This is a genomic window from Myxococcus sp. RHSTA-1-4, from assembly GCF_020037125.1.
Lineage (GTDB): Bacteria > Myxococcota > Myxococcia > Myxococcales > Myxococcaceae > Myxococcus.
On the sequence record NZ_JAIQDG010000002.1, the window covers coordinates 56,865 to 170,726 of the forward strand.

General features: G+C 71.1%; 98 protein-coding genes. 72 read left to right on the forward strand and 26 right to left on the reverse strand.

Features of this window, described 5'->3' with window-relative positions; translation table 11 throughout:
* Positions 1 to 180 precede the first annotated feature (180 nt).
* The 30 genes from K8638_RS03670 (at position 181) to K8638_RS03815 (ending at position 38,937) form a co-directional block, all read left to right on the forward strand.
* Entirely contained in the window at positions 181 to 2,442 is a 2,262-nt protein-coding gene (locus tag K8638_RS03670; RefSeq protein ID WP_223752993.1) for a hypothetical protein, read from the forward strand.
* Complete coding sequence (locus tag K8638_RS03675; protein ID WP_223752994.1) at positions 2,439 to 3,779, forward strand: hypothetical protein; 1,341 nt, start codon at positions 2,439 to 2,441, stop codon at positions 3,777 to 3,779. Before K8638_RS03670 ends, K8638_RS03675 begins: the two co-directional genes overlap by 4 nt.
* Before the next feature lie 247 nt (positions 3,780 to 4,026).
* Entirely contained in the window at positions 4,027 to 4,677 is a 651-nt protein-coding gene (locus K8638_RS03680; RefSeq protein WP_223752995.1) for a Crp/Fnr family transcriptional regulator, read from the forward strand.
* Position 4,678: 1 nt separating this feature from the next.
* Positions 4,679 to 5,434 (forward strand): 3',5'-cyclic-nucleotide phosphodiesterase, encoded by a 756-nt coding sequence (locus K8638_RS03685; protein WP_223752996.1) that lies wholly within the window; start codon positions 4,679 to 4,681, stop codon positions 5,432 to 5,434.
* 76 nt (positions 5,435 to 5,510) lie between these two features.
* Positions 5,511 to 6,362 (forward strand): acetyl-CoA carboxylase, carboxyltransferase subunit beta, encoded by an 852-nt coding sequence (gene accD / locus K8638_RS03690; RefSeq protein WP_223752997.1) that lies wholly within the window; start codon positions 5,511 to 5,513, stop codon positions 6,360 to 6,362.
* Positions 6,363 to 6,384: 22 nt separating this feature from the next.
* Positions 6,385 to 7,692: a folylpolyglutamate synthase/dihydrofolate synthase family protein gene (locus K8638_RS03695; protein ID WP_223752998.1), complete on the forward strand. Its 1,308-nt coding sequence runs from the start codon at positions 6,385 to 6,387 to the stop codon at positions 7,690 to 7,692.
* Between the two features lie 9 nt (positions 7,693 to 7,701).
* Entirely contained in the window at positions 7,702 to 8,976 is a 1,275-nt protein-coding gene (locus tag K8638_RS03700) for an alpha/beta hydrolase (protein WP_223752999.1), read from the forward strand.
* 163 nt (positions 8,977 to 9,139) lie between these two features.
* Complete coding sequence (locus tag K8638_RS03705) at positions 9,140 to 10,555, forward strand: AMIN domain-containing protein (protein ID WP_223753000.1); 1,416 nt, start codon at positions 9,140 to 9,142, stop codon at positions 10,553 to 10,555.
* A 46-nt stretch (positions 10,556 to 10,601) separates the two neighbouring features.
* Positions 10,602 to 13,343: an LPS-assembly protein LptD gene (locus K8638_RS03710; protein WP_223753001.1), complete on the forward strand. Its 2,742-nt coding sequence runs from the start codon at positions 10,602 to 10,604 to the stop codon at positions 13,341 to 13,343.
* A gap of 60 nt (positions 13,344 to 13,403) precedes the next feature.
* Complete coding sequence (locus K8638_RS03715) at positions 13,404 to 13,754, forward strand: helix-turn-helix domain-containing protein (RefSeq protein ID WP_163996972.1); 351 nt, start codon at positions 13,404 to 13,406, stop codon at positions 13,752 to 13,754.
* 125 nt (positions 13,755 to 13,879) lie between these two features.
* Entirely contained in the window at positions 13,880 to 15,424 is a 1,545-nt protein-coding gene (locus K8638_RS03720; protein WP_223753003.1) for an Ig-like domain-containing protein, read from the forward strand.
* Between the two features lie 111 nt (positions 15,425 to 15,535).
* A complete protein-coding gene (locus K8638_RS03725; protein ID WP_223753004.1) occupies positions 15,536 to 16,249 on the forward strand; it encodes a TetR/AcrR family transcriptional regulator in 714 nt (237 codons plus the stop codon).
* The gene (locus K8638_RS03730) at positions 16,186 to 16,980 is read left to right on the forward strand and encodes an enoyl-CoA hydratase/isomerase family protein (protein ID WP_223753005.1); all 795 of its coding nucleotides are present in this window, start codon (positions 16,186 to 16,188) and stop codon (positions 16,978 to 16,980) included. The genes K8638_RS03725 and K8638_RS03730 overlap by 64 nt, the downstream gene beginning before the upstream one ends.
* A gap of 455 nt (positions 16,981 to 17,435) precedes the next feature.
* Positions 17,436 to 18,980 (forward strand): phage tail sheath subtilisin-like domain-containing protein, encoded by a 1,545-nt coding sequence (locus K8638_RS03735; protein WP_223753006.1) that lies wholly within the window; start codon positions 17,436 to 17,438, stop codon positions 18,978 to 18,980.
* A 31-nt stretch (positions 18,981 to 19,011) separates the two neighbouring features.
* Positions 19,012 to 19,533: a phage tail protein gene (locus tag K8638_RS03740; RefSeq protein WP_223753007.1), complete on the forward strand. Its 522-nt coding sequence runs from the start codon at positions 19,012 to 19,014 to the stop codon at positions 19,531 to 19,533.
* Positions 19,534 to 19,537: 4 nt separating this feature from the next.
* Positions 19,538 to 20,269 carry a hypothetical protein gene (locus K8638_RS03745; protein WP_223753008.1) on the forward strand — a complete coding sequence of 244 codons (732 nt, stop codon included), beginning with the start codon at positions 19,538 to 19,540 and terminating at the stop codon, positions 20,267 to 20,269.
* 1,385 nt (positions 20,270 to 21,654) lie between these two features.
* Positions 21,655 to 21,975, forward strand: a complete 321-nt coding sequence (locus K8638_RS03750) for a hypothetical protein (protein WP_223753009.1) — start codon at positions 21,655 to 21,657, stop codon at positions 21,973 to 21,975.
* On the forward strand, positions 21,972 to 23,228 hold the full coding sequence (locus K8638_RS03755; protein WP_223753010.1) for a Pvc16 family protein: 1,257 nt from the start codon (positions 21,972 to 21,974) through the stop codon (positions 23,226 to 23,228). The genes K8638_RS03750 and K8638_RS03755 overlap by 4 nt, the downstream gene beginning before the upstream one ends.
* The gene (locus K8638_RS03760) at positions 23,225 to 25,198 is read left to right on the forward strand and encodes an ATP-binding protein (protein WP_223753011.1); all 1,974 of its coding nucleotides are present in this window, start codon (positions 23,225 to 23,227) and stop codon (positions 25,196 to 25,198) included. The genes K8638_RS03755 and K8638_RS03760 overlap by 4 nt, the downstream gene beginning before the upstream one ends.
* Positions 25,195 to 25,473: a hypothetical protein gene (locus K8638_RS03765; RefSeq protein ID WP_223753012.1), complete on the forward strand. Its 279-nt coding sequence runs from the start codon at positions 25,195 to 25,197 to the stop codon at positions 25,471 to 25,473. The genes K8638_RS03760 and K8638_RS03765 overlap by 4 nt, the downstream gene beginning before the upstream one ends.
* Complete coding sequence (locus K8638_RS03770; RefSeq protein WP_223753013.1) at positions 25,470 to 26,132, forward strand: hypothetical protein; 663 nt, start codon at positions 25,470 to 25,472, stop codon at positions 26,130 to 26,132. Before K8638_RS03765 ends, K8638_RS03770 begins: the two co-directional genes overlap by 4 nt.
* 3 nt (positions 26,133 to 26,135) lie before the next feature.
* Positions 26,136 to 26,438, forward strand: a complete 303-nt coding sequence (locus K8638_RS03775; protein ID WP_223753014.1) for a LysM domain-containing protein — start codon at positions 26,136 to 26,138, stop codon at positions 26,436 to 26,438.
* A 9-nt stretch (positions 26,439 to 26,447) separates the two neighbouring features.
* Positions 26,448 to 27,566, forward strand: coding sequence for a phage late control D family protein (locus K8638_RS03780; RefSeq protein WP_223753015.1), 1,119 nt, complete (start codon positions 26,448 to 26,450; stop codon positions 27,564 to 27,566).
* Positions 27,563 to 28,060 carry a phage baseplate assembly protein V gene (locus K8638_RS03785; RefSeq protein WP_223753016.1) on the forward strand — a complete coding sequence of 166 codons (498 nt, stop codon included), beginning with the start codon at positions 27,563 to 27,565 and terminating at the stop codon, positions 28,058 to 28,060. Before K8638_RS03780 ends, K8638_RS03785 begins: the two co-directional genes overlap by 4 nt.
* The gene (locus K8638_RS03790) at positions 28,060 to 28,395 is read left to right on the forward strand and encodes a hypothetical protein (RefSeq protein ID WP_223753017.1); all 336 of its coding nucleotides are present in this window, start codon (positions 28,060 to 28,062) and stop codon (positions 28,393 to 28,395) included. Before K8638_RS03785 ends, K8638_RS03790 begins: the two co-directional genes overlap by 1 nt.
* Complete coding sequence (locus tag K8638_RS03795; protein ID WP_223753401.1) at positions 28,395 to 28,754, forward strand: GPW/gp25 family protein; 360 nt, start codon at positions 28,395 to 28,397, stop codon at positions 28,752 to 28,754. Before K8638_RS03790 ends, K8638_RS03795 begins: the two co-directional genes overlap by 1 nt.
* 1 nt (position 28,755) lies before the next feature.
* Complete coding sequence (locus K8638_RS03800; protein ID WP_223753018.1) at positions 28,756 to 31,233, forward strand: putative baseplate assembly protein; 2,478 nt, start codon at positions 28,756 to 28,758, stop codon at positions 31,231 to 31,233.
* Entirely contained in the window at positions 31,230 to 34,049 is a 2,820-nt protein-coding gene (locus tag K8638_RS45095; protein ID WP_223753019.1) for a putative baseplate assembly protein, read from the forward strand. Before K8638_RS03800 ends, K8638_RS45095 begins: the two co-directional genes overlap by 4 nt.
* On the forward strand, positions 34,046 to 36,094 hold the full coding sequence (locus tag K8638_RS03810) for a hypothetical protein (RefSeq protein WP_223753020.1): 2,049 nt from the start codon (positions 34,046 to 34,048) through the stop codon (positions 36,092 to 36,094). Before K8638_RS45095 ends, K8638_RS03810 begins: the two co-directional genes overlap by 4 nt.
* A 14-nt stretch (positions 36,095 to 36,108) precedes the next feature.
* Positions 36,109 to 38,937, forward strand: a complete 2,829-nt coding sequence (locus K8638_RS03815; protein ID WP_223753021.1) for a DUF6519 domain-containing protein — start codon at positions 36,109 to 36,111, stop codon at positions 38,935 to 38,937.
* Between the two features lie 150 nt (positions 38,938 to 39,087).
* Here the strand turns inward: K8638_RS03815 and K8638_RS03820 are convergent, their stop codons facing one another.
* On the reverse strand, positions 39,088 to 42,291 hold the full coding sequence (locus K8638_RS03820) for an RCC1 repeat-containing protein (RefSeq protein ID WP_223753022.1): 3,204 nt from the start codon (positions 42,289 to 42,291) through the stop codon (positions 39,088 to 39,090).
* 236 nt (positions 42,292 to 42,527) lie between these two features.
* Here K8638_RS03820 and K8638_RS03825 point away from each other — a divergent pair, with 236 nt between their 5' ends.
* Together K8638_RS03825 and K8638_RS03830 are read left to right on the forward strand one after the other, a co-directional pair.
* Positions 42,528 to 43,874 carry a DUF4157 domain-containing protein gene (locus tag K8638_RS03825; protein WP_223753023.1) on the forward strand — a complete coding sequence of 449 codons (1,347 nt, stop codon included), beginning with the start codon at positions 42,528 to 42,530 and terminating at the stop codon, positions 43,872 to 43,874.
* Positions 43,875 to 43,879: 5 nt separating this feature from the next.
* Entirely contained in the window at positions 43,880 to 44,530 is a 651-nt protein-coding gene (locus tag K8638_RS03830; protein WP_223753024.1) for a hypothetical protein, read from the forward strand.
* Positions 44,531 to 44,568: 38 nt separating this feature from the next.
* On the opposite strand, the gene K8638_RS03835 is transcribed toward K8638_RS03830, so the two are convergent.
* Positions 44,569 to 45,567, reverse strand: coding sequence for a M23 family metallopeptidase (locus K8638_RS03835; RefSeq protein WP_223753025.1), 999 nt, complete (start codon positions 45,565 to 45,567; stop codon positions 44,569 to 44,571).
* A gap of 278 nt (positions 45,568 to 45,845) precedes the next feature.
* On the opposite strand from K8638_RS03835, the gene K8638_RS03840 reads away from it, so the two are divergent.
* From K8638_RS03840 to K8638_RS03875, 8 genes are all read left to right on the forward strand, one after another.
* Positions 45,846 to 46,367 (forward strand): hypothetical protein, encoded by a 522-nt coding sequence (locus K8638_RS03840; RefSeq protein WP_223753026.1) that lies wholly within the window; start codon positions 45,846 to 45,848, stop codon positions 46,365 to 46,367.
* 9 nt (positions 46,368 to 46,376) lie between these two features.
* Positions 46,377 to 47,141, forward strand: coding sequence for an endonuclease/exonuclease/phosphatase family protein (locus K8638_RS03845; RefSeq protein ID WP_223753027.1), 765 nt, complete (start codon positions 46,377 to 46,379; stop codon positions 47,139 to 47,141).
* Positions 47,142 to 47,284: 143 nt separating this feature from the next.
* Entirely contained in the window at positions 47,285 to 47,746 is a 462-nt protein-coding gene (locus K8638_RS03850; RefSeq protein WP_223753028.1) for a phage holin family protein, read from the forward strand.
* Positions 47,736 to 47,957, forward strand: a complete 222-nt coding sequence (locus K8638_RS03855) for a DUF3618 domain-containing protein (protein ID WP_223753029.1) — start codon at positions 47,736 to 47,738, stop codon at positions 47,955 to 47,957. The genes K8638_RS03850 and K8638_RS03855 overlap by 11 nt, the downstream gene beginning before the upstream one ends.
* Before the next feature lie 45 nt (positions 47,958 to 48,002).
* On the forward strand, positions 48,003 to 48,203 hold the full coding sequence (locus K8638_RS03860) for a hypothetical protein (RefSeq protein WP_223753030.1): 201 nt from the start codon (positions 48,003 to 48,005) through the stop codon (positions 48,201 to 48,203).
* A gap of 31 nt (positions 48,204 to 48,234) precedes the next feature.
* Complete coding sequence (locus tag K8638_RS03865) at positions 48,235 to 48,678, forward strand: hypothetical protein (protein ID WP_223753031.1); 444 nt, start codon at positions 48,235 to 48,237, stop codon at positions 48,676 to 48,678.
* A 52-nt stretch (positions 48,679 to 48,730) separates the two neighbouring features.
* Complete coding sequence (locus K8638_RS03870) at positions 48,731 to 49,036, forward strand: YtxH domain-containing protein (protein WP_223753032.1); 306 nt, start codon at positions 48,731 to 48,733, stop codon at positions 49,034 to 49,036.
* A 340-nt stretch (positions 49,037 to 49,376) separates the two neighbouring features.
* Positions 49,377 to 50,309, forward strand: a complete 933-nt coding sequence (locus K8638_RS03875; RefSeq protein ID WP_223753033.1) for a hypothetical protein — start codon at positions 49,377 to 49,379, stop codon at positions 50,307 to 50,309.
* Position 50,310: 1 nt separating this feature from the next.
* Here K8638_RS03875 and K8638_RS03880 read toward each other — a convergent pair whose 3' ends face one another.
* Positions 50,311 to 51,180 (reverse strand): hypothetical protein, encoded by an 870-nt coding sequence (locus K8638_RS03880; protein WP_223753034.1) that lies wholly within the window; start codon positions 51,178 to 51,180, stop codon positions 50,311 to 50,313.
* A 166-nt stretch (positions 51,181 to 51,346) separates the two neighbouring features.
* Between K8638_RS03880 and K8638_RS03885 the strand changes: the two genes are divergently transcribed.
* A complete protein-coding gene (locus K8638_RS03885; RefSeq protein ID WP_223753402.1) occupies positions 51,347 to 53,884 on the forward strand; it encodes an adenylate/guanylate cyclase domain-containing protein in 2,538 nt (845 codons plus the stop codon).
* Position 53,885: 1 nt separating this feature from the next.
* Here K8638_RS03885 and K8638_RS03890 read toward each other — a convergent pair whose 3' ends face one another.
* From K8638_RS03890 to K8638_RS03915, 6 genes are all read right to left on the reverse strand, one after another.
* On the reverse strand, positions 53,886 to 54,245 hold the full coding sequence (locus tag K8638_RS03890) for a ferredoxin (protein ID WP_223753035.1): 360 nt from the start codon (positions 54,243 to 54,245) through the stop codon (positions 53,886 to 53,888).
* Positions 54,246 to 54,495: 250 nt separating this feature from the next.
* A complete protein-coding gene (locus K8638_RS03895) occupies positions 54,496 to 55,284 on the reverse strand; it encodes an NADH-quinone oxidoreductase subunit I (protein WP_223753036.1) in 789 nt (262 codons plus the stop codon).
* A gap of 23 nt (positions 55,285 to 55,307) precedes the next feature.
* Entirely contained in the window at positions 55,308 to 56,765 is a 1,458-nt protein-coding gene (locus K8638_RS03900; protein ID WP_223753037.1) for a complex I subunit 1 family protein, read from the reverse strand.
* 2 nt (positions 56,766 to 56,767) lie between these two features.
* Complete coding sequence (locus tag K8638_RS03905; protein WP_223753038.1) at positions 56,768 to 58,648, reverse strand: 2Fe-2S iron-sulfur cluster-binding protein; 1,881 nt, start codon at positions 58,646 to 58,648, stop codon at positions 56,768 to 56,770.
* Positions 58,645 to 59,898: an NADH dehydrogenase (quinone) subunit D gene (gene nuoD, locus K8638_RS03910; RefSeq protein ID WP_223753039.1), complete on the reverse strand. Its 1,254-nt coding sequence runs from the start codon at positions 59,896 to 59,898 to the stop codon at positions 58,645 to 58,647. Before nuoD ends, K8638_RS03905 begins: the two co-directional genes overlap by 4 nt.
* 15 nt (positions 59,899 to 59,913) lie before the next feature.
* Complete coding sequence (locus K8638_RS03915; RefSeq protein ID WP_223753403.1) at positions 59,914 to 60,432, reverse strand: NADH-quinone oxidoreductase subunit C; 519 nt, start codon at positions 60,430 to 60,432, stop codon at positions 59,914 to 59,916.
* Positions 60,433 to 60,773: 341 nt separating this feature from the next.
* On the opposite strand from K8638_RS03915, the gene K8638_RS03920 reads away from it, so the two are divergent.
* Together K8638_RS03920 and K8638_RS03925 are read left to right on the forward strand one after the other, a co-directional pair.
* Entirely contained in the window at positions 60,774 to 62,858 is a 2,085-nt protein-coding gene (locus K8638_RS03920) for a sulfatase-like hydrolase/transferase (RefSeq protein WP_223753040.1), read from the forward strand.
* Positions 62,806 to 63,282 (forward strand): PaaI family thioesterase, encoded by a 477-nt coding sequence (locus K8638_RS03925; RefSeq protein ID WP_223753041.1) that lies wholly within the window; start codon positions 62,806 to 62,808, stop codon positions 63,280 to 63,282. The genes K8638_RS03920 and K8638_RS03925 overlap by 53 nt, the downstream gene beginning before the upstream one ends.
* Positions 63,283 to 63,376: 94 nt before the next feature.
* Here K8638_RS03925 and K8638_RS03930 read toward each other — a convergent pair whose 3' ends face one another.
* Both K8638_RS03930 and K8638_RS03935 read right to left on the reverse strand, forming a co-directional pair.
* The gene (locus tag K8638_RS03930) at positions 63,377 to 63,940 is read right to left on the reverse strand and encodes an NADH-quinone oxidoreductase subunit B (protein WP_223753042.1); all 564 of its coding nucleotides are present in this window, start codon (positions 63,938 to 63,940) and stop codon (positions 63,377 to 63,379) included.
* Positions 63,941 to 63,946: 6 nt separating this feature from the next.
* Positions 63,947 to 64,318 (reverse strand): NADH-quinone oxidoreductase subunit A, encoded by a 372-nt coding sequence (locus tag K8638_RS03935; protein WP_223753043.1) that lies wholly within the window; start codon positions 64,316 to 64,318, stop codon positions 63,947 to 63,949.
* A gap of 225 nt (positions 64,319 to 64,543) precedes the next feature.
* Here K8638_RS03935 and K8638_RS03940 point away from each other — a divergent pair, with 225 nt between their 5' ends.
* On the forward strand, positions 64,544 to 66,112 hold the full coding sequence (locus K8638_RS03940; protein WP_223753044.1) for a methyl-accepting chemotaxis protein: 1,569 nt from the start codon (positions 64,544 to 64,546) through the stop codon (positions 66,110 to 66,112).
* On the opposite strand, the gene K8638_RS03945 is transcribed toward K8638_RS03940, so the two are convergent.
* The 4 genes from K8638_RS03945 to K8638_RS03960 form a co-directional block, all read right to left on the reverse strand.
* Complete coding sequence (locus K8638_RS03945) at positions 66,113 to 66,340, reverse strand: amphi-Trp domain-containing protein (RefSeq protein WP_223753045.1); 228 nt, start codon at positions 66,338 to 66,340, stop codon at positions 66,113 to 66,115. It lies immediately after the preceding gene.
* A gap of 224 nt (positions 66,341 to 66,564) precedes the next feature.
* Positions 66,565 to 67,461, reverse strand: a complete 897-nt coding sequence (locus K8638_RS03950) for a sigma-70 family RNA polymerase sigma factor (protein ID WP_223753046.1) — start codon at positions 67,459 to 67,461, stop codon at positions 66,565 to 66,567.
* Positions 67,458 to 70,568, reverse strand: a complete 3,111-nt coding sequence (locus tag K8638_RS03955) for a tetratricopeptide repeat protein (RefSeq protein WP_223753047.1) — start codon at positions 70,566 to 70,568, stop codon at positions 67,458 to 67,460. Before K8638_RS03955 ends, K8638_RS03950 begins: the two co-directional genes overlap by 4 nt.
* Positions 70,569 to 70,649: 81 nt before the next feature.
* On the reverse strand, positions 70,650 to 71,468 hold the full coding sequence (locus K8638_RS03960) for a PHP domain-containing protein (RefSeq protein ID WP_223753048.1): 819 nt from the start codon (positions 71,466 to 71,468) through the stop codon (positions 70,650 to 70,652).
* Between the two features lie 117 nt (positions 71,469 to 71,585).
* Between K8638_RS03960 and K8638_RS03965 the strand changes: the two genes are divergently transcribed.
* From K8638_RS03965 to K8638_RS03980, 4 genes are all read left to right on the forward strand, one after another.
* Complete coding sequence (locus K8638_RS03965; RefSeq protein ID WP_223753049.1) at positions 71,586 to 71,879, forward strand: hypothetical protein; 294 nt, start codon at positions 71,586 to 71,588, stop codon at positions 71,877 to 71,879.
* Positions 71,880 to 71,936: 57 nt separating this feature from the next.
* On the forward strand, positions 71,937 to 73,160 hold the full coding sequence (locus K8638_RS03970) for a deoxyhypusine synthase family protein (protein WP_223753050.1): 1,224 nt from the start codon (positions 71,937 to 71,939) through the stop codon (positions 73,158 to 73,160).
* Positions 73,161 to 73,190: 30 nt separating this feature from the next.
* Complete coding sequence (locus K8638_RS03975) at positions 73,191 to 73,625, forward strand: OsmC family protein (RefSeq protein WP_223753051.1); 435 nt, start codon at positions 73,191 to 73,193, stop codon at positions 73,623 to 73,625.
* Between the two features lie 115 nt (positions 73,626 to 73,740).
* Positions 73,741 to 74,268, forward strand: coding sequence for a hypothetical protein (locus K8638_RS03980; protein WP_223753052.1), 528 nt, complete (start codon positions 73,741 to 73,743; stop codon positions 74,266 to 74,268).
* Positions 74,269 to 74,353: 85 nt separating this feature from the next.
* Here the strand turns inward: K8638_RS03980 and speA are convergent, their stop codons facing one another.
* Positions 74,354 to 76,363: a biosynthetic arginine decarboxylase gene (speA, locus tag K8638_RS03985; protein WP_223753053.1), complete on the reverse strand. Its 2,010-nt coding sequence runs from the start codon at positions 76,361 to 76,363 to the stop codon at positions 74,354 to 74,356.
* Between the two features lie 227 nt (positions 76,364 to 76,590).
* On the opposite strand from speA, the gene clpX reads away from it, so the two are divergent.
* Positions 76,591 to 77,661: an ATP-dependent Clp protease ATP-binding subunit ClpX gene (clpX, locus tag K8638_RS03990; RefSeq protein ID WP_223753054.1), complete on the forward strand. Its 1,071-nt coding sequence runs from the start codon at positions 76,591 to 76,593 to the stop codon at positions 77,659 to 77,661.
* 1 nt (position 77,662) lies between these two features.
* Here clpX and K8638_RS03995 read toward each other — a convergent pair whose 3' ends face one another.
* Genes K8638_RS03995 through dnaK form a run of 3 tightly spaced genes read right to left on the reverse strand, consistent with a single transcriptional unit; the run spans position 77,663 to position 82,369 of the window.
* Positions 77,663 to 78,418, reverse strand: a complete 756-nt coding sequence (locus K8638_RS03995; protein WP_223753055.1) for a CvpA family protein — start codon at positions 78,416 to 78,418, stop codon at positions 77,663 to 77,665.
* Between the two features lie 21 nt (positions 78,419 to 78,439).
* Positions 78,440 to 80,740, reverse strand: coding sequence for a DnaJ domain-containing protein (locus K8638_RS04000; protein WP_223753056.1), 2,301 nt, complete (start codon positions 80,738 to 80,740; stop codon positions 78,440 to 78,442).
* A 21-nt stretch (positions 80,741 to 80,761) separates the two neighbouring features.
* The gene (dnaK, locus tag K8638_RS04005; protein ID WP_223753057.1) at positions 80,762 to 82,369 is read right to left on the reverse strand and encodes a molecular chaperone DnaK; all 1,608 of its coding nucleotides are present in this window, start codon (positions 82,367 to 82,369) and stop codon (positions 80,762 to 80,764) included.
* A gap of 204 nt (positions 82,370 to 82,573) precedes the next feature.
* On the opposite strand from dnaK, the gene K8638_RS04010 reads away from it, so the two are divergent.
* The 13 genes from K8638_RS04010 (at position 82,574) to K8638_RS04070 (ending at position 93,069) form a co-directional block, all read left to right on the forward strand.
* The gene (locus tag K8638_RS04010) at positions 82,574 to 83,407 is read left to right on the forward strand and encodes a class II glutamine amidotransferase (protein ID WP_223753058.1); all 834 of its coding nucleotides are present in this window, start codon (positions 82,574 to 82,576) and stop codon (positions 83,405 to 83,407) included.
* Positions 83,408 to 83,705: 298 nt separating this feature from the next.
* Positions 83,706 to 84,116 carry an ATP-binding protein gene (locus tag K8638_RS04015; RefSeq protein ID WP_223753059.1) on the forward strand — a complete coding sequence of 137 codons (411 nt, stop codon included), beginning with the start codon at positions 83,706 to 83,708 and terminating at the stop codon, positions 84,114 to 84,116.
* A gap of 17 nt (positions 84,117 to 84,133) precedes the next feature.
* Positions 84,134 to 84,802 (forward strand): ATP-binding protein, encoded by a 669-nt coding sequence (locus K8638_RS04020; RefSeq protein WP_370643918.1) that lies wholly within the window; start codon positions 84,134 to 84,136, stop codon positions 84,800 to 84,802.
* The gene (locus K8638_RS04025) at positions 84,799 to 85,368 is read left to right on the forward strand and encodes a SpoIIE family protein phosphatase (protein ID WP_223753060.1); all 570 of its coding nucleotides are present in this window, start codon (positions 84,799 to 84,801) and stop codon (positions 85,366 to 85,368) included. Before K8638_RS04020 ends, K8638_RS04025 begins: the two co-directional genes overlap by 4 nt.
* Positions 85,365 to 85,862, forward strand: coding sequence for an STAS domain-containing protein (locus K8638_RS04030; protein WP_223753061.1), 498 nt, complete (start codon positions 85,365 to 85,367; stop codon positions 85,860 to 85,862). Before K8638_RS04025 ends, K8638_RS04030 begins: the two co-directional genes overlap by 4 nt.
* Before the next feature lie 18 nt (positions 85,863 to 85,880).
* Positions 85,881 to 86,555, forward strand: a complete 675-nt coding sequence (locus tag K8638_RS04035; protein WP_223753062.1) for an STAS domain-containing protein — start codon at positions 85,881 to 85,883, stop codon at positions 86,553 to 86,555.
* Between the two features lie 32 nt (positions 86,556 to 86,587).
* On the forward strand, positions 86,588 to 87,007 hold the full coding sequence (locus tag K8638_RS04040) for an STAS/SEC14 domain-containing protein (RefSeq protein WP_223753063.1): 420 nt from the start codon (positions 86,588 to 86,590) through the stop codon (positions 87,005 to 87,007).
* A gap of 44 nt (positions 87,008 to 87,051) precedes the next feature.
* On the forward strand, positions 87,052 to 87,471 hold the full coding sequence (locus tag K8638_RS04045; protein WP_223753064.1) for an STAS/SEC14 domain-containing protein: 420 nt from the start codon (positions 87,052 to 87,054) through the stop codon (positions 87,469 to 87,471).
* Between the two features lie 217 nt (positions 87,472 to 87,688).
* Positions 87,689 to 88,831, forward strand: a complete 1,143-nt coding sequence (locus tag K8638_RS04050) for a Re/Si-specific NAD(P)(+) transhydrogenase subunit alpha (protein ID WP_223753405.1) — start codon at positions 87,689 to 87,691, stop codon at positions 88,829 to 88,831.
* A 1-nt stretch (position 88,832) separates the two neighbouring features.
* A complete protein-coding gene (locus K8638_RS04055) occupies positions 88,833 to 89,126 on the forward strand; it encodes an NAD(P) transhydrogenase subunit alpha (protein WP_223753065.1) in 294 nt (97 codons plus the stop codon).
* Entirely contained in the window at positions 89,123 to 90,538 is a 1,416-nt protein-coding gene (locus K8638_RS04060) for an NAD(P)(+) transhydrogenase (Re/Si-specific) subunit beta (RefSeq protein WP_223753066.1), read from the forward strand. Before K8638_RS04055 ends, K8638_RS04060 begins: the two co-directional genes overlap by 4 nt.
* Positions 90,539 to 90,786: 248 nt before the next feature.
* A complete protein-coding gene (locus tag K8638_RS04065) occupies positions 90,787 to 92,727 on the forward strand; it encodes an AgmX/PglI C-terminal domain-containing protein (RefSeq protein WP_223753067.1) in 1,941 nt (646 codons plus the stop codon).
* A 21-nt stretch (positions 92,728 to 92,748) separates the two neighbouring features.
* Positions 92,749 to 93,069: a DUF1330 domain-containing protein gene (locus tag K8638_RS04070; RefSeq protein ID WP_223753068.1), complete on the forward strand. Its 321-nt coding sequence runs from the start codon at positions 92,749 to 92,751 to the stop codon at positions 93,067 to 93,069.
* Positions 93,070 to 93,121: 52 nt separating this feature from the next.
* On the opposite strand, the gene K8638_RS04075 is transcribed toward K8638_RS04070, so the two are convergent.
* The 4 genes from K8638_RS04075 to polX all read right to left on the reverse strand — a co-directional run bounded on the left by K8638_RS04075 (position 93,122) and on the right by polX (position 98,443).
* Positions 93,122 to 95,236: a M4 family metallopeptidase gene (locus K8638_RS04075; protein WP_223753069.1), complete on the reverse strand. Its 2,115-nt coding sequence runs from the start codon at positions 95,234 to 95,236 to the stop codon at positions 93,122 to 93,124.
* 90 nt (positions 95,237 to 95,326) lie between these two features.
* Positions 95,327 to 96,052, reverse strand: a complete 726-nt coding sequence (gene mrtX, locus K8638_RS04080; protein ID WP_223753070.1) for a myxosortase MrtX — start codon at positions 96,050 to 96,052, stop codon at positions 95,327 to 95,329.
* Positions 96,049 to 96,669 carry a serine protease gene (locus K8638_RS04085; RefSeq protein WP_223753071.1) on the reverse strand — a complete coding sequence of 207 codons (621 nt, stop codon included), beginning with the start codon at positions 96,667 to 96,669 and terminating at the stop codon, positions 96,049 to 96,051. The genes mrtX and K8638_RS04085 overlap by 4 nt, the downstream gene beginning before the upstream one ends.
* A gap of 19 nt (positions 96,670 to 96,688) precedes the next feature.
* Positions 96,689 to 98,443, reverse strand: a complete 1,755-nt coding sequence (gene polX / locus K8638_RS04090) for a DNA polymerase/3'-5' exonuclease PolX (protein WP_223753072.1) — start codon at positions 98,441 to 98,443, stop codon at positions 96,689 to 96,691.
* A gap of 67 nt (positions 98,444 to 98,510) precedes the next feature.
* Between polX and K8638_RS04095 the strand changes: the two genes are divergently transcribed.
* From K8638_RS04095 to K8638_RS04135, 9 genes are all read left to right on the forward strand, one after another.
* The gene (locus K8638_RS04095; protein WP_223753073.1) at positions 98,511 to 98,828 is read left to right on the forward strand and encodes a Rieske 2Fe-2S domain-containing protein; all 318 of its coding nucleotides are present in this window, start codon (positions 98,511 to 98,513) and stop codon (positions 98,826 to 98,828) included.
* Positions 98,829 to 98,885: 57 nt separating this feature from the next.
* On the forward strand, positions 98,886 to 99,089 hold the full coding sequence (locus K8638_RS04100; RefSeq protein ID WP_223753074.1) for a hypothetical protein: 204 nt from the start codon (positions 98,886 to 98,888) through the stop codon (positions 99,087 to 99,089).
* A 26-nt stretch (positions 99,090 to 99,115) separates the two neighbouring features.
* On the forward strand, positions 99,116 to 99,583 hold the full coding sequence (locus K8638_RS04105; protein WP_223753406.1) for a molybdenum cofactor biosynthesis protein B: 468 nt from the start codon (positions 99,116 to 99,118) through the stop codon (positions 99,581 to 99,583).
* A gap of 169 nt (positions 99,584 to 99,752) precedes the next feature.
* Positions 99,753 to 101,804, forward strand: coding sequence for a M20/M25/M40 family metallo-hydrolase (locus K8638_RS04110; RefSeq protein ID WP_223753075.1), 2,052 nt, complete (start codon positions 99,753 to 99,755; stop codon positions 101,802 to 101,804).
* A 175-nt stretch (positions 101,805 to 101,979) separates the two neighbouring features.
* Positions 101,980 to 102,882 carry a TIGR02757 family protein gene (locus K8638_RS04115; RefSeq protein WP_370643919.1) on the forward strand — a complete coding sequence of 301 codons (903 nt, stop codon included), beginning with the start codon at positions 101,980 to 101,982 and terminating at the stop codon, positions 102,880 to 102,882.
* Between the two features lie 116 nt (positions 102,883 to 102,998).
* Entirely contained in the window at positions 102,999 to 104,894 is a 1,896-nt protein-coding gene (locus K8638_RS04120) for a hybrid sensor histidine kinase/response regulator (protein WP_223753076.1), read from the forward strand.
* Positions 104,891 to 106,048 (forward strand): dienelactone hydrolase family protein, encoded by a 1,158-nt coding sequence (locus tag K8638_RS04125; RefSeq protein ID WP_223753077.1) that lies wholly within the window; start codon positions 104,891 to 104,893, stop codon positions 106,046 to 106,048. The genes K8638_RS04120 and K8638_RS04125 overlap by 4 nt, the downstream gene beginning before the upstream one ends.
* Before the next feature lie 119 nt (positions 106,049 to 106,167).
* On the forward strand, positions 106,168 to 108,429 hold the full coding sequence (gene eutB / locus K8638_RS04130; protein ID WP_223753078.1) for an ethanolamine ammonia-lyase subunit EutB: 2,262 nt from the start codon (positions 106,168 to 106,170) through the stop codon (positions 108,427 to 108,429).
* Between the two features lie 156 nt (positions 108,430 to 108,585).
* Positions 108,586 to 109,335: an SDR family NAD(P)-dependent oxidoreductase gene (locus K8638_RS04135; protein ID WP_223753079.1), complete on the forward strand. Its 750-nt coding sequence runs from the start codon at positions 108,586 to 108,588 to the stop codon at positions 109,333 to 109,335.
* Between the two features lie 58 nt (positions 109,336 to 109,393).
* Here K8638_RS04135 and K8638_RS04140 read toward each other — a convergent pair whose 3' ends face one another.
* Positions 109,394 to 110,884: an NAD(P)/FAD-dependent oxidoreductase gene (locus tag K8638_RS04140; protein WP_223753080.1), complete on the reverse strand. Its 1,491-nt coding sequence runs from the start codon at positions 110,882 to 110,884 to the stop codon at positions 109,394 to 109,396.
* A 271-nt stretch (positions 110,885 to 111,155) separates the two neighbouring features.
* On the opposite strand from K8638_RS04140, the gene K8638_RS04145 reads away from it, so the two are divergent.
* Positions 111,156 to 112,295: a tetratricopeptide repeat protein gene (locus K8638_RS04145; protein ID WP_223753081.1), complete on the forward strand. Its 1,140-nt coding sequence runs from the start codon at positions 111,156 to 111,158 to the stop codon at positions 112,293 to 112,295.
* A 6-nt stretch (positions 112,296 to 112,301) separates the two neighbouring features.
* On the opposite strand, the gene K8638_RS04150 is transcribed toward K8638_RS04145, so the two are convergent.
* Complete coding sequence (locus K8638_RS04150) at positions 112,302 to 113,054, reverse strand: energy transducer TonB (protein WP_223753082.1); 753 nt, start codon at positions 113,052 to 113,054, stop codon at positions 112,302 to 112,304.
* Positions 113,055 to 113,280: 226 nt separating this feature from the next.
* The gene (locus K8638_RS04155) at positions 113,281 to 113,763 is read right to left on the reverse strand and encodes an energy transducer TonB (RefSeq protein WP_223753083.1); all 483 of its coding nucleotides are present in this window, start codon (positions 113,761 to 113,763) and stop codon (positions 113,281 to 113,283) included.
* Positions 113,764 to 113,862: the final 99 nt, after the last annotated feature.

A 113,862-nucleotide genomic window follows, 5' to 3' on the forward strand; every position in this document is an offset into this window, starting at 1 on the left:
CGGAGCCGATGCGTGACTCGCGCTCTGTTCGGGCTTCTGTCGGCGCCGCCGCGGGCCCGGGGGGGGGGGCGTATGACGTCGGCGGGGATGGATGGAGTCATTTATTTCCGGTCTTGCCTGAAAGTAGCGTTTCGCGCTTTCGCGCGGTGGGGTCTCCCGCGCCAGGACGGAGGCTCCTTCATGTCGTACTCCAGCGCTGCCCGGCTCCACCGTCGCGCAGAGGTGCTCCCACGCGTCAGTGCCTGGATTCACGGTTGGGCGTGCCTGCTGCTGGCCGCTGTCGTGCTGTGCACTGGCTGTGCCGCGTCGTCGTCTCATGGCGCCCTGGCGTCCGGTCCGCGCCTGTCGCTGATGGCCGTGGAGTGGGACGTGGTGGGCGGCGCCTCCGAGGTGGAGGTTTCGGGCGCGTCCCGGTCACCGGAGGAGGTGGTGGAGGAGGTCGCGCCGCAGCGGTTGCACCGCCGCCATCCCGAGCGAGTAGTGCACGGCACCTCCGTGGGGCCGACAAGGCCCTCCAGGGTGGCTCGCGGGGCGCCTGCCTGTGGCGGACGCGTGCCCTCTGGCTGGCCGCGAATGGACTCCAGCGCGGAGGTGCTGGCGCCCTTCTTGGCGTGTGTCTCACCCTCCGACTTCGTGGCGTTGCAGCGCACCGTGGACATGCCCCGGCTGGTGGAGTCCCTGACGGACTGGGACGCCGTGAGGCTGGGCGCCCTGGGGCCGCTGGACGCGAAGGCCTCGGAAGTACTGGGCCGCAAGCGCGCCGCCTTCCTCGTCACCGCCACGGAGAAGTACGGCGTGCCCCTCGCCGAGGTGTTCGTCCTCTTCATTCTGCACTCGGCCTTCGATGATGAGGTGCGCGAGGTGGTGCGGCTGCTGGCCCGGGAGAAGCAACTGGGCGAGACGCTGGGGGGCATGGCCACCGTCCGAGAGGAACTGGAGGGGCGGGGCCTGAAGCTCGCGGACTTTACGGAACGGGACGCGCGAGCTGAGGACGTGCCGCGGGGCTTGGGGAGGGCAGGCCGGGACGCGCTCGCCACCGCTCCCGTGCTGGCCGAGTCGCGGTACGTGGACTTCAACGCGAAGCGCGCGCAGCTACCGCCCGCCTATCAGGAGGCGCTGCACGAGGTGGAGAGGGCGTTGCTGGCGGAGCGCTTCTCGCCGGGAAACGTGGCGCTGGGGAGCTTCGACCACCTGACGTTCGGTGTGCCGGTGGGCTTCTACCACCTGGCGGCGGGCACGCTTCAGGGGGTGGGCTCGCTGGCGTCGGGGGAGTACGAGCAGGCCACGCGTGAGCTGGCCCCCGCGGCGCTGATGGTGAGCCTGTACGCGGGAGGCCGGGGCGCGCGCTCCGTGCGTGAAGGCGCCATCGCGGGGCGGGAGGGCGTCCGGCTTCCATCGTTGGCGCCACGCCTGGACGCGCTGAAGGGAGTGCTGGCACGACTGGAGGCGCGGCTCGGGAGTGGGGCGGTGGGAGAGTTGGCCCGACGCCTCCAGTCGAGCCGGGAGGGGGCCCTCGTGGTGGCCGAGTGGGGCGAGGCTGGTGCGGTGGCCCTGCACGAGGCGCGGGGAAACGCGGGGAAGGCACAGGCGTGGCTGGCCGAGGCGAAGTCGCAGCGCGCGGGGCCCACGCTGTCACGAGGTCGCGCGGAGAAGGGGTCGGGCGCGGCGGCGCGGGTACACGAGGCGGCGGGCTACACGCGCGAGGCCCTGGCGGAGAAGCTGCGGCAGGCGGAGTGGGAGGCGCCGGGCCCGAGGCTGCCCACGGACGTGACGCTGCTGAAGCGGCAGCACCCCACGCTCGACGCCCCGCCGCCGGGAGTGCGCGAGGGCTCCGTGTTGTGGAGCGAGTACGTGACTTACCGGACGCGGCGGCTGGCCGAACTGGAGCAGGGGCTGCGCACGAAGGGGCCGCTGAGGTGGGAGGGCTACCGGGAGATGCGCGGACTGTTCGCCCGGGGGCTCGACTTCGAGCACCTGATGGTGAACCTGCTGCGCGCCGACGCGGAGCTGCCCCGGGCGCAACGCCAGTGGCTCCAGGACTTCGATGTGCCGCGAATCGAGACACACGTGGGGGTGTGGAAGCCGGAGAGCGGCCTGCGGTACACGGACGTGCTGGTCATCGAGGAGCGTCCGCCTCCGGGGCAGTTGGCTCGCGTGGAGAGCATCAGTTGCAAGAGCCGGGAGCTCTCGCGGCTGGAAGGCGATTTCCTGGAGGCGCAGATGCTCGCGGACGCGAGGGAGGCCCTGAGCTATTACGGCGGGACGTTGAACATCCGCCGACGCACTCTCAACCCCGACGGTGACATGGTTCCGGTCCAGGTCCAGCGGGTCCGCCTCGTCTACGAGGGTGGCGACCTCAATCCTGAAACTCCAGTGGATTGGAAAAAGGCCGTGAACGAGGTTCAAAGAAGGGTCAAGGGCGTGGAGGTGCTGCTCCAATGAGACGGCTCAGCATTCACGACTTGAAGCCGGAGGATTACCTCTACTTCTCCTTCGAGGCCGACTTCGACCCCCATGTCTTGCTGGAGCGTGAGCTGGAGCCCTTCCTCCGGGCCCTTGAGGCGTATGCGGGCGATTGGGTGCCGGAGGTCGTCCACGGCAAGAGGTGGCGCAAATACTCCCGCGACGCGGTCGTCAAGAGCCTGGAGGAGAGGCGTGACGATGACTACTCGTCCATCGGGCTGTACCGGACGGAGTGGCCCGCGGTGGACATGACGCTCAGGCTCGGGTTCTCGTCGCGTTCGCCTCGGCTGGATTTCAGTTGCTCCGTCAAGCCGCTCTCCGTTTTCGCGCCCACCGAGCGCTGCCAGCAGCTCGTGGACATGGTCCGCGCCTGGGCCTCCCGCTACCCGGTCACCTACGCCGTGGCCAGCAGCCTGGCGGAGGACCAGTTATCGGGCGCCCCCTGTTTCGGCCGCGACATGCAGACCACCATTCGTGACGGCTTCGACCGAATCTACGAGGTGTCCTGGCTCAACATCTTCGGCCCGAAGCTGGTGGAGTCCATCGGCCGCGAGCGGGTGCTGTCCACGCCGGCCCACCGGGTGGAGGCGTTGCCCCACGGCGCCGTCCTGCTGGTGACCTGGCCCATCGCCGCGGACTTCGCCAGCGACGAGGCCCGCCAGGCCCAGGCCCGCGCCCACGCGCACCTGCGCCCGGACCTTGATTACGACACCCTGCTGCGCACCCTGCGTGAGCGCAGCGCCATCCTGGCCCCCGTGGAGCCGCGCTTCCCACCGGAGTGGGAGCCGCTCCTCACGCGCGTGGTGGACCATGTCCGCATCAGCGAGCGCCAGCGCAAGATCGCCGAGCTCAATAACTGGTGCCCCCCGGAGCCGGACGAGTGGCTCCCCGCGAGCGCCGCCCTGCCCCCGGACGTGAAGGAGGTGGACTTCGTGCGCCAGCAGTACGGGGACCTCTCCGAGGGCCTCGTGGCGCTGCTGCACACCGACGTGCCCTCCGTCTTCAGCGCCTCGCCCGAGTCCCTCATGGACGTGGACGCCCACTTCTGGTGCGAGGACTTCCTGAGGAACCGCCGGCCGGGAGTCATCGACGAGCACCTGATGCCCGCGGTGGGCGCGTACCTGGGGGAGGTGCTGGTGAAGCACCTCGGAGGACAGTGGATACCGCGCCAGAAGCTGGAGGAGGCGCAGGTGCGCATCGGCGACCGCGTCTGGCTGCCCTTCCTCCGAGCCCACCACTACACGCGCTCGCGCCAGGCGCTGCTGGACTTCTCCCTCTCCGGGCTCTACCGCGCGGCCGAGCAGCACCGCTCCTGAGCGAACGCCCCCTGTCCAGGGAAGCCCACCGCGCCACCACGCACGCGACGCGGAGGTGTCGTCTTTGCGGCTACCATGCCCCCTGGGATGACCTCCTTCCTCTCGCGCCTTCCGCGGGCTGCCCCCGGGGCCGGACTGGGACGGTGTCATCACGGCCACGACCCAACAGCTCACACGCGCTGTCGCACCGCGGCGCACAGCCAGGGAATTTGACCGGGGGGGTGGGGGCTGATTGACTCCGCGCAGGATGGGCGCCGAGGAAACCCTCTTTCAACGTTTCGGGAAGGAATTCCCCAAAGGAACCCAGCTCTTCCGCGAGGGAGAGACGGGCAAGGAGATGTTCGTCATCCAGGCGGGGAAGGTCTCCATCTCCAAGCGCGTGCGCGACGTGGAGAAGGTCCTCGCGGTGCTGGGCCCCGGTGAGTTCTTCGGGGAGATGGCCATCATCTCCAACAAGCCCCGGAACGCGTCCGCCGTCGTCCAGGACGACGCGCGGCTGCTGGTCATCGACCCCAAGACGTTCGAGGGGATGATCCGCGGCAACGCGGAGATCGCCGTCCGGATGATCAAGAAGCTGGCCGAGCGCCTCTCCGAGGCCGACGCGCAGATTGAAAACCTCCTCCACCACGACCCCGCCAGCCGCGTCGTGCACCACATCCTCCAGGCCACCCTGACGCGCGGGCGGCCCCAGGAGGGGGGCGTGGAAATCGACTTCGTGGTGCGCGAGATGCCCCGGCAGCTCGGCGTGGGCGAGCCCGCGGTGCGGAGCATGCTGGACAAGCTGGAGCGGGCCGGTCTCATCGAGCGCGGCACTGACAGACTGACCGTGTATGACACGGACAGACTCCACGACTTCCTCCAATACCTGGAGATGAAGTGGAAGTTCGGAGACCTCTAGCGTGAAGCTGCGAGTCCTCGGCTGTCACGGCGGCGAGCTGCCCACCTGCAAGAGCACGTGCTTCCTCGTCGATGACGTGCTCGCGCTCGACGCGGGGGCACTGACGGGGACCCTCTCGCTGGAGGAGCTGTGCCGCGTGGACCACATCCTCGTGGGCCACAGCCACTTCGACCACATCAAGGACCTGCCGCTGATGGCGGACCTGGTCATCGGCCGCCGCGACAGGCCCATCACCATCCACGCCTCGCGCGAGTGCGCCCGGGCCCTGCGCGACAACATGTTCAACAACGCGCTCTGGCCGGACTTCACCCGCATCCCCACGCGCGCCAGGCCCGTCCTCCAAATCAAGACCTTCCGCGCCGGCGGCACCTTCCAGGTGGGCCCCTACACCGTGCGCAGCGTGCCGGTGAGCCACCCGGTGGAGTCCTGCGGCTTCATCATCTCCGACGGGAAGAGCACCCTCGCCATGAGCGGCGACACCGGGCCCACCGACAAGCTCTGGAAGGCGCTCAACGAGACGAAGAACCTCAAGGCGCTGCTGCTGGAGACGTCCTTCCCCAACAAGCTCCAGTCGCTGGCGGACATCTCCGGACACCTGACGCCGTACACGCTGGAGCAGGAGCTGAAGAAGTTCCACCGCAACGGCGCCTCGGTGATGCTCTACCACCTCAAGCCCGCCTTCGTGGCCCAGCTCAAGAAGGAGCTGTCCACGCTGCCCGTGGAAGTCCTCGAGCTGGGTGACACCTTCGAGCTGTAGTCCCGCGGATGTCAACGCGGCGCGCCACACGGAGAGGTTGACGGGTGGGGCCGCGCGGGATTAACCCCGCCTCGACATGGCCTGGTTCTCCAAGAAGCCCCGCATCTCCACCGAAACCGAGCAGACGACCGAGTCCCGCCCGTCCCGCATGGAAGGGTTGTGGGCGAAGTGCGAGTCCTGCGACGAAATCATCTACCGGCAGGACCTCGAGAAGAACTGGATGGTGTGCCCGCACTGTGAGCACCACCATGCCTGGCCGGCCCGCTCCCGGCTGACCACGCTGCTGGACCCGGACAGCTTCGAGGAGTTCGACAAGGACCTGGAGCCGCAGGACCCGCTCGGGTTCAGTGACTCGAAGAAGTACAAGGACCGGCTGAAGTCCACGCGGAAGAACCTGGGCGAGTGCGACGCCTTCATCTCCGGCGTGGGCCGCATCGAGGGCCACCAGGTCTCCGTGGGCTGCTTCGTCTTCGAGTTCATGGGCGGCTCCATGGGCTCGGTGGTGGGCGAGAAGGTGGCGCGCGTCTTCGAGCGGGCCCATGACCTGAAGTGCTCCGCCATCATCTTCTCCGCGTCCGGTGGCGCGCGCATGCAGGAGGGCATCTTCTCCCTCATGCAGATGGCCAAGACGTCCGCTGCCATCGCCCGCTTCCGCACCGGCACCCGGCCCTACATCTCCGTGATGCTCAACCCCACCACCGGCGGCGTGGCCGCGTCCTTCTCGTGGCTGGGGGACGTCATCCTCGCCGAGCCCAAGGCCCTCATCGGCTTCGCCGGTCCGCGCGTCATCGAGCAGACCATCCGCCAGAAGCTGCCCGAGGGCTTCCAGCGCTCGGAGTTCCTGCTGGAGCACGGGATGATCGACAGCATCGTGCACCGCAAGGAGCTGCGCACGAAGCTGGGCCAGATTCTCGGCCTGCTGGGCTGAGGCGCACGGCGGCCCCACCGGCATGAGCGCGCCCCGGACGCCACAGGAGGCGCTGGCCTTCCTCGCGAAGCTCAACCCCTCGGGCATCAAGCTGGGGCTGGAGCGGGTGCGTGAAGCGCTGGCGGCGCTGGGTCACCCGGAGCGCCGCTACCCGGCGCTGCACGTGGCGGGCACCAACGGGAAGGGCAGCACCTGCGCCTTCACCGCCGCCGCCCTCCAGGCCGCCGGGCACCGCGTGGGCCTCTACACGTCCCCGCACCTGGTGCGCGTCAACGAGCGCATCCGCGTGGACGGCGCGGACATCTCCGACGAGGACTTCGGCCGCGCCATCCTCGACGTGCTGGAGCGCTACCCCTCGGCTGTCTCCGAGCCGATGACGTACTTCGAGTTCGGCACCGTGGTGGCCCTCTGGCACTTCGCCCGGGTGGGCGTGGACGTGGCCGTGCTGGAGACGGGCCTCGGAGGCCGGCTGGATGCCACCACCGCCGCGAGCCCGGTGGTGACGGCAATCACCCCCGTGTCCTTCGACCACATGGAGTACCTGGGCCACACCCTGGAGGCCATCGCCGGGGAGAAGGCCGGCATCCTCAAGCCCGGCGTGCCCTGCGTGGTGGCGCGGCAGGAGCCGGAGGCCCTGGAGGCGATTGTCCGGAAGGCCGGGGAGGTGGGGGCTCCGCTATGGGTGGAGGGGAGGGACTTCGCCATGGAGGTCCGTCCCGACGGCGGCCTGTCCTACCGTGGAGCCTCCTGGTCTCTGGACGGGCTGACGCTGGCCCTTCGTGGGCCGCACCAGCGGCAGAACGCCGCCGTGGCGCTCGCCAGCCTGGAAGCCCTCCACGCGCGCGGAATCCTCGTTTCCCCGGAGGCCGCGCGGGCGGGGCTGGCCTCGGCGCGCTGGCCGGGCCGCCTGGAGGAGGTGGGGGGGCAGCCTCCCATCCTGCTGGACGGTGCCCACAACCCCGCGGGGGTGGAGGTGCTGCTCGCCTCGCTGAGCACGTTGTACCCGGGGCGCCGCGTCCACCTCGTCTTCGGGGTGGTGGGGGACAAGGACCGGGGGCCGATGATGCGGGCCCTGTTTCCCAGGTGTACCTCGGTACAGCTCACGCCCCTGGACACTCCACGCTCGCTCGCGCCCGCGGCCTACCTGGACGAGGCCCGTGCACTCTGCGCGGACGTGTCTGCCTGGTCTGACGTGGACTCGGCGCTCGCCGCGGCACGCCGGCACGCGGGGCCGGACGACGTCGTGCTCTGTACAGGCTCACTGTTCCTGGTCGGCATGGTGAAGGCCTGCCTGGTCCGAAACCTTGGCGCGATGCATCAGTCGCCGTAGATTCAAGATATGCGCCTGCCGGACTGGAGATCCGCCGCGACCCCCGGGCCGCCCATCCCCACGGTCGACGAAGTCGACTTCCGGGCGCTTTACTCGAAGACGAAGTACGTCGTGGAGACGGCGGACGGCTGGTCCCTGGTCATCACCCGCTACCGGCCGGTGAAGCAACCCTTCCCGCAGCCGCTGTTCGGTGAGCCGCTGCTGCTGGTGCATGGCTTCTCCCAGAACCGGCACACCTGGACGAGCGGCCAGTTCGTCAAGAACCTGCTGTTCTTCGGGGTGGACATCCACATCCTGGAGCTGCGCGGCCACGGCAAGAGCTCCATCGAGTTCCAGAAGGAGCGGGCCGAGCGCTTCAAGCGCCCCCTGCCGCCCGACCTGGACTACGGCTGGGACATCGACAGCTACTTCCTCTACGACCTGCCCGCCGCCGTGTCCGGGGTGAAGCGCATCACCCGCCGTGAGCGCATCTTCTTCTGCGGCCACTCCATGGGCGGCATGCTCGGCTACGGCTACGCCGGCATCCACAACGACTTCGAGGGGCTCATCACCATCGGCTCCCCGGCGGACCTGGGGCGGGGCTTCATGCTGCTGCGGGTGCTGGCGCATGGCGCGCCGCTGCTGGCCAGCCTCATCGACCTGACGCTGACGGGGCTCAACGTGGGCGGCCAGGTGGAGGGCGTGAGCCGCAAGCTGCTGGCGCGCGGGGTGGGGGCCCTCAACGCCGGGCTGGGCCGCAAGCTCACGCCGGAGGAGCGCCGCGCGCTCCGGTTCAAGGCCGTGCCGGTGGACCTCATCCTCAAGTTCGTCGAGCGGCAGCTCGGCAAGGCCGAGGACTCGCCGCTGTACCAGCAGCTCACCACCCGGTTGAACCGGCTCATCAACCCGGAGCGGGTGAGCGCGGACGACATCCGCTGGCTGTTGCGCGAGGGCGGAGAGCGCGAGCCGCGCCGGGTGCTGGAGCAGTTCGCGAAGTGGATCCGCCGCGGGGAGATGGTCTGCTACCGCACCGGCTTCGACTTCAAGCGCGGCTTCGGCCGCATCGAAGTCCCCATGGCCATCATCTTCGGGGACCTGGACCCGCTGGCCTCGCTGGAGTCCACCCGGAGCGTGTACCGCGCGGCGAAGAGCGAGTACCTCCTCTGGCGCCCGGTGAAGGGCAACAGCCACATCGAGCTGACGATGGGGCACGACATCCGGCAGATCTGCTACGACATCAAGAACCTCATCGAGTACGCCCGCACCCACCGCAACCGCCCGCCGAGCCTGCCTCGCCTGCGGTAGCGCGCCGGTGGGGTGGGCCGGGGGTGGGGCGCCCGGAGGGGCGTTCCGGGGTCGGCTCGCCCGGAAGCGTGTGCTTGCGCCGGACGCTTCCGGACGGAAAGTTGGAGGGCGGAGGGCGCGTGCTAGCATCCCTGCTCTCCGTCAACGTGAAGGGGAGTAGTCGATGAAGGCCTTGGCCGTGTGGCTGCTCGGTGTGGTGCTCGTGCCCGTGGTGGCGCTCGCGCAAGCGCCGGCGGCGGACCTGAACACCATCTCCGGCGTGCAGGTGAATGGCGGCACCGTGACCATCAACGGCACGAAGAAGCCCAACTTCACCACCTTCACCATGACGGACCCGCCGCGGCTCGTCATCGACATCTCCGAGGCCGTCTTCTCCAACGTCCCGGAGGAGATGCAGGTGGGCAATGGCACGGTGACGGGCATCCGCACCGCGAGCTACGGCTCGGACGCCTCCGCCATCGCCCGGGTGCTCATCGGCTACGAGCGCGAGGTGGAGACGGACATCCAGGCCAACGGCAACCAGCTCGTCGTCCGGGTGGCCGGTGGCGGAGGCCAGGCCGTGGCGCAGGCGCCGGCCCAGCCGGAGGCCGCTCCCGCCGCGCAGCCCACCACGGACGGCTCCTCCGCCCAGGCCGCCGCGGCCGCGGAGGCGGACCGCCAGGCCCAGGAGAAGGCCGCCGCTGATGCCGCCGCCGCGGCCCGCGCCGACCGGGAAGCCCAGGAGAAGGCCGCCGCCGAGGCCGCCGCCCGCGCCCAGGCGGACGCCGAGGCCGAGCGCAAGCGCCAGGAGGAGGCCCGCGCCGCCGCCCAGCGTCAGGAGTCCGAGGCCCGTGCCGCCGCGGACGCGGCCGCCGAGGAGAAGAAGCGTCAGGAGGCCGAGGCCCGCGCTTCCGCCCAGGCCGCCGCCGACGAGAAGAAGCGCCAGGAGGCCGAGGCCCGCGCTTCCGCCCAGGCCGCCGAGGAGGAGCGCCGCGCCGCGGCCCAGGCCGCCGCCGAGGAGAAGAAGCGCCAGCAGGAGGAGGCCCGCGCCGCCGCGAAGAGCGCCGCCGACGAGCGCCGCGCCGCGGCCCAGGCCGCCGCCGAGGAGCGCCGCGCCGAGCAGGAGGCCGCCGCCGAGGAGAAGAAGCGCCAGCAGGAGGAGGCCCGTGCCGCCCGCGCCAGCCGGAAGTCCGAGGCGGTGGCCATGGCCACGCCGCGCGAGAGTGAGCGCCTGGAGGTGTCCGGTGGCTCGTCCGGTCCGGTGGAGGTGTCCTCGCGCCGCAAGACGATGACGCTGGTCGGCTTCCAGCAGCAGTCCGGTGCCTCTCGCGTCTTCGTCCGCACCAACGAGCCGGTGCGCTACACCGTGAGCGAGGAGGGTGGCGCGGTGGTGCTGGAGCTGGAGAACACCCGCATCGACCTGAGCAACAACACCCGCCCGCTGGACACGTCCTTCTTCAACTCGCCGGTGACGCGGGTGGACGCGGATGCCTCGGGGCGCGCGGTGCGCGTCACCATCCAGCTGCGCCAGCAGGCCCCCTATCAGGCCCGCCAGGACGGCGACGTCATTTCATTGGACTTCCAGCGCACAGGCCGGTGAAAAGGGCGCGCCGCGCGGCCCGGGCGCGGCATACCCTGACGCCTGAATGAGCATCCTCGTCCCGCTCGCCGCCGCGCTGCTCGTTTCCTCGGCGCAGATTCCCCTCGCCACCCAGGTGCAGCTCCCCACCGGCGAGACGGTGGAACTGGCGGCGGACTTCGTCGCGTACGAGGCCGACAAGCAGGTCCTCACCGCGCGCGGCCACTGTGAGCTGCGCACCGGGGACATGCTGCTGCGCGCCGACGAGGTGACGTACGACGAGGCCAACCAGCTCGCCACCGCCTCCGGCAACGTCATGTTCGTGGGGCCCGGCGGCATGGCCGCGGTGGCGGACTCGGTGCGGGTGGACATCCGCTCCTTCGAGGCCAACCTCGAGGGCGGCCTCTTCATGCAGAAGAAGGGCGTCACCCTGGAGGCCATGCTCTCGGCGAAGACGCCGCGGGAGCTGCGCGCCATGGGGGAGACGCCCGTCATCCTCAGCGGCAGCCGCATCCGCCGCACCGGGCCCGAGTCCTTCGTCGTGGACGACCTGGCCTTCACCCCGTGTGAGTGCGGCCCCGGCGAGCCGAGCTGGCGCGTGGAGGCCAGCTCCGCCAACGTCACCCTCGGCGAGCGCGCCACCCTGTCCTGGCCCGTGGTGTACGTGCGCTCGGTGCCCATCTTCGCGGTGCCCTGGCTCTACCTGCCCCTGGCCGAGCGGCGCTCGGGCCTGCTCCTCCCCAAGCCCGCCATCTCCAGCCTCAACGGCTTCGTGCTCGAGCAGCCCCTCTTCATCACCCTGGGGCAGAGCTACGACATGACCTTCACGCCGGGCTACTTCACCGGCGGAGGAAACGAGCAGCACACCTTCTTCGTCGCGAGTGGTGGAGCCGGGGGACCGGGCCAGTATGTGACGCAGCAGGAGACGCGCTACCTCGGTGTGAAGGGGCCGCGCCTGCTCACCGAGTTCCGCTACGCCCCCAGCGAGCGCACCCGGGGCCGCGCCACGCTGGGCCTGCTGTACGACTCACGGCCGGTGCGAGACCCCCGGTTCCCGAATGGCAGCTACTACCGGGAGGTGGTGGACGGAGTGGGGACCGCGGCGATTGCCGGGGGGCCTCGCGGCCTGCGCGGCGAGGCGTCCTGGCAGCACACGCAGGACCTGGGGGGCGGCTGGTTCGACCGGGTCGACGCGTCCTTCGTGTCGGACGGCTTCTACCCGCGAGACCTCACCGCGGACATCGTCCTGCGCGAGTACCAGTACCTGCGCAGCACCGCCACGGTGCACCAGCGCCGGGACGACCGTTACCTCGGGCTGGATGTGTCGCTGCGCCAGGACATCCGCTGGGGCTACAGCTTCTTCAAGACGGACCAGGTGCCGGACAACGGCATTCCGTCCGACCCCACCCAGTACCTCCCACCGGGCACGGAGCTGAAGGGCCCGTCCACCTTCCAGCGCCTTCCGGGCATCACCCTGGCCCTGCTCGAGCGTCCGCTGGCGGGGGGGCTGATGAAGGGCGGGCTCCAGGTGGAGTACTCCCGGCTCGCCCCCCTGCGCACCGGCTTCGGGGACGAGGGCGCCGACGGCGTCTTCAGCCCGACGGGCGACTTCATCCCCCCCTGGAACTCGCCGCTCTGGAGGACCGTGTCGGGCGGCCAGAAGCCTCTGGACCCCTTCCAGTCCGACGGTGTCTTCAACGCGGCGGACCGGGAGGCGAGAGACCGGGTGGACTTCCTTCCCCGGCTGTCCACGTCCTTCGGCCTGGGGCCCTATGCCCGGGTGACGCCCTCGCTCGCGGTGCGCCAGGACTTCTGGGTCGGCGAGGTCTCCGGCAAGACCTGGCAGCGGGGCTACCCCCTGGCCGGGCTGCTGGTGGACACCCAGCTCGCCACCACCTGGGCGGGGCGGGAGAAGAACACGGGCTACCGCCACGCCTTCGCCCCCTCGGTGGAGGTGCGCTACGTGCCGGGGGGGTGGGGCCGGGTGCCCTCGGCGGGGGGCTCGGACAGCACGGCGCCCCAGCCCTATGACTACATCGATGCCGCGGTGCCCCTCCGGGCGGATGGGAGCACCCGGGGCTTCCTGCACGCCATCGTCGCCGTGGACCAGACGCTGGGCTTCAAGCGGGGGAGCGACGTGCGCGAGCCGCTGCGCCTGCGCGTGGGGCAGGGGTTCGACCTGACGCGCTACGCCCCGGCCGTCGGGCGCAAGGAGGAGACCGGGCCGGTGCTTCGCGACACCTTTGCCCGCCTCGGCGCCACCGCGGGCGTGCTGAACGCGGGCGGGCAGATCCGCTACGACTTCAACACCGGCCGCATCCTCCAGCTCAGCGCGGACTTCACCATCGACAACGGCAAGGGCGCCGCGCTGTATGGCCGCTTCGACGACTTCCTCACCACCCCCTCGGAGGCCATCGAGCGGGGAGCCGACCCCCTGGCCGTCGGTCCGGATGCCGTGCGCCGCAGGCTGGATACCCTGGTCGGCAGTGCATCGTTCGAGGCGCCGGGGCTCCCCCCGGCCAGACTCCCTCCGGCCAGGCGAGAACAGGCCCTCATCGCGGGTACGCGTTTGACGCTCGGATTTGGGCTGGGAGTGCGGTACGAAGCGTATGTGCAGCCGCTTTATCAAGATCTGACAACCCAAGAATCCAAGCCCCTGTACCAGCAGACATTCGGCCTCTCCTACGGGCCGGCATGCGACTGCTGGCGTATCGAAGGGGTGATGATTCTGCGCAGGGATGAGTCGCTGGAGTTCGGCGGCATCAATCTCAGCGTCGCGGGCTTCGGGTCCTTCGGTTCCGGCGGCTAGGAATCACCCGCCGTGCGTGGGGGTTCCAACAACCTCGAAACAGCCAGGAGAAGTCATTTCGTGTCGGACCTCGGAAAACGAATCGGTCAGCGAATCCGCGAGCTTCGCACACAGCGACCGGAACGCTGGACGCAGGAAGAGCTCGCCGAGCGGGCTCAGATCAGCGTCTCCTTCCTTTCCATGATCGAGCGCGGCGAGCGTGTCCCCCATGTGGAGACGCTGGCGGCCCTGGCGAACGCCCTCGGCGTCAGCCTGGGGGAGCTCTTCACGGGGACGGAGCAGACCCTTGCTCAGACGGAGGACCTGCTGCGTCCCCTGTCTGACTTCGCGCGTGCCCGCGGCCTCACCGCGCGGGACGTGGACCGCCTGCTCGGGGTCGCGCGGGTGATGTTCAGCGGCTCCGCCGCCTGACGCCCCCACCCGGGAGCCAGATCCGGTTCGCAAGGGGTCTCCGGTCTTCCTGTCCTGTCCTTGACTGGACGGCGGGTAGCCCGGGAAGATGGGGAGTCCCCCGTCTTCCCAAGGAGTCTCCGCTGATGCGTCCGGGTCTGGCCCCATGGGTGGCCTTTGCGAGCGTGATGTTCGTGGCGTGCTCGCCGCCGGCCCCCGCCACACTTGAGTTCGTGGACCAGTCACCGGCGCAGCCGCGACTGGGAGAAATCACCACGTTGCGCTTCCGCGCGGTGGACTCCCGGGGCCAGCCGCAGGCGGGTACTCCGGTCTCTTTCTCGCTGCAGTCGCCGGTCCCCGGCGTGGAGCTGTCGCCCACGGAGGGCACCACCAACACCGGTGACGGTGTGGTCTCCGTGCAGGTGGTCGCCCGGGGAGGCCGCGTGGCCTCCGTCGTCGTCGTGGCCACCGCCAGCGGTGACGGCGAGACGAAGACGGCCGTCAGCCCGGTGGTGAGCTTCGCCGGCACCAACTCCAGCGCCCGCCAGCTCACCTTCCAGTGCGGCGCGTTCGCCGGTGATGGCTCCGGCCTGCACCACGCGATTGGCGCGTGGGACGAGACGCGCCACCTCATCGCCGGCGTGAAGCTGCGGTGCAACGCCCACGTGGGCGACCGCAACGGCGACGGCATCACCGGCGCCCAGGTGTCCTTCCTCACCGAGGCGGGCACCATCGGCCCCAGCGCGGTGACGTCCACCGACGTGGTGGGCAACGCCGAGGTCCTCTACAAGTCGTCCTACCCGCTGCCCGAGGACGTGGCCCCGGGCGAGTTCACCTGGTCCCCTCCGGACGATGACGTCCACACGGGCGAGTACATCGCCCCCCTGTGGATGCACCCCTTCCTGTGGGAGGAGAACCCGCTCGTGAACTACGGCAACCCGGCCCGGCCGTACGACACGCGTCCCGAGCCGCGCCGCAGTGACCCCATCCGTCCGGGCAAGGTCAACAACCCGCGTGACAACCTCGTCTCCATCATCGCCATCACCAGCGGCGAGGAGGCGTACGACGACAACAACAACAACGGCCAGTGGGACTCGGGCGAGCCCTTCGTGGACCTGACCGAGCCCTTCGTCGACAACAACGACAACGGCACGTGGGACCCTCACGAGCGCTTCGTCGACACCAACGGCGACGGCAAGTGGAACGGGAAGAACAAGCAGTTCGACGCGTCCACGCTCATCTGGGTGCAGGAGCGCATCCTCTGGACGGGCTGGCCGCACGAGCTGGATGCGCCCCAGGTGTTCCGGCAGATCCGCCCGCTGCCCAGCCAGGACCCGGCCACGTTCATCGTCGAGCACTTCGGCGCGCAGACGGTCGAGTTCCTCGTGTCGGACCCCTGGTACAACCGCATGGCCCAGAACTCCAACGACGACGGCTGCAACGGCGGCGCGTCCGGCCCCGTCAAGGTGGCGCCCACGCTCACCGGCATCGCCCTGACGTACCCGTCGTTCAAGTTCGAGAGCTACAGCGTGCAGGACGTCCACGAGCAGCCGCCGGAGGGCAATCCTCCCCCGGCCAGCGAGCCGCCCGTGGCCTGGACGGTGTCGCCGACGTGCTACTACACGGCCGCCCAGCTCGACGGGCACAAGGTGGGCGTCGTCGGCCCCACCGTCGCCGGGCGGGTGCGCTGAAACCGGTGGGGGCCCTGGCGTGCCGCAACAAGGCATTGACCCCGGGGCCCTCCCTCCGTAGGTTCCCGCCCTTCGGCTGATTATTGAATCACCCCTCGGGTGGAGGACGTCGTGGGTCAGCAGAGCAAGACGGCGGCGGACAACGGCTCGCGTGAGAGTGAGCGCCGCCGCACCATCCTGCGCGCGGCCATCGACGTGTTCGCCCGCAAGGGCTACCACGGCTGCCGCATCGCGGACGTGGCCAAGGAGGCGGGCGTCGCGTACGGGCTCGTCTACCACTACTTCAAGAACAAGGACGAGCTGCTGGAGACCGTGTTCGACACGGGCTGGAGCGGCTTCGTCACGCGCGTGCGCGCGGTGGTGGAGGCGGAAGGGACGCTCGCGGAGAAGGTGCGCGGCATCGTCGACGTGGCCTTCGAGGCCTACCGGGTGGACCCGCGCGCGGTGAAGGTCCTCATCCTGGAGATTGCCCGCAGCCCGGCCGGCTCCCGCATCAACCGGCAGACGGCTTTCGTGGACGCCATCCGGCTCAGCTCGGAGCTGTTCACCCGGGCGAAGGAGTCCGGCGAGCTGCGCGCGGACATGGACCCGCATCTGGCCTCCGCGCTTCTCTTCGGCAACATCGAGATGGGGCTCACCGCCTTCGTGGTGGGGCTGACCGACTCGCGCGACGTCGCCGCGCTGGAGCGGGCCAAGGCGCAGATCGCCGACTCCTTCCTTTACGGCGTCCTCTCGGGCGCCCATGGCGAGGAGGCAGCCGAATGGAAGTCGGAGAAGCCGTCGGAGAAGTCCGCTACGAAGTCCAAGGCACCCAAGCGCTCCTGACCATCGACCGGCCGAAGGCCCGCAACGCGCTGTCACCCGCGGTGGTGCGCGGGCTGATGGCGGCGCTGGAGCGCGCCGAGTCCGACCCCGCGGTGCGGGTGCTGGTGCTCACCGGCGCGGGGGAGAAGGTCTTCTGCGCGGGCGGCGACCTGGGGACGATGGCGGGTGACGAGGGCTTCCTGGCGACTCACGAGGGCCGGCGCTCCTACGGGCGGCTGCTGGCGCGCTTCCAGGAGCTGCGCAAGCCCACGGTGGCCCGCGTCAACGGGCACGCGCTTGCGGGCGGCCTGGGGCTGGTGCTCGCGTGTGATCTGGCGGTGATGGTCGAGGGCGCGGACCTGGGCACGCCGGAAATCGACGTGGGGCTGTTCCCCATGATGATGATGGCGCTCCTGCAGCGGCACCTGGGGCGCAAGCGGGCGCTGGAGCTGGTGCTCACGGGAGACAGGCTGCCGGCGCGCGAGGCGCTGGCGCTGGGGCTCGTCAACCGGGTGGTGCCGGCGGCGGAGCTGGACACGGCGGTGAACGCGCTGGCGGGGAAGCTGGCCGGAAAGAGCCAGGCGGTGCTGGCGCTGGGACGCCGCGCCTTCTTCACCGCGGAGGACCTGCCGCTGCCCGCCGCGCTGGAGTACCTGGCGTCGCAGCTCTCGTTGAACGTGCTCGCGGACGACGCCGGCGAGGGCATCTCCGCGTTCCTGGAGAAGCGCCCGCCGAAGTGGAACGACCGCTGAGCCGGCGCCCGTTGTCTGGAGCGACGAACAGCTGGGTGGAGCCTCAAGCCGCGTGACGGGCTGCGGCAATGGCTTGCGGTTCACCAGGCTGTTCGTCGCGGACACGCGTGCCCATCCAGAGGGCCCGTGCGCGCGAGCCTACCTGCCGGGTGGGTTCGCGAATTTCAACCTGAAGGGTTCATGTCAGCCCTCCGGCCCAGGATGCGATGACCGTGGGGGGGCTGTACGTCCCGCGGCGTCGCTCTCACGCGAGCGGCGGAGATGTGTGCCTGTCATGCCAAAAGGATGTCACGGCTTGAATTGATTGTTGGTTGACAGGAATTGTGGCGGGACGATACTCGAATCCATTCGCAAGTGGCGTACGTTGCCTCTTGGGCCAATTGACTCATCTGGAACTGGGGGGGCAGCCAGTCGGTATGCGACGTTGAAGTCAACTTGGGTCCAAGGAGAACCGTATGCCCGTCTCTCCCACGTATCCCGGCGTCTACCTCGAGGAAGTTCCGAGTGGCGTGAGAACGCTCACCGGCGTGGCCACGTCGGTGACCGCCTTCATCGGCCGAGCGCTTCGAGGTCCTGTCAACGAGCCGGTTGTCATCAACAGCTTCGCCGACTTCGAGCGCACTTTCGGCGGCCTGTGGCTCAAGAGCTCGATGAGCTTCGCCGTGCGCGACTTCTTCCTCAACGGCGGTGGGCAGGCCATCGTCGTGCGCCTGTACCGGGCGGAGTCGGGGACGGGGGCCAAGCCGGGGAGGGCCGGGGTGGCGGTGGGTGGCCTGACGCTGGAGGCCGCCAACGAGGGCGCCTGGGGCAACAACCTGGCGGTTTCCGTGGAGACGCCGGGCTCGGCCGAGGTGGCCGCTCGCATGGGGCTGACGGCGGCCGACCTCTTCAACCTCACGGTGCGCGACACCGGCGCCGGGGGCGCCACCGAGCAGCACCTGCACTTGACGGTCAAGGACACCGCGCGCCGGGTGGACCGGGTCCTCGCCGCCGAGTCCAAGCTGGTGCGCTGGGCCGGCGCGTGGCCGGGGACCGAGCCCGTCGTCGTCGCTGACCCCACGGCGGATGTGACCCAGGCGGCCGACGGACAGGCGCTGACGCTCGCCGACAGCTTCTCCCCCACGGGGGCGCAGGCGAGCAAGGTGGGGCTCTACGCGCTGGAGAACGCGGACCTCTTCAACCTGCTCTGCATCCCTCCATACCTCGATACGGGGGACGTGGACGCGGCGCTCATCACCGAGGCCGCGGCATATTGTGAGCGGCGTCGCGCGATGTACATCGTGGATCCGCCCACGAGCTGGAACAACAAGGCCACGGCGAAGTCGGGGCTCGACACGCTGGGCACGAAGAGCAAGAACGCCGCGGTGTTCTTCCCGCGGCTGGTGCAGGCCAACCCGCTGCGCGGCAACCAGCTGGAGACGTTCGCGCCGAGCGGCGCGGTGGCGGGCACCATCGCGCGCATCGACGCGCAGCGTGGCGTGTGGAAGGCCCCGGCGGGACTGGAGGCGACGCTGGCGGGCGTGCCGCGGCTGAGCGTGCCACTCACGGACGCGGAGAACGGCGAGCTCAACCCGATGGGCATCAACTGCCTGCGCTCCATGCCGGGAGCCGGTCGCATCATCTGGGGCTCTCGCACCCTGCAAGGGGATGACCGGCTGGGGTCCGAGTGGAAGTACCTCCCCATCCGCCGCCTCGCCCTCTTCATCGAGGAGAGCCTCTATCGCGGCACGCAGTGGGTGGTGTTCGAGCCGAACGACGAGCCGCTCTGGGCGCAGATCCGCCTCAACGTGGGGTCCTTCATGCACGGCCTCTTCCGCCAGGGAGCCTTCCAGGGCCGGGCGCCCAATGAGGCCTACTTCGTGCTGTGCGACAAGGACACCACGACGCAGGACGACCGCAATCGCGGAATCGTCAATATCCACGTCGGCTTCGCGCCGCTCAAGCCGGCTGAGTTCGTCATCATCAAGCTGCAGCAGATGGCCGGACAGGTGGGCGCGTAAGGACCCGGTGTAAGGATTCGAGGAGGACATCGTGGCGCAATTCACCGTCAATGCGGTGCGGCTGGACCCCTATAAGAACTTCAAGTTCCGCGTTCGTTGGGACGGTCGCGACGTAGCGGGAGTCAGCAAGGTTGGCGCCCTCAAGCGCACCACCGAGGTGGTGAAGCACCGCGATGGCGGTGACTTCAGCAGTTCGCGGAAGTCTCCCGGCCGCACCGAGTACGAGGCCATCACCCTGGAGCGGGGCGTGACGCACGACCCCGAGTTCGAGGCGTGGGCTCGCAAGGTGTGGAACTACGCGGCCAAGCCCCTGGAAGGGGGGGAGTCCTCGCTGAAGGATTTCCGAAAGGACATCCGCATCCAGGTCTACAACGAGGCAGGCCAGGTCGTGCTGGCGTACAACGTCTTCCGTTGCTGGGTGTCCGAGTTCCAGGCGCTGCCAGAGCTGGACGCCAATGGGAACGCGGTGGCCATCGAGTACATCAAGCTCGAGAACGAGGGCTGGGAGCGCGACGACCAGGTGAAGGAGCCGACGGAGCCGCAGCTCCCGTGAGCTCATGCGCGCGCTGTCGGCCAGCGACATCGTCCACCTCTGGGAGGTGGGGCAACCCCAGCACCCGCTTGACCGGGCGCTGACGTTGGTGGGCGCCGCCTGCCCGGAGCTGTCGAGGCAGGAGTTGGTGGCACTGGATGTGGCATCCCGGGACTCACTGCTGCTGCGGCTGCGTGAGCGGACCGTGGGGCCGTTGCTGGACTGCTACGCCGAGTGCCCGGCCTGCCGCACGTCCCTCGAATTCCAGGTCGAGACGGAGCGCCTCCTCGCCCTGTTGAACACGGCGCGAAGTGGGCGTGTCCTGGAGGCCGACGGCGTGGAGGTGCGGTATCGACTGCCGGACAGCCGGGACCTTGCCGCGGTGGCCCGGTGTCCGGATGCCGGTGCCGCGCGGCAACTGCTGCTCCGCCGATGCGTGCTCGGTGCCAGCGATTCCCAGGGCGCCTTCTCCGCCGATGCGCTGCCAGACGGGGTCGTCACGGCCCTCTGCGCGCGCCTGGAGGAGGAGGCAGGGGTCGCCGATGCACAGGTGGACCTCCGCTGCCCGTCCTGCGGCCACGTGTTGGAAGTGGCCATCGACATCACGGAGTTCTTCTGGCGGGAGCTGGCCGTGGAGGCGCGGCGCCTCCTTCGTGAGGTGCATGTGTTGGCGCGCGCGTATTGCTGGAGTGAGGAGAGCATCCTGGCCATGGGGCCGCAGCGGCGGCGCTTCTATCTGGAGCTGGCCGGCGAATGAGCGACTTCCTCTCTCGACTCGTCAGCAGGGTGCAGGGGCGCGCGGTGTTCGCGCAGCCGCGCATCCGGCCCTTCTACGAAGGGCTGCCTCCAGCCGCTGGGGCCGGGCCGGTTTCCGTGCTGGATGGGGAGCCAGGAGAGGGTGACACGACGGACTCCAGCGCACGCCCCCAGGTGGCTTCGGTACCGGGGGCCGGGGACGTGCTCGTTCCAACCCATCCCGACAGCGTCGAGCGGAGCGGCACGATGCCGGGCGCTCGCTCCGGGGGAGAAGTGGTCCTTCCTCCCGTGCTCGGTGTCCAGTCCTTCCAGGGCCCTGACGCACGGCCTTCCGTCGCGCCACCATCGGACACGGGGCCGCACCGCGGCGTCGAACTCCTGGAGGCGTCGCGAGGGAGTTCCACTCCGGAGGCGCTGGCCCTGCCGGTGATGGAGGTGTCGGGAGGTGTTGCCGCCCCCGACGGAGTCGTTGGCACCGAGGTGGGGACGCGTGCTTCCCCTGTGCTCGATGTGCCGCGTGGTACCTCGGGGGGGCCGGTCTCGCGAGTACAGGAACCCGGCGCCGGTCCGAGGCGGCAAGCCTCGAGTGCCAGCGGGCCTGACGAGGAGGGGCTCGACGTGGCGGAAGCGCTCGCGCGTGAACAGGGGAGGAGCTTCTCTCCGGAGCGCGGCCCGGTGCGAACGGCCGAAGAGCGTTGGGGCGATGCCTCGGCTCCGGGCCCTGTCATGGTCCGCGCCGGTGTGCTCACGTCTGCACCAGCGGGCGTCAGGCGAGGGGCCGCCGAGGCGCGCGAGCCGGAAATTCCGTCACCGGAGCGCCTCTCCCGCGTACAGGCACCCGGCGCCGGTCCGAGTCTGCAAGCCTCGAGTGCCAACGGGCCTGACGAGGGGCTCGACGTGGCGGAAGCGCTCGTGCGTGAACAGGGGAGGAGCTTCTCTCCGGAGCGCGGCCCGGTGCGAACGGCCGAAGAGCGTCGGGGCGATGCCTCGGCTCCGGGCCCTGTCACGGCCCGCGCCGGTGTGCTCACGTCTGGCTCCCGGGATGCACGGAGGCCGGAGGCGCCGACAGTGGGGGAACAAGGGACGGACCCGGCCAGTCTCTCGGAGCCGGCCAGGGCGGGAGCGGCGACGCCCCGGCCTTCCACGGAGACGCCCCGGCCTCCTGCGGAGACGCCCCGGCCTTCCACGGAGACGCCCCGGCCTCTCGCGGCGACGCCCCGGCCTTCCACGGAGACGCCCCGGCCTTCCACGGAGACGCCCCGGCCTTCCACGGAGACGCCCCGGCCTTCCGCAGTGACGCCCCGGCCTCCTGCGGAGACGCCCCGGCCTCCCGCGGCGGCCCACCCGACGCGAGAGCAGGGCCACTCCGCCGGTGACGGACGCGCCATGGCGCAGCCCGCTCAGGACCTCCCCCGGCCAACGGAGACGGTGACCGTGCTGGACGGGCGCACCCGCCCCGCGGAGTCGCTCGCAAGGCCTGGGCCGGAGTCCACCGCGCGCGAGGCCTTCCACGCGAGGGCGGCTCCGTCCTTCCTCGAGGAAGGCACGCCAGAAGCGAGCCCCACACCCACCATTGAAATCAGCATCGGGCGCGTGGAAGTGCGTGCCGAGGTGGCTTCCCCGAAGCCCACCCGGCAGCATGCGCCGGCTCAGCCCATTCTCTCGCTCGATGCCTACCTCGGGCGCCAACGGAAGGGCGGCAAGTGAGCAACTCCCTCGCGATCGCCGCCGTCACGGCCACCCTGCGGGACCTGCTGCTGCGGGCCGCGCAGCCCCTTCCGGGAGACCCGAGCTCCGACACGGAGCTCGCGGACCTCACGGTGACCACCCGGACACCGGACAAGGCACGCACGGCCGAGGACCGCAACCAGCTCAACATCTTCCTCTATCAGACCGCGGCCAACGCGGCCCTGCGCAACCGGGCACCGGGCCGCCCCGGGGAAACGGCGCACCCCCCGCTCGCGCTCAGCCTCTACTATCTGGTGACGGCCTACGGACGTGGCGGCGAGGAGCTCCTCGGCCACCGGCTGCTCGGGCGCGCGATGAGCATCATGCACGACCAGGGCAACCTGCTGCCCTCCGACATCAAGCTCTCGCTCCCCGGCAATGACCTCCACCTCCAGCTCGAGAGGGTCCGCATCGCGCCGCACCACCTCTCGTCCGAGGAGATGTCCAAGCTGTGGACCCTCTTCCAGACCCAGTACCGGCTGTCGATGGTGTACGAGGCCTCCGTCGTCCTCATCGATAGCATCCGGCCGGCGAAGGCGCCCCTGCCGGTGCTGGCCCGCGGCTCCTCGTCGGACGCGGGCGTCGCCGTGCAGCCCTTCCTCGTGGCTCCGTTCCCCGGCATCACCGCCCTCCTGGCGCCCAACGGCCAGCCCGCGGCGCGGCTGGGTGTCGGGGCCACGCCCGGAGACGTGCTGGCCATCCGGGGCACGCAGCTGACCGGGAGCAGCGTGCGCGTGGAGCTGGCCCACCGCCACCTGGCGGCCCCACACTCCCTCACGCCGCTGGCGGGCTCGCAGGCCACGGAGCTGCGCGTCCAGCTCCCCACCGCCTCGCCGAGCTGGCCGGCCGGGCTGTACTCGCTTTCCGTGGTGGTGGGCCGGGAGGACCGGCCGGAGGCCACCACCAATGCCCTGCCGCTCGCGCTGGCCCCGCGCATTCTCTCCATCGCGCCCAACCCGGCCCCCCGGGACGGCTCGGGCAACGTCACGCTGACCGTCACGTGCAGCCCCGAGGTCTGGCCCGAGCAGCGCGTGTCGCTGCTCGTCGGTGACGCGGAGGTCCGCGCCGAGCCGCACCCCGACAAGACAGGCACGCTGACGTTCCTCCTGGAGCCGGCGCCCGTGGGGCAGCACCTGGTACGGCTCCGCGTGGATGGCGTGGACAGCCTGCTGGTGGACTACTCCGCCACGCCGCCGGCCTTCGACCCCTCGCAGCGGGTGACCATCTCATGACGGCCCAGGCGGACTGGTCCGCGGCCAACCAGCGCTACCTCATGGCGGAGCTGGCGCTCGTCCGGCTGCGGCTGGAGCAGCACGCCGCGAGGGCGACGGAGTCGGAAGGGCCCGTGCTGGACACCGCGGTCCAGGCCCGGGACCGGGCCGCCGCCGCGATGCCCGCGCCGGCCGCGCTGGACACGCTGTGCCAGGTGTTCGAGCTCTCCCCCTTCGAGCGGGCCGTGGTGTTGCTGTGCGCCGGCATGGAGCTGGATGGCGGCTTCGCGGCGTGCTGCGCCGCCGCGCAGGGGGACTCGCGGCGCGCCTTCCCCACGTTCGGCCTGGCGCTGGCGGCCCTCCCGGATGCCCACTGGAGCGCGCTCGCCCCCTCCGGGCCCCTGCGGCGCTTCCACCTCGTCGTGCCCGGCCCCGGTGACTCGCTGACGGGCAGTCCGCTGAGAATCGACGAGCGCGTGGTGCACCACCTGGCGGGAGTGGCCTGTCTCGATGAGCGGCTCCAGGGGCTCGTCGAGCCGGTGGCGCTCCCGGACGCGCGGCTTCCGGACTCCCAGGCCCGCCTGGCCCAGCGCATCGTGAGCCTCTGGTCTCACCCGCGCGAGGGCGAGCCCCTGCCGCTCGTCCACCTGCAGGGGGGCGACGCCGTCACGCAGCGGGCCATCGCGGCCACGGCCTGTGCGCGGCTGGGGCTTGGACTCCAGGCCCTTCGCGTGGCCGACCTGCCCACCAGCGCGGCGGACCGCGAGCTGCTGTCCCGGTTGTGGGAGCGCGAGGCGGCCCTGTCCGAGACGGCCCTGCTGATGGTCTGCGAAGAGGCTCCGGGCGCCGAGGCGCTCCGCGCCGTCTCCCTGGCCGACCGCCTGCGCTGTCCCATCATCGTCAGTGCGAGCGAGCCCGTGCGGCCGGGCCGCAAGCGGCTGCTGCGCCTGGATATCGGGCGTCCGGAGACGGCGGAGCGGCAGGCGCTCTGGCAGCATGCCCTGGGCCCGCTGGCGGGGCGCCTCGATGGCCAGCTGGACCGCGTCATCGCACAGTTCCCAATGGGGCTGCAGGGCGTGCGGTCCGTGAGCGCGGAGGTGCAGGCGGAGCTGGCGGCCGGGGCGTCGGACGCGGCCGGGACGCTCCTCTGGGACACCTGCCGGGCGCAGGCGCGGCCACACCTGGAGGGGCTGGCCCAGCGAATCGAACCCATGGCCCGCTGGGAGGACCTGGTGCTGCCGCCGCTCCAGATGGAGCTGCTGCGGGACCTGGCCGCGCACGTGCGCCAGCGCACCACCGTCTACGAGCAGTGGGGCTTCGCCAGCCGCACCTCGCGGGGGCTGGGCATCAGCGGCCTCTTCGCCGGGGTGAGCGGCACGGGCAAGACGATGGCCGCGGAGGTGCTCGCCGCGGAGCTGCGGCTGGACCTCTACCGCATCGACCTCAGCCAGGTGGTGAGCAAGTACATCGGCGAGACGGAGAAGAACCTGCGGCGCATCTTCGACGCGGCCGAGGAGGGGAGCGCCATCCTCCTCTTCGACGAGGCCGATGCCCTCTTCGGCAAGCGCAGCGAGGTGAAGGACAGCCACGACCGGTACGCCAACATCGAGGTCAGCTACCTGCTGCAGCGCATGGAGGCCTACCGCGGGCTGGCCATCCTCACCACGAACATGAAGGACGCGCTCGACACGGCCTTCCTGCGCCGGCTGCGCTTCATCGTGGAGTTCCCCTTCCCGTCGGCGGAGCAGCGGCTGGAGCTGTGGCGGCGGGCCTTCCCGGCCAGCACGCCCACCGAGGGCCTGGACCTGGCGCGCCTGGCGAAGCTCAACGTGGCGGGTGGCCACATCCGCAACATCGCCCTGACCGCCGCCTTCATCGCGGCGGACGCCGGCGAGCCGGTGCGCATGGCGCACCTGCTTCGTGCCGCGCGCGACGAGTACACCAAGCTCAACCGGCTCCTCACCGAAGCCGAGACGCGGGGGTGGACATGAGGCCCGTACCGAACATCCGGCTGCACATCGAGCGGCTCGTCCTGCACGGCCTTTCCCCCCTGGACCGGGACCGGGTGCGGGAGGCCTTCACCCAGGAGCTGTCGCGGCTGCTCCTCGAGCAGGGCGTGCCCGAGTCGCTCGCGGGGGGCGCGCACGTCGCGCGGCTGGAGGTGGGCGCCGTGCGGCCACACCCCGGCGCCAGCGGGGAGTCCGTGGGTGTGCAGGCCGCGCGGGCCGCCTACACGCGGCTCGCCGGAGGAGGGGAGGGAAGATGAGCGCCGCTCCCGGCTCACCCCTGCTGCTGAAGGGGGCCATCGTCGGTCTGGACCTGCTCAACCCGGTGCCCATGGTGGTGCCCTTCCAGTACAACCCCGACCAGCTCACCCGCACGCTCACCGCCAACCAGGCCGGCGAGGGGGCCGACTCGGGCGAGGCGCTCCGGCTGCGTGGCCCTCCCAGGGAGACGATTCAGCTCGAGGTGGAGCTGGACGCCGCCGACGCGCTGGAGAAGGCGAGACCACCCGAGGTGCTGGTCGGCGTCTATCCCATGCTGTCGGCGCTGGAGATGTTCCTCTACCCCCGGTCCGCCGGAGTGCTGGCCAACGCGGCGCTCGCCGCCGCCGGCATCATCGAGCTCATCCCCGCGCAGGCCCCGCTGACGCTGCTCGTCTGGGGCCCCCAGCGCGTGCTGCCGGTGCGCCTGACCGAGTTCAGCGTCACCGAGGAGGCCTTCGACACCCGGCTCAACCCCATCCGGGCGCGGGTCCGCCTGGGGCTGCGGGTCCTCACGTACCAGGACCTGGGGCTGGCCAGCGTCGGAGGCGTCACCTTCATGGTCCATCAGGTCGCCAAGGAAATCATGGCCACCCTCAACGCCGCCGGCAGCCTGACGGGCGCGGTGTCGTTCGGGGTAGGCGTTGGAAACGGAGGCTGACGCATGTTCGACCCCACCAGCCGGTACGCCTCGCTCGAGGTCGCCACCCACCACGTCACCGATGCCCGGGGCGAGCGGCGCGAGGTGCGCTACGTGCGCCGCCGCTTCCTGCCGCCCCTGGACGAGCAGGTGCCGCTCGTCGAGCACCTGCTCACCGAGGGGGAGCGGCTGGACCACCTGGCCGCGCGCTACCTCAACGACCCGGCCCAGTCCTGGCGCCTGTGCGACGCCAACGGCGTGCTCCACCCCGACGAGCTCGAGGAGCGCGTCGGCCGGATGGTGCGCGTCGCCACCACCTTCCGCTGAAGGACGGGAATGCTGGCCGGGGAACTGGGAGTCCGACTCGTCCTGTGGATGGGAAGAACCATCCCGCTGCCGCCGCCTCCGGCGGTCGCCAACGCGCTGACGCGCGTGGAGGTGACCAACGACGCGGACGGCGGCGACGGCTTCCAGCTCACCTTCTCCCTGTCCAAGGACCGTGTCATCGACTACGGGCTCGTCCAGGACGGCACCCTGGCGCCCTTCACCCGGGTGGTGATTGGCGTGCTGATGGGGGCGGTGCCGGAGGTGCTCATCGACGGCATCATCACCCATCAGGAGCTGACGGCCAGCGGCGAGCCGGGGCAGTCCACCCTCACCGTCACCGGGCGTGACGTGAGCGTGATGATGGATTTGGAGGAGAAGAACGGCAAGTACGAGAACCAGCCGGACTTCGCCATCTTCACCCGCATCATCGCGGAATACGCGCTCTATGGCCTCGTGCCCCAGGCCTTGCCCACCACCGACATCCCCATCTTCCTGCAGCGGATTCCCCGCCAGCACGAGACGGACCTGCGCTTCATCCAGCGCATGGCCCAACGCAACGGCTATGTCTTCTACGTGGAGCCCGTCACCTTCGGCGTGAACAAGGCCTACTTCGGCCCGGAGGCGCGGCTGAGCGTCCCGCTGCCAGCCCTGTCGACGAACCTGGGGCCCTTCAGCAACGTGGAGTCGCTCAGCTTCAGCCTGGACGGGTTCTCGCCCGTGACGACCGCGCTGGCGCTGCTCGAGCCCATCTCCAAGACGGGAATCCCGCTGCCGCCGCTGCCCTCGCTGCGGCTGCCCCCGCTGGCGCTGATGCCCGTGCCAGCCAGGCGCAAGGCCCTGGAGCGTGAGGCGGCCAAGCAGGGGCCGGGGCAGGCGGTGGCCACGGCCGTGGCGGCCGCCACCCGCACGCCGGACCCGGTGACGGGCTCCGGGCAGGTGGACGGGGTGCGCTACGGCGCGGTGCTGCGGGCGCGCCGGCTGGTGGGCGTGCGCGGCGCGGGCTTCAGCTTCGACGGCAACTACTACATCCGCCGGGTCTCCCACCGCATCGAGCGGGGGCGCTACACCCAGAGCTTCTCGCTCTCCCGCGAGGGGACCGGCGCCCTCCTTCCCGTGGTGAGACCATGAGCCAGTTCCTGGGCAAGTACCGGGGCGTGGTAACGGACATCCAGGACCCCCTCATGCTGGGCCGCGTGCGCGCGCGCGTCCCCGATGTGATGGGGGACCAGGAGAGTGGCTGGGCCATGCCCTGCGCCCCGTACGGCGGCAGCGGCGTGGGCTTCTTCGCCCTGCCCAAGGTGGGCGCGGGCGTGTGGATTGAGTTCGAGCACGGCGACCCGGACTACCCCATCTGGGTGGGCTGCTGGTGGGGCTCGCCGGCCGAGGTTCCTCCGGCGTTGCTGGCCCCGCCCTACAAGAAGGTGATGCTGCGCACCGAGGCCGGCCACAGCATCGTGCTGGACGACACCCCGGGCGTCGGCGGCATCACCCTGGAGACGGCGGACGGGGCGAAAATCGTCCTCAACGCCACCGGCATCGAAATCGACAACGGGAAGGGCGCGCTGCTGAAGATGGCGGGCCCCCAGGTGACCGTGAACAACGGCGCGCTGGAGATCACCTGATGCCGGGCTACCTCGTACACGTGGGCGCGCAGATTCTCTGTCCCCACGCGGGGCAGACGTCGGTCGTCTCCTCCAACACCCGGGTGAAGGTGGCGGGACAGTTCGTGGCCACCCTCAGCGACAACTACATGGTGGCGGGCTGTCCGTTCACCATTCCGGGCCCCTCGCCCCAGCCGTGTCTCAAGGTGCAGTGGCTGGTGGGCGCGGTGCGGGTGAAGGTGATGGGCCAGCCAGCCGTCCTCCAGGACAGCACCGGGCTGTGCCTCAACCCCATGCAGGCGCCCCAGGGCGCGCCGAACATCGCGGTGGTGCAGCCGCGGGTGAAGGGGGCGTGATGCAGCTCAAGCATCCATTCCACATCGACCGGCGGGGACGCACCGCCGCGGCCGACACGGACGAGGAGCACCTGAGGGACCTCATCGAGCAGGTGCTCTTCACCGCGCCCGGGGAGCGGGTCAACCGCCCCACCTTCGGCAGCGGCCTGGGGCAGCTCGCGTTCGCACCCAACAGCGAGGCGCTGGCCGCGGCGGCGCAGGTGGGGGTGCAGGCGGCACTGCTGCAGTGGTTGGGGGACCGCATCCAGGTGGAGGCCGTGCAGGTGCGGAGCGAGGAGTCCACGGTGCGGGTGACGGTCCAGTGCATCGTCCGGCGCACCCTGCAGCGCCGGCTCATGACATTCACCCGCGAGGTCTGAGATGGGGACGCAGTACCGCTGCGACAATGCCCGACGCCGCCAGCGCCTCGCCGACCCGGCGGCCCCGGTCAACGGCATCGACTACCTCGAGGTGCTGGACGCCCGCGCCGCCGCCGTGCCCACCGCGCGCCAGCGCACGCTGCTGGTGCGCTGCTTCAAGCCCGTGGCCGCGCTCAGCGAGGCAAACGTCCGCATCTCCGGAGGCGTGCGCATCCAGTCCATCCAGGTGGGGTGGGCACGCCCCGCTCCGGCCGTGCCGGCGGACAGGACCACCGAGGCCGAGCGGACCTTCTTCCAGTCGCTCCCCGACGCCGCCAACGTCCTGGTGGTGCGGACGGACTCCCCGGGGGACTTCTCCCGCTACCGGTTGTCCCTCTCGGCCAGCGGCTTCGACCCGAAGAGCCGCGAGGTGGACTTCTCCTTCAAGGTGGAGAGCCCCAGCGAGTTCGACTGCCGGGTGGATGGGGCTCCCGCCGCCGCGCCCGCGCCCGCGCTGCACATCGACTACCTGGCCAAGGACTACGCCAGCTTCCGCCAGTTGATGCTGGACCGGCTGGCGGTGGTGACGCCGGACTGGACGGAGCGCAACCCCGCGGACCTCGGCATGGCCCTGGTGGAGGTGCTGGCCTACGCCGCGGACCGCCTCAGCTACTACCAGGATGCGGTGGCCACCGAGGCCTACCTGGCCACCGCGCGCAGGCGCGTCTCGGTGCGGCGGCACGCGCGGCTGCTGGACTACGTCGTCCACGAGGGCTGCAACGCGCGCGCGTGGGTGCGGCTGACGGTGGAGGAGGGCGTGGACGGGCGCACGCTCCCGGCCGGAGCCGTCCTGCTGACCCGCGTGGACGCCCCCCGCGGCCCGCTGGCCTACGAGAAGCTGGAGGAGTCACTCCATGCCGGCGCGCAAGTTTTCGAGACGATGGCGCCGCTGAAGCTCCACGCCGTGCACAACGAGCTGCGCTTCCACGCCTGGGGTGGGGACCGCTGCCTGCTGCTGACCGGCGCCACCGAGGCGACCTTCGTGGACCCGGCGGCCCGGCTGAAACTGGAGGCCGGTGACGTGCTGGTGCTCGGCCAGGTGCGCGGCCCCCGGACGGGCCTGGCGGTGGACGCGGACCCCACGCTGCGGCATGCGGTGCGCCTCACACACGTGGAGGCCACGCGGGACGAGCTCCTCGGCGTCGACGTGGTGAACGTCCGGTGGGCGGATGAGGACGCGCTGCCCTTCGACCTGGAGCTGGGCGAGGACGACGCGCCGGCCGCCGTGGCCTGGGGCAACGTGGTGCTGGTGGACCATGGTTACACCCCGCCCTCGGGGCAGGTGCTGCCGGCGCTCCCCTCCACGGGGCGCTACCGGCCCGTGCTGGAGTGGGGCCCCGTCACCCGGCAGGGCCAGGTGAAGGACGCGGACCGTCAGCTCGTCCCCTTCGACGCGGGCGCCTCCGCCACCGCCGCCCTCCGCTGGGCGGTGGAGGATGCCCGGCCCGTCATCTTCCTCGAGGACGAGGAGGCGCCGGAGCGGCGGTGGCTGGCCGTGAGTGACTTGCTGGAGAGCGACCGCTTCTCCCCCCACTTCGTCGTCGAGTCCGAGGAGGACGGCAGCGCCTTCCTGCGCTTCGGGGACGGCATCATGGGACGCAAGCCGCAGGGGGGGCTGCTGGCCCGCTACCGCGTGGGCAATGGGCGCATGGGCAACGTGGGCGCGGAGACGCTGGCCCACGTCGTCCTGCACCCCACCGACGGGACGCTCAACGCCACCCTCCAGGGCATCCTCGACGTGTCCAACCCGCTGCCCGCCGTGGGCGGCGTGGACCCGGAGTCGCTCGAGCACGTCCGGCAGAACGCGCCCTACGCCTTCCGGCGCCACGAGCGCGCCGTCACCGCGGAGGACTTCGCGGCGGCCGCCGAGCGCCACCCGGAGGTGCAGAAGGCCGTGGCCACCCGGCGCTGGACGGGGAGCTGGCCCACCCTCTACGTCACGGTGGACCGCTATGGGGGGCGCCCGGTGGACGACGCCTTCCGGGAGGAGCTGCGCGACTTCCTGGAGCGCTTCCGCCTGGCCGGGCACGACCTGGAGATCGCCGCGCCCATCTTCGCGCCGCTGGACATCGGGCTGACGGTGGGCGTGGCGCCGGGACACTTCCGCGGCGACGTCAAGGCCGCGCTGCTCGAGGTCTTCAGCAGCGGAGAGCTGCCCGGCGGCCGGCGCGGTTTCTTCCACCCGGACCACTTCACCTTCGGCCAGTCCGTGTATCTCAGCCAGCTCGTCCATGCGGCCATGCGGGTGCCGGGCGTGGCCTGGGTGGACACCAGCGAGCGCGCGCCGCTGCGCCGCTTCCAGCGCTTCGGTCAGGCGAGCAACCGGGAGCTGGAGACCGGCGGCATCCGCGTGAAGTCGTTGGAGATCATCCGCCTGGACAACGACCCGAGCCAGCCTGAAAACGGCAAGCTGGAGTTCCACCTGGAGGGGGGCCTGTGAGCGCGAGCACGCTGGACGCGGCGCACGAAGGAAGCTCCACCGGCGAGGCCGCCACGCCCTCGCGCCAGAACGCGCCCGGCCGCCCGGCGCTCGAGTACCGCATCGGCACCCACGCGCAGTTCCTCCAGCGCATGCTGGCGCGGCTGCCACACGTCAGCCCCGGGGCGGGTGACGCCGCGGGGACGCGGCCCCTGGCGGCGCTCACCACCCGCACCCTGGACGACCCGTCCATCGGGTTGCTGGATGCGTGGGCCACGGTGCTGGACGTGCTGACCTTCTACCAGGAGCGCATCGCCAACGAGGGCTACCTGCGCACGGCCACCGAGCGCCGCTCCGTGCTGCAGCTGGCGCGCGCCATCGGCTACGAGCTCAACCCGGGCGTGGCCGCGAGCACCTGGCTGGCCTTCATGCTGGAAGAGGCCGTGGGCTCGCCCACGAGCGCCAGGGTGCCTCGGGGCACGAAGGTGCAGAGCCTGCCGGGGCAGGGGGAGCTGCCGCAGACCTTCGAGACGTCCGACGAGCTCGACGCGCGCGTGGAGTGGAACACGCTGCGCCCCCGCCTCACCCAGCCGCAGCTCCTGCGGGCCCAGGGCGACAAGCTCTACCTGGAGGGGCTGGACGGGACGCGGGTGGCCGCCGGCCACATCGTCTTCTCGGGTACGGCCACGAAGCTGAACCCGGGGGACCAGCTGCTGGTGCGCACCCCCACCGGCGCCGTCACCGTGCGCGTGCGCGGCGTGGCGGTGGATGCGAAGGCGGGCACCACCGTGGCGGAGCTGGCGGAGACGAAGCGGGTGCCTCCGCTGTCCCCGCCGCCGCCGCCGATGGGGAAGGTGGACCTGGAGCCCCTGCCTCTCACCCCGGCGACGGTGAAGGAGCGAATCCTCCAGCGCCGCTGGCGCGAGTCGGACCTGTCCTCCTTCATGAGGGTGCAGCGCTGGAAGCCGGAGGAGCTGCTCCAGCAGGTGGCCACGCTGCCCGCCGCCGAGGTCGCCACCGGCGTGCCCGACACGGGGGAGACGGAGATATACGTCTTCCGCCAGCGCCTGGGCTTCTTCGGGCACAACGCGCCCGCCTACACGAAGCACCATGAGCCGTTCCCCGACTGGGACGCTGGCGGCGGGACGACCGTCTGGACCCGCTCGAAGCGCACCGAGGTGTACTCCGCGACGCTCGGCGCGGACGTCTTCCTCGAGCGTGGCGTCCCCGAAGTGCTTCCGGGGACATGGGTATACGTCCAGAGCACCCCGGCGGCCTCGGGCCTCTTCAAGGTGGCGGACGTGGTGGAGTCCTCCCTGGCCGACTTCGCACTGAGCGGCCGGGCCACGGGCCTGTCGCTGAGGAACCCGGACGGGACGGCCCTGCCCTCGGACGTGACGAAGCGGCCCGCCTTCCAACTGCGGCAGAGCGTGGCCTTCGTGCAGAGCGAGCGGCTGCGCGAGGCCGCCCTCCCCGTCACCGAGGCGCTGGAGGAGGGGGTGGTGGCTCCGGGGGGCAAGCGCAGCGTGCAGGGCGTGCTGCGGCTGAGCCTGGAGCGCATGGTGCTGGGCCTGAAGGCGGGGCAGGCGGTGGTGGTGACGGGGGAGGAGGTGGCGGGCTCTCCGGGTGTGCGCACCGGGGTGACGCGCAGCGAGACGGCCGTGCTGGCGGACGTGGAGCACGCGGGAGGCAGCACCACGCTCATCTTCCGCGGGCCGCTGGCGTACCGGTACGCGCGCGAGACGGTGACGGTGAACGCCAACGTCGTCGCCGCCACCCACGGGGAGACGGTGGAGCGCGAGGTGCTGGGCAGCGGAGACGGTGGGCGCGCCCACCAGCGCTTCACGCTGAAGAAGAAGCCGCTGACGTACGTGTCGGCGCCCACGCCCAGCGGCGCGGAGAGCACCCTGGAGGTGCGCGTGGACGGCGTGGAGTGGACGGAGGTGCCGTCGCTGCACGGGCTGACGCCCGACAGCAAGGCCTACGTGGTGCGGATGGCGGACGACGGGACGGCGACGGTCCTCTTCGGCGACGGCCAGCAGGGCTCGCGCCTGCCCACGGGGACGGAGAACGTGGTGGCCCGCTACCGCGCCGGCCTCGGCCCCGCGGGCGAGGTGGACGCGGGCCGGCTCACGCTGCTGCTGTCCCGGCCCCTGGGCATCCGCTCGGTGGCCAACCCCGTGCCGGCCCTGGGCGCCGCCAACCCCGAGGGGCTGGACGACGCGCGCGCCAACGCTCCGCTGCGGGTGCTGACGTTGGAGCGCATCAGCTCCGTGCGCGACTACGAGGACTTCGCCCGCGCCTTCGCCGGCATCGGCAAGGCCCAGGCCACCGTGCTCTGGGGCGGCAACGGGCGCTTCGTGCACCTCACCGTGGCCGCCGCCAGCGGGGACTCCGTGCCGCGGATCTCGGCGCTCTACCAGAACCTGATGGCCGCGCTGGCCGAGGCCAGCGGCGCGGCCCACGAGGTGCGCATGGATGGCTACGAGCCGCGCTTCTTCAAGGTGGATGCCGGGGTGGTGGTGGAGCGCCGCCGGGTGGCCGCCGAGGTGCTCGCGGAGGTGGAGGCCGCCCTCCAGGCGCACTTCTCGTACGCGCGGCGGGCCTTCGCCCAGCCCGTCACCGCCTCCGAGGTGCTCTCCGTGATGCAGGGCGTGCGCGGCGTCATCGCCGCCCACCTCACGGCGCTGCACCGGGTGGACCAGCCGGCGGCGGGAGGGCACGCGCTGCTGCCGGCGAGCCCGGCCCGCTGGGACGTGGGCCGGCGTGAGGTGCAGGCCGCGGAGCTGCTCCTCTTGCAGCCGGGAGGCGTCTCCCTGGTGGAGGTGGCGCCGTGACGACGTCCCGACGCGAGCAACTGTACGCGCTGCTGCCCGGCTTCTACCGCCTGCGCGACGCGGCCCAGGGCGAGCCGCTGCGCGCGCTGCTGGCGGTGATGGAGGAGCAGCTCCGCGCCGTCGAGCAGGACATCACCACGCTGCACGACAACTGGTTCATCGAGACGTGCGAGGAGTGGGTCGTCCCGTACATTGGCGAGCTGCTGGGCGTGCGCAGCAGCCTGCACCCGGTGAACCCGGGCACCTACAGCCAGCGCGCCTACGTGGCCAACACGCTGGCCTACCGGCGCCGCAAGGGCACTGCCGCGGTGATGGAGCAGCTCGCCCAGGACGTGACGGGGTGGCCGGCCCGCGCGGTGGAGTACTTCCAGCGGCTGGCCATCACCCAGCACCTGAGCCACCCCCGGCCGGGCAACGTCGCACTGGCCTCGGTGCGCGACAGCGCCCCGCTGGAGCTGCTCGGCGGCCCCTTCGACCCGGTGCCGCACACGGTGGAGGTGCGCCGGGCGGAGTCAGGGCGGGGACGCTACAATCTGCCCAGCGTGGGGCTCCTGTTGTGGCGCCTGGAGGCGTACCCCGTGGAGGAGGCCCCGGCCACCCCGGTGGCGGGCGTCCCCGGCGGCTTTCGCTTCAGCCAGCTCGGGCACGACCTGCCCCTCTTCAACCCCGCTACCGCCGAGGCGGACATCTCCCACCTGGCCTCGGAGGAGAACGTGGCCGGGCCGCTGCGCCGCCGCGCGCTGGACGCGGAGCTGGTGGCGCGCCAGCAGGGCCTCGCGCCGCGGAGCGGCTACTTCGACGTGGACCAGCCGGTGTTCCAGGTGCTGCGCGACGGCGTGCCGGTGCCCCTCTCCGAGCTCGCCATCAGCAACCTCGCGCAGTGGCGCGTGCCGCCCGCGGGCCGGGTGGCGGTGGATCCGGTGCTGGGGCGCATCGCCTTCCCGGCGGAGCCGGGCCAGCGGGTGACGGTGAGCTACCACTACGGCTTCAGCGCCGACGTGGGCGGCGGCATGTACGACCGGAGCCAGGAGGTGCGGGACGGCGGCACGCCGGTGCGGGTGCAGGGCGGCGGTACGAAGCTCCAGGACGCGCTCGCCGCCTGGGTGGCGGCGGGACGCCAGCCTACCGTCCTCGAGATTGCCGACAACGAGGCCTACACGGTGGCGGACGTGAGCGTGCCCGGGGTGGCGGCCACGGCCGGGGTGCCTTCGCTGGAGATTCGCGCGGCCGATGGCAAGCGCCCGCTCCTGCGGCTCTCCGCGCCCTGGGCGCTGACGCTGGCCGAAGCGTCCTGGCTGCGCCTCAGCGGATTGCTCGTCTCGGGACAGGGGCTGGAGGTGGAGGCCACCGGAGACGCGGTGCTGGAGCTGCGGCACTGCACGCTGGTGCCGGGGTTCTCCCTGGGAGGGGACGGGCAGCCGGTGACACCCGAGGCGCTCAGCGTGAGCTCGGCTGGCGGCGCGGGGCGGCTGGAGCTGCGCCTGGTCCGGTGCATCAGCGGCCGCCTGTCGCTGCCCCGCTCGGCGGACGCCACGACGGTGGTGGTTCGGGACAGCATCCTCGACGGCGCGGGAGGCGCGGCGCACGTGCTGTCCGCGGGCACCGCCGACCTCGAGCGCACCACCGTCTTCGGGAGCACGGACGTGGTGGTGCTCGAGGCGAGCGACACGCTCTTCACCGGCGCCGTCACCGTGCAGCGCCTGCAGCTGGGCTGCGTGCGCTTCAGCTACGTGCCTCCTGGTTCCATTGTCCCCCGTTCGTACCGCTGCCAGCCGGAGCTGGCGTCGCGGGGTGTGCCGGAGGCGGAGCAGCCGGCGGTGTGGGCCCGGCTGAGGCCCTCCTTCGTCTCGACGCGCTATGGGCAGCCCGGCTACGCGCAGCTCGAGCAGGGCTGCCCGGACGCGCTGCGCCGGGGCGCCAGCAACGAGAGTGAGATGGGCGTCTTCCAGTACCTCTTGCAGCCGCAGCGCGAGGCCAACCTGCGCGCGGCGCTGGAGGAGTACCAGCCCGTGGGGCTCGAAGCGGGCATCTTCTACGTCACCTGAGGGAGAGTCACCGGATGAAAGCCGACTTCACGCGCCGCACGTTCTCTCAAGGGAAGCACTACAGCGGCGTGCGCATGCAGCAGGGGCGCGTCCAGCTCGATGCGGACTGGAACGAGCTGGTCGACATCCAGGCCCACCTGCACCGCACCCAGGGCGCCGACGTGTTCGGGCAGAGCGGCGCGCCCAAGCCCCAGCAGGGCGCCCACTTCCAGCTGGGCGTCACGGAGTCCGGCGCGGACCTGACCCTCGCGCCGGGCCGCTTCTACGTCGACGGCATCCTCTGCGAGCTGGAGCAGGGGTCGAGCTACCTGGGCCAGCCGGACCTGCCCACGCCGCCCTTCGTCACGGGCGAGGGGGGCGCGCGGGCGCTGGCGCTGGAGACGGGCACGTACCTGGCCTACCTGGATGTCTGGGAACAGCTCGTCACGGCCCTCGAGGACCCGGGCATCCGCGAGGTGGCCCTGGGCGGGCCGGACACCACCGTGCGCACGCGCACCCTCTGGCAGGTGAAGCTGGCCAAGGTGAGCGGCGACCCGGCGGCGACGGGCTGGACGCCCTCGCTGCCGGCGCCGGGCACCGGGACGCTCATGGCGCGGGCCCAGCCGTCCGCGTCCGGCGGTGAGCCCCTGCTGGTCCCCGCGGGGGCCGGTTACCGGCGGCTGGAGAACCAGCTCTACCGCGTGGAGGTGCACGCGGTGAGTGAGTCGGGGCGGGTGACGGCCAAGTGGAGCCGGGACAATGGCGCGGTGGTGGCGCCGTGGCTGTCCGGCAGTGGGGACTCGGTGACGATTGGCGGCTCCGGCCGCAACGAGCTGCTGGGCTTCACCTCCGCCGCGTTCGTGGAGCTGACGGACGACGCCCGGGAGCTGCAGGGGCAGGGCGGGTTGCTCTACGGAGTGAAGGCGGTGAACGGCGCCATTCTCACGCTCGACACCACCGCCGCGGGCTCGCCGGGGACGTTCGACCGGGCCGCCTTCCCGCGCAACCCGAAGGCGCGGCGCTGGGAGGGCCGCCTGGAGTGGGAGAGCGGCTCGGGGGCCCCGGACTGGCTGGCCCTGGAGGATGGCGTGGAGGTGAAGCCCTCCGCCGGCACCTTCCGCGTGGGGGACTATTGGCTCATCCCGGCCCGCCACCTCACGGCGGACGTCGAGTGGCCGCGGGACGGTGTCGGCTCGCCCCTGCCTCGGCTGCCCCACGGCGTCGCTCACCACTACGCGCCCCTGGCGGTGGTGCGCAAGCCGGCGGTGGGAAACCCCTCCGTGGAGGACCGGCGCAAGGTGTTCCCCGCGCTGACGGCCCTCACCGCGAAGGACGTGGGCTTCGACTCCACCGTCTTCGGCTCGGCGGAGGTGGAGACCGTCCAGGAGGCGCTGGACCACCTGTACCGGGTGCGGCGCGAGTGGGCCGTCATCCTGCTGCCCGGGGATGACGTGGTGGAGGCCTTCGCCCAGATTCCTCCGGGAACGGGCGTGCGCGTCCACTTCGGCCCTGGCACGTTCACCCTGACGCAGGCCATCCACCTGACCGAGCGGGGCGACATCCAGATTTCCGGCAGCGGGCCGGCCACCCGCATCATCCGGACGGGAGGGGAGTCGGTCTTCTCCTTCCTCCGGTGCGGGAGCGTGCTGGTCAGGGACCTGCACGCCGAGGCGGGGAGCGTCGAGCACAAGCAGGGCCTGCGCGGCCCAATCGCGTTCGAGGACTGCCCGTCGGTGACGGTGGAGAACGTCTCCGTCAAGTGCGGCGCGGACTGGCGGCGCGGCACGGCGTGCATCTCCGTGCGCAACACGCCTTCGGACACGCCCGCTCCGGTCCCCACCACCGCGCGCATCCGCTCGTGCGACCTGAAGGTCGGCCACCAGCAGGTCGGCATCCTGCTCCTCGACGTGGAACGCTCGCAGGTGGAGGACAACGTCATCACCACCTACGCGAAGCCGGCGGCGCTGGACGCGGGAAGTCTGGTGGACACCCCGGAGTACCGAGGGCTGGTGCGGCGGCTGCTGATGACGCGGCTGCGGCTGCTGATGGATCCGCTGGCCGAGCCGGATGCCGTCGTCAGTGGCGGGATGTTTGGCTCCTACCACGTGTACTTCGATGCGGACCCGAGCCTGCGGCTGGCCTGGCAGGACCTCCTGCGGGTGGTCGCCCCCACCGTGCCGGAGTCGGAGGCGGGCAAGCCCTGGAAGCTCGCCGCGCGCCTGCAGATGCTCGCGGAGGACATCTTGCTGACGCGGGGGGTGCCCGGTATCCCGAACCTCCTGAGCACGACCATCACCACGTTCCGCAACTGGTTCGAGCGCCTCCGGGCCGCCTCTCCGGCGGTGGCCTCGCAGGGCATCACCGTGGCGGGAGCGCGGGCCACCGAGGTCCGCATCCGGGACAACACCCTCCGGGACGTGCTCCAGGGCATCCACATGGGCGTCAGCCAGCGCGCCAGCAGCCGTGCCGTGGGAGGAACGCTCCGGCGGGCCGGACGCGTCCACATCACCGGCAATGAGGTCCACGTGCTGATGACGGCCGAGTCCCTGGGAGAGCGGCACGGCATCTTCGTGGGCAACTGCGACACGTTGCTGCTCGAGGACAACCACGTGCGTGTCGCGCGCAAGACCTTCCTCTCGCAGCTGGGCATCGACGCCATCCGCGTGTACGGCTCGTTCGGACGGCTGCTGACCGTTCAGCGGAACCACGTCGTCAACCCGGCGGTGGAGCCGGACAACGTGGGCTTGCGCGTGAAGGCCCTCAACAGCGGCGACTTCCCCACGTCGCTGTGGCGCATCACGGACAACGTGTCCGTCTGCCAGACGCCCGAGCTCATCGACCTCGCCCCTCCCACGCTGGGTTGACGTGAAGAGGGGGCAGGGTTAGCGTTCCGTTCGCTGGTTCTGCTGGTGCAGCCGTAGGCCGACAGGCGCAAGCTCTAAGGCTCAAGGAAGGCGTTCGATCCCCATGCCAGCAAAAAGGCCCCTCACGGGGCCTTTTCTTTTTGGGGCTGGCTACCGGTACACCGGGAGGGGATGGGGGCTCATGCCCATCTCGCCGTTGCCCAGCTGGCCGTACTGGTTGCTTCCCCAGGCCCATAGGCTCCCGCTGCCCGGATGCACGGCCAGCGAATGGGAGCTTCCTGCATCGAGCAGTCCCATGGGTTTGAGCAGTCCGGTGACCTGGACGGGCGTGGTGCGATTGGTGGTGGTTCCATCCCCGACCTGCCCATAGCCGTTGTAGCCCCAGGCCCACACCAAGCCATCCGCGAGCCGAGCCATGGAGGAGCTGACGCCCCCCGCGATAGCCACCACGCCGGTCAGAGCCTGGACCTGGACCGGCGCGGTGCGTTGGGCGGTCGTCCCATCCCCCAGCTGGCCGTTGCCGTTGTAGCCCCAGGCCCAGACTGTTCCATCCGACAAGAGCGCGAAGGATTGGTGGCTCGCCGCCACGATGGCCAGCACTCCGGTGAGGCCCGGAACCTGGGATGGGGTCGCGCGCTGGGTGGTGGTTCCATCCCCGAGCTGCCCGTGGCCGTTGTAGCCCCAGGCCCAGACCGTTCCATCGGACCTGCGTGCCACGGAATGAGACGAACCGGCCGAAACTTCCACGACCCCGGTCAGGGACGTCACCTGGACCGGCGCGTTGCGTTGGATGTTCGTCCCGTCTCCCAGTTGGTTGTTGCTATTGCTGCCCCAGGCCCACACTGTCCCGTCGTTGCGTACGGCCAGGCAATGGCTGTCTCCGGCCGAAATGCCCACGATGCCGGTCAGTGGCGTCACCTGGATGGGGCTCAAGCGGTTGGTGGTGCTGGCATCCCCGAGCTGACCGCTGTTGTTGAGTCCCCAGGTCCACACGGTGCCGTCCGAGCGCAGCGCAACGCCATGGCCGTAACCCGCGGAGACCTTGGTCACGGTGTTCAGGTTCGGAATCTGCACGGGCTGGAGCCGCACGTTCGTCGTCCCATCTCCGAGCTGGCCAGTCCGGTTGAAGCCCCAGCTCCACACCGTGCCTGCCGTGCTCACCGCCAGGGTGAAGTCGGGCCCACCGGCGGCGGCCGTGACCTGGACGAGGTTGTTCACCGGAGCCGCGGTCCTGCGCCGGGGGTCGATACCGTTGCCGAGCTGGCCTTCGGAGTTGCTTCCCCAGGACACCACCTGCTTGTCCGACCGCAGCGCCAGGTTGTGCTCGTTGCCCGCCGCGATGGCGGTGATGCCGGAGAGTGTCTGCACCTGTGCCGGAGTCGTGCGATTCACGAAGCCGCCATCTCCGAGCTGGCCCACGGAGTTCGCTCCCCAGGCCCAGACCGTCCCATCCGACCGTAGCGCGAGGGCGTGGGTGCCTCCCGCGCTGATGGCGGTCGCGCCAGAGAGGCCCGGCACCTGGACAGGGCTCGTGCGGGTGGTGACAGTCCCATCTCCGAGCTGCCCGCTGCCGTTGTAGCCCCAGGCCCACACGGTGCCGTCGGAGCGCAGTGCCATGGAATGAATGGCGCCGCTATCGATGGAGACCACGCCGGTGAGGTTCGATACGGGGACAGGGGTCAGGCGGTTGGTGGTGGTGCCATCCCCGAGCATGCCGTAGGCATTGTAGCCCCAGCTCACCACCGTGCCGTCCGTGCGCAGGGCCAGGGAGAATGAGTTGCCGGCAATCACTGTCTTCACGCCTGTCAGGTTCTGCACCAGGACCGGAGTCAGGCGGTTGGTGGAGGTGCCATCTCCGAGCTGGCCGTACTGGTTGTTTCCCCAGGCCCACACCGTGCCATCCGAGCGTACGGCCAGGCTGTGTCCATTGCCGGCGGAAACGGCCACCACGCCAGTGAGGTTCTGCACCTGGACCAGCGCGGTACGCGCGCTGGTGGAGCCGTCCCCGAGCTGGCCAGCGTAGTTGCTTCCCCAGGCCCACACGGTGCCATCCGTGCGCAGGACCAGTGAGTGGTTGTACCCCAACGCCAGCTCGCGGACGTTGTTCAGGGTGAGGCTCGCGAGTGTGGGTACCAGGCGGCTGGCGCCCGTCCCATCCCCGAACATGCCAACGAAATTGCTCCCCCAGCCCCAGATGGTGCCGTCCGAGCGCCGGGCCACCGAGTAATTCATGCGAGCATGGAGCTTCGTCACCGCGCTCAGGCTTGGAACGTAGGACAGGACGCGTGACCCGGTGGTCGTCCCGTTTCCGAGCTGGCCAAAGGTATTGCTGCCCCAGGTGAAGACGGCCCCCTCCTCGAGGAGGACGACCGAGTGCTGGTGCCCGGCGGCAATGGCGCTCACTCCCGCGATTTTCGGTACCTGGAAGGGCCTGTTCCGGCTGGCCGTGTTGTCGTCGCCGAGCTGGCCCTGGGCGTCATGCCCCCAGGCGGACACCGTGCCGTCGGTGCGCAGCGCCAGTGAGTGGAGGTCCCCCGCCGCGAGCGCCTTCACGCTGCTCAGGGGGGTGATGACGACGGGCCGGGTGCGCTGGGTGTTGGTGCCATCCCCGAGCTGGCCGTGGGTGTTGTCCCCCCATGCGTGGACCGCGCCGGTGGTGAGCAGGGCCATCGAGTGGGCGCCGCCGGCCACCACGAGCTTCACGCTCGCCAGGTTCTGCACGATGACGGGCGTCAGCCGGTGGATGTTGGTGCCATCCCCGAGCTGGCCGTGGGTGTTGTCACCCCAGGCCCTCACCGTTCCGTCCGTGAGGACGGCCAGCGAGTGGTAGCCGCCCGCCGCGATGCCTGTCACGCCGCTCAGGCCCGGAACCTGGACGGGCACCTCGCGCGGGGTGGTGGTGCCGTCGCCGAGCTGGCCGGAGGAGTTGCTTCCCCACGCCCACACCGTCCCGTCCGCGAGCAGGGCCAGCGAGTGGTGCTCCCCCGCGGCGATGGACACCGCGGTGCTCAGGCCCGACACCTGGACCGGCTTGTATCGGCGCAGGGTCGACCCGTCACCCAGCTGACCGGAGAAGTTCTCACCCCATGCCCACACCGTGCCATCCGCGCGGAGGGCCAGCGAGTGCAGGGCGCCGGTCTCCACGGAGGCCACGTTCTTCAGCTCCGGCACCGCGACGGGTTGGCGCCTCCGATTCGTGGTGCCGTCACCCAGTTGCCCCACGGCATTGTCGCCCCAGGACAGCACCGTGCCGTCGTTGCGCAGCAGCAGCGTGTGCGAGGCCCCGGTGACCAGCGACGTCAGTTCCTCCTGGCCAGCCGTCAGGAGCGTCTTCGTGGATGTCGTATCGGGCATGGGTCCCCCAGGGAAGCGGCGCGTAAGGCTATCATCACTGATGCACTGACAAGCTTGTGATTCATCACGGCGGCGACGTGCGCTCAGGCGCGCACGCGGTCGGCGTCTGCCTCGGGACGTGCGTCAGCTCGTGGGCCCGCAGTTGCCGCCCCGCCGGAACGAACGCATTGTGTATCCTGTCCTCCGCGAAAGAGCCGTGTCCAGCGCGTGACGGAAGAGAGGAGTAGGCTTGGCTCATGCGCACGCTCACACCCAAGGCGGGCCCGTCCGAGCCCCGTTCGAGGCTCGGGCGCCATTCCTTCCGCGTCGTCCCGAGAACCGACTCACGTGAGCAGCAGGCCGAGTCCCAGGCCTCCTCGCTCCTGCCCCAGCCGCGGAGGGGGCCGACGACGCGCGGCGGCTCACGCGCCGAGGCGGCCTCGTCGCACTCTCTCGGACTGGGGGCGGGGCAGCCCCTGCCGGCCGCCGAGCGTCGCTTCCTGGAGCCCCGGTTCGGCCATGACTTCAGCCGGGTGCGCATCCACGCGGACGCGCAGGCCCACGCCGCGGCCGAGTCGCTCGGCGCGCGGGCCTTCACGCATGGCGACGACATCGCCTTCGCGCGCGGAGTCTGGCCCGCGCGCTCCCTGGCGGATCGCCAGACGCTCTTCCATGAGCTGACCCACGTCACCCAGGCGGCCCCTCCGGGGGAGGTGATGCGAGAGGAAGCGCAACAGGCGAAGAGCCCCGCGCCCGAAGGGCAGACGTTTCCGTTCGCGGGCCTGTCGCCCGCGGAGCTGGCCAGCTACGTCGACGAGAAGGTGACGGGGCTGGGGGTGAACCTGGTGCGAGGCCAGGTGGACCTCGCCCTGGAGGGACAGGACAAGACCCTCAGCGTTCCACTCTCCTGGTTCGACACGAAGGTGTACAACGTCCTACCCGTGATTCCCGTGTACGCCTCCCGCACGAAGGCCCTGGCCGAGCTCGCGGGCTATCCCGCCGGCCTCCGCGCCCACGGAATGGAGCCGGTGGGTTTCTACCAGGACGCGGGACTCGTCTGGCCCACCCTGCTGAATCCCCAGACCGCGCCGCGCATGTTCTCCGTCTTCCCCCAGGCGCTCGACGCGGCGAGGCGGGACGCGAAGGCGACCAGCGAGCTCTTCGCGAACCTGCTCTTCTGGTACATCGGCGCCCGCTTCATCCCGGGGGGGACGCCCTCCGTGCCGAAGACTCCCGCGGCGGCGCCCAAGGCGGCACCCAAGCCCACGCCCAAGCCCGCCGCGGCGGCCGGCTCGGTGCTGTCGACCGGGGCGAAGGAGACGCTCAAGAAGCTGGCCGGCAAGGACCAGGCCCTGATGCAGGAGGCCATGGAGCTGGCCGCGACGCGTGGGAAGACGGGCTTCCTGGATGACGTGGGCGCGCTCGCGGAGACGGTGGGCAAGCGCATTCCTGGTGGGCAGGTGCACCTGCTCGGGGAGGTGGAGGGCGCGCAGGTCTTCGGCTCGCTCGTCTCGGGGACGGGCATTGTCTCGCTCAAGGGCGTCACCCAGGTCGTCAAGATGAGCGCGGGCAAGCTCGTCCAGATTCTGGGCCCCTTCCGGTGAAAACCATGACTCCCTCCGGTGTCTCCAGCCCCCTGCCTCCGGAGTCCTACGGAGAGCTCACCGCCGCCTTCGAGCGCATCCTCGCCCCGTGCCGCTCCGGGCGTTGGTTCTTCGCTCCTTCCTCGCCGTCGGAGTCCTCCGGGCAGGAGCTGCTCGAGGCGCTGCGGCGCGCCGCGCCGGCCGGTGCCGCGGCGCTTCCGCCCGTGGAGGTGGTGCGCTCCGGAGCCGAGGAGCTGCGGCCGCTGCTCGCGCGGGCGCGCTTCGACCCCGAGCGCCCCGCGGATTCCTGGCGCCAGGAGGCCACGCGGCGGCTGTCCGCGCGGCTGGCCGAGGTCCGCGACGAGCGCTGGTTCCAGGCCCGCATCGGCCCCCCGCTGTGGCCCATTCCCGGACAGCCCACCATCTGCCGGCCGCTCGTGGCCGACCGGAACCTCCCTGGCTCGGTGACGACCGACACCGGCTCCCAGGAGGCGCTCTGGCTCCTGCTGTGTCAGGCCGAGTTCGACGTCTGGCACGCGCTCCAGTGGCTCGCCGCGGGGTTGTCGCCGGAGGACAACCCCTTCGAGCCCTGGGTGAGGCTTCAGGCGGCAGGCTACTTCCCGCTGGGCGTGCTCGACGGGCGACTCATCCTGTGGACGCTGGCGCCGCCGAAGTAGGGACGGCCGCTCCGCGCGGGGAGGTTGAAGAGTCCGGGTTACGGTGCCCCCAGCTCGGTGGACCCGCTGGCCACGCCGGGCGCGGCGGACGGGAAGAAGTCGAGCCGGAGCAGCACTTCGCCGTCCACCCAGAGGTCATCCGCCTTCACGCCCCAGTGGAGGTGGGGGCCGGTGACGCGGCCGGTGCTGCCCACGAGGCCCAGGCGCTGTCCCTGCTTCACGCGGGTGCCTTTCTTCACGGTGATGCGGGACAGGTGGAAGTACGTCGTATAGAGGCCGGCGCCGTGGTGGACGATGACCGTCTTCCCGGCGGAGTAGTTGTCGCGCGTCATCACCACCGTGCCGTCATTGGCGGCGGTGACGGGGGTGCCCGGGTCTCCGTCGATGTCCACGCCGAAGTGCTGGCTGGACAGCTTGCCGTTGAAGGTGCGCCGGTCTCCGTAGGGCGCGGTGATGCGGTCCTGCCGGGGCCAGGCGAAGTTCTGCCCGAAGAGCGGGGCCGCGAAGGGCTGGGCGAAGGCCGCCGCGAAGGCGCGCCGGTCCGCCGCCATGCGGGCCTTCACGCCCGGGGGCGGCTCCACGTACTTGCCGGACACCTTCAGCTCGCGCTCGGGGTAGCCCGGCTCCAGCACGCTCAGCGTGCCGGTCAGCTCCACCGGCGCGGCGCCCGGGGCGGCCGGGCCCAGCACCTTCACCGCGGCCGTGCCGGCGCCCAGCTCCACCGGCAGGCCGGTGATGGCCATGAAGCCCTCGCCCCAGGGGAAGAAGCGCAGGGGGCGCCCGCCCAGCGTACCCGAGGGCAGCTCCGCCATGCCTCGCACGGCCACCACCACCGGGTCTCCCGGCTTGGCCGCGGCGGGCTGCAGCGTCAGCAGGGGACGCCCCTCGGCCAGGGGCGGCGTCTCGACGCCACGGGGCGCGGAAGCGGCGGGCAGCGGGGACGACTCGGCGGCCCGGGCCTTCGCACCGAGGGCGAGCAGGGCGAGCAGCAGGTAGGGCGAGTTGGAATACTTCCGGCCGGCGGAGAGCGGAGGCATGGGGCCGTTCTTACACCACGGAAGGCGCTGCTCTTCCCAGGGTTGGAAGGTGCTTGGAGCGCTTGCCGCCCTGGCTGCTCCCATGAGCTCCGCCGCCTGCCCAGCGGGGGAGCGGTGTCCGCCTGACATTGTCGGTACTTGAACGGGGGCCCGGCGGCGGAGCGGTGCCCGCCGGGCCGGAGGGGAAGCGGGCGGGCGGGGCGCGTGCCGCCAAGGCGTACCCGGGGACCCGGCGGCTCCCTAGCTTGTGGGCGGACTCGATGCTTGGAGATTCGCGGATGCCTCGTCCCTATAGCTACGACCACTTCCAGGTCCCGAAGACGCTGCCCGCGCAGAAGCGCGGCCTGCGGCACGAGGACAAGGCGCGGGTGAAGAAGTCCGGCGCCCATCCGGAGGCGATGGGAAGCCACGAGGGCATTCACTACGGGAAGAGCCACGCCCGGACGGAGGCGCTCTACCAGGCCCACCAGATGGAGGCGGAGCTGGAGGAGCTCGCCCGCCCCGAGCCGGACGCCAAGTTCACCCATGGCCCCGCGTTCAAGCCGGCGAAGGCGAAGAAGCGCGCCGCCCAGGTGCCCGCTCCCGTCATCGGTGGCACGGTGCCCATCGGCGCGCTGCCTCCCACGAAGGAGCTGCCTCCGCGCGGGCGGCTGGCGGACCTGGTGGACGAGGCCCAGCGCCAGCTCCAGGCCATCCAGGGCGGGCTGGGCGACGCGGTGAAGGCGGTGACGCGGCTGGCGTCGCTGCCCATGGAGGTGGTGCGCCTCGCGGCCCGCCGTCTTCGTCCCCTCGGTGGGTGAGCCGCTCGCGTGGAGCTGAAGCTCGTCTCGTACAACATCCACAGCGGCATCGGCACGGATGGCCGCTTCGACCTGGACCGGGTGGGCGCGGTGCTCCGCGAGGTGAACGCGGACGTCATCGCCCTCCAGGAGGTGGGGGACTTCCGCGCCGTCACGCCCCGGGAGGACCAGCCCGAGCACCTGGCGGACATGCTCGGACTGCACATGGCCTTCGGTCCCAACGTGGTCCGCAACGGCCGGCGCTACGGCAACGCGATTCTGTCCCGGCTGCCCATCCTCAAGTCGAAGAACTATGACCTGCGCGTGGGGCGCCGCGAGCCGCGGGGCGCGCTGCGGTGCGACCTGGACCTGGGCGGCGGCAAGCAGCTCCACGTCTTCAGCCTCCACCTGGGGCTGGGGATGAGCGAGCGGCGCCGGCAGGAAGCGCTGCTGCTGTCCTCGGACATCCTCCGCGAGGCCGCGCGCAAGGACCCGCTGGTGGTATGCGGGGACTTCAACTACCTGGGCAACGGGCCGGTGCCGGCGCTGGTGCGCCGGGCCATCCACGACGCGGCCCTGGAGCTGCGCGCTCCCGCCCGCACCTATCCCACCCGGCTGCCCCTGCTGCGGCTGGACCGCATCTTCGTGGATGCGGGGGTGCGCCCCCTGGACATCCACCCCCACCGCACGGAGCTGAGCCGGGTGGCGTCGGACCACCTGCCGCTGGTGATGCGGCTCGAGGCGCCCATCGCCGTGGAGGCCCCCCTCTCTCCTCCGGTCCAGCTCATCGGCTAGCCTGCGGAGGGACTGGCGGGCGCGTTCAGTGGCCGACGCTTGCGAACGCCGGACATATCCGTCGTGACGTGGTTGTCGCGCGGAGGCGGGGTGCCTAGGTTGGCCCCCACCCGAGAGGACGTGGGCGCCGGCCGGAGAAGCACATGCAGATGGGCAGTGAACAGACCGACCGCGGCATCTCCGCGCTGGTCGGGCGCATGGCGGATGGCTTCAGCCGTCTGGTGACGCAGCACCTGCAGCTCGCGCGGCTGGAGCTGGCCGAGGACATCAAGGCCACGGGCCTGGACGTGGCGATGATTGCCGCGTTCGTGCCCTTCATCCTGGTGGGCTATGCCTTCGTGTGCGGTGCGCTGGCGGCGCTGCTGTCCACGTGGCTGGGCTGGGCCGGGGCGCTGGGCGCGGTGGGGCTCGTCAACCTCGTGGGGGGGGCCGGGGGAGCGCTCTGGGCGGTGAAGCGGCTGCAGGCGCGCCGTGTGATGGATGACAGCTCGCAGGAGCTGTCGCGCAGCATGGCGGCGTTGACCCACTCCGCTTCGGGGAACGGTGTGAATACGCTCCGCGGCGCGAACAGCGAACTCTTCAAGGAGCCGCCGAATGGCCGCTAGCAATGGACTTCCCAAGGCCCCCCCTCCTCGGAGCAGCGCCGAGCTGCGCGCCGAAATCGAGCGCACGCGCGCGGAGCTGGCCACGTCCGTGAGTGCCCTGCGCGAGGAGGTGGCCGAGGCCGCCGACTGGCGCCAGTGGGTGCGCCGTCATCCGTACGCGTGTATTGGCGGGGCCTTCATCGTGGGCTACTGGCTGGGCTCGCGCCGGTAGGCGGACGCTTTTTCGTTTCACCCCCTGAAAGAGGAGATGGCTTCGATGGAGATGAACCCGCAGCAGATGGCCGACAGGGCCCGGCAGCTCCAGGACCGCGTGGTGCCGCAGCTCGACGAGGCCCGGCAGAACCTGGTGGACCTGAACACCCGGGTGGTGGGCTTCATCCGGGCCAACCCGGGCACGTGCCTGCTGGGCGCGGTGGCCATTGGCTTCCTCGTCGGCCGCATCGCCTCGCGCCGTTGAGCGTTCCCGAAGAACACGAGAGAGGGCATTCATGACGACCTATCCAGGCGCGGGCAACGGCTCGCCCCAGTCGCAGCAGGGCGGCGGCAACGGAGGCTTCGGACAGCGGGTGGACCAGATTGGCTCGGAGGCGCAGCAGCTCTGGACGGACGCGCGCGGCGCGGTGACGGACCTGGGCCAGACGCTGGACCTGCGGGGCCGAGTGGAGCGCAACCCGTACGGGATGATGGCGGCGGCGCTGGGCGTGGGCTACCTCCTGGGCGGCGGGCTCTTCACTCCGCTGACGGCGCGCATCGTCCGCCTGGGCGTGCGGCTGGCCGCGCTGCCCTTCGTCAAGGACGAGCTGCTGGGCATGGCCGAGCAGGCCTTCCAGGGCTACCAGACGGGCCGTGGCATGGCCGGCGCCGGAAGCTCGGAGAGCACTGCCTCTGCGAATGCCACGTCCGCGGGGACTCCGCGCCCTCCCACCTACTAGTCTGGACGTCCTACCCACCTGACCTTGCCGTATCCACCCCCTGGAGTCGCGAATGGTGAACCTCAACTCCCTCAAGAAGCTGGACAAGGACGACCTGCTGCACCTCATCGGTCTGGAGACCCGCCGTGACACGACGGAGCAGCTCCTGCCGGTGCTGGGCGCGTTCGCCGCGGGCATCCTGGTGGGCGCGGGCCTGGGCCTGCTGCTCGCGCCGAAGCCGGGCAACCAGCTCCGGGATGACCTCAAGCAGCGCCTGGCGAGCGGCCAGGAGTACCTGACCAACGCCGTGGGCCGCGTCACGGGCGAGAGCGCCCAGCCGCAGCAGGGCGCGCAGCCGCCGGTGTCCCGCACCGCCTGATTCGCTCTGGCGGCTGTTTCGTGAAGGCCCTCATTCGTGCCGGAGACGGCATGGGTGGGGGCCTTCTCATTGGGGCCGGGTGCTGCATCAAGAAGTTCCCGGCCACGGCCACCGAGAGCTGCGGAGTCACGGCTTCGGAGGTGGCGGAGGTCCTCAACGGTGCGCGCGTCCTCAACCTCCGCTTCAGCCCTGGCGTGCGGCCCCCCATGCCGTGCTCGATTCCCTGGACGACTGCTCTACGGCCGGGCCGCCCGCCCCTGTTCATGTGCGGGCCTCCCCCTCATCCGGGATCGCCGCAGGATGGAGTCTTCTCGTCGCGGGCCGGATAGAGTCGGGCGCCGTGAGTGAGAAGAAGCAGGGCGGGATGTCGCGGCTCCCCGGGCTGGAGTCCTCCGCTGGCACGGGCCCGGACGCCGCGCTGGCGCGCCTGCGCGCGCTGGAGACACTGGAGTCCGGCTACGAGGCCTGGCTGGAGCTGAAGCTGGAGCACGCCGCCTTCCGCGCGCGCATTCGTGAGGAGCGCGAGCGGCTGGACCAGCAGGGCTCGTTCCTCCTGGGCGCGGTGCGCGCGGCGGGGCTGGCTCCCGCGTCGAAGCCGGACGAGCCGGGCCTCGTGGCCGCGTCCGCCCCGGCAGGGGACTTCCTCCGTGACGCTGAAGCGAAGCTGGCCACGGCCCGTGAGTCGCTGGCACAGCGAGAGGCGGAGGAGGAGGCCCGCTACACGGCGGCCTTCGCGGAGATTCGCGCCACGCTGAAGGACCGCGCCCAGCGCTACCTGAGAGCGAGCCGGCCACAACTGACGTTGCTGCTGCGCCGCGTGGGCGCGGAGCGCTCCATCCTCCACCTGGAGCGGCTGTCCGGGGACACGCCGGTGCTGCTGTGCTTCCTGCTGACGGGGCGCATTCCGTCGAGGCACGGCTTCCTGCTGGATGACTCCACGGAGGACGTGGCGCTGTCGCCCGCGCCGCTCTATCCCGACGAGGGCGTTGCTCCTGAGGAGGTGCGTCCGGACGCGGCGGGGCTGGAGGCGCGGGTGCGCGGGGCAGGGGAGGTGGTGCCGTTGAAGGGCTTCCTTCCCGTGTTCATCCCTCGCCCTGGAGGAGGGGAGGACTTCTTCCGCCTCCTCCAGCGCGGCGCCGTGCTGGAGGTGGAGGTGGCGGAAGGGACGGCCTTCCGCAACGTCCTCACCCGCGAAGAGGCGGAGCGCTTCGCGGGACACCTGCTGCGCCTCAAGCTCCAGGGGAGCATCGACCTGGAACTCGAGGCGGGCTGATTCAGCGCGTCCGCACCACGCCCACCTCGGCGGTGCCCGCCAACAGCGCGCTTCCGAGGAAGAGGTTGTCGGACTCCGCCCCGCCCATGCGCACCGCCTGGAAGATGATGAGGTACGTCTGGTTGGACTGGGGGAACGCCTCGCCCGGAATCGTCACGCGGGCCTCGCGGTACGGCCCCGGCAGTCCCACGAGCTGCAGGAACTGAATCGGGGTCTGCGGCATGTTGCTGTACGTCGGCTCGCCCTTCTCGCCGTCCGCGCTCAGCGGTACCACGGTGACGAAGCCCAGCGTGCGGTCCTGCCCGTCGGGCACGGCCACCCGGTCGAACGTCAGCGCCGTGCGCGCGTCGATGCGCAGGAAGCCCTCGGGAGGATGGAAGGCGGTGATGGCCTCCTTCACCGGCGCGTCGTCCACCTGGCCCACGTAGCGCGTGCCGCCCTGCGCGGCGATGAACTGGTACGTGGCCCCGGACTGGTACACCAGCTCCTCGTCGCCCACGCTGGTGCGGCTGTAGCTGCCCGAGCCGTCCTCCGTCAGCGACGTGGCCTGCCCGCTCAGCGGCTGCAGCGTGACAGTGGCGCCCGCCACGCCCGAGGGCTGCGAGTTCTCCCCGCTCCGGGTGCCGAAGAACACGACCGCGGCCGTCTGCGCGGGCAGGGAGATGACGTCAGCCCCTCCGTCCGGGCCACCGAAGGTGCCCGCGTCGTACCCGGCCAGCGCCGAGGCGGACACGTCCACCTGCGGCGTGGAGAGCAGGGTGCCGACCATGACGTGCTCGGCGGCGAGTTGATTTCCCGCCTTCTCCAGGTCGCAGGCCAGGGGGGCGAGGGAGGAAGCGGCAAGGGCGGCGGACAGGAGGATGCGTTTCATCGGCACTTTTCCAGAGGAGCTGCGGGATGCCCGAGCATAGCAGGCGCACCCCCAAGGACACCCGCGACACGGCCCGAACCGGGGTATCCTCCGGCTCCCCGTGCAAGGTCTCCGCGTCCACTCCGCCAGCCGGCGCTTCCTCAAGCGGCTCGGCGTCTCGCTGTTGATGGCCATCCTCTTCGGCTGCGTGCTGGGGTTGCTCGTCTACCTGCGCGCCCCCGGGCTGGCGGAACCCCGGGATGACTCGTCCGGCTGGGGCCTCTCCACCGTCTTCGACGGAGCCCAGGCGGTGCTCGATGGTTGGGAGCGCGCCAGCTACGACTGGCGCGTGCGCGAGCTGGGGGAGCGCTCCGAGCGCCCGGACGAAGCGGTGGTGGTGGCCATCGACGACGAGACGCTCGCCGAGGCTCGCCAGGATGACCGGCCCGGTGTCGCCACCCAGCCGTGGCCCCGCCAGCTCGTGGGCGGCATGGTGAACCGGCTCACGCAGGAGGGCGCCCTGCTGGTGCTGGTGGACCTGCCGTTCCCCGAGCTGAGCCCCAGCGCCTGCCTGGACCCGAGCCTGTCCCCCCAGTCCCCCTCCGGCGACGACGCGGCCTTCCGCGAGTTGCTGGACCGGGAGCCGGGCCGCGCGCTGCTCGCCTTCACCTGGGAGTCCCAGGGCCCGCGAGTGCTGCCTCCCGCAAGCCGGCTGTGGCCCTACCGCGTCAAGCTGGGCGCCTACGCCACCCAGGTCGACGCGCGCACCCGCGCCCAGGCGGTGCTCGCCATGCAGCGCCCCGCCTTCCTCATCCCCGCAGGCAACCAGGTGGAGGTGTGGGGTGGCGCAACGGACGAGGCCGACGCCCGCGCGCTGGGCGGGCGGCTGGGCGTGGCCTCCGCCGCCATCGAGGAGCGCCGCGCCGCCGACGACACCTACCGCGTGGGCCCCATGGACCTCTTCGTGTCCCTGGCGCAGGTGCAGGTGGAGGGACTGGACCCGTCGAAGCTGGTGGAGGTGCGCCACCTCCAGCACCCGGTGGCTCCGCTGCTGGGCGGTGGCAGCGGCTTCGGCGCCGTCACCCTGCCGGCGGACCCGGATGGGGTGGTGCGCGCCGTTCCGCACCTCGTCGCGTACACCGTGCGCGGCCAGCGCCACGTGCTGCCCTCGCTGCCGCTCGCCGCGGCCATGCGCCTGGCCGGCACGACGCGGCTGCGCTACGCGGACGGCCGGCTGTACGTGGGGGACGCGCACTCCATCCCCATGGACGCGTCGGGCTTCAGCCTGGTGCGCTGGAACGCGCCCACCGCGGGCCGGGGCTCTCGCGGCTCGCTGGCCCGCTCCATCCGCGCGTGGAACGTGCTGCTCAACGTCTTCGACGTGGCGGAGAAGCGTCCCGCGCGCTTCGACAACGACTTGGAGGGCCGCACCGTCGTCCTCACCCGCACGGCCAGCGACGGCGGCCACGTGCGGCCCACGCCCATCGGCGGCGAGACGCCCGGCGGCGCCATCCTCGGGCAGGCCCTGGCCAACATCCTCCGCTCGGACGGCATCACCCGCGCCCCTCCGGACCTGGACCTGATGCTCACCATGGGCCTGGCCTTCCTCGGGGCCTTCCTCGCCCTGTCGCTCAGCTTCCTCTTGCGCTCGGTGCGGGGCGCGGTGCTCTACGTCGGCATGCTCGTCGCGGCCGGCGCGGGCTACGCGGCGGTGGCCCACTACGTCTTCATGGAGCAGCGGCTCTGGATTGCCATGGCCGGCCCGCTGCTGGCCATGGTGGGCGCCTTCGCCGTCACCATCCTCTACGCCTTCAACACCGAGCGGGAGGTCCGCGACTTCGTGCACAACGCGCTCGGCCGCTACGTCAGCCCCGAGGTGGCCCGCCTGGTGTCCCGGGACTTGAGCCTGATGCGCCCCGAGCGCCGCAACATGTCCGTGTACATCTGCGACATCGAGGGCTTCACCCGCCTGTCGGAGGGCATGTCGCCCGGGCAGCTCGTGGGCCTCTTCAACGAGTACCTCACGGAGATGACCTCGGTGGTGCGCTCCACGGCGGGGCAGGTGGACAAGTCCATCGGCGACTCCGTCATGGCCTTCTGGGGCGCGCCCGTGCGCACGGACCGCCACGCGCACCTGGCCTGCGAGGCCGCGTTGAAGCTGCGCGCCGCCGTCGCCGACCGGCAGGACGCCTGGGAGAAGAAGTACGGCCGCCGCTTGTCCTTCCGCGCCGGCATCGACACCGGCGAGGTGGTGGTGGGCGACATGGGCAGCGAGCTGAAGTCCAACTACACCGTGCTCGGTGACGCCGTGGGCCTCGCCGCGAGGCTCGAGTCCATCAACAAGGTGTACGGCACCTACGTGCTGGTGGGGGACGCCAGCGCGAAGCTGGCCAGTGACGTCTACGTCTTCCGCGTGGTGGACCAGGTGCGCTTCAAGGGCCGCGTGCACCCGGTGCGTGTCCACGAGCTGCTGGGCCGCCGCGGCGAAATCACCCCGCGCATGCAGGAGCAGCTCGCCCTCTACGAGCAGGCCCTCACCGCGTACCACCAGCGGCGCTTCGCGGAGGCGCACGCCGTCTTCGAGCGCGTGTCCATGGACTTCCAGGACCCCGTCGCCGCCGTGTACGTGGCCCGCTGCGCCCGCTTCATCGTCACCCCGCCGCCCGCGGACTGGGACGGCGTGCACGGCGTGGAGGACCCGGGCCCCGCCGCCGCCGCGGCGTGAGTCAGTCGTCGCCGGAGTCCGGCTGGCCGAAGAGCTCGCGCACCGGCGCGTCCTGGCCGATGTGCTCCTCCACCACGCGCTGCATCTTCTCCGGCGTCATCGCCGAGTAGTACACCTCGCCCGGCCAGCCCATGAGCTGGTAGTCCTCGGGCGACAGCGGATCTCGCTTGCGGCCGGTGTCCTCGCGGACGACGACGTTGGGCCCCATGTGGCAGAAGCCGTAGCAGCCGCCGCGGTACAGCTCGCACCGGGGCACCAGCCCCCGCGCCGTCAACGCCTCCCGCGCGGCGGCGTGCACCGCATCCGCGCCTCCGGCCTTGCAGCTCGAGCCCTTGCACACCGACAGGCGGTAACGCTTCATGGGAGGCACCACCCTACGGATTCCGCCCCGTCCGTGAAAGCAGACGAGCCTCCCGCGCGGGAGCCCGCCTGGACACCGCCCGGGCCCGGGAGCCGCCCGCTTTCGCGCGTGGCGCCAGGGCCATTGAAGAGCTGCAGCTTCATCACCAGCACCCCGAAAAGGCACCGGCCCGCCTTCCGCTGAGTGCGCGGAGGGCGGGCCGGGAATCCCGTGCCCCGGAGCCCCTACGGGCTCCAGGTGGCGGGTGGATCTACTTGAGGAACTTCGTCACCTGGATGGGCCCCTGCTGGGTCACCACCGTCTGGCCGTGGCCGCCCGTCTGGGCGCCCGCCGTCATCTTTCCGTGGCCGCCGTGGCCGTGGCCCGCGCCGAGGTTGCCGTGCTGCGGCAGCTTCAGCTCCACCAGGCCCTCGCCAATGCGCGTGTGGGCCTCCTTGTGGGCGTGGTGCGGCTCCTCGGAGCCCTCGCGCTTGTTCCACGGGTCCGACGGGTGGCTCACCGCCGGCCCCTTCAGCAGCTTGGGGATGTCGTACACGAAGTTCTGCCGCGTGTACTCCGGAGGCGTGTGCATGTACGTGTCCATGCGGATGGCGTCCTTCGGGCACGCGTCCACGCACAGGCCGCACACGATGCAGCGCAGCTCGTCGATGACGAACTGGGTCGGGTACTTCTCGATGACCCGCGACTCACCCTCGGCGGACGTCTCCTCGTACTCGCCCGCCTCGATGTAGATGCACTGCGCCGGGCAGATGGTGGCGCACATGTAGCAGGCCACGCAGCGCGGCTTGCCATCCTCGCGCGGAACCAGCCGGTGCAGCCCGCGGTAGCCCTCCGGGTAGATGGGCTTCTCCTCGGGGTACGCCACCGTCGTCATCAGGCTGGTGCCCGTGCGGTCCACCACTGATGTGTTGGTGTCGCGCGTTCCCCAGAGGTTGCGGAAGAAGTGCTTCGCGGTGATGGCCAGGCCGCGCAGCAGCTCCGGCACGTACGCCCGCTCTCGGATGTCGGTGCGAGGGTCCTGGGTAACCTTGATGGCCATGTGGGTGTTCTCGATTCCGGGAGCTAGTGCGTGGAGGCGTGAGCCGCGCCGTGCGCCGGCATCGCGTGGGCCGCGTGCGCGCCGGCGGGCAGCCCGTGCCCGTGGGTGTCATGGCCGCCGTGAGCGCCGCCGTGCGCCCCATGCGCACCGCCGGCCTCCGCCGGTTCCTTCCGCGTCATCGTCAGCACCGCCAGCACGCCAAGCTCCAGGATGCCGAGGACGGCCAGCGCCCGCAGGGACGGGTCCCACAGCACCAGCGCGCCGCTGACGAACACGTTCGCCAGGCCCATGGGCAGGAGGATCTTCCAGCCCAGCGCCTGGATCTGGTCGTAGCGGAAGCGGGGGAACGTCCAGCGGATGAGCAGCTGCACCCAGATGAGGAACAGCACCTTCAGCCAGAAGACGGTGCCCAGGATGGTGCCGAAGAGCCACCCGTGCTCCTGCATGAGGGGCTGGCTCGCCAGCCACTCACCGCCGAAGGGCAGGTGGTGGCCGCCGAGGAAGAGCGCCGTCGTCACGCCGGCCAGCACCACGACCTCCACGAACTCGGAGATCATGAAGAGGCCGAACTTCATGCCGGAGTACTCGACGAAGTAGCCGATGATTTCCGACTCGCCTTCGGGCAGGTCGAACGGGGCGCGCTTGGTCTCCGCGAAGGACGCGGCGAAGAAGCCCAGGAAGCCCAGCGGCTGGAGGATGATGCCCCACGCCGGCAGGCCCAGGTCGAACTCGCCGTCGGTGCGCCACAGGTACTGCGCCTGGCCGGTGCCCAGGCCCACCGCGCTGCCCAGCTCACCGACGATGGCGGGGAGCTGCACGGAGGAGAACGCCAGGAACAGGCCCACCAGCGACAGGCCCAGCGCCACCTCGTACGCAATCATCTGCGACGTGGCGCGCACGCCGCCCAGCAGCGCGAACTTGTTGTTGGACGCCCAGCCCGCCAGCGCCGTGCCGTACACCGCCAGCGACGCGATGGCGAGGATGTAGAGCATGCCGAAGTCCGGCGTGGCCACCACCATGTCCACCCGGTGCCCGAAGACATTCACGGACGGGCCGGCCGGCACCACCGCGAACAGCGCGAACACGGGCGCGAAGGCGAGGATGGGGCCCAGGTTGAACAGGAACCGGTTGGCCGCCGCCGGGATGAAGTCCTCCTTCGTCAGCATCTTGAGGACGTCGGTGAGGATGTGCGGCAGGCCGCCCAGCGAGCGGTTCTTCAGGCCGGGCAGGCCGATGCGGGCCATGTTGGGGCCCATGCGGTCCTGGATGAACGCCGACCACTTGCGCTCCGCCATGGTGAGGAGCGTGGCGATGATCATCACGAAGACGAGGATGAGGAAGAGGATGTTGGTCAGCCGGCTGGCGCCGGTGAACCAGTGCTCCTCCACCAATCCGCCCACCAGGTACGCCGAGGCGACACCACCGAACATGGCGACGACGATGGTGATGCAGGCGGTGAGAATGGTCAGTACGCGGCTCATGGTTACATACCCCTCACCCGGGGCGTACCGAACTCACGGTACCCCGGGGGACGCCCGTCGGCGCCCGCAGGCAGCGGATTGATGCCCGGCTTCTCCCGGTCCGGCGGAGAGGCCTTGTCCCAGTTGAACTCGGCGAACGCGGCCACCTTGCCGGACAGCTCGCGCCACACGTCCCGAGCGGACGCCCAGGCGGCCTCGCCGCCCAGCTCACGCGTCAGCTCCGCGGCCCAGCGCCAGTGCGGCACCACGTCGCCCTTGGGCGGGTAGGCCTTGCGGAAGCGCTGGATGATGCCGTCCTGCTGCACGAAGGAGCCCTCGTCCTCCACATGGACGGAGGCCGGCATCAGCACCGTGGCCTGCGCCGTGACGGGGGACTCGTTGAAGGCCTGCGCCACGAAGACGTCCAGCCGGCCCACGGCGTCCGCGAAGGCCGCCGCGTCACCCGGCACCTCGGTGCCGAGGGCGTACAGCGCCTTCACCTTGCCCGCGCCGATGGCGGTGGTGAGCGCGTCGAAGGACTCCAGCTTCAGCCCCAGGCCCTGGGCGATGAGCTCCAGGCCCTTGCGGTTGGGGTTCTTGTCCGCCGTCATCAGGTAGTGGTCCGCGGCGCCCTGGGGACGGCCGCCCACGTAGACGGTGGACACGCCCAGCGTGGCCTTCGCGAAGGTGAGGCCCGCCAGCAGGTCCTCGTTGGAGGCCACGGGCGACGCCAGCACCGCGAGCTGCGCGGTGCCCACCAGCGGCTTGAGCGCCTTGGCGGCGGCCTGCACCGCCTCCTTGCGCGTCACCACGGGCTCGGCCTCGCCGGCCTTGCCCGCGCGGCGGCCCACCTGCGGCCGCAGCGCGCGCTCCAGGTTGAGGTACTTGTACGAGAGCCGGCCCTGGTCGCACATCCAGCTCTTGTTGACGGCCTCGTTCTCCCGCGGGCGGTAGCGGTAGGTGTCCTGCGACATCCAGTCCACCCAGGTGGTGCAGCCGCGCGAGCAGCCGGTGCACACCGACGGGGTGGCGGACAGGAACCACGCGCGCGCCTTGAAGCGGAAGTCGCGGCTGAGCAGCGCGCCCACCGGGCACACGTCCACGGTGTTCAGCGAGTAGTTGCTGTTCAGCTCGCTGCCGGGGAACACGTCGATGCGCTCGTGGCTGCCGCGGCCGAACACGCCGAGCTGCGGCTCCTTCGCCACCTCGTTCATCACGCGCACGCAGCGGGTGCACATGATGCAGCGCTCCTGGTCCAGCACCACGCGGGGCCCGAGCACCTTGCGCTTGTTCTTCAGAATCTTGCCGCCCTCCAGGCGCGAGGGGCGGTAGTCGTACTTCATGTAGTAGTCCTGCAGCTTGCACTCACCGGCCTGGTCGCAGATGGAGCAGTCGACCGGGTGGTTGAGCAGCAGGAACTCCATCACCGCGCGCTGCTGCTCCTTCACCTTGGGCGTGGTGGTCTTGATGACCACGCCCTCGGCCAGCGGCGTCTGGCACGCGGGCACCAGCTTGGGCGCGTTGGACGCCTCGATGAGGCAGATGCGGCAGTTGGCCGCGATGGAGAGGCGCGGGTGATAGCAGTAGTAGGGAATCTCCGAGCCGGCCAGCTTGGCCGCCTCGATCATGTTCGTTCCCGGCTTCACGACGACTTCCTTGCCGTCGATGGTGCAGGTGACGAACCCCGGGTTCTTCGGCGCCGGCTTGGGCGGCGGGCCCGCGGGAGGCGGCGGCTTGGGCGTGCCCGTGGGGCCGCTGGCCGCGGCGGGCGGGGTGTCCAGCTTCGCGCCGGCCGGCGGATTGGACGGCTCGGGGCCAATCCTGGCCGCGGGCGTGTCGGTGGGCGCGCCCTTGGGGGGCGTCTGCGCGTCACCGGTGGGCTTCTTCGTGTCGTTGTCGCTCACTGCTCGACCTCGCCGCCGATCATGTTGATGGTGTCGAAAGTGGGGATGAGGTCCGCCAGCATCTTCCCCTCGATGATGTGCGGCACCGCCGCCAGCACCGGGAAGCCCGGGGCGCGCACGTGCACCTTGTACGGGCGGCCGCGGCCGTCGCTCACCAGGTACCAGCCCAGCTCGCCGTTGGACGCCTCGGTGGAGTCGTACACCTCGCCGGCGGGCACCTGGATGCCCTCCATCACCAGCTTGAAGTGCGACATCACGCCCTCGATGGTGCCGTACACCTCGGGCTTGGGCGGCAGGGCGATGCGCCAGTCATCCACGATGATGGGGCCGGCGGGGATGGTGTCCATGGCCTGACGCAGGATGCGGATGGACTGCCGCATCTCCTCCAGGCGGACGAGGTAGCGGTCGTAGTTGTCGCCGTGCTCGCCCACCGGCACGTCGAAGTCGAACCGGTCATAGACCCAGTACGGCTTCGCCTTGCGGATGTCGTAGTCGACGCCGCAGGCGCGCAGGGCCGGGCCCGTGTAACCGAAGTCGATGGCGTCCTCGGCGCTGATGATGCCGGTGCCCTTGGTGCGGTCCACGAAGATGCGGTTGCGCGTCAAGAGCGCATCCATCTCCGTGATGAGCTCCTCGCCGCGGTCCAGCGACTTGCGCACCTTCTCCACCCACCCCTCGGGCAGGTCGCGGTTGATACCGCCGACGCGGCCGAAGCTGGTGGTGAGGCGCGCGCCGGTCAGCTCGGCGGTGCGGTCGAAGAGCAGCTCGCGGAACTCCAGCGCGAGGAGGAACGGCTGGAAGCCGCCCATCTCCAGGCCGGTGGCGCCCACGCACGTCAGGTGGTCCGTCAGCCGGTGCAGCTCGGAGCCGATGACGCGGATGTACTTGGCGCGCTCGGGAATCTCGAGGCCGATGAGCTTCTCCACGGCGTTGAGGAACCCGAAGTTGTTCATCATCGCGGACAGGTAGTTGAGCCGGTCCGTGTAGGGCAGGCACTGCGTCCACGTGACGTTCTCGCAGCTCTTCTGGAAGCCGCGGTGGAGGAAGCCGATCTCCGGGTCGATCTTGACGATGGTCTCGCCCTCGAGCTCCACCTTCAGCCGCACGGTGCCGTGCGTGGCGGGGTGCGAGGGGCCCATGTTGATGACCATCCGCTTGGTCTGGAGGTGGGCCTCCAGCTCCGACTCGTGGGCGTACGCGTCGGTGTCCGGGTTGGGAGCGTGGTCTTCGGGCTTGGCGTGGTCAGCCATGATGTCCTCGATGAATCAGGAGAGCCCGCTGGTGCCGGGGCCGCGGAAGATGTCCTTGATGGGGCGCTCGGGGATGAGCGGCTGCCTGTCTCGCAGCGCGTAGTCCTTGCGCAGGGGGTGGCCCTGGAACTCCTCGTACAGGAGGATGCGGCGCAGGTCCGGGTGGCCGTCGAAGCGGATGCCGTAGAAGTCCCAGGTCAGGCGCTCCCACCAGTTGGCGCCCTTGTAGAGGGACGTCAGGGAGGGGACCACCGGCTGGTTCTCGCTCACGCGCACCTTGAGGCGCACGTGCTCGTGCCGCTTCAGCGAGTAGAGGAAGTAGACGACCTCGAAGCGCGGGTCGTTCTCCGCCAGGTGCAGCCGGTCCACCGCGTCGATGGAGCCGAAGAGCTTGAACTCCAGCTCCGGGTCGTTCTTCAGGAAGGCGGCGACCTTCGGAAGATGGTCCGCATGGATCACGGCCCAGGCGCCGCCGGTCCGGTCCACGTAGCGCTCCACCACCGCCTCTGGGAGCTGGGCGGAGACCCTGTCCAACGCGAAAGTGCTCAAGGGGGCCCCAATGACTAAGGGAGAAGAATCCGCGGCTTTATAAGGACCCCAGAAGGGGGGCGTCAACGTAAACCCTCAACCATGTAGGCCACTTAGGCGGTCCAGAAGCCGTCGTTGCGAGGCCGGGGGGCAGGAAGCCTCCGCACCCCGGGCGTGGGAATGGATCAAGGAGTCATACCGGCCGTGCCAGCCCGGGCCACCCGTCCCGGTGGGGGCTGGCTGGAAGCTCCCGGCCCGCGCCGTCCCCCGGGGGCGCGCACGTCCCGCGACGCCTCGCGCCCCGGGCGTAGCGCGAGCGTGACAATCGGAGGTAGAGACGCGGGCGCATGTCCGCCCCCTCCCTGAACGGTACCCTCCGTCCCTTCTCGTGGCGCCTGCTGTGCGGCGCCGGTCTGGGGTGGGTGTTGTTCGCCGCGGAGTCCTGGCTGCTGCTGCGCTCCGGCATGGTGGGCGTGGACATCCCCGTGGACGGCCCCTACGCGGCGCTGGCGGCGGCGGTGCGGCCTGTCATCCCGGGGCTGCTGCTGCGCGTGGCGGCGGTGTACGCGGTGGCGGGGGCGGTGCTCGCGGCGGTGGCGGGGGTGCTCGCGCGGGCCTGGGGGCCGGGGCGGGGCAGGGGGGTGGGCGCGCTGGCCGTGCTGGGGCAGGGGCTGGTGCTGGTGGCCCTGCTGGCGTGGGACCGGGCCATTGCCCGCCCCGCGCTCTTCGATGACCTGCCGGCCGTGCGCCCGCTGCTGGCGTGGCTGGTGGAGCACGGGGAGCCCTGGCACCCGCGCGCCGTGGCCGGGGCGTGGCTGGTGCTGCACGCCGGAGTGTGGCTCATGCGCTCCGGCACTCCCTGGCGGCGGTGGATGGCGGGAGTGGCGGTGGCCGGGGGCTCGGCGCTGCTGCTCCTGGGCCTTGGGGGACTTCCGGCGCGGGAGGCGAGGCACCCGCTGGTGGTGGTCATCGGCATCGACGCGTTCCGGCCGGACCGGCTGAGGTCGCAGGGCGGCACGGGCGCGGTGGCGCCCCACGTGGAGCGCTTCCTGGAGGACGCGACGCTCTTCACCCGCGCGTACACGCCCATTGCCCAGACGGAGCCCGCGTGGCGCTCGCTGCTCACCGCGCGGTGGCCGCACACCACGGGCGTGCGCTACGCGCTCACGGCCGAGTCGCGTCTGAAGCTGCAGCCCACCTTCCCTCAGACCTTTTCCCAGGCGGGCTGGCGCACGGTGTTCGCCACGGACTGCTCTCGCTTCCACGCGGAGGGGCCCGCCTCCGGCTTCGACACGCGGCTGCAGCCGCCGCGGGGGGCCATCAACTTCGCGCTGGAGAAGCTGCGCTACCGCGCGCTGGGCGCCTTCGCGGACCACGCCCTGGGCGCCGCGTGGGTGCCCGAGTTCATCGACAACCGCGCGCTGGCCGGCATCCATGACCCCATGGGCTACGCGGAGCGGCTGGCGTCCCGGCTGGTGGACGAGGCGCGCCAGGGCCCCACGCTGTTCGCCTTCCACGCCACCGCGGCGCACTTCCCGGGCGACCCGGTGTACCCCTTCTACCGGCGCTTCGTGCCCCCCACCGAGCCGCTGGAGCGCCGGCTGCGCATGCACTTCGCCCCGGTGTCTCCAGGCGCGAAGGGCGGGTGGAGCCGGGAGGGCGCGGAGGCGCTCTACGACGAGCTGCTCGCCCAGGCGGACGCGCAGGTGGGGGAGTTGCTGGACGCGCTGAGGCGCACCGGGCGCTACGACGACGCGCTCATCGTCCTGCTGTCGGACCACGGTGAGAGCTTCCACGCGGACCGGCCGGACCTGGCGGGCGCGACGCCGGTGCACGGCGCCCGGCTGGGCGAGGAGGAGAACCGCGTGCTGCTGGCGGTGAAGCCTCCGCGCGGACGGGGGAGCGGGCCGGCGGTGGTGGACGCGCTGGTGCGGCTGGTGGACGTGGGGCCCACGCTGCTGGAGCTGTCCGGCCTGCCCGCGCTTCAAGGGGTGGACGGCGTGTCCCTGGCGCCGCTGCTGCGCGGCGGGACGCTGGAGCCGCTGGAGTTGTACGCGGAGACGGGCTTCACCCACGTGCTGCCGGAGGTGTTCGACGCGGGGCACTGGCCCGGCGCGGCGCGCGCCTTCGACGCGTACCGCATCCGCCCGGACGGCGTGGTGGAGATGGGAGAGGCGGCCCACGCGGCGATTCTCCGCGAGAAGGACCAGGGCGCCTTCGACGGGCGGCGCTGGTGGGTGGACCGTCCCCGGGCGGACGGTCGCGTGCTGCGCACCTGCGAGGGGGAGTGTGAAGGCCCGGACGCGCAAGCGCTGGAGGCGTGGCTGGACGGCGTGCAGGGGCGGACGGCGGAGGGCGGAGGGCGTAAGGTGGCGAGCCATGTCGACGACTCCAGACACTCCCAGTCTCCAGGAACGCTACGCACCCCATAACGCCTGCTTCGGCTGCGGCCCTTCCAACCCGCAGGGCCTGCGCATCCGCAGCATGGTGGAGGGGGACCTCGTCGTGGCGGACTGGACGCCCTCGGAGCACCACCAGGCGTTCCCCGGCGTCCTCAACGGCGGCATCATCGGCGCGCTGCTGGACTGCCACTGCAACTGGACGGCCGCGTACCACCTGATGAAGACGCAGGGGGCGGACTCGCCGCCGTGCACCGTCACCGCGGACTACGCCATCACCCTCAAGCGCCCCACGCCCATGTCGGGCCCGGTGCACCTGGAGGCGAAGCCGGTGGAAATCCAGGGCGACCGCGCGGTGATTGAGGGCACGCTCACCGCGGGCGGGAAGGTGACGGCCACCTGCCGTGGCACCTTCGTCGCGGTGAAGCCCGGCCACCCCGCGTACCACCGCTGGTAGAGGCGGCCGGAAAAAGCCAGGGCCCCGGCGCCTCCGCTCTTCCGAGGGGAGGCCACGGGGCCCTGTCGTTCGCACGCGTGGGGCGCGTGAAGGGTTACTTGCCCATGGACAGCAGCAGGTCGTGCCGCGCCGCCGTGGGGTTGGGCTGCTCGCGGTCCGCGATGCGGTGCACCTGGTTGCCGATCTTGTCCTGGAGCAGCATCAGGCCGTCCAGCACCTGCTCCGGACGCGGAGGGCAGCCGGGGATGTAGACGTCCACGGGGATGATGCGGTCGATGCCCTGCAGCACCGCGTAGTTGTCGTAGAAGCCGCCCGACGACGCGCAGACGCCGAAGGCCACCACCCACTTGGGCTCGGCCATCTGCTCGTAGACGCGCTTGAGGATGGGGGCCTGCTTCAGGTTGATGGTGCCCACCACCATCAGCAGGTCCGCCTGGCGCGGGGAGAAGCGGGGGAACTCGGCGCCGAAGCGCGAGATGTCGTGACGGCTCGCCGCCACGGACATGTACTCCATGCCGCAGCACGCGGTCGCGTACGGGTAGGTGAACAGCGAATACTTGCGGGCCCAGCCCAGGCCCTTGGAGACCATGCGCTGGAAGAAGCCCATGGCTTCGTCGCGGCGCGTGGCCAGTACGGGGGCGATGTCAGTCTCAGCCATGATGTCTCAGCTCTCCCAGTCCAGGGCGCCCTTCTTCCAGATGTAGATAAGGCCCACCACCAGCGTCGCCGCGAAAACCAGCATCTCCATGTACCCGAACCAGCCGAGCGACTTGAAGTTGACCGCCCAGGGGTAGAGGAACACCGCTTCGACGTCGAACACGATGAACAGCAGGGCCACCACGTAGAACTTCACCGCGAAGCGCTGCCTTGCCGGGCCGGTCGACTCGGAGCCGGCCTCGAAGCTGGTCGACTTGATGGCGCTCGTCCGGCGGGGGCCCAGACGGGTGGTGATCTGGGGAATCAGCATCGCCATGCCGCCGGCCAGCAGCAGGACGACCGCCAGCGGCAGGTAGGGCGAGAGTGGAGTGGGAGTCATCGCGCGCGGAACCTAATGACAGTGTCCGCGCCGTGTCAAAGGGAAAGTCCCCTCGGGCGCCCCTCCAACCCCTTGAGATGACGGCGAAAAGCGGAGCTTGTTTGCCCGGTGTGGGAGGGTTCCCTCCAGGGTGGGGGGCGGGTTTGACGCCCTTCGAAGGGACGCCTACCGTCGCCCGGCGCCCGGTGTCCGGCGCGGATCACCACTTCTCGGGAGAAGACAGGCATGTGGGGCCGGCTCAGCTTGCGGATGCAGGTGGCCATCGCGGTGCTCGTGCCCTGCCTGGCGGTGGTCCTCTTCTGCACCGCGTACTTCCCCGCGCGCCAGCGCGAAGTCACCATGGAGCTGCTCCAGAAGCGGGTGCGGGCCGTGGGGCTGCTCGTGGCCCAGCACCCGGCCATGCTGGCGGCGGACGGCACCGCCGCGTCACAGGAGCGGCTGCTGCAGGTGCTCTCGGCGCTCGAGGCGGAGGACCCGGCGGACGGGAGCCAGGGCTTCACCCTCCATTACCAGGGACTGCTGTGGCCGGATGGCGGCCCGGTGTTTTCGAAGGGCACCATCCCGGAGGGGGTGAAGGAGCAGGGCCCCGTGCCCGCGGGGACGTGTGAGACGTCGCTCCGCTCCTTGCACAAGGAGGTGGTGGTGCGCTGCGCGAGCGGCGAGCGCACCTACGTGGCGGGCTTCAGCGTGGACGAGGCGGTCTCCTCGGTGGCCGACCTGAAGGGCTACGTGTGGATGGGGCTGGTGTGGGCGCTGCTGCTGGGCCTGCTCTTGGCCTTCATCATCAGCCGCGGCATCGTCGAGCCCGTGTCGCGCGTGACGGAGGTGGTGCGGGACGTGTCTCGCGGGGACATGTCTCGCGGGGAGCTGGACGTGTCGGCCACCGGCGAGCTGCGCCTGATGGCGCAGTCCTTCAACGACATGCTCGGCACGCTGCGCACCACGGTGATGGAGCTGGTGTCCCGGACGGAGCAGCTCTCCGGCGCGTCGCGGGGGCTGCTCGGTGCGTCCGCGGACCAGGAGCACGTCATCAGCCAGCAGGCCGCGTACGCGCAGCAGATCGCCGCCACGTTCGAGGAGCTGAGCCGTACGGCGGAACAGATTTCCAGCTCCACGGAGGTGGTGGAGTCCAGCGCGCGGCGCACACACGAGGCGGTGGCCGAGGCCATGGCGGTGGTGGCCCAGGTGGTGGCCGGCATCAATGACATCCGCACCGAGTCCAAGGGCGTGGCGGACGCGATTGTCGGCCTCAATCAGGACTTGCAGCAGGTGTCGAAGATTGCCCAGGTCATCAACCAGGTGGCGGAGCGCTCGGACCTGCTCGCGCTGAACGCGGCGCTGGAGGGCACCAAGGCGGGCGAGGTGGGGCGGGGCTTCTCGCTGGTGGCCGCGGAGATGCGCAAGCTGGCGGAGAACGTGTCCGCCTCCGCGCGCGACATCGCCCGTATCGTCGAGAAGGTGCAGGACTCCGGCGAGGAGGCCGCGTCCAAGGCGCGCGTGGGCATGGCCACCAGCGACCGGGGCGTGGAGGTGGCCGAGCAGGCCTCGGCCGTGTTCCAGCGCATCGTGGAGCTGGCGCGCGGCACCAGCGAGGCGGCGCGGCAGATCACCATCGCCACGCGGCAGCAGCGCCAGTCCAGCGAGCAGGCCGTGCAGGGCGCGCGCAACGTGGCGGAGCTGGTGAAGCAGGGCGTGGACGCCACCGGCCGCACCACCCGCATCGCGCAGGACCTGCAGGCGGTGGCCGAGGGGCTCACCGCCGTCACCAGCCGCTTCAAGACGACGCGGAGCTGATCAGTCCCGCTTCCATCTGAGCTGGAACTCCAGCTCGTCCACGCCGCCCTCGCGCTCGTGCTCGATGTTGAAGAGCGCGCTGGCGGGGATGTGCAGGCGCTCCCCGGCGACCTGGATGCTGAACGGCTTGTCGGCCTCGATGGCGTCCGCCAGCCGTCGCAGCTTCGCGACGAAGTCCTTGCGCGGGTAGGTCTTCTCCAGGTCTCGGTCGGGGCGCTTCTTCGCCATGGCTCACTCGCTGTGGGATGGGCTTCGTGGACCGCCCATCCTGCCAGCGATGGGGCCCTGGGAGGAGCGCATGCGGAGGGCGCGAAGGTGGTTCACCGGGAGGGCGGTGGGGCATCAGCCCCACCACCGCGCCGCGCTCCGGGGGCTCGAGAGGAATGACCGTCGACGAGGCCACGAGCTCGGTGAGCGAGAATCCCAATCGTGTGAAGAACGTTGCCTCCACGTCAGGCCATCAGCCGGTGCAGGCTGAGGTCCAATCGGCTCTGGACGAAGCCCAGGAGGCTCTCCAATTCCTGGCGGTCCAGCTTCAGCCGGGAGGCCAGTTCGCGGCGGGTGAGCTTGAGCAACCGCTCACGGGCCTGGGCCACGTGACGCGCCACGCTGGAGCGGGGCTCGCCATACATCGTCGCGATGCGGTCCATGGTGAGGCCGTGCAGGTGGTGCAGGCGCAGCAGGGCGCGCTCTCGCTCGGACAGCTCCGCCAGCGCGGCCTGGAGTGACTCGGAGAGCACCTGGCGCGAATGGGCCTGGAGGAATTCCCGCTCCGGGTCGTCCCGCGACAGCATTCGCTCCAGCGCCTGGGGCGGCTCGGAAAACAATTCCTGGCGGCCATCCTGTCCGAGAGGCTCGCGCGCGATGCGTGAGGTGACGATGCGCACCCAGCCGCTCAAGGAACCACGGCCGGAGAACTCGGCAATCTTTGGGGCCGAGCCCGCCACGCCCAGCAGCAATCGCTGGCGCGCCACCTGGAGCACCTCGTCCAACGAGACGCCGGGAGGCGTGCCGAGCCGCGCCGACACCTTCTGGAGGACGTGCCGCTCGAACAACTCCAGGGCCTGCGGCTCGCCCCCGGCGCAGGCGCACGCCAGGTACAGGTCGGCGGCGCGGAGTTGATGGAGGGTGTCCGGGGGCGCGCCCTCCTCGGGAAGGTGCCGGGCCAGGTGCCGCAGGAAGTGCTCCGGCGCGAGCTCCACGGAGGGCCACGCCGCCCGGCCCTTCGCGAGGTGCTCCTCCAGCAGCCCCTCCAGTCCCGGCAGGGCCCGCAGCCACTCGTGCCGCTCCGGTGGCGCGTGCGCCAGCAGCAGCGCCGTCAGGGGGCCATGTGTCTCCGGGGACGTCATCGGACGGCCTCGCTCAGGGTGGGGGAATGCCGGGCCTGCCAGGCCATGACCTCCCTCAGCTCGTTCCGGGTCCGCATCCCCAGGGCCTCCATCCATCGCCGGGCCTCCTCGGCCAGGGCCATGGCGCGGACCCGCTCCTCGCGCGAGCGCCGCTCCCATAGCGCCCGCGCCAGCAGGAAGGAGACCCGGGCCGCTTCCTTCCGGTCCAGCCGCGCCCGTGCGTCGATGCTCCGCGCGCGCTCCAGCAGCGGCACCGCTTCTTCCGGTGCACCCAGGCCGAGCCGCGCCTCTCCGAGGCACGCGAGGTCCAGCGCTGTGTCCGGACTCTCCGCGCCCTGGGTCTGCTCGTCCTGCTTCAGCGACCGCTCGCAGTGGGTGAGCGCCAGCCGCCATTCGCCCGTGGTCAGCTCCACGCGGGCGAGGTCCCGGAGCACGCCGCCCGCCACCGCGCTGTCCGGGCCGTGCTCCTTCTCCAGCAGCCGCAGGGCGCGCGTCAGGTGCTTGCGCGCCTCGGCGGGGCGGCCCGCGCGCAGGTGGATGAGGCCCAGGTTGCGCAGCGGCATCTCCGCGCGTGGGGTGTCCATGCCCAGGCCGCGCTGGATTCGCTCCAGCGCCTCCTGGTTGTGCGCGAGCGCCTCGTCGAGCTGGTTGGAGTCGTACGACACCATGCCCAGCCCACCGAGCGCGATGACGGTGCTGGGGTGCTCGGGGCCCTTGCTCCGCTCGAAGATGGCGAGCGCCCGCTGGTAGGACTGGCGGGACGCGTCCAGCCGGCCCTCGCGCCGCAGAATCACGGCGAGGTTGTTGAGCGGAGCCGCGAGGCTCGGATGGTCCTTGGAGCGCGCGGCCTCCAGCAGGCCCAGGGCGCGCTGGAAGGTGGCGAGCGCCTCGTCCGTCCTGCCCAGCGCCAGCAGCTCGGTGGCGATGTTGTTGAGGTTGACGGCGAGCACGGGGTGCTCGGGGCTCCACTGGCGCACCTGGAGCGCGTTGGCCTCGGCCTGACGGAACAGCTCCAGGGCCTCCGCCGCGCGGAGCTGGCGCGAGCGGACACGTCCCAGCCCGGCGAGGAGGTACGTGGTGCGCAGGCGCTCGGGCCCCGCCACCTTCCGGGACAGCGCCAGCCCCTGTGTGTACTCCGCCTCCGCCTCGTCCAGCTTGCCTTGCAACAGGAGCAGCCCGCCCATGCGCAGGTGCAGGTCGATGGCGATGCCCGGGAAGCGCTCGCGTCCCAGCCGCTCCACGGCGGCGCGGGCGTGGTGGACCAGCCGGTTGGCCTCGTCCAGCCGCGCCATCTGGTCTCCCGCCACCCAGAGGAGGAGAATCCAGACGCGCGCCACCGTCTCGTCGTCGCGCCCGGACTCGGCGGCCCACAGCGCCTTGTAGAGGAGCTCCTCCGCCTCCTTGAGCTTGCCGGTGAGGCCGTGGAGGTGTCCGTGCAGGGTGAGCACCTCGGCCTCCAGGGGGCGGTAGTCGAGCCCCTGGAGGTCCTGGAGCAGGGCGGTGGTGACCTCCAGGGCCGCGGCGTGGTTGCCCGTGTCGAGGCGGGCCTTCGCCTCGGCCAGCCGGCGCCGGGCCGCGTCCACGCGCGGGCGCAGGGCGTCCGGAGGCTGGGGCCGGGTGGTGAGCGCGGACGCGTCCCCGCACGCGGAGATTCCCTCGAGCGCGGCCACCATCTGCGGCGCGTTCTGCACCGTCTGCGCGTCGGCCTTCTCCAGCACGTCGGTGACGGCGGCCAGGTGCCACAGCCGGGAGTCCAGGCACGCCGCCGTCTGCCACGAGGCGACAGGCGCATCCCGCTCCGCCAGGCACGAATCCGTGCGCAGCGAGCGCCACGCGGAGGCCTGTGCATCCAGCATGGTGGAGACCGCCTCCCAGGCGGAGGACGCGTAGGGCTTGCCGGTGGCGAGGAAGGCCGCGTGGATGCGCTCGCGCCGCTCGGGGCTCCAGACGGTGGAGAGCTTCTCCGCCTCCTGCGCGCAGCGCGCCTCGCGCCGGTGCGCCACCACGTAGCCCGCCGCCAGTCCCAGCAGGCTGGCGGCGGCGGTGGAGGTGGCCACCCAGGCGCGGATGCGCGGGGCCCGCGAGGGCGCCAGCTCCGCCAGCAGGGCGTCCATGGAGGGGAAGCGCTCCTCCGGCCTCGCGCGCAGCCCGCGCAGCACCGCCCGCCGCACCCGCGCGGGCACCTTCACCTCGCGCTCCGGTGGGCGCACACGGCCTTCCCGCGCGGCGCGTCCCAGCTCCTCCAGGCTGCCGCCCCCGAAGGGGCGCACGCCGTGGAGGGCCTCGTAGAGGGCGACGCAGAAGCTGAACTGGTCCGACAGCGCGTCCACGCCGTGGCCCTGCTGCTGCTCCGGCGCCATGTACGCCGGCGTGCCCACCAGCGCGCCCGTGCGCGTCAGCGGCGAGGGCGCGCCCGGGGCGCGCGGCGGGGACTCGGAGGGGCTCCGGGGCCTCGGCCACCGGTTGGACGGGCGCGCGAGCCCGAAGTCCGTCACCCGCGCGCGGCCATCCTGTCCGACGAGGACGTTGGCGGGCTTGAAGTCGCGGTGCACCAGCCCCGCGGCGTGCGCGGCGGCCAGTCCCTTCCCGGCATCGCGGAAGACGCGCAGCACCTCCTCCGGCGAGCGCGGCTGCTTCAGCCACTCGGAGAGGGTGGTGCCCTCCACCAGCTCCAGGGCCAGGAAGACGCGGTCGTCACACACGCCCACGTCGTGCACGGTGACGACGTTGGGGTGCGCGAGCCGGGCCAGCGCCTGGGCCTCGCGCAGGAGCCGCACCCGCAGCTCCTCCACGTGGCGGTCTCCCGGACGCAGCAGCTTGAGGGCCACCTGCCGGTCCAGCTCCGGGTCATACGCCGCGTACACCTCGCCCATGGCACCGCGGCCGATGCGCTCCAGGACCACGTACCGGGCCAGGGTGGCGCCCTGGGCCAGCGGGGCCCGCTCCTCGCCGGCGTCCGGCACGCCCTCCGTGGAGCTGGCCCCCAGGGCCACCAGCTCCTGGCAGCGCTCGCAGCCCTCCACGTGGGCCAGGACGAGCGCCCGCTGCGCCTCGGGCAGCAGTCCCTCGAGGAAGTCGCTCAGGGTCGTCTCGCTCGGGCACTCCATGGGGAGGGCGAGCGTAGCAAAATCCCGATTTTCTCTCCTTTTCGCGAACTCTGTTAGGGAGGGTCCAATCCACCCCGAGGCTCACGCCGCGGCGCGCGCCCGGAGCTTCGCGAAGAGGTCCGGCGGCATGGCGGCGTCACCCAGCCGGTGGTCGGGGGAGACGGCCTCGCCGTGGAAGTCGCTGCCGGAGGTGGGCACCAGGTCGAACTCCTTCGCCAGCGCGAGGTACTTCTGCCGCACGCTGGGGTTGTGGTCCGAGTGCAGCACCTCCAGCCCGGCCAGGCCCGCCTTCGCCAGCGCGCGAATCTCCAGCCGCTCCATGCGCGACGAGCCCGGGTGCGCCAGGGTGGCGGTGCCGCCCGCCTTGCGGATGAGGCGGATGGCCTCCGCGCCGTCCAGCTTGTAGCGGTCCACCCAGGCCGCGCCCCGCGTCCCGAGGAAGCGGTCGAAGGCCTCCTTCATGTCCACCGCCCAGCCCTTCTCCACCAGCACCCGCGCCAGGTGGGGCCGGCCGAGCTGTGCGTCGCCCGCCACCGCGAGCACCTGCTCCATCCGCACCGGGTAGCCGAGCTGCCGCATCCGCTCCACCATGGCCACCATCCGCCGCTCGCGCTCCTCGCGCAGCCGCTCGGAGAAGCGGGCGATGTCCTCGTCGTCCGGCCGCAGGAAGTGGCCCAGGATGTGGACCTCGCGCCCGTGGATGAAGGCGGACAGCTCGATGCCCGGCACCAGCTCCACCCCGTGGGCGCCTGCCGCCTTCGCGGCCTCTTCCAGCCCCGCTACCGTGTCGTGGTCCGTCACCGCCAGCACCGTCACCCCGGCCGCCGCCGCCCGCGCCAGCAGCTCCGACGGCGGGTACTGCCCGTCGCTGGCGGTGGTGTGCGAGTGGAGGTCAATCACGACAGGGCTCCCAGGCGAGCGGTGGAAGTCACCGCGAGGTGACTGTGCTCGGTTTCATACCAACTTAAGCGGTCGGGGATTCGGCCGCATGGAGTCCGGGCCTACAGTGGCCGGCCTATGGGCAAGAAGAACGATACGACCATCGAGAACCGGGTGTACCTCTTCGAGTCTCTGGCCAGCGCCTACGTCTCCGCCGCCTCCGAGGAGCTGGGCTCCGACGAGCCGGCCATCCGCGAGCGCGCGCGCCGGGCCCTGGCGGAGCTGGCCTTCGTGTCCTGTGTGGTGTCGGACACAGCCCACCTGTCCGCCGAGCAGGTGAGGGACCGGGTGCTGGGCCTGCCGGAGTCCGCCGCCACACCGGACGACACAGCGGGTAACGGCGGGAACACCGGCGGGAAGCGGAACAAGTAGCGCCGGGGGCACAGGCAGCGCTCCCCTTGGCTGGCCGGCGGTGGTATGTGCCGCGCCATGGCCAAGACCTCCTCGAACCCGAAGAAGTCCCTGCGCGCCGCGTACTCCGGAGCGCGCAAGGCGGATCCGCGTCCCATCACCGGCAGGGAGAAGCCGTCGGAGCTGCTCGCCCACGCCTTCAGCGCCTACGTGGGCCGCCAGGAGCGCACGGCCTTCGAGCTGATGTCGCAGTCCATGGAGCAGGACGCCTCCATCTTCCTCACCCTGTCCGGCGCCATGACGCCCGCGGGCCTGCACCAGAGCTGCCTGATTCCCCTCATCGAGAAGGGCGTCATCTCCGCCATCACCACCACCGGCGCCAACCTCTACCACGACGCCCACCGCATCATCGGCCACGCCATCCGCGAGGTGAACCCCAACGCGGGCGACCTCCAGTACCGGCTGGCGCGCATCATCCGCATCTACGACCTGGGCTTCTGGGAGGAGGCGCTGCTCGACACCGACCGGCTCTTCTCCGCCATCATCCGCGGCCCCGAGTTCCAGCGGAAGATGACCACCCCCGAGTTCCACTTCCTGCTCGGCAAGGCCATCTACCAGATTGAGAAGAAGCTCGGCGTGAAGCAGCCGTCGCTCTTGTCCACCTGCTACAAGCACGCGGTGCCCATCTGGGTGGGCGCGGTGCAGGACGGCTCCATCTTCCTCAACATCGTCAAGCTCAAGCGCCTGCTCGGCCCCGAGTTCAAGTTCGAGCTCGACATCAACGACGACGTCTACTCCATGGCCGCCATGCAGCACTTCTGCCGGCACAACGGCAGCAAGCGGCTGGCCATCTGGATTCTGGGCGGCGGCGTGCCCAAGAACTACACGCTGCAGGGCGAGCCGCTGCTGGACCAGATCCTCAACGTCCCGACGACGGGCTTCGACATCGACGTGCAGTTCTGCGTGGACCCGGTGGACAACGGCGCGCTGTCGAGCTGCCCGGCCGGTGAGGGCCACACCTGGGGCAAGGTGTCCGTGGAGGCGGTGGAGACCGGCTCCGTCTACGTGCACACCGACGTGACGGCGGTGTTCCCCTGGCTGACGCACGCGCTCCTCAGTGACTCGAAGAACAAGCGCAAGCCGATGCGGCTGATGGACCGGCTGGCGGACGCGGTGGCCTTCCTGGACGCGGACGTGCAGAAGCGCCGCAAGTCGCTGATGAAGACGCTGGACTGGAGCGTGGAGGACGCCGAGCCCTCCACCGAGTCCGACGCCGCGAAGCACGACGCGTTCGTCCGCTGACCCGCTGAACATCTCCCGAGGACCCCCGACATGAGCCAGCCGCAGCCGCCCGCCACGGGCGTGGTGATGACCCTGGTCAGCCAGCCGCAGTTCAAGACGCAGCTCACCCACGGCCCGTCCGGCACGGTGGCCGCCACGGAGGCGCCGCGCGACAACGGCGGCACCGGCGGAAGCTTCTCGCCCACGGACCTGGTGGGCGCGGCGCTGCTGTCCTGCGCGGTGACGACCATGCACCTGTTCGCCTCGCGCGAGGGGATTGCGCTGGGCGAGGTGCGCGGCCGCGTGGAGAAGCGGATGACGCCGCCCCCGCGCCGCATCGGCGAGCTGGTGGTGGACCTCCAGATGCCGGCGGGCCTGTCCGCCGAGCAGCGCGCCCGGCTGGAGCAGATTGGCCGCGAGTGCCCCGTCGCCCGCAGCCTCCACCCGGACGTGAAGCTGCCCATGACGTTCAGCTACCCGGACTGAGGGGAGGCCGGGCCGCCCGCCCGCCCTCCAGGAAGGCCTCCTGACCGCTGCTGTCGGGAGGCCGGCCCATGGCCACCCTCCCAGCTTGCGGAGTCCCGCAACCGGAGGGCACGGCATGGACGCGAAGCGGCTGGGCATCTACCTCAATGACCACCTCGCGGGCTCCGTGGGGGGCCTCGAGCTGGCGATTCGCACGGAGCGGGAGAACCGCAGCAACCCGGTGGGCCGCTACCTGGCGGTGTTCATCCCCGAGCTGCGGGAGGACCAGTCCTCCCTGAAGTCCGTGATGAAGGCGCTGGAGCTGAAGGAGGACCCGCTCAAGGCGCGCGCCGCGTGGGCGTCCGAGAAGCTCGGCCGGCTCAAGCTCAATGGCTCACTCGTCCGCTACTCCCCGCTGAGCCGGCTGGTGGAGCTGGAGGGCCTGTGCATGGCCTCCGAGGGCCGGCTGTCGCTGTGGCGCACGCTGGCGCGGCTGTCGGGGAAGGACGTGCGCCTGGCCGGCTTCGACTTCGAGGCGCTCATCGCCCGGGGCGAGGCGCAGCTCGATGCCCTCCGGCACCTGCGCGCCCGGGCCGCGGACGTGGCCTTCGCCGACGAGCCCACCGCCTTCGGCACCGGTGAGGTCATCATCGCCAACCTTTGAAAAGAGGAAGCCCCCTGGCGCCTCGGGGAGGCGGGCAGGGGGCTTCATTCATTCAGCGCGAGGCTTCAGGGCGCCTTGGGTGCGCTCAGGTCCCCGACGGGGGCAGGGTGGAGCGCGGCGCGGTGCTCGGCTGGGGCACCAGGCGGAGCTGGTTGGCGCTGGCGGCGAAGCTCGCGTCCACCTCGCGCTCCAGGTACGTGTATCCGGACAGGCCGTCCTCGTACATGCGCAGCAGGGTGCGCGACTCGTCCAGGGTGATGCGGCCGTTGCGCAGCGCCGTCTCGGTGAACTTGCGCAGCTTCGCCACCAGGTCGTCCTTGGTGTAGCTGACGTAGTTGAGCACCTCGGTCACCGTGTCGCCGGCCACCACGTGGTCGATGAGGTAGCCGCCGTTGGGCGCCAGCGACACCTGCACGGCGTGCGTGTCGCCGAACAGGTTGTGCAGGTCGCCGAGAATCTCCTGGTACGCGCCCACCAGGAAGATGCCCAGGTAGTAGTCGTCGTCGTTGAGCGCGTGCAGCTCCAGGGCGTCTTTCACCTCGCGCTTGTCGATGAAGTGTTCAATCTTCCCGTCCGAGTCGCAGGTGATGTCCGCCAGCGTCGCCCGGCGCATCGGCTTCTCCCCCAGCCGGTGGATGGGCATCATCGGGAAGAGCTGGTCGATGGCCCACGAGTCCGGCAGCGACTGGAACACGGAGAAGTTGCAGAAGTAGGTGTCGCTGAGTGCCTTCTCCAGCGACTCCAGCTCCTCCGGAATCTCCCCCGCCTCCTTGGCGATGCGCATGATCTTGTGGCAGGTGGCCCAGTAGATGTTCTCCGCCGCCACGCGCTGCTCCAGCGACAGGTGGCCCAGCGAGAAGAGGGTGAGGCTCTCCTCCTTGGCGTCCTGCGCGTCGTGCCACGCCTCCAGCAGGTTCTTGTTGGTCACCTCGCGGTAGGTGGACAGCAGGTTGCGCACCACCGACGGGGCCTTGTCGTCCAGCTTGTCCGGGACCTGGGCCGGGTCGAACTCGCTGGTGCCCAGCACGTCCACCACCAGCACCGCGTGGTGCGCCACCACCGCGCGCCCGGACTCGGACACCAGCGTGGGGTGCGGCACGCCCGCCCTGTCGCACGCCTCCATGACGCCGAACACCACGTCGTTGGCGTACTCCTCCGTGGTGTAGTTCATGGAGGAGGCGAAGTTCGTCTGCGAGCCGTCGTAGTCCACGCCCAGGCCGCCGCCCACGTCCAGGTACTTCAGCGGCGCGCCCTGGCGGGCCACCTCCACGTAGAAGCAGCCCACCTCGCGCAGCGCGTTCTTCACGTTGCGGATGTTGGAGATCTGGCTGCCCAGGTGGAAGTGAAGGAGTTCGAAGGAGCCCAAGAGGCCCGTGTCCTTCATGAAGCCGATGCAGCTCATCAGCTCCGACGAGGACAGGCCGAACTTGGAGCGGTCTCCACCGCTGGCCTCCCACTTGCCGGCGCCGCGCGTGGACAGCTTCACGCGCATGCCCAGCCGCGGGGTGATGCCCGTGCGGCGCGACACCTCGGCGATCAGCGGCAGCTCGCTGGGCTTCTCCACCACCAGGATGACGTTGCGGCCCAGGCGCGAGTAGAAGAGCGCCGTCTCGATGTACTCCTCGTCCTTGTAGCCGTTGCAGATGACGAGCGCGTCCTCGTTGTCCAGGAGCGCCATCACCGCCAGCAGCTCCGGCTTGCTACCGGCCTCCAGGCCGTAGTTGTAGCCCTTGCCCGCCTCGATGATGGTCTCCACCACGTAGCGGTGCTGGTTCACCTTGATGGGGTACACGCCCCGGTAGCCGCCCTTGAAGCCCTGGTCGGCCATGGCCTTGCGGAAGGCCTCGTTGAGGTGCACCACGCGGTGGCGCAGCACGTCCGTGAAGCGCAGCAGCAGCGGCAGCCCGATGCCCCGGCGGCGGACCTCGTCCACCAGATCCTTGAGGTCCATGCTGGGCGCCTGCGGCCCGTCCGGGTGGACGCACACGTGGCCCTTGTCGTTGACGCCGAAGTAGGGGTTGCCCCAGTTCCGGATTCCATAGAGTTCCTGGGCATCGGCGAGGGTCCAGCGGTGCGGAGGGGCGTTTGCGGGCATCGGCGTCTCGAGGCTCCCACGGAAAAAAGGGGTGGACTCCCGTGAACAACGGAAGGGCGCGGGAACTATAGGAAAGCCCCCTCATATTCAACAGTCGCCTGCCGGGAGGTCAGGCAGGCTGCCCCGCTCCCGGGCGGGCGTCTCTGCTCTCCCGGGCCGGCCTTCCATTCAATTCCTACCCTTTCCGCGAGGCTCAGGGAGGACGCGTGGACAGAAGGGGAGGGTACATGGAGTCGTCCGCACGCAGGGAAGACGCGGTGCTGACCCCGAGGGAGATCTACGAGCGGTTGGACCGCTTCGTCATTGGCCAGGATGCCGCCAAGCGAGCGGTCGCCATCGCCGCTCACAACCACCTCAAGCGCATCCAGGCGCGGCGGTCGCGGAGGCAGTCTCTCATCAAGAAGTCGAACATCCTGCTGATGGGGCCCACGGGCAGCGGCAAGACGCACATCGCCCGCAACCTCGCGGACATCCTTCATGTCCCATTCACCACCGTGGACGCAACCGAGTACACGGAGGCCGGCTACTACGGCAAAGACGTGGAGGTGATGGTCTCCGACCTCCTCTTCAAGGCGAACCACTCGGTGGAGGACACCCAGCGGGGCATCATCTTCATCGACGAGGTGGACAAGATTGCCCGGCGCTCCCAGGGCGCGCGCAACGGAGCGGGCAGCCGCGACATTGGCGGCGAGGGCGTGCAGCAGGCGCTGCTGAAGCTGCTGGAGGGCCGCGAGGTGTACGTGCCCCTCAACGTCACCCAGTCCTGGAACAAGAGCGACTTCGTCCAGGTGGACACGCGCGACATCCTCTTCATCTGCGCCGGGACGTTCAGCGATCTGCACGACTCCGGCGACGAGGGCGGCCGGGCCATGGGCTTCGGGGCCGAGGAGGCGGCGAAGCGCTCGCGCAAGCGCATCACCACGAAGCAGCTCGTGGACTTCGGGATGCTGGCGGAGTTCCTCGGCCGCCTGCCGGTGGTGGTGCAGCTGGAGAAGCTGGGCGAGGCGGAGCTCATCCGCGTGCTGACGGAGCCGCCCGACTCCATCGTCCGCGAGTTCCGCGAGCTGCTGTCCATGGACGACATCGAGCTGGAGTTCACCGACGGCGGGCTGCGCGAGGTGGTGCGCTACTCGGTGGACCGGGGCCTGGGGGCCCGCGGGCTGCGCTCCATCCTGGAGTTCGTCATGGCGGACATCATGTTCGAGGCCCCCGAGCGGCGGCGCCGCCACGTCGAGGTGGACGCGGACTTCGTGCGCCAGCGGCTGGCGGGGCTGGACTCGGCCCAGGTGGGGGTGTGAGTCAGTCCCCGCGCTCGGCGGCCCGGACGGCCGCGCCCAGCCGGGCGGCCACGTCCCGGTCCTGGATGAGCTGGAGCACCAGGTCGTTGCGCAGCAGGGCGGCGGTGTCGCCCCGCGCGAGCGCCTGCTTCAGCTTCTGGTCCTGGAGCAGGCGCTGGAAGCGCGGGTCCTTGCGCAGCGCCTTGTAGGCGGGGTCGTCCTGGAGGCGGGCCGCCTTCTCCGGGTCCGCGGCGGCGTTCGCCACGCGCACCAGGTTGCCCACCTGTGAGAACTGCGTCATCTCGAAGAGGTTGAAGCGGCGCGCCAGCCCGACGGCGAGCGAGTCCTTCGTGGAGACGCCGAAGCGCTTGCCGGCCACCACCACGTGCTGCTCGAAGAAGGTCATGGCGCTGAGCGCCACCCAGGCGATGACGGCCAGCTTCGCGCCTCCCAGGATGAAGCCGAGGAGGCGGTCCACGCTCCGGTCCTCGGAGTGCTTGCCGGTGCCGAGCATCCGCACCAGCAGCGCGCCCAGCGCGTAGCGGACCGCCAGCCACACGCAGACGAAGACCAGCACCGAACCGAGGATGATGCCGACGAAGAGGGGGCCGCCCAGTGACTCCGCCAGCCGGGGGCCGAGGATGGGGCCCAGCCGGCTCGAGGCGAAGTACGCCACCGCCAGCCCCACCATGTTGGCCACCTGCCGCGACGCCCCGGTGACGGCGCCGATGATGCCGAAGAAGAGCACCAGGCCGAGGATGGTGAGGTCGAGGACCATGGGGCTCCTTCCCGGGGGCCGTCAGCGGATCTTGAACGCGTCGCCCTTGCCCTTGGACTCGTCCGAGAGCTGCTTCTGCACCTCCGCCAGCCGCTCCTTGTAGCGGGCGTTGGCGGGCTCATAGGTGAGCGCCATCTTGAGGTTGCGCTCGGCGGCGGACAGGTTGCCGCCCTCGGCGTCCTTCTGGGCCTGCTGGTAGAACTGGCGCCCCTTGGGGTGGGTGCCGATCTGCTCCTCCTGCTCCTTCTTGGCGGCGGCCTTCGTCTCCGCCTCGGAGGCCTCGGTGAAGCGCAGCTTCAGGGCGCGCTCGGGGCCCGTCACGTCGGTGACGTACTTCTTGCGCTTCGTGTCGTCGCGCAGGACGTAGTACGCCTCGGTGACGCGCTTGTAGAGCTCGTGCACCCGCTCCTTCAGCTCCTTCGACTCCACGTGGAAGAAGCGGTCCGGGTGGTACGTGCGGCTCTCCCGGTAGAAGGCCTTCTTGATGTCCACGGGGCTGGCCGTCTTCTCCAGCAGGAGCACCTCGAAGTAGTCCATCTGGTCCAGCCGTGCACAGCGCGACTCCAGGTCCGCGAGCTGCTGGGCGTCCAGGCCCGGTCCCTTCGCCGCGGAGGGCGGAGGCGGCGGCGCCAGGGCGGCCGCGGGAGGAGGCGGAGGCAGCCCGGCCGTGACGGGCGGGACGACGGGGGCGATGCCGGGCACGGCGCCCGACGGAGCACGCACCGCCGCGGTCACCGAGGGGACGGCGGGCGCCACGGGCGGGACGATGGGGGCGATTCCGGGGACGGCGGGGGCCACGGGCGGGATGCCCGGGACACCCGGGGCCGTCCCTCGCGCGGCGGGGCCGGCGGCCGGGGGCGGACGGGGCGCGGAGCCAGCGGGCGCCAGGGCGGGCAGGGAGACGGTGGGACGCGCTCCCGGGCGGACCTGCGGCTGAGACGAGGCCGGGGCAACGGGCGGCGCCACCTGACCCACGGCGAGCGTGGGCGGAGGACGAGGCGCCGCCGGGGCCGCGACGGGCGGACGCGCCGCCGCGCCGGAGCCCGGAACGGGAGCCGCGCCGGAGAGAGGCCGCTGGGCCGCGGGCGCGGACGTCCCCGCGCCGGAGACGGGCCGCTGGGCCGCGGCCACCGGGGGCGCGCCGGACCGGGGAACAGCGGGCACGGCGCCAGAGGCGGGCCGCTGGGCCGCGGCCACCGGGGGCGCTCCGGAGGGGGGAACCGTGGGCACCGCGCCGGAGGCGGGGCGCTGCGCGGCGGCCGTGGGAGGAACAGCGGGCACCGCGCCAGAAGCGGGGCGCTGCGCGGCGGCCACCGGGGGCGCGCCGGACGGGGGTACCGTGGGCACGGCGCCAGAAGCGGGGCGCTGCGCGGCGGCTGCCTGTGGGGTGGTTCCCGCCGCGGAGGGAATGGACGGGATGCCGCTGATGGTGGGGCGCTGCGCGGCGGCGGAGGGCACGGCGCTCGAAGCAGTGGGCATCGCCGGGATACCGGTGACTGTCGGACGCTGGCCGGCGGTCGGCGGCGTGGTCGGAGGCACGGAGGGAACGGAGCCCGAGGCCGGGGGGCGCACGGCGGTGGCCGCCGTCGCGGCCGGAGTGGCCTGCGACGCGCCAGGAACGGAGGTCGGCGCCGGGGGCTGTACCGAGGGCAGCCCGGCGGGAGTACCGCGAGGCGCGGGGCCCGCGGTCGCCGGGGTGATGGAGGGCAGGGCGGCTGGTGTGCCACGAGGCGCGGGACCCGAGGCCACGTCCCTGGAGCCCACCTGGGGAGCGGAGCCCGGGGGGGCCGCCACGGGCGGCACACCCGGAGCCGCGGGGCGTGCGGCCGGCGGCGCCGCGCGAGCTGGGGGCACGGACTGCGAACCCGCCGCGCCCACGGCGGGAACCGGCACGGTGGGACGCGCGGCGCCGGCGGCCTGCTGCGGACCCGCGACACCCACGGCGGGAACCGGCACGGTGGGACGCGCGGCGCCGGTGGCCTGCTGCGGACCCGCCGCGCCCACGGCGGGGACCGACACGGTGGGGCGCGGAGCCCCGGGGGCCGCGGTGGCCGGAGCATGGGGAGGCGCGGCCTGGACGGGGGCCGTTCCCGGAGGCGGCGAGACGGGCGCGGCGCCCGGGGCCTGCGGGGGACGTGGAGCCTGGGGCGCGGCACCCGGAGCCGGCGCGGACGGAGGGCGGGGCGTGGCGGTCGCGGGCGCGCCGGGCGCCGCGGGGACGGCGGCCGTCACCCGGGGGACGGCGGGGCGTGCGGGAGCCGCCGGTGTCCCGGACGGGGCTCCCGGCGGCTTGCCGGTGCTGGGGTCGGAAGGCTGGGACATCGGCGTCGTTCAGCGGGCCGCTTACTGGGCCACGGCGGGCAGGTCGTTGGTGTTGTGGCCGGCGAGCCGCGTGTCCCGGTTCGCCTCGATGGACTTCTGGATGTCGGCCTCGGTCATTCCGGACGACAGGGTGATGGTCGTCGACGTCTTCTGACCCGTCTCCGTGTCACACGCGGACACGTTCACCAGGCCGTCGGTGTTGATCTCGAACGTCACCTCGATCTTCACCTCGCCGCGGTAGCCGATGCGGAAGCCGGAGAACTCGAACTCGCCCAGCATCTCGCACTCGTCCGCGCGGTTGGACTCGCCCTGGTACACGCGGATCTTCACCTTCTCCTGTCCGTCACGGCTGGTGGTGAAGGCCTTCGAGCGGTCGATGGGCACCGGCGTGTTCTTGTCGATGATCTTCTCCGTGTACCCGCCTACCGTGCCGATGCGCAGCGTCAGCGGCGTGACGTCCACCAGGAACGTCTCCGTCTTGCTGTCCAGCAGCGCGTGGGACTGGAGCGCCGCGCCCAGGGCGACCACCTGGTCCGGGTTGACGCCCTCCAGCGGCTCCCGCTGGAAGTAGTGCTTCACGGAGTTGCGGATGATGGGCAGCCGCGTGGGCCCGCCCACCAGGATGACCGCGTCGATGTCCGCCGCCGTCAGCCGCGCGCTCTGCAGCGCCTCGTCGCACACCTTGAACGTGCGCTGCACCAGGTCCATCACCATCCGGTTGAACTGGTCCTGGGTGAGCGTGCCGCGCAGGTCCATGACGTTGCCCTGCGCGTCCTGGCAGATGCCCTGGCAGAGGATTTCCGCCGAGCCCGTCTGCCCCACGTCGATCTTCGCCTTCTCCGCGGCCTCCTTCAGCATCTGCAGGCAGTACTTGTTCTGCCGCACGTCCAGCCGCGTCTTCGCCAGGAAGTCGTCCGCCAGCCACGTCATGATGCGGTCGTCGAAGTCGTCGCCGCCCAGGTACGTGTCACCCGCGGTGGCCAGCACCTCGAACACGTCCTTGCCAATCTCCAGAATCGACACGTCGAACGTGCCGCCGCCCAGGTCGTACACGACGATGCGCTGGTTGACGTCCCGGCCGAAGCCGTACGCCAGCGCCGCCGCGGTGGGCTCGTTGAGGATGCGCAGCACCTCCAGCCCCGCGATGCGGCCCGCGTCCTTCGTGGCCTGGCGCTGGTTGTCGTTGAAGTACGCCGGCACGGTGATGACCGCCTTCGTCACCTCCCGCCCCAGGTACGTCTCCGCCACCGCCTTCATCTCCTTGAGCACCAGCGCGCTGATCTCCGGCAGCGAGTACGTCCGCGCCCCCACGGCGATGCGCACCGAGTTGTTGTCGCCCTCGACGATGCGATACGGCATCACCGCCTGCGCCTTCTTCACCTCGTCGGAGAAGTAGTACCGGCCGATGAGCCGCTTGGCGGAATAGACCGTCTGCTCGGGGCTGGTGATGATGTTCTTCTTGGCCGCGTTGCCCACCAGCACCGAGCCGTCGTCCAGGAAGGACACGCAGGAGGCATGCGTCGTCTCTCCCCACTCATTGGGGATGACCACGGGCTGCCCGTCCTGGACCACCGCCACGCAGGAATAGGACGTGCCCAGGTCGATGCCGATTGCGATGTCGTCCGCCATTCCGTCTCCGGATGAAGACCCGCGGTCCGGGCCCGTCGATGAAGCGCGGAGGTTAGGCGGCGAACCCTGGCGCTGTCAACGATTCCAATCGCTCAAATCCCAGCCATTTCAAGGACTTAGCGAGGGACCAAGGGGGCGTGCCTGCTGGCTTGAGGGGGGGCTTCGACGTCATTATCTATCAGTGGGAAGGGGGTTCTCTCGCCTATGTCCGTCGTCTTCGCCGCCCTGACGTCCGACCCGAACCTGCTGCGGTGCGAGCTTCACCGGCTCGCCAGCCAGGTCCTCCTGCAAGGAGAGCAGCGTTCCAACGCCGTGGGGGTGGGCGCGTACGCCCAGGACGAGGTGCTGCTGCGGCGCTTCGCCAGTGACGGGGAGCTGACGCTGGACTCGCTCGCTCCCCCGCATGAATCCGACGCGCTGCTGTTCCACGCGGGCCGGCTGCCGGTGGGGCTGTCCCTGGAGGACAACACCCAGCCGTTCCGGGCCCGCCGCTGGTTGTTCGCGCACCAGGGGGCCGTCAACGGCTTCGACCAGCTCCGCGCCCCGCTGATGGCGTCGCTGCCGGACCACCTGCAGCGGCAGGTGCGGGGCGGCACGGACAGCGAGGTCCTCTTCGCGCTCTTCCTGCGCCACCTGAGGGATTTGGGCCGCACGGATGACCCGAGGCTGGAGGCGGCCGTCGCCGGGAGGCTGCTGGCGGACACGGCGCGCGAGGTGGCGAAGGTTGCCGCGGGCGCGGGCGTGACGCGCACCTCCACGCTCAACCTCGTGGCCACCAACGGCTTCGTCCTCGCGGCGTGCCGCTTCGGCGAGCAGCCCCTGTTCTACACGCGGCTGGAGGGCTCGGCGGAGTGCGAGCTGTGCGGCGTGACGTCCGCGACGCCGGAGACACAGCCCGCGGTGGGCGCGCACCGGCGCCGGCGCACGGTGGTGGTGGCCAGCCACCTGAAGCGCCCGTCGGGCTGGGTGGAGCTGCCCCAGGGCTCCACCCTGGTGGTCGGCCCCGACCTGCAGGTGCATCACCTGAACGGAGCGTGAACCCCGGGGAACACCCGCTCCCTCCATGGCGCTCCCGGCGCCGCACCGCCCCGAAAGCCGCAAACCCGAGCTTCCCGACCCGAAGTCGGTGAAGCCGGGGACCAATTCCCAAAAACTTCGCACACTAGTCCCAACTTCCATGAGATGGAAGTAGGCCGTGGTGGGTGAGACGTGCACCACTTTACATTTCGAGCGTAATGGTGTTCTATTTTTAAGGAATCGTATCGAAAAATTCCGCCCGAGATAGATAGTGCCGGCCCCACTTTTCACATTCTCAGGTCCCGAGGCACCGCTCTGCGTGGAAGTCCGGCTGAAGTCGGACGCCGCGGTGGCCGCCGCCCTGGGGCGCCGCTTCGCGCGGCAGGTGGGGCTGACGGCCCAGGCCGCCGCGGAGGTGGCGGTGGTGGTGAGCGAGCTGGCCACCAACCTGGTGCGCCACGCGGGCGCGGGCGGAACGGTGGAGTTGTGGCGGGAAGAGGCGTGGCTCTTCATCCGCTCGAGGGACAGGGGCCCTGGCATGGCGGACCCGTCGCGGCTCTTCATGGGCCGGGAGGGCCGTCCCGGGCCTCTGCCGGGCGAGAGCCTGGGCGAGGGCGGCGCGGCCGTCATGCGGCTGACGGACGGCGTGCACGTCTCCAACCGCGAGGGCGGAGGGCTGGAAGTGGTCGCCCGCAAGAAGCTGGTACTCGATGACAGGAGGCATGGGTGAGCAGGGGCTCGGGTTCGATGTGCGCGGACGTGCTGCGCGTGTTGCAGCTGTTCATGTCGGACACCGCGGCGCGGCTCGTGTTGCGTGGCACGCTGGAGCCGCTTCGGCTGTCCGCGGAGACGGTGGGCGCGGCGGAGCTGCCGCGCGTCATCGAGGCGCTGGAGCCCGCCACCCGCCACTTCGTGGACCCGGCGCGCAGGCCGCAGCTCGCCGCGCAGCTGCGGACGCTGACCCAGCCCGCGGCGCCGGGGAAGCCCCTGGCGCCAGCGCCCAAGGCGCCCGCGGCGGGCCCGGAGCTTCGCGCCACCACCTATCTGGTGCGCACGGAGTCGGACGCCAGCCATGCGCGGCTCGCGGCGCGGATGATGTGCGAGTCGATGGGCGGGCGCGGCTTCGAGTGCCAGAAGGTGGCCACGGCGGTGAGTGAGCTGGCGCGCAACCAGATTGCCTATGCCGGCGGCGGCACCATCCAGCTCACGCCGGAGCAGGCGCCGCGGCGCCTCCTGCGCGTGCGCGCGGAGGACCAGGGCCGGGGCATCCCCGACCTGGAGCGCGTGCTGTCGGGCACGTACCGCAGCAAGACGGGCATGGGCCTGGGGCTGCTGGGCGTCAAGCGGCTGGCGGACAGGTTCGACGTGCGCACCGGCCCCAACGGCACCCTGGTGGACTTCGAGGTGTGGTTGTGAGGCTGGCCGTCGCCCACCGCTCGCGCCCCAAGCCGGGAGAGGTGCAGAACGGCGACGTTGCGCTGGTGCGCCAGGAGGGCGAGCGCACCCTGCTGGCGGTGGTGGACGCGCTGGGCCACGGTCCGGCGGCGGCGCGGGTGGCGGCCGAGGCGGTCCGGTGCCTGGAGGGACTTCCGCTCGGCACGAAGGTGGACCCGGTGCTGGAGGCGCTGCACGCGGCCCTTCGCGGTGGCCGGGGCGCGGCGGTGATGGTGGCCCTGTTCGACGGGAAGACGCTGCACTGTGGCGGCGTGGGCAACGTGGAGCTGCGCACGTGCGGCACGCGGGTGCCGGTGATTCCCACGCCCGGCGTCCTCGGCCAGGCCATCCGCTCGCTGCGCACCGCCTCGGCGGAGCTGGTGCCCGGCGATAGGCTCGTCCTCTTCAGTGACGGGCTGAGCTTCCGGCTGGACCTGGAGTCCGCCCGCAATCTTCCCCCCGAAGGGGCCTGCGCGCTGCTGATGGAGCGCTACGGGCGCCCGACCGATGACGCCACCGTGATGGTGGTGGACGTGGAGACCGCATGAGCGAGGATGTCCTTCAGGCCGCCCCCCGACCCGAGCGCGAGACCTCGCGCATTCCCATCATCCCCCTCTGGGGCAACCTCATCGTTCCCCTGCAAGGCGACATCACGGACGCGCAGGCCGCGCAGCTCTGCTCGGACGTGCTGCGCGACATCCAGCGCACCGGCGCTCGCGGCATGGTGGTGGACATCTCCGGGCTGTGGCTGGTGGACAGCCACCTGTGCGCGGTGCTGGCGCGGCTGGCCGCGTCGGCGCGGCTGATGGGCACCCGCACCGTGCTCTGCGGCATGGGCGCGGACGTGGCCCTCACGCTCCAGAGCATGGGCATCCAGCTCGAGAACGTGGAGACGACGCTGGGGCTGGAAGAGGGCCTGGCGCTGCTCGGTGTGAAGGTGGTGGGCGGGCGCTCCGCCGCCGCCGAGCGGGAGGCCGCCCAGCAGCTCGCCGATGAGATGCTCGGCCTGTCCTCCCCCACGCCCCCGAAGTCCGCCGTCTGAGGAAGCCCCTTCCCATATATGAGCGCCCAGCCCAAGCAGCCTGACCTGCTGTCCGTCCACCCCGACCGCATCAGCCGCATCATCGACGTGCTGTCGATGATTTCCGTGGGCGAGTTCTCTCCGGAGCGGACCACCATCCCCATCCATGAGCAGGACGACCTCGCCGCCCTGGAGGAGACGCTCAACGTCTTCGTGCGTGAGCTGGCCGCCACGCGCCGCGAGCACGAGGATGCGCTGGTCCGGCTCGCGACGAGTCACCGGGAGATGGAGGAGAAGCTCTCCACCATCGAGCGGCAGCGCGAGGCCATCCGTGATTTGTCCACGCCCATCATCGAGCTGTGGGACGACATCCTCACGCTGCCCATCGTCGGCGTGGTGGACACGCAGCGCTCGGTGGAGATGACCGAGCGGCTCCTGCACCGCATCGTCCAGGGCAAGGCCCGCTGCGTCATCATCGACATCACCGGCGTGGAGGTGGTGGACACGATGACGGCCAACCACTTCATCAAGATGGTCAACGCGGCGCGCCTGCTGGGCGCGTACTGCGTGGTGACGGGCATCAGCCCGCTGATTGCCCAGACGCTGGTCCAGGTTGGCGTGGACCTGCGCGAGGTGAAGACGCTCGGCAGCCTCAAGGATGGACTGCGCGAGTGCTTCCTCTACCTGCGCCAGCACGCGATGCGGCAGCGCTGAGTCCACCCGCGACGAGGACAAGGAGCAGAGCCATGACAACGGTGTGGTCACTGGGCCCGCATAGGATGTGGTTCGAGGAGCCGGACACGGTGCGGTTCGTCACGGTCGGCATGTACGACATGAAGCTGCTGGAGGAGTCGAACGCGCTCGCCCAGGAGCTCAAGAAGACGCACCCGACGCTCTACCTCATCTCGGACACGCGGCAGGGGACCGGGATGGCGCCGGACGTGCGCAAGCTGCTGGGAGAGAATCCGGACCTGATGCCCTACGCGGGCTCGGTGCTGTTCGGCTCCAGCTTCGCCATGCGCACCATGGTCAACATGATGGTGCGCGCCGGGGAGCTGCTGGGCCGCACGGCGAAGCACAAGTTCGCCATGGTGGCCACCGAGGAGGAGGCGAAGGCCTGGGTCGCCGAGCAGCGCGAGGCCGCTCGAGGGCAGAAGGCTTCCTGAGTCACCCCTTCCCTCCGGACACAATCTTCACGAGGAACTTCGTCATGGGCGCGATGTGGACGATGGGGCTGAGCAAGTTGTGGTTCGAGGAGCCGGACACGGTGCGGTTGGTCACCGTGGGCGCCTTCGACATGAAGCTGATGACGGAGGTGAACGCCGTGGCGGAGGAGCTCCGGGTCCATCACCCCGCCATCTACCTCGTCTCGGACATGCGGCAGAGCTCCGGCCTCACCCCGGAGGTGCGCAAGGCCATCGGGGAGAGCCCGGACGCGAATCCCTTCGCGGGGATGGTCATCTTCGGCGCCAGCTTCGCCGTGCGCACCATGGCCAACATGATGACCCGCGCCGCGGCGCTGCTGGGACGCCAGGGCACCAAGCCCTTCGCCATGGTGGACACCGAGGAGGAGGCGAAGGCCTGGGTGGCCGCGCAGCGTGACGCCGCGCGCGTCAAGCAGGCCTCCTGAGCCGCCTGGACGCCCAGGTCCTTGGGGGCAATTCGGCTTGTCGGAATTGCATGCTCAGGGGGGGGCTCCAGGAATGACGCGAAGAGGGTCTGTTCAGAAAAAGACACGTCGCGTTATGTGGATTCTCCTTACAAATCAATGGCTTGGTCGAATTCGGAGGTCCATGCCATCGGTGGGATGACTAGGCAGTCAGGCGAGCTCGCCTATGCTGCCAGTCATGATCATCGCCATTCCCCGTGAAACGGTGCCGGGCGAAAGGCGGGTCGCGCTCGTGGCGGAGAGCGTGAAACGCCTCGTCGGCAAGAAGCACGAAGTGGTGGTCGAGAGTGGAGCGGGCCTGGGGGCGGAGTGCTCCGACGAGGAGTTGCGTGCCGCTGGAGCGCGCATCGAATCGAGCGCCTCCGCCGTCTACTCCGCCGCCGACCTGGTGCTCAAAGTCCAGCCTCCCGGCCCCGAGGAGCTGCCGCTGCTGAAGCCCGGCTCGGTGCTGGTGAGCCTCGCGTACCCCATGGCGAACCCGAAGCTGGCCAGGGAGCTCGCCCAGCGTCAGGTGACGTTGCTGGCGCTGGACATGGTGCCTCGCACCACGCTGGCGCAGATGATGGACGTGCTCAGCTCGCAGGCCACCATCGCCGGCTACCGCGCGGTGCTGCTCGCGGCGGAGGCGCTGCCGAAGCTGTTCCCCATGCTGATGACGGCGGCCGGCACCATTCCCCCGGCGAAGGTGCTGGTGCTGGGGGCGGGCGTGGCCGGCCTGCAGGCCATCGCCACGGCGCGCCGCCTGGGCGCGGTGGTGGAGGCGTACGACGTGCGCAAGGTGGTGAAGGAGCAGGTGGAGAGCCTGGGCGCCCGCTTCGTCAACATCGAGATTGAAGACGCCGCGGGCTCCGGCGGGTACGCGAAGGAGCTGAGCGAAGAGGCGAAGAAGAAGCAGGCGGAGGCGCTGGCGGTGCACGTGGCGAAGTCGGACGCCGTCATCACCACGGCGCAGATTCCCGGCCGGCGCGCCCCGGTGCTGCTGCCCGCGGACATGGTGCGGCGCATGAAGAGCGGCTCGGTGGTGGTGGACATCGCCGCGGAGCAGGGCGGTAACTGCGAGCTGTCCCGTCCCGGCGAGCGCTACCGCACGGACAACGGCGTCACCCTCATCGGCGAGCGGAACCTGCCCAGCCAGCTCGCCGTGCACGCCAGCGCCATGTTCTCCCGCAACCTGGAGAAGCTGCTCGCGCACGTCACCGACAAGGATGGCGCGCTGAAGCTGGATACCGCTGACGAAATCGTGAAGGGCATGCTCATCACCCGTGGCGGGGACATCATCCACCCGGCCGTGGCGGACGTGGCCCTGAAGGAGGCCTCCTGACATGTCCCTGACGCTCATCTTCGGGCTGTACGTGTTCTTCCTGGCCGCCTTCACCGGCTACCAGGTCATCTCCAAGGTGCCGCACCTCTTGCACACGCCGCTGATGGCCTTCACCAACGCCATCTCCGGCATCTCCCTGGTGGGCTCGCTGCTGGCGGCGGGTGGCCACTACGGCACGCTGTCCACGGTGCTCGGCGCGGTGGCGGTGCTGGCCGCCACCATCAACGTGGTGGGCGGCTTCCTCATCACCGACCGCATGCTCCGCATGTTCAAGAAGAAGGGAGGTGCGCGGTGACGCTCTCGACCACGGAGACGTTCGTCCAGTTGCTGTACCTCGCCGCGTCCATCCTCTTCATCCTCGGCCTGAAGGACCTGGGTGACGCCCAGACGGCGCGCCGGGGCGTGCTGCTCGCGGAGGTGGGCATGGTGGCCGCGGTGGCCGGCACGCTGCTGTACGGCGTGGCGGTGACCGGCGTCATCATCCGGTGGGAGTGGATCATCCTGGCCCTCCTCATCGGCTCGGCCATCGGCACGGGCATGGGCCTGTGGATTCCGATGACGAAGATGCCGGAGCGCATCGCGCTCTCGCACGCGTTCGGCGGCCTCGCGGTGGGGCTGGTGGGCGTCGTCGAGTACCTGGAGCACGGCGGCCCGAAGATGAGCACGCTCCAGGTCACCGCCACGGGCCTGGAGGTGGCGCTCGGCGCGCTCACCTTCACCGGCAGCCTCATGGCCTTCGGCAAGCTGCAGGGCTTCATCACCGGCAAGCCCGTCACCTACCCGGGGCAGAACGCGTCGAACATGGCGCTCATCGCCGGCACGCTGGGGTTGATTGGCCTGCTCGTCTACCAGCCTGAGGCGTCCTGGGCCTTCTACGCCGTGGCGGCGCTGGGCGTGCTGCTGGGCGTGCTGCTGGTGCTGCCCATCGGCGGCGCGGACATGCCGGTGGTCATCTGCCTCCTCAACTCGTACGCGGGCCTGGCGGCGTCGGCCACGGGCTTCGCGCTGGGCAACAACGTCCTCATCATCTGCGGCGCGCTGGACGGCTTCTCCGGCTTCCTGCTGGGCATGATGATGTCCAAGGCGATGAACCGCTCCTTCACCAACGTGCTGTTCGGCGCGTTCGGTGCGGAGCCGGAGGCAAAGGCCGTGACGGCGGGAGCGACGCCCGCCGGGCCGGCGCCCAACGTGGGCAGCGTGGAGGAGGCGGCCGAGGTGCTCCGCGCGGCGCGCTCCGTCATCGTGGTGCCCGGCTACGGCATGGCGGTGTCCCAGGCCCAGCACGCGGTGCGAGATCTGGCCAACGCGCTCCAGGCCCAGGGCTGCGACGTGCGCTACGCCATCCACCCGGTGGCGGGCCGCATGCCCGGCCACATGAACGTGCTGCTCGCCGAGGCGAACGTCCCCTACGACCAGCTCTTCGACCTGGAGGTCATCAACGATGACTTCTCCGCCACCGACGTGGCGCTGGTCGTCGGCGCCAACGACGTCGTCAACCCCGCCGCGCGCAGCAACCCGAGCAGCCCCATCTACGGCATGCCCATCCTCGCGGCGGACCTGGCGAAGACGTGCCTCGTCCTCAAGCGCTCGCTCAACCCGGGCTTCGCGGGCATCGAGAACGAGCTCTTCATCCGCTCCAACACGATGATGGTGCTCGGCGACGCGAAGAAGACCATCTCCCAGTTCACCGCCGCGCTGAAGGAGTAGGCTGGCTCGCACGATGATTCGTGAAGCCGTGCCGGACTGAGCTCCTCTGTGCGCGACCGGCGCACAGACAGAGCCTCGTGCCAGGATGGGGACGGACATTTCCGTTGGCGCGCTGTGCGGAGTGGGCCTCGTGTCCACCTCCGCGCAGAGACTCTCCGTTGACGAATCCGCTCGCGGGCATTCCATTGGGGGACGGTCAGCGGTGCGGGGTGTGGGTCGTCAGTGGGGTTCTGGCAAGGAGCGGGTGCATGGTCGGCAACTCAGGGGATGCAGGTGCCAACCTGGGAGGCCTCCGGGGAAGTCTCTCGGAGGAGGCGGAGGCGGGCGCCGCCCCCGTGCTCGATGGCGTGTCCGACGCGGAGCTGGATGCTTTCGTCGGCAAGCTGCGCACGGACAAGAGCCGCATCGTTCCGAACGTCGCGGAGCCTCGCTCGCGCGGGGACATGCTCGCGGAGCGCCTGCACCGGGGGCGCCCGCTCGTGTCGGCCGTGCGCGAGCAGGAGGTGGCGTGCCAGTCCTGGTACGTCGGGCTGGACGCGCAGGCCTCCGGGCCGCACGATTTCGAGGCACTGAAGGGGTACTGGGAGCGGGGGGAGCTGGGACCGGACTCGCTCTGCTGGCGTGAGGGGTTCAGCGCCTGGGTGCCGCTGTGCCAGGTGCCGGAGCTGGCGGAGGCGTTGGCGCCGCTTCCCCAGGAGCGGCTGCCCGAGCCGGGCGGGGACACCGAGGCCCCATCCTTCGAGCTGAAGGGCGCCGAGGCCCTGCGCTCCCTCTCCGAGGACGGCGTGTCTCTGGAGCTGGACCTGGAGGCCGCGCGCGTGGAGCTGTCCGCGCCCGTGTCCACGCGGGAGCCCGTGCTCGGCGCTATCACCGGGGCGGTGGGAATGCCTGCCCCCGTGGCCGCGTCTGCGCACGGGAGCGGCTTTACCGAGGCGGGGCACGCTTCCGCTCACGGGGCTCCGTCCGTGAATGGGAGCGGCTTCTCCGAGGTGGGGAGCACTCCCGTGGACCCGGTGGGGACGCATTCGGTGCTGGTGACCGCGCCCGGGGCAGGGAGGGGAGAGGTGCGGTGGCGTGGCGTCCTGTGGCTCGCGCTCCTGGGCGGAGTCTCGGGGGGCGTGACGGTCGCCATCGTCCTGGCGTTGCTGGGAAGTGGTGAGGGGCGCGCGCTCCTGGCCCGACTGTCCCCAAGCAACGGGGCCGGTCCCTCCGCGACGCTCAGCGCGGGGCCCGCCACTCCGGGCAGTGTCGCGGCTCCTGCCGGCGGGCACGCGAACGCCGTGACGGGCACGGGCTCGGCACCGGGGGCCGTGTCGGGTGCTCCGGGCTCCGGCGTGGTGCCAGGTGCTGCCGGCGGCGCTGCGCCCGGGGCGGCCAACACCGCCGCGGTGCCGGGGGCTCCTTCTTCGCCTGGAGCGATGGGCCCCGGTGCGGCGGGCGTGGGCGCCATGGCCGGCGCGACGGGCCCTGGAGCGGGTGCGGTACCGGGCGGTATCGCCGGTTCCTCGCTCGTGCCGCGGGGTGGTATCGACAGGGGCGGGGCCGTCCCCGCGCTGTCCGCCACGGGCGGCGCGGTGGCCTCTTCCGCCACCAGCGTCCCATCCGTGCCGAAGACGGAGTTGTCCACCGTGAGCCCGCCGTCGCGAGCCCCCGCTGCCCGCCCGAGTGTCTCCGCCGCCGCGCTCGCGCTGGAGAAGCGCCCGGTGGCGCCGCCGGCCGTCACGGAGACGTCGTTCGAGTCGGACGACGACCTGGGCCTGGATGAGGCGCCGGCCGCCGAGGAGAAGTCCGCATCGGCGTTGGGGCCCGACGAGGCCTACGACCGCGAGCTGTCGGGGCCTCCGCCGGGCGCCGCGAGCGCGCGCAAGGAGCGCACGGTGTACGTGCCTCCGGACCCGTCGAAGCCGCCGGCCGAGCTCGCGCAGTCCGACATCTTCGAGGTGGTGCTCGCCAACAAGGGAGACATCACCGCGTGCGCCAGGGAGCTGCAGCAGCCCCCGAAGGAGGGCGGACGCGTGGTGGTGCGCTGGAGCATCCTTCCCACCGGAAAGGTGGGCGAGGTCGTCACCGAGACCGCGTCGATTCAGGGCACGCCGCTCGCTCGCTGCATCGAGGCGAAGGTGCGCGCCTGGAACTTCCCCAGGCACCAGGGGCAGGGCGCCCCGGTTCGTTTCCCGTTCGTGTTCTGAGGCGTCCGCAAGGAGCCGCGAATGCCGGCCTACGTGGTGGTCCAGATCGCGGTTCACGATGCCCAGACCTACGAGCGGTACAAGCAGCTCGCGCCGCCGTCGATTGCCCGGTACGGCGGCCGCTACCTCGCGCGAGGAGGCGCGACGCAGGCGCTCGAGGGAACCTGGGAGCCGCCGCGCTTCGCCCTCCTGGAGTTTCCCAGCGTGGAGCAGGCCCGGGCCTGGTGGGCCTCTCCCGAGTACGCAGCGGCGAAGGCGCTCCGCCACACGTGCGCGCACACGATGATGCTCCTCGTGGAAGGGCTGCCCCCGGGAATGGACCCCACGTCCGGCGTTTCCTGAGCCCCGGCCCCGGTGTCATCCACCGGGACCGGTACCCCTTGGACCGAGCGCGCTAGTTCACACCCACGGCGGTCCAGCTCTCCTTCACCTTCTGCACCTCCGGCGAGTTGGCGCCGTGGAGGTCGGTCGCCGCCTGGATGCAGGCCGCGCGCGCCTGGGCGAAGGTGGTGTTGGGCGTCATGTAGTGGGCGAGGGCGCGGTAGTAGATCTTCAGCCCCTTCTCCATGCCGATGCCGTCCTTCACCTCCAGGCCGGAGGTGCGGTTCTTGCCGCCATTCACCAGCAGGTAGAAGGCGTTGTTGGCGATGCCGCTGGAGCCGTGCACCTCGGTCTGCTTCGGGTAGTCCTTGTAGTTGTCGATGGAGTACCCGTCCTTCTTCGGGTCATCCATGTAGCGCAGGCCATCCTCGGTGTTGGAGCCCGGGGTCCACGCCGTCTCGCCCACCGTCCAGTTGAACTTCACGGCGGGGTTCTTCTGCGCGGCGTACCACTCCACGCCCGCGCCGAAGATGTCGCTCATGGCCTCGTTGAGACCGCCGGACTCGTTGCGGTAGATGAGACCGGCGGTGCGCTCGGTGAGGCCGTGGGCGATTTCGTGCCCGGCGATGTCCAGCGCGGTGAGCGGGCCGGACGTCTTCCCGTCGCCGTCGCCGTAGCTCATCTTCTGGCCGTCCCAGAACGCGTTCACCAGGCCGTTGCTGACGTGCACGTACGAGACGAGCTTCTCGCCCGCGCCGTCCAGCGAGTCGCGGCCGAGCACGTTCTTGAGCATGTCGTACGTCATCGCGGCGCCGTAGTGCGCGTCCACCGCGGCGCGGGCGCGCGTCGGGTCGCCCGACTCGCCCCAGACGTCGTTGGTGTCCTTGAAGTCCGTCTGGCCGGTGGCCTCCTCGCGGTTGTTCGCGTCGAACGTCTCCACGCCCTTGCCGCGCGTGGAGTCCCGCAGGACGAAGCTGCCGTCCGCCTTCTTCGTCGTCGCCAGGTCCACCTTGCCGCTGTAGAGCGACGTGTCATCCGCCTTGCCCACGGGCGGCTGCGTCGGAGGCGGAGCCGCCTTGGCGGTGGCCTTCAGGCCCCAGCTGTTGAGGACGCCCGTGTCGCCGCGCGCCTTGTCGGACACGGTGAGGGTCCACTCGCCCCGGGCCGGCTCACCGGCGAAGGCGCTGAGGTCGAAGGTGCCCTTGAGGTCGTCCGCGCCGCCGCCCTTGCGGTCGTGCACCACCGCGCTCTTGCCGGAGGGGCTGGTGAGGGTGACGGACAGGTCGCCGCGGTACGAGTGGCTGACGTCCAGCGACAGCGCGAGCTTGTCGATGGTGAGGTCCTGGTCCAGCTTCAGCTTCGACGTGACGGTGCCCAGGTCGCTGATCTTCGCCTTGGGCGTGGCGGTGGCGCTCACCTCGGTGGGGGCGGTGGCGCCGGCCTGTCCGGTGGTGCCCTTGCGAGACACCGTGAAGCCGTCAATCTCGTTGAACTTCTCGAAGACCTTCCCGGTGTTGGCGTCCACCAGGTAGTTCATCCGGCGCGGGTTCTCCTGGCCCTGAATCTGGTCCAGCTTCACGAGGTAGGCCGAGTGGTACTTCCCGGCGGCGTCCTGGTAGATGACCCGCTCGGCGTTGGGCTGCTTGTCCGGCTTCGCGCCGAAGTCCTTGCGGGCCACGTCGATGGCCTGCGCGGGCGTCAGCCGGGGCTTCTCGCTGCCGAGCCCCGCGGGGATGGTGGACTGCTCGCCGGTGATGCTCGTCACCTTCCCGTCCCTGTCGAGGTGGGAGATGACCTGCTCGCCGAAGACCTTCACGCCCTCGTGCACGCGGTCCAGGCGAACGTGCGTCATGCCGAGCTCATCGCGCTCGACGTTGCGCGGGGCGAAGGCCGGGGCCTGCCTCGTGAGGGACTCGGTCTCCGGGGCCAGGTGCGAGAGGGAGGCCTGGATGGCCTTCTGCGCATCCTGGCTGTCCAGGGCGAGGCGGCCGGGGCGGGGCGGCACCGGGGTCAGCGTCTGCTCCGCGCGGGCCAGCTCGGAGCGGCGCGGGGAGGGGCCGAAGCCATCCTGGACGGCGCGCGGGCTGGCGGGGGTGCCCGGCTTCACCGCGTTCCTGGGCTGAGCCTCGGGAGTCGTGGTGGGACGGAGGGTGACGGGCTTCGGGCCATCGGTGCGGCGAACGCTCATGGGGGGCCTCGGCGTTACGGGGGTAGAGAATTGTCGGCCCGTCGTCGCCAGAGTTGCCGCTGTGCGTCGAAAATTCCGACCCCGCGCGTCTCACGGCCCTCCGAAGAAGGACACCTCCAGGAAGCGCACGTAGAGGTTGCACGCGGCGTGAAAGAGGGCGGCGCCGAGGATGGTGCCGGTGCGCTCGCGCATCCAGCCGAAGAGCAGCGCGGGGAAGAACACGGACAGTCGCCACACCTGGAAGATGGCCAGGTGCCCCAGGGCGAACAGCACCGCCGTCACCCAGAAGGCGCGGCCCAGCCTGCCGCCCAGCACGCGCCGGCCCTGGGGCCACGCATCCCTCAGCCGCGTCTGGACGTAGCCCCGGTAGAAGAACTCCTCCGGCAGCGCGACGACGAAGAGCTGGTCGACGACCCACTCCCCGAAGCGCGGGGGCAGGCGGGGGTTGAAGTGGCCCTCGCCCACCATGGGCGTCAGGTGGCGCGCCAGGGAAGGGGGCAGGTGGGGCAGCACCTCCACGAAGCCGGCGAAGGCCACGAAGAACAGCGGGCCGACAATCGCGGACAGCACCAGGAACAGGCGCACGTCCTCGCGCCACGCGCGCAGCGTCAGCCCGTAGTCCCGGTAGTCCTCCTCCCGCCAGCGCATGGGGATGAGCGGCAGGTAGAGGAAGCCCACGGTGGCCACCAGCTTGGGGACGCTGCTTCCTCCGAAGAGGAGGAAGGCGGCGATGATGCTCAGGAAGCCCACCGCCCACAGGCCCACCGCTTCCTGCACCGCGCTCGGGCGCCAGGGCGTCGCCATCGCTTGATTCATGTCCCGTCCGCCGAGGCGAGCTGCGTCTTCACCGCGCCCAGCGGCAGCACCCGGCAGCCGCGCCGGTGCCGCTGCACCACCACCGCCACCAGCCGTCCGTCCGCGTCGAACACGGGGCTGCCCGCCGGCAGCGCCAGGGGCACGTCGAAGAAGGGCGCTGGAGCGCCGCGGGCCTGGGCCGGCACGGGCCGCGCGGGCTGTCCCTTCGCCGCCGGCACCACGCCCACCACCCACCGCCCCACGAGGCTGTCCCCGTCCTTCAGCAGCTTCACCGGCACCGCGGGGTAGGTGCCGTCCGGCGCGGCCACCAGCGCCACCTTGAGCTCCGCGCTGGCCATCATCACCCGGGCGGGCAGGGCCTTCCCGTCATGCTCCACCGTGGCCGCGTTCAGCCCGACGAACGCCTCGCCCACCGGCTCCAGGGACGTGAGCACCTGCCCGGCCGAGCCCACGATGACGCCGGTGCCCGTCTGCTTCGGCCCACGCACCCGCACCACCGAGCGCGCGTGCAACTCCATCACCCGTTGCAGGTCGGCGCGCGACGGACGGCCCTCTCCCGCGAGGGCGAGGGAGGGCAGGGCGATGAGACAGAGGAGCAGCGGCGGCAGGCGGGGCATCAACGCGCGCCGCAGCCTATCACCGGCGCGCGCGCAGCGCGGAGACGAAGCGGTCCGCCGGCAGGGTATTGAGGATGTCGCGCTTGCGCGCCCAGCCCCGGCGGGCGGTGGCCACGGCGAAGGCCAGATTCCGCAGGTCCTCCTGGCGGTGCGCATCGCAGCTCACCACCAGTCTCACGCCCCGCTGGATGGCCTGGCGGATGTACTCGGCCTTGATGTCCAGCCGCGCCGGCTTGCCATTGATTTCCACCACCACGCCCCGCTCGGCGGCCCGCTCCAGCACCTCCTCCATGCGCAGGGGGTACGGCTCCCGGCTCTGGAGGAGGCGGCCGGTGGGGTGTCCGAGGATGTGCAGGCACGGGTTGTCCAGCGCGGCGAGCAGCCGGCGCGTCATCTGGTCCTCGTCCATGCCGTGCCGCACGTGGATGGAGCCGATGACCACCTCGAGCTGCTCCAGCACGCTGTCCGGGTAGTCCAGCGCGCCCGTCTCCAGGATGTCCACCTCGATGCCCTTGAGCAGGCGTACTTCAGGCACGGCCGCGTTGACGCGGTCGATTTCCTCCCACTGGCGCTTCAGGTCCTCCACCTTCAGGCCGCCGGCGTAGATGGCCGCCTGGCTGTGCTCGGTGACGGTGAGGTACTTCAGGCCCAGCGCCTTCGCGGCGAGCGCCATCTCCTCCAGCGAGTTCCTGCCGTCGGACCACGTGCTGTGCGCGTGCACGGCGCCCTGCACGTCCTCCAGCGTCACCAGGTCCTCGGGCAGGCGGCCCTCGCGCGCGGCCTCCACCTCGCCGTTGTCCTCGCGCAATTCGGGCGGCACGTACTGCATGTCCAGCAGCGCGTAGAGGGCGGCCTCGTCCTCCACCGGCACCTTCGTCCCATCCTCGCGGTGGACGCCCCACTCGGAAATCTTGAGGCCCCGCTCGTGGCCCAGGTTGCGCAGGCGGATGTGGTGGGCCTTGGAGCCGGTGAAGTGGTGCAGGGCGGTGGCGTAGTCCTCGTCCGGGAGCACGCGCAGGTCCACCTGCAGGTCGCCCGCGGCCATGCGCACGGAGCACTTGCTGCCGCCCTTGCCCAGCACCGCCGCCACGCCCGGGGCGCTGGCGAGCGCGTCCAGCACCGGGCCGGGGTCCGCCGCCGAGGCGATGATGTCCACGTCCGCCACCGTCTCCGCGCGGCGGCGCACGCTGCCGCCCAGGCTGGCGCGCACGACACCGGGGCTGGCCTTCACCTGCTCCAGGAGCGCCTCGGCCACGGGCAGCACGTCGCCCAGGAGCTTCCGCTCGCCGCGGGCACGCCGGTACACGGCGATGCCCTCCAGCATCTTCGCCTCGCTCTTCTCGCCAAAGCCCTTGAGCTGGCGCACGCGGCCTTCCTGGCACGCGCGCTCCAGGTCCTCGATTCCGCCCACCTCGAGCTCGCGCCACAGGGTGGCCACCTTCTTCGGGCCGAGGTCCGGCAGCTTCATCAGCTCCAGCAGCCCCGGGGGGAACTTCGCCTTCAGGTCCTCCAGGTAGCCCAGCCGGCCGGTGGTCACCAGCTCGGTGATCTTCTCCGCGAGCGCGGGGCCGATTCCCGGCAGGCTCTCCAGGCGGCCCTCCGCCACCAGCGGGCCCAGCTCCTGGGGGAGCCCGGCGATGCGGTCCGCGCCCATCTCGTACGCGCGGACGCGGTAGCCGCTCTCACCGTCGAGCTGCAGGAGGAGGGCGATGTCCCGGAGGACCTGGGCGACTGCCGCCTTGTCGACGGTCTGGGTGATGACGTCTGGAGTCACGGGAGCAAAGGTAATGCCCGGGGAACGGGGGTGCAGGCCGGCCTGCATTGTGGGAAAAGAGACCGCGATGACGAAGATCAAGCTGGGGCCGGCGGACTTCGCCGAGCGGGAGATGCGCGGCTACGAAGTCGGCAAGCGCAACGTGTGTATCGCGAAGATTCAGGGCCGCTACAAGGGGCTGGACGACTGGTGCAACCACGCGGGCTGTCTGCTATCGGGCGGCCGCATCGAGGGCAACATGGTTGTCTGTCCCTGCCACGAAGTGGGCTTCGACATGGACTCGGGCAGGAACGAGACCTCCCCGGGTGTCTGTGACGACCAGCCGACGGTCACCGTCGAAGTGCGGAACGGCGAGCTCGTCGTCGACCTGCCCGAGAACCCCTGACGCGCCCCGCGCGCACCGGAGCAACCGCCATGGCCCACGAGGGACACGACCACGACCATGACCATGACCACGGTCATGGGCACGACCACGCCCACGGGCACTCCCATGAGCATGACCACGCCCACGGGCACCACCACCATGAGCATGGGCCCGGGCACCCGCACCATGAGCACGACCACGCTCATGAACACGGGCACGAGCACCACCATCACCACCCGCACGGCCATGACCATGACCATGGGGGCGCGGGCTCGCAGGTGACGGCGGAGCACAAGGCGCGGGCGCCGGTGCACGTGAGCGCCTACGTGGTGACGTGCTCGGACAGCCGGGACGCCGCGAAGGACGAGAGCGGGCGGGTGCTGCGCGAGGCCCTGGAGTCGGCGGGGCACTCCATCGCCGGGTACACGGTGGTGAAGGACGACCCGGAGGCCATCCGCGGCGCGCTGGAGGCGGCGCGGGCCGCGGGGGCGCGGGCCGTGCTGTTCAACGGTGGGACGGGGATTGGCCGCCGCGACAGCACCGTGGAGACGCTCCAGGCGCTGTTCGAGAAGGAGCTGCCCGGGTTCGGTGAGCTGTTCCGGATGCTGTCGTACCGGCAGGTGGGCAGCGCGGCGATGATGTCCCGGGCCACCGCGGGCACGTATCAGGGGATGATTCTCTTCGCCCTCCCGGGCTCGCCCCAGGCCGTCCGCCTCGCCATGGACGCGCTCATCCTCCCGGAGCTGGGCCACGCCGTGCGCGAACTGACGCGTTAGCAACGTTCAAATCGTACTCCGGCCGGGTGGCGGACGGCCTGCTGCTGTTTCAGGACCAACGCAATTTCCTTGTTATCGCGAGAAATGACACACTCGCGGTGAGGGCCGGAATTCACGTGCCTTCAGGTCCGCAGCAGAGTCGTCCCCCCGCATGGCAGTGGAGAAGCGTATGAACATGAAGCGCCTGGCTTCAGTCGTCATGGTGCTCGGTTGTGTCTCGGCGTTTGCGAAGGCTCCTGAGTCGTCGGTTCCGGAGGCGCAGGCCCCGGCGGACCGTGAGGTCTGGATTACCGTCGGCTCGGATGTCGCGCACATCGTGAACGCGACGCTGGTCGGCTCCGGGTTCGCGGCGCCGGAGCAGGTCGGTCAGAAGGGTGAGGTCACCGCGTTCCGGGTACGCGAGTCCCAGCTCAACCTCATCTCCCGGGCGATGCATGACCGCGCCAACCGGTGTGGCGGTTACATCTACCACGACACGGAGGCCTCGGCGCTGGCCTCGATGGACAACACGGCGGCGGCCCAGGCGATGAGCTCGCTGGCGGTGACCTACACGGTGGACAACGCCGCGACGGTCAACGCGCTGGTGGCCGGGCTCCAGGAGCCCAACATCCGCAACACCATCACCCAGCTGTCCAGCTACACGACGCGCTACCACACGTCGTCGACGGGCACGACGGCGGCCAACTGGCTGAAGTCGCACTGGGAGAGCCTGGCGAACGGGCGCACCGACGTCACCGTGGAGCTCTACACCCACCCGTCCACCGTGACGACCCAGCCGTCCGTCATCATGACCATCCAGGGCACCACGCTGCCGTCGGAGGTCGTGGTCCTCGGCGGGCACCTGGACTCCACCAGCTCGGGCAGCACGGCGCCCGGCGCGGACGATGACGCGTCCGGTATCGCCACCCTCACCGAGGTGATTCGCATGGCGATGGTGCAGGGCTACCGTCCCCAGAGGACGGTGAAGTTCATGGCCTACGCCGCCGAGGAGGTGGGCCTGCGCGGCTCCAAGAACATCGCCGACACCTACAAGGCCAACGCCGTCAACGTGGTGGGCGTACTGCAGCTCGACATGACGAACTACCAGGGTTCGACCATCGACGTGGCGATGATGACGGACTACACCAACGCCGCGCAGAACTCGTTCATCACCAACCTCATCAGCACGTACTTCAATACCGACCCGAACAAGATCACCTGGTCCAACTCGACGTGCGGCTATGCGTGCTCGGACCACGCGTCGTGGACGAACGCGGGCTTCGCGGCCTCGATTCCGTTCGAGTCGCTGATGAGCCAGTACAACCCGTCCATCCACACGGTGAACGACACGCTGGCGCGCAGCAACAACAACGCGAACCACGCGCTGAAGTTCGCGAAGGTCGCCGCCGCCTATGTGGCCGAGCTGGCGAAGGGCTCCGTGAATGTGACGGACACCACGCCGCCGACGGTGGCGCTGACGGCGCCCGCGTCCGGTGCCACGGTGACCGGCACGGCCACCATCTCCGCGACGGCCTCGGACGCCTCGGGCATCGGCCGCGTGGACTTCCTGGTGGACGGGCAGGTGAAGGGCTCGGTGACGTCCTCGCCCTACAACTTCGCCTGGGACACGGCCTCCACGGCCAACGGCAGCCACACGGTGGCGGCGCGGGCGTACGACGGCGTGGGCAACTCGGCCACGAGCAGCAGCGTCACGGTGACGGTGAGCAACAGCACCAGCACGGCGGGGTACGACTCGACGCTGAAGGCGCCCCGGTGCCTCTCGGTGTCGTCCTCGTGTGACTCCGGCACGCTGCTCAACGGCCGCGGCGGCCTGGGGCCCGAGGTCAACACGCCGAACACCATCAACGGCTCGTGCGCGGACGGCCTGTCGGGCACGTACCACTCGGACGAGTCGAACGACCGCATCAAGGTGTCCACGACGGACGGGACGCCGTTCGCCGCGGGCAAGACGGTGAAGATTGACGCGACGGTCTGGGTGTACTCCACCACGGCCGACAAGCTGGACCTGTACTACGCGGCGAACGCCACCAGCCCGACGTGGACGTACATCACCACGATTACGCCGACCGCGAAGGGCGCGCAGACGCTGTCCGCGACGTACACGCTGCCCTCGGGCGCGGTGCAGGCGGTGCGCGCGCGCTTCCGCTACAACGGCAGCGTGGCCGCGTGCGGCACGGGCTCGTACAACGACCACGACGACCTCGTCTTCGCGGTGCAGTAGCAGGCGCCTCTCCCCCCTTCCTCCCGCGGGGAGGGAGGGGGGCGGGTTCCCGTTGCTCCGCCTCCGGGCACCGGCGAGAGTCGGGAAGCCCGGGCGGCAGGCCGCCGTTCCAGGAGCATTTGGGAGCCCCGACGTGACCCGCGGAACCGGACTGACCGCCCAGGGGGCCGAGCGCCTGCGCCCGGTGCTGGACGCCTTCCTGGCCTCCACCGACGCGCGCGCCCGCATCGGCTTCGACCCGGTGGAGTTCCCCCACCGCTACACCGACGCGCGCGACATCGAGGTCAGCGCCCTGCTCGCCGCCTCGCTGGCCTACGGGCGCGCGGACCTGTTCCGCCCCAAGGTGGACGCGCTCCTCCGTCGCATGGGGCCCTCGCCGGCCGCCTTCGTCCGCGCGCTCGACGTCTCCGGCGCCGCGTCGCTGCTCTCCGGTTTCGTCTATCGCTTCAACGTGGGCACCGACGTCGCCGTGCTCCTGCTCGGCATGGGCCGCGCGCTGCGCGAGCACGGAAGCCTGGAGGCCCTCTTCGTCCAGGGACTCCAGGCGCGCGGCACGCTGCACGGCGCGCTGGACGCCTTCACCACCACCCTGCGCCAGGTCCCCATGGACGCGCTGCGCGCCGCGCTGGGCCCGGAGCGGGGCCTGCACCACCTGCTGCCCTCGCCCCTGGGCACGGGGGCCGCCAAGCGGCTCAACCTTTTCCTCCGGTGGATGGTGCGCGGCCCCGACGCGGTGGACTTCGGCATCTGGAAGCGCGTGCCGCCCGCCACGCTCCTCATCCCCCTGGACACCCACATCGGCCGCATCTCCCAGCACCTGGGCCTCACCCGGCGCAAGGACCTGACATGGCGCACCGCCGAGGAGGTCACCGCCTCCCTGCGTGCGCTGGATGCCGCCGACCCCGTCCGCTACGACTTCGCCCTGTGCCACTACGGCATGAGCGGCGCCTGCCCGGCCCGGCCGGTGCCGGAGAACTGCGCTCGCTGCGCTCTCCTACCCACCTGCCGGGTGGGCCCCCGCGTGGTGGCCACGGCGACCCGGCGGGTCCGAGACGCCACCCGCCGGAAGTCGGTTTGAATGTTGAAAACCGGGCCGGCGTTGACCGTTTCGCCCGGGGACGCTGCAATCTCGAGCGTGGCCCCGCGTCTGCAAGACGGAAGGCAGGGCCTGTTCCGGGCCGGGGAGTGACGGCGGTGCACGCGACGTTGGTGGCGGTGCCTTTCGCGGTAGCGGAGGAAATCGAGCGGGGTCTGCGCGAGTCCGTGGCCGGACGGCCCTGTCACGTGCTGCGCGTGCCCGGAGTCTCGTCCCTGTCCGCCACCTCGGTGACGGAGGGGCTGCTCGTGGCGTGGGACGCGGGTGGCCCGCTGGAGGAGGCCGTCGCGGCCTGCCGCCAGCTGCATGTGTCCCGCGTGGCCTCGCGCACGCACCTCGTGGTGCTGACGCGGCGCGCGCCCATGGAAGCGGAGGCCCTGGCCGAGGCCGGCGCCGACGAGTGTGTCCTCCCTCCCGGCTCGAACTGGGGGGCGAGGATGGCGGCGCTGACGCGGCGCCTGGCGGCGGAGCGCGCGGATGCCGACGTCCACTCCCTGCGCCGCGCCGGGGACTTCCTGCGCAGCGCGCTCGACGCGGTGCCGGACCCCATCTTCGTCAAGGACCGGCAGCACCGGTTCATCGCCGTCAACAGCGCGTTCTGTCAGGTCATGGGAACCTCCGCGGACCAGCTCCTGGGCCGCTCGGACTACGACTTCGTCCCCGCCCACGAGGCGGACGTCTTCTGGGGGAAGGACGAGCAGGTCTTCCGCTCCGGCCAGCCCGACGAGAACGAGGAGACGCTCACCAACCCCAAGGGCCGGGGCCACATCGTGGTGACGAAGAAGGCCCCGTTCACCAGCACGGACGGAGAGGCGTTCCTCGTCGGCGTCATCCGGGACATCACGGACCGCAAGCGCCTGGAGTCGCAGCTCCTGGTGGCCGAGCGCATGGCCTCCGTGGGCACCCTGGCGGCGGGCGTGGCGCACGAAATCAACAACCCCCTGGCCTACGTCATCTCCAACATCTCCTTCCTGCGGGAGCGGCTGTCCCAGCCGGAGCTGAGTCCGGAGCAGCTCCTGGAGCTGCGCGAGGTGGTGGCGGAGGCGGAGGAGGGCGCCGGGCGGGTGCGCTCCATCGTCCGGGATTTGCGCACCTTCGCCCGCGCGGAGGAGGACCGGCATGGCCCGGTGGACGTGGCCCGCGTGGTGGACGCCGCGCTCCGGCTGGTGCGCAACGAGCTGTCGCACCGCGCCCGGCTGGTGTGCTCGCTGGAGCCGGTGCCGCGCGTCCACGGCAACGAGCTGCGCCTGAGCCAGGTCGTCGTCAACCTGCTGGTGAACGCGCTGCAGGCGCTGCCGGAGCGGGCCGTGGAGGAGAACCTGGTGCGCGTCTCCCTGCGCGCCGGCCGCGGCCAGGTGGAGCTGGAGGTGTTCGACAACGGGCACGGCATGCCGCCGGACGTGCAGCGCCGCATCTTCGACCCGTTCTTCACCACCCGGCCCGTGGGCGAGGGCACCGGGCTGGGGCTGTCCATCGGCCTCAGCCTCGTGCAGGCCATGGGCGGGCGCATCGAGGTGACCAGCGCGCCGGGCTGGGGCAGCTCCTTCCGCGTGGTGCTGCCGGCCCTCGTGGCGGAGGCGCCGGCCTCGTCCGAGGGGGCGCCCGCGTGCGCGCCGTGCCGGGTGGCGCCCCGCAGGCGGCTGCTGCTCATCGACGACGAGCCCTCCGTGGGCAACGCGGTGAGCCGCCTCGTGCGTGACGTCTACGAGGTCCGCGCCGTCCAGGACGCCCGCGAGGCGCTCCAGTTGCTGGCCAGCGGAGAGCGATTCGATGCCATCCTCTGTGACCTGATGATGCCGGGCATGAGCGGGATGGACTTCGTGATGGAGCTGGAGCGGCAGGCGCCGGAGCTGGCGCTGCGCACCGGGTTGATGACGGGCGGCGCCTTCACCGCGCAGGCGCGCGAGTTCGTGGGCCGTCACTCGAGGGGGCTGCTGGAGAAGCCCTTCGAGAGGGACCGCCTGTGCACCTTCGTGGAGCACCTGCTTCAATGAACCGGGCCGTCCGGAGGACGGTGGGCGCGTCGCTGGTGGCGCTGCTGGCGGTGGCATTGTGGGTGGGGCCGGACTGGCTGCGCGGCCTGTCCTTCGTGGTGCGAGCCGCGGGGATGAAGGGCGAGGCCGCCGAGGCCCTGTCCCGCTGGCACACGGTGCCCTTCGACGTGAGTGACTTGCGGGTGCCCACGCGGCATGGCCCGGTGCGCGCCCGGCTCTACCGGCCCGTGGACGGGTGGCGGGGGCGCACGGTGGTGCTCACCTCGGGCGTCCACGCGGACGGCATCGACGAGCCGCGCCTGGTGAAGCTCGCGGGCGACCTGGCCGCGGGAGGACACGCGGTGCTCACCCCCGAGCCCGAGGACCTGCTGCGCTACGAAATCACCCCGCGCCTGCCGGACATCATCGAGGACGCCGCCGCGTGGGCCGCGGGCCGGGAGGACCTCGCGCCCGACGGGAAGGTGGCCCTGTTCGGCATCAGCTTCTCCGGTGGGCTGTCCGTGGTGGCGGCGGGGCGGCCCGCGCTGAAGGAGCGGGTGGCCGCCACGCTCTCGTTCGGAGGGCACGGAGACCTGCCCCGGGTGCTGGCCTTCCTGTGCACCGGGGAGCTGTCCGACGGCAGCCGCCTGTCGCCGCACGACTACGGCGTGGTGGTCATCCTCCTCAACGTGGCGGACCGGCTGGTGCCTCCCGAGCAGGTGGAGCCGCTGCGCGCGGGCATCCGCACCTTCCTTCGGGCCTCGCACCTGACGCTCACCGACGCGGTGAAGGCGGAGGAGACGTTCGCCCGGGCGCGGGCGCTCCAGGCCGAGCTGCCCGAGCCCGCGGCCACGCTGCTGCGGCAGGTGAACACCCGGGACGTGGCGGCGCTGGGGCCCACGCTGCTGCCGTACGTGAAGGCCTTCGCCGCGGACCCGTCGATGTCACCGGCCCGCTCGCCGCCGCCGGGCTCGCCCGTCTACCTGCTGCACGGTGAGGGGGACACGGTGATTCCCTCCATGGAGGCCTCGCTGCTGGGCCAGGCGCTGCGGCCGCACACGGAGGTGCATGTGCTGGCCACGCCACTCATCTCCCACGCGGAGGTGGACCGGCAGGCGGCCCCGGCGGACGTGGGGCGCCTGGTGGGGTTCTGGTCGGACCTGCTGGACGAGTAGCGTGGGACCGCGGTGACCCGGCTCCGCGGATACGGAACAGGCGGGCAGACGTCTCGCAGGTGACAGCGAAACACCTGCATGGCTTCCGGAATGGCTCGCCGGATACATTGTCCGGCGCCATGAGCGTGAGCCTCCGCGACGTCCTCACCGGCGAGGACGTGTTCGGGTACATCCACCGGGTCCAGGGGACCTTCGACCCGCGCCTGTACCAACAGGTGCTCGGCGCGGCCAACGCGTTCAAGGAGGGGGATGCGGCCCTCGGCATCGCCGCGGCGGACGAGGTGTCACGGGCCAATGCCCGGGCGCTGCTGTCCCGCGCGAAGCTGGGCGACCTCCACGCGCATCCGCCCTTCGAGGACCGGCTCCATGCCTTCATGCTGGAGGGGCTGGACGTGGCGCTGCTCCCCCGGCTGGCGGAGTGGACGCTGGGGCAGCTCAAGAGCTTCCTGCTGACGGCGCCCGAGGCGGAGGTGCACGCCATCCTCGGAGGGCTGGGCAGCGACGTCATCGCCTGCGTCGTGAAGCTGATGAGCGACGCGGAGCTGACGGCGGTGGGGGCGCGCATCTTCCACCCGCTGCCGGGCAGCAGGCTGGGCGCGAAGGGCTACCTGGGCGCGCGCATCCAGCCCAACTCGCCCACGGACCACCCGGACGACATCCGCTGGCAGGTGTTCAACGGCTGGTCCTTCGCGGTGGGCGACGTGGTGCTGGGCACCAACCCGGTGTCCTCCGCGCCCGCGTCGGTGGCCGCGGTGGAGGCGGCGCTGCACGACATCCTCGTCACCTTCGGGCTGACGGAGGTGATGCCTCACTGCGTGCTGTCGCACATCGACGTGCAGGCGCAGGTGGAGGCACGGCAGCCGGGCACCACCGGCATCTGGTTCCAGAGTCTCGCGGGCAACGAGTCCGCCAACCGCACCTTCGACGTCACGATTGAGAAGATGGTGGCGTACGCGGCGCGGCGCACCGGGAAGTACGGCCTCTACTTCGAGACGGGGCAGGGCGCGGACGCGACGAACGGACACCACCACGGCTGCGACATGCTCATCCACGAGTCGCGCAAGTACGGCTTCGCGCGGGCGCTGAAGGCGCGCGTGGCGCTGGCGCAGCTCGGGGCGGGGCGGGCGCCGGAGCCGTGGGTGCACGTGAATGACGTGGCGGGCTTCATCGGGCCGGAGGTGTTCCGCACCCGTGAGCAGCTCGTGCGCTGCTGCCTGGAAGACATCGTCATGGGCAAGCTGCACGGGCTGATGATTGGCCTGGACGTGTGCTCCACGCTGCACATGGACGTGTCGCTGGATGATTTGAGCTGGTGCCTGGAGCAGGTGGCGCCCGCGGGCCCCGGCTACCTGATGGCGCTGCCCACGCGGAACGACCCGATGCTCAGCTACCTGACCACGGCGTTCCAGGACCACGTCCGGCTGCGGGAGAAGTTCGGCCTCGAGGTGGATGACCGGATGTGGGCCTTCTTCCAGGAGCTGGGCGTCATCGACGCGAGCGGCCGGCCCACGGAGCACTTCGGCGACCCGGCGTGGGTGTACCTCCAGTACCGGCGGCGCAAGGGGGACACGCGCCCGGACGCGGAGGTGCTCGCGGAGGCGAAGCGGGAGATGGCGGCGGTGCGCGAGCGCGGCGTGCCGCTGGCCGTGGGACATGGGGCCCGGGTCTGGGATTTGGAGCCGTCGCTGGAGCGGGAGCTGCGCGCGCTGTACGAGGACGCGAAGGCGGGCATCTGGTCGGAGCTGTCCGAGGACGTGGTGGCGCGGCTGCCGGACGTGGTGGCGCTGCGGACGTGCTCGGAGGACCGGCGCGACTACATCCTGCACCCGCCCTCGGGCGAGCGGCTGGACGCGGCCTCCGAGCTGGTGGTGCGGACGCTGCGGCTGCGGCAGGCCGGACAGTGGGATGCGCAGATTGTCATCTCGGACGGGCTGGATGCGCGCTCGCTGATGGACGAGGGGCACCTGCTGCCTTTCCTGACGGAGCTGCGGCGCGAGCTGGCGGCGGCGGGCTGGCGCGTGGCGCCCGAGCACCTGGTGGTGAAGTACGGGCGCGTGCGCGCGGGCTACCAGGTGGGCGAGCTGCTGTTGGGTGACCCGGAGGAGGAGGCGCCCCGGGCGCTGGTGCACGTCATCGGCGAGCGTCCCGGCTCCGGACACCATGCCTTCTCCGCGTACCTCAGCGCGCCCCCGGCGCGGGCGTGGGGCCGGCAGGGAAGGGTGGACCATGACATCACCCGGCTGATTGCCGGCATCTCCGACACGAGCGTGCGGCCGGAAGCGGCGGCGCGCGAGGCGGTTCGCATCCTCGCGGAGCTGGCCTCCTCGGCGCGCACCGTGCCTCCCACCGCGGGCGGCTCTGTCGAGGCGCGGGGTGCCTGAGCTGTCGAGCCCGCGCGAGAGGCCCGGGCCTTCTCGCGGTCCTTTGCAATTGTCATTCAGTGAGCGATAGCTCGCGGCGAGATGCCGCAGGGGGGGCCGAGAGGAGATGGAGTGTGGGGCCGGGCTCCGTCTCGAAGTGCCTCTGGGGGATTGAACATGCTGTTGGAGAACAAGGTCGCCGTCATCTACGGCGCGGGCGGTCCCATCGGCGGCGCGGTGTCCCGCGCCTTCGCACGCGAAGGGGCCCGCGTCTTCCTCGCGGGACGCACCCGGGAAAAGCTCGACAAGGTCGCGGCGCTCATCCGCTCCGAGGGCGGCGTGGTGGAACCCGCCATCGTGGATGCCCTGGACCCGCGGAGCGTTGACGCCTTCGCGGACGCGGTGGTCGCGGAGGCCGGACACATCGACATCTCGTTCAACGTCGTCGGGTATGGGGACGTCCAGCTGCCCCTGATGGAGATATCGGTCGAGGATTTCCTCAAGCCCATCACCCAGGCGATGCGGACGCAGTTCCTGACGACCCGGGCGGCGGTCCGGCACATGCTCAAGCGCCGGTCAGGGGTCATCCTGACGTTCGGCGGCTCCGGGCCGCAGACGATCCCCGGGCTGGGAGGCTTCAAGGTCGCGCTCGATGCCATCGAGGGGCTTCGCCGGCAGTGGGCCTGCGAGCTCGGGCCGCATGGCATCCGCGTCGTCACCCTGAAGACCGGGGGCGTGCCCGAGTCCATTCCCGGGTCCGTTCCCGGGCGGGACGAAATCGCCGCGAGCATCCAGCGGGCCACGTTGCTGGGCCGGGCCGCGACGCTGGCCGACGTGGGCAACGTGGCGGCCTTCGTGGCGTCGGACCGCGCCCGCACCATGACCTCCACGGAGGTCAACATCTCCTGCGGCGCGATGGTGGATTGAGCCGGAGTCAGCGCGCCTGGGCGCTCGCATGGAGCCTCCGTGCCAGCGCCCGCTGCCGTCAGCTTCGCGAGGCGATGCTCGCGGCCGTGCGCACTCCGCCCACCGCCGTGGCCAGCGTGCTCTGGCCGGGGAACACCGAGTCCCCCACCAGCCACAGCCCGTCCATCACCTGCATGGGGCCCAGGTTCCGGTAGTTGGCCAGCCCCGCGCGCCGGGGCACGCCTCCCACCGCGCCGCCCTCTCGCTGGGTGAAGCGCTGGTACGTGCGCGGTGAGGCCGTCATCGTGTGCGTGAGCCCCGCCATCCACTCGGGCGCGAGCTGCTCCAGGCCCTGGTGCATGTGCTCCTGGATGCCGGACAGGTAGCGCCCCTGGTCCTCCGCGGACATGCGCGCCAGGGCCTTCAGCGGCACGTGCGTGGACACCGTCACCGTGCGGTGCCCCACTGGCGCGCGGCCCTCGTCCGCTTCGCCGCTGATGGACATGAACAGGTGGTTGCCCTCGATGAAGGGGGCGCTCGTGTTTCGCACCAGCTCCAGGTGGTGCGCGCCGCCGTCCCCGTGCTCCGGTGCCCTCACCACGAGGTACAGCATCGCCGCGCCCCAGCCCTCCTCGATGCGCTCGGACAGGGCGCCCAGCCGGGGGAGCTGCTCGGGCGGCAGGCCCAGCAGCCGCGTCACCCCGCGCGGCAGCAGGTTGGCCACCACGTGCCGTGCCCGCAGCTCGCCCCTTCGCGCGGACACGCTCCAGCCTCCAGGCACCCGCGTGAGGGACTTCACCCGGTTGGCCAGCAGCACCGTGCCGCCTCCGTGCTCCACCGCCCGCGCCAGGGCCTCCGCGAGACGGCCGATGCCGCCGCGGACATGGCCCGTGCCCCGCCAGTAGTAGTCCATGGCCGCCAGCGCGAAGAGGGACTCCGCCTCCGCGGCGCCGCACTGCACCGTGATTTGACAGAGCGCGTCCAGATACGTGCGCAGCGGCGTGAAGCCCGCCAGTCCCAGGTGCTCCAGCACCGCGCCCAGGGGGCGCCCCATCCACCGCGGCAGTGGCGCGTACTGGAAGGCCCGCCCCGCGTGGCGCAGCAGGGCCTTCATGTCCAGCGGCGGCAGCAGCTCCGGGTCATCGAACAGTGGCCACAGCGCCCCGGCCACCCGGGCCTGCAAGGCGAACAGCCGCCGGATGCCGGAGACGGGAGCGCCAGGCAGGGCGCACAGGGACTCGATGAAGCGGGCCCGGTCCCGGTGCACGGGCAGCCGCAGCTCCGGCGTGCGCAGCTCCACCACGGGGTCCAGCCACTCCACTGTCACGGCCATGCCGTGCTCGCGAATCCAGCGGCCGAAGAGCTGGTGCGGCTCGAAGCCGGAGGAGAGGGTGGCCCCGGCCTCGAAGGCGTGGCCTTCCCGCTGGAAGGTGCTGGCGCAGCCGCCCGGGTAGTTCAGCGTCTCGCACAGCGCCACCCGAGCGCCCCGCCGCGTCAGCTCCAGCGCCGTGGCGAGCCCGCCGAAGCCCGCGCCCACCACCACCGCGTCGTACCAGGTGCTCGACATCATCCGTGCCCGGAACCCGCGGCCGGCGGCACTCCGGCCAGAGAGGCCGGGTCCCCATGCCCGCGGTACCGCGACCCTGGCCCGGTGCGGCGCCCCGCTACTAACGAGGGCCTTCCCTCCGCGCGAGCCTTTCCACCGGGCCGGGCTACGCTGCCCGAGGGCCAGCCTGGCCAGCCCGTCCTCGACAGGCCGTGTCTTTTCATTTCGGGTGCGGGAGGACCTGGCCGCCGGCGCGTAGACTGGGGAGACGCCTCCACCGAAAGGGCCCCTCCGCTTGCACCGCTCACTCATCGTCATCGGCTGTGTGCTCGTCCTGGGCTGCGCTTCGACGCCGAAGCCCGCCGCCGTGCCGCCCGCGGAGGCCACGAAGACTCCGGCCACCGCCCAGCGCTCCCAGCCGGAGGAGCCGCGGTACCTCACCCCCTCGCAGATTCTGAAGCGCCTGGAGGAGTCCAAGGTCTCCTACTCCGTGGAGGGCAGGGACTCACCGCCGGGCGGCTGGGCGGACGCGCTCTGGCCGCAGCGCGTGCAGGCCGTGGAGTTCCCTCGCGTGGTGGTGGAGGGCGGCGAGCGTGTCATCCGCGAGTGGCCGGAGAATCCGCGCGCGCGGGCGCTGCTCGACGAGGCCGAGCCCCACTTCGAGGCGCGGCGCTACGAGGAGGCGGGGAAGCTCTACGCCCGTGCCACCGAGGTGTGCCCTGACTGCTACGTGGCCTGGAACTTCCGCGGGGACGCGGCCTACTTCGCCGGGGACGCGGACACCGCGCTGGGGCACTACCGCAAGGCCCTCTCCATCAACCCCGATGACCACCGCTCCTGGTTCTTCATGGGCAACGCGCTCGCGCGGCTGGAGCGCTTCGACGAGGCGCTGGAGGCGTGGGCGTGGTGCCTGACGCTCAACCCGCGCTACCCCGTCATCCGCCAGTTCTTCCGCAACAACGCGAGCCTCGGGCTGGTCATTCTCGAGGACACCATCGTCCCGCGAGGCTACGCGGAGCGGACGGCCAACGGCGTCTCCATCCAGTTCGACCCGAACCATGACCCGGCGTGGCTCGCCTTCGCCAACTGCAAGGCCCTGTGGCTGGGCGAGCCGTCACACCGGCAGGAGATGACCGGCACCACCGAGGAGCACTTCAACTCCGTGGAGGAGCTGGAGTGCCTGGGCTCCGCGCTGGCCGTCCACGTGGGCCAGCGGGAGCAGGGGAAGACGGAGTCGTCGGACCCCACGCTGGACCGGCTGTACGTCATCGCCCAGGACGGCATGCTGATGGAGGCGGTGCTCTTCGAGGTGGGGGCCCGCGTGCACCCCCAGCTCATGCTCACCATGGAGGATGCCTCCCGCCAGCGCATCAAGGCCTACGTGCTCGAGCACGTGCTGGTCCCCGCGGCGAAGGCGGGACGCTACGACCTCTGATGCGCGTTACCGGGGCAGCTTGAGCCGGATGGTGAAGACGTACGACACGCTCACGGGCCTGTTCTGGAACGTCACCGGCCGGTAGCGGCGGCTGTGGAGGGCCTCCACCACGGCCGCGTCCATGTGCGCCAGGCCCTTGATGACGCGGCAGTCGCGCACGCTTCCGTCCACGGTGATGACGCACTTGGCGATGAGCGTGCCCTCCACGCGGGCCACGCGCGCCTCGGGCGTGTAGTCGATGTTCTGCCCGCCCAGCAGGACCGGCGGCGTCATGCCCGAGCCGAAGGGGAGGACCTCCGTGCCCGTGCCGCCCATGCCGCCCGTGAGGCCGGGGATGAGCGGCACGCCGATGGCCGTGCTGTTCGGGTCACCATCCGGGTGTCCACCGACGACGCCTTCGCCTCCCGTATTCGCCAACTCGTCCGTGTCGCCGGAGTCGGACGGGCCGGGGTCGGGCTCCACGGGCTGGGGATCCGCGGGCAGCGGCTGCACCTGCGTGGGGATGCGGTCCCGCTTGGGAGGACGCGGCTTGGGCGCGGCCGCGGCCTTCGGCGCGGCGGGGGCCGGAGTGCCCTTGGCCAGGTTGGGGCCCTGGCTCAGCTTGAGGACGTATTCCTTTTCCGGCTCGTCGGGGGGCTCCGAGGGCCGGGCGGAGATGAAGAGCACCGCGACGAACAGTGCCGCGTGCACTCCGATGGAGACCCACACGCCAGTGCCAAGACGCCCTGCTCGCTTCGGCTCGATGACGGACCTGAACATACCGGATGCCTCCTCCAAGGAAGGGCGCTCCCGGTGGACGGCCGCACCTCACGGACCGGCACCGGCGTGGGCTGATGGCTCTGGAGCGCCCTGTCCACGCAGGATTCAAAGTACGAAGTCGCGGCGGCGGAATGGCGGTGAGTCGTCCATCTCTTGGTCACGGTTCCGTCATGATGCTCGCCCGGTGGCTCCAGGGCCGGCCGGCAACCGGCACGGCTCCGCGGGGCTACCTGGGCAAGGTGAGCCGGATGGTGAAAACAAAAGAGAAGTCCACCGGCTTGCCCTGGACCACCACCGGCTTGTAGCGCCGGGCGAGCAGGGCCTTCACCACCACGTCGTTCATGGGCTCCAGGCCCTTGATGACCCTGCAGTCCCGCACCCGGCCCGTCCGGGTGATGACGCACTTCACGAGCATCGTTCCCTGCACGCGAGCCGCGACCGCCTCGGGCGTGTACTGGATGGGAGGGCCCTCCAGCAGCTCCAGTGGCGGCAAGGGCTCGAAGGGGGCGCAGTGGATGGCCTCCGGGTTCGTGGTGCAATCGTGCGGGAGCGGGGCGTTGCGCGCGAGGATGTACCTGTCCACGAAGGCGCTGTCCGGCGCTGTCTCAGGTGGGGCACCGGGCCCGGCCTCGTCAGGACCTGTCTTCGAGGAGCACGCGGCGGCGAAGAGCACCGCGATGAGCACTCCCCGCGCTTCGATGGACATCATGCCGGGGCGATGGCACCCCGCTCGGCGTCGCCTGGTGGCCGACTGATGCATGCCGGAAGACCTCCGCGTTGCGCGCTCCGTGGCTCGGAGCGCCCTGTC

What these genes read in the sequence shown, in the direction of transcription:
- K8638_RS03670 (WP_223752993.1), top strand. Translation starts at nt 181, where the DNA reads ATGTCGTACTCCAGCGCTGCCCGGCTCCACCGTCGCGCAGAGGTGCTC.
- K8638_RS03675 (WP_223752994.1), top strand. Translation starts at nt 2,439, where the DNA reads ATGAGACGGCTCAGCATTCACGACTTGAAGCCGGAGGATTACCTCTAC.
- K8638_RS03680 (WP_223752995.1), top strand. Translation starts at nt 4,027, where the DNA reads ATGGGCGCCGAGGAAACCCTCTTTCAACGTTTCGGGAAGGAATTCCCC.
- accD (WP_223752997.1), top strand. Translation starts at nt 5,511, where the DNA reads ATGGCCTGGTTCTCCAAGAAGCCCCGCATCTCCACCGAAACCGAGCAG.
- K8638_RS03695 (WP_223752998.1), top strand. Translation starts at nt 6,385, where the DNA reads ATGAGCGCGCCCCGGACGCCACAGGAGGCGCTGGCCTTCCTCGCGAAG.
- K8638_RS03700 (WP_223752999.1), top strand. Translation starts at nt 7,702, where the DNA reads ATGCGCCTGCCGGACTGGAGATCCGCCGCGACCCCCGGGCCGCCCATC.
- K8638_RS03705 (WP_223753000.1), top strand. Translation starts at nt 9,140, where the DNA reads ATGAAGGCCTTGGCCGTGTGGCTGCTCGGTGTGGTGCTCGTGCCCGTG.
- K8638_RS03710 (WP_223753001.1), top strand. Translation starts at nt 10,602, where the DNA reads ATGAGCATCCTCGTCCCGCTCGCCGCCGCGCTGCTCGTTTCCTCGGCG.
- K8638_RS03720 (WP_223753003.1), top strand. Translation starts at nt 13,880, where the DNA reads ATGCGTCCGGGTCTGGCCCCATGGGTGGCCTTTGCGAGCGTGATGTTC.
- K8638_RS03730 (WP_223753005.1), top strand. Translation starts at nt 16,186, where the DNA reads ATGGAAGTCGGAGAAGCCGTCGGAGAAGTCCGCTACGAAGTCCAAGGC.
- K8638_RS03735 (WP_223753006.1), top strand. Translation starts at nt 17,436, where the DNA reads ATGCCCGTCTCTCCCACGTATCCCGGCGTCTACCTCGAGGAAGTTCCG.
- K8638_RS03745 (WP_223753008.1), top strand. Translation starts at nt 19,538, where the DNA reads ATGCGCGCGCTGTCGGCCAGCGACATCGTCCACCTCTGGGAGGTGGGG.
- K8638_RS03750 (WP_223753009.1), top strand. Translation starts at nt 21,655, where the DNA reads ATGGCGCAGCCCGCTCAGGACCTCCCCCGGCCAACGGAGACGGTGACC.
- K8638_RS03760 (WP_223753011.1), top strand. Translation starts at nt 23,225, where the DNA reads ATGACGGCCCAGGCGGACTGGTCCGCGGCCAACCAGCGCTACCTCATG.
- K8638_RS03765 (WP_223753012.1), top strand. Translation starts at nt 25,195, where the DNA reads ATGAGGCCCGTACCGAACATCCGGCTGCACATCGAGCGGCTCGTCCTG.
- K8638_RS03770 (WP_223753013.1), top strand. Translation starts at nt 25,470, where the DNA reads ATGAGCGCCGCTCCCGGCTCACCCCTGCTGCTGAAGGGGGCCATCGTC.
- K8638_RS03775 (WP_223753014.1), top strand. Translation starts at nt 26,136, where the DNA reads ATGTTCGACCCCACCAGCCGGTACGCCTCGCTCGAGGTCGCCACCCAC.
- K8638_RS03780 (WP_223753015.1), top strand. Translation starts at nt 26,448, where the DNA reads ATGCTGGCCGGGGAACTGGGAGTCCGACTCGTCCTGTGGATGGGAAGA.
- K8638_RS03785 (WP_223753016.1), top strand. Translation starts at nt 27,563, where the DNA reads ATGAGCCAGTTCCTGGGCAAGTACCGGGGCGTGGTAACGGACATCCAG.
- K8638_RS03790 (WP_223753017.1), top strand. Translation starts at nt 28,060, where the DNA reads ATGCCGGGCTACCTCGTACACGTGGGCGCGCAGATTCTCTGTCCCCAC.
- K8638_RS03795 (WP_223753401.1), top strand. Translation starts at nt 28,395, where the DNA reads ATGCAGCTCAAGCATCCATTCCACATCGACCGGCGGGGACGCACCGCC.
- K8638_RS03800 (WP_223753018.1), top strand. Translation starts at nt 28,756, where the DNA reads ATGGGGACGCAGTACCGCTGCGACAATGCCCGACGCCGCCAGCGCCTC.
- K8638_RS03815 (WP_223753021.1), top strand. Translation starts at nt 36,109, where the DNA reads ATGAAAGCCGACTTCACGCGCCGCACGTTCTCTCAAGGGAAGCACTAC.
- K8638_RS03820 (WP_223753022.1), bottom strand. Translation starts at nt 42,291, where the DNA reads ATGCCCGATACGACATCCACGAAGACGCTCCTGACGGCTGGCCAGGAG.
- K8638_RS03825 (WP_223753023.1), top strand. Translation starts at nt 42,528, where the DNA reads ATGCGCACGCTCACACCCAAGGCGGGCCCGTCCGAGCCCCGTTCGAGG.
- K8638_RS03830 (WP_223753024.1), top strand. Translation starts at nt 43,880, where the DNA reads ATGACTCCCTCCGGTGTCTCCAGCCCCCTGCCTCCGGAGTCCTACGGA.
- K8638_RS03835 (WP_223753025.1), bottom strand. Translation starts at nt 45,567, where the DNA reads ATGCCTCCGCTCTCCGCCGGCCGGAAGTATTCCAACTCGCCCTACCTG.
- K8638_RS03840 (WP_223753026.1), top strand. Translation starts at nt 45,846, where the DNA reads ATGCCTCGTCCCTATAGCTACGACCACTTCCAGGTCCCGAAGACGCTG.
- K8638_RS03850 (WP_223753028.1), top strand. Translation starts at nt 47,285, where the DNA reads ATGCAGATGGGCAGTGAACAGACCGACCGCGGCATCTCCGCGCTGGTC.
- K8638_RS03855 (WP_223753029.1), top strand. Translation starts at nt 47,736, where the DNA reads ATGGCCGCTAGCAATGGACTTCCCAAGGCCCCCCCTCCTCGGAGCAGC.
- K8638_RS03860 (WP_223753030.1), top strand. Translation starts at nt 48,003, where the DNA reads ATGGAGATGAACCCGCAGCAGATGGCCGACAGGGCCCGGCAGCTCCAG.
- K8638_RS03865 (WP_223753031.1), top strand. Translation starts at nt 48,235, where the DNA reads ATGACGACCTATCCAGGCGCGGGCAACGGCTCGCCCCAGTCGCAGCAG.
- K8638_RS03870 (WP_223753032.1), top strand. Translation starts at nt 48,731, where the DNA reads ATGGTGAACCTCAACTCCCTCAAGAAGCTGGACAAGGACGACCTGCTG.
- K8638_RS03880 (WP_223753034.1), bottom strand. Translation starts at nt 51,180, where the DNA reads ATGAAACGCATCCTCCTGTCCGCCGCCCTTGCCGCTTCCTCCCTCGCC.
- K8638_RS03885 (WP_223753402.1), top strand. Translation starts at nt 51,347, where the DNA reads ATGGCCATCCTCTTCGGCTGCGTGCTGGGGTTGCTCGTCTACCTGCGC.
- K8638_RS03890 (WP_223753035.1), bottom strand. Translation starts at nt 54,245, where the DNA reads ATGAAGCGTTACCGCCTGTCGGTGTGCAAGGGCTCGAGCTGCAAGGCC.
- K8638_RS03895 (WP_223753036.1), bottom strand. Translation starts at nt 55,284, where the DNA reads ATGGCCATCAAGGTTACCCAGGACCCTCGCACCGACATCCGAGAGCGG.
- K8638_RS03900 (WP_223753037.1), bottom strand. Translation starts at nt 56,765, where the DNA reads ATGAGCCGCGTACTGACCATTCTCACCGCCTGCATCACCATCGTCGTC.
- nuoD (WP_223753039.1), bottom strand. Translation starts at nt 59,898, where the DNA reads ATGGCTGACCACGCCAAGCCCGAAGACCACGCTCCCAACCCGGACACC.
- K8638_RS03920 (WP_223753040.1), top strand. Translation starts at nt 60,774, where the DNA reads ATGTCCGCCCCCTCCCTGAACGGTACCCTCCGTCCCTTCTCGTGGCGC.
- K8638_RS03925 (WP_223753041.1), top strand. Translation starts at nt 62,806, where the DNA reads ATGTCGACGACTCCAGACACTCCCAGTCTCCAGGAACGCTACGCACCC.
- K8638_RS03930 (WP_223753042.1), bottom strand. Translation starts at nt 63,940, where the DNA reads ATGGCTGAGACTGACATCGCCCCCGTACTGGCCACGCGCCGCGACGAA.
- K8638_RS03935 (WP_223753043.1), bottom strand. Translation starts at nt 64,318, where the DNA reads ATGACTCCCACTCCACTCTCGCCCTACCTGCCGCTGGCGGTCGTCCTG.
- K8638_RS03940 (WP_223753044.1), top strand. Translation starts at nt 64,544, where the DNA reads ATGTGGGGCCGGCTCAGCTTGCGGATGCAGGTGGCCATCGCGGTGCTC.
- K8638_RS03945 (WP_223753045.1), bottom strand. Translation starts at nt 66,340, where the DNA reads ATGGCGAAGAAGCGCCCCGACCGAGACCTGGAGAAGACCTACCCGCGC.
- K8638_RS03950 (WP_223753046.1), bottom strand. Translation starts at nt 67,461, where the DNA reads ATGACGTCCCCGGAGACACATGGCCCCCTGACGGCGCTGCTGCTGGCG.
- K8638_RS03955 (WP_223753047.1), bottom strand. Translation starts at nt 70,568, where the DNA reads ATGGAGTGCCCGAGCGAGACGACCCTGAGCGACTTCCTCGAGGGACTG.
- K8638_RS03965 (WP_223753049.1), top strand. Translation starts at nt 71,586, where the DNA reads ATGGGCAAGAAGAACGATACGACCATCGAGAACCGGGTGTACCTCTTC.
- K8638_RS03970 (WP_223753050.1), top strand. Translation starts at nt 71,937, where the DNA reads ATGGCCAAGACCTCCTCGAACCCGAAGAAGTCCCTGCGCGCCGCGTAC.
- K8638_RS03975 (WP_223753051.1), top strand. Translation starts at nt 73,191, where the DNA reads ATGAGCCAGCCGCAGCCGCCCGCCACGGGCGTGGTGATGACCCTGGTC.
- K8638_RS03980 (WP_223753052.1), top strand. Translation starts at nt 73,741, where the DNA reads ATGGACGCGAAGCGGCTGGGCATCTACCTCAATGACCACCTCGCGGGC.
- speA (WP_223753053.1), bottom strand. Translation starts at nt 76,363, where the DNA reads ATGCCCGCAAACGCCCCTCCGCACCGCTGGACCCTCGCCGATGCCCAG.
- clpX (WP_223753054.1), top strand. Translation starts at nt 76,591, where the DNA reads ATGGAGTCGTCCGCACGCAGGGAAGACGCGGTGCTGACCCCGAGGGAG.
- K8638_RS03995 (WP_223753055.1), bottom strand. Translation starts at nt 78,418, where the DNA reads ATGGTCCTCGACCTCACCATCCTCGGCCTGGTGCTCTTCTTCGGCATC.
- K8638_RS04000 (WP_223753056.1), bottom strand. Translation starts at nt 80,740, where the DNA reads ATGTCCCAGCCTTCCGACCCCAGCACCGGCAAGCCGCCGGGAGCCCCG.
- dnaK (WP_223753057.1), bottom strand. Translation starts at nt 82,369, where the DNA reads ATGGCGGACGACATCGCAATCGGCATCGACCTGGGCACGTCCTATTCC.
- K8638_RS04010 (WP_223753058.1), top strand. Translation starts at nt 82,574, where the DNA reads ATGTCCGTCGTCTTCGCCGCCCTGACGTCCGACCCGAACCTGCTGCGG.
- K8638_RS04020 (WP_370643918.1), top strand. Translation starts at nt 84,134, where the DNA reads ATGTGCGCGGACGTGCTGCGCGTGTTGCAGCTGTTCATGTCGGACACC.
- K8638_RS04030 (WP_223753061.1), top strand. Translation starts at nt 85,365, where the DNA reads ATGAGCGAGGATGTCCTTCAGGCCGCCCCCCGACCCGAGCGCGAGACC.
- K8638_RS04035 (WP_223753062.1), top strand. Translation starts at nt 85,881, where the DNA reads ATGAGCGCCCAGCCCAAGCAGCCTGACCTGCTGTCCGTCCACCCCGAC.
- K8638_RS04040 (WP_223753063.1), top strand. Translation starts at nt 86,588, where the DNA reads ATGACAACGGTGTGGTCACTGGGCCCGCATAGGATGTGGTTCGAGGAG.
- K8638_RS04045 (WP_223753064.1), top strand. Translation starts at nt 87,052, where the DNA reads ATGGGCGCGATGTGGACGATGGGGCTGAGCAAGTTGTGGTTCGAGGAG.
- K8638_RS04050 (WP_223753405.1), top strand. Translation starts at nt 87,689, where the DNA reads ATGATCATCGCCATTCCCCGTGAAACGGTGCCGGGCGAAAGGCGGGTC.
- K8638_RS04055 (WP_223753065.1), top strand. Translation starts at nt 88,833, where the DNA reads ATGTCCCTGACGCTCATCTTCGGGCTGTACGTGTTCTTCCTGGCCGCC.
- K8638_RS04065 (WP_223753067.1), top strand. Translation starts at nt 90,787, where the DNA reads ATGGTCGGCAACTCAGGGGATGCAGGTGCCAACCTGGGAGGCCTCCGG.
- K8638_RS04070 (WP_223753068.1), top strand. Translation starts at nt 92,749, where the DNA reads ATGCCGGCCTACGTGGTGGTCCAGATCGCGGTTCACGATGCCCAGACC.
- K8638_RS04075 (WP_223753069.1), bottom strand. Translation starts at nt 95,236, where the DNA reads ATGAGCGTTCGCCGCACCGATGGCCCGAAGCCCGTCACCCTCCGTCCC.
- mrtX (WP_223753070.1), bottom strand. Translation starts at nt 96,052, where the DNA reads ATGAATCAAGCGATGGCGACGCCCTGGCGCCCGAGCGCGGTGCAGGAA.
- K8638_RS04085 (WP_223753071.1), bottom strand. Translation starts at nt 96,669, where the DNA reads ATGCCCCGCCTGCCGCCGCTGCTCCTCTGTCTCATCGCCCTGCCCTCC.
- K8638_RS04095 (WP_223753073.1), top strand. Translation starts at nt 98,511, where the DNA reads ATGACGAAGATCAAGCTGGGGCCGGCGGACTTCGCCGAGCGGGAGATG.
- K8638_RS04100 (WP_223753074.1), top strand. Translation starts at nt 98,886, where the DNA reads ATGACCATGACCACGGTCATGGGCACGACCACGCCCACGGGCACTCCC.
- K8638_RS04110 (WP_223753075.1), top strand. Translation starts at nt 99,753, where the DNA reads ATGAACATGAAGCGCCTGGCTTCAGTCGTCATGGTGCTCGGTTGTGTC.
- K8638_RS04125 (WP_223753077.1), top strand. Translation starts at nt 104,891, where the DNA reads ATGAACCGGGCCGTCCGGAGGACGGTGGGCGCGTCGCTGGTGGCGCTG.
- eutB (WP_223753078.1), top strand. Translation starts at nt 106,168, where the DNA reads ATGAGCGTGAGCCTCCGCGACGTCCTCACCGGCGAGGACGTGTTCGGG.
- K8638_RS04135 (WP_223753079.1), top strand. Translation starts at nt 108,586, where the DNA reads ATGCTGTTGGAGAACAAGGTCGCCGTCATCTACGGCGCGGGCGGTCCC.
- K8638_RS04140 (WP_223753080.1), bottom strand. Translation starts at nt 110,884, where the DNA reads ATGATGTCGAGCACCTGGTACGACGCGGTGGTGGTGGGCGCGGGCTTC.
- K8638_RS04150 (WP_223753082.1), bottom strand. Translation starts at nt 113,054, where the DNA reads ATGTTCAGGTCCGTCATCGAGCCGAAGCGAGCAGGGCGTCTTGGCACT.
- K8638_RS04155 (WP_223753083.1), bottom strand. Translation starts at nt 113,763, where the DNA reads ATGATGTCCATCGAAGCGCGGGGAGTGCTCATCGCGGTGCTCTTCGCC.